This is a genomic window from Nitratireductor sp. WH36-1 (genome assembly GCF_058725515.1).
Map to the genome: position 1 here is coordinate 1,432,291 of NZ_CM178970.1, position 110,293 is coordinate 1,542,583.

The following is a 110,293-nucleotide window of genomic DNA, read 5'->3' on the forward strand; positions in this document are numbered from 1 at the left end:
CGACGCCCTGCGCAGGCAGGATGGTTTTGTGCGCGATGTCGTGCTGGAGCAGGCCTCGGGGCCGGGCGGCTTCAACTTTGTCACGCTGGTGGAATGGCGCGATGAAGCAGCCTTTGCCGGAGCCTCACAGGCTGTCGCCAGCATGCACCGGGAAACCGGGTTCGACCGTCATGAAATGATGGAGCGTCTGGGTATCCGGGCGGACATCGCCAATTATCGGGCGTTGCCGGTCTAAGATTATTCCACGCTCAGCCGGTAGCCGATGCCGCGCACGGTCTGGAGATAGACGGGGTTGGACGGGTCGCGCTCGATCTTGCGGCGCAGGCGATTGATCTGCACGTCGATGGTGCGCTCGCCCACTTCCGAATCCTCGCCCACAAGCTCGTGCCGGGGCACGGTCTCCCCGGCGCGTTCGGCAAAAATGACCATGATGTCGCGTTCGCGATCTGTCAGCTTCACGAGCTTGCCCGTGTGCTTCAGTTCGCGCTTGGCAATCTGGAACGAGTAGGGGCCGAAAACGACCTGTTCCACCTTTGGCGTGGTTTGCGGGCTGCTGCGGCGCAGGATGTTGTTGATGCGCAGAACCAGTTCGCGCGGGTCGAAAGGCTTTGGCAGATAGTCGTCCGCGCCGGCTTCCAGCCCCGATACGCGGCTGTCGGTCTCCGAGAGCGCCGTCAGCATCAGGATGGGGGTTTCCTTTTCCTCACGCAGAGATTTGGTCAGCGAGACGCCGTCTTCGCCCGGCATCATCACATCGAGAACCACCAGATCGAAGTCGAGCCCGACGAGCTTGCGTCGCGCTTCGGCGGCATTGCTGGCGATGGTGACGCGGAAACCGTTTTCGCGCAGGAAGCGGTTGAGAAGGCTGCGAATGCGTGTGTCATCGTCCACGACCAGCAAATGCGGCGCATCATCGCTCAGGACCGTCTTGTCCTTTTCGAGATTGCCGGTTTCGCTCATCGTGATGACCTCCTGAACTTGTGGCGCCTGAATCGGTGCCTTACTTAGAACGCCCGTTTGGCAGTTTGTCCATCTGGGGGCGCAGTTCCGGGTTCACCATGGCGCGCAGGAAGCGCTCCACTGCGGCGACGTCGCCCGGCTCCGCCTCTTCAAGTGCCGCACGGATGCGGCGGGACTGTGGCAGGGCGAGTTCCATCGCCAGGTCACGCCCCTTCTGCGTGGGATAGAGCTCGCGCTGGCGGCGGTCGCGCGGGCCGGGAACCTGCACGATGTAGCCATCATCGATCAGCTGTTTCAGAACGCGCGCCAGGCTCTGCTTGGTGATCCTCAGAACATCCAGCAATTCGGCCACGGTCAGGCCGGGCAACCGGTTCACAAAGTGCAGCACCCGGTGGTGCGCCCGCCCGAAACCATACTCGGCAAGGATGGCGTCCGGATCGGCGGTGAAGTCGCGATAGGCGAAGAAGAGATGCTCGATAACGGCAAAATCCACGCCATCGTCCAGCGTCAGCGGGGTTTTGATCGGCTCATCGTCGATTGTGCTCATGGGCTGCTTGCAGTCGATTTCATTTGTTGGCGAAGAAATTATGTCAGCCTTATTGACATAATTTCGGCGCGTTGATAATTTTTGACAACGTTTTAGGTCTGTAGCGCACAAATTGGTATCTGGAAGAAGCTTTTACGGAACTTCCTTCAAATTCCTGTCCGCCACAGGTAGGCTAAGACGATTGAAGGCGCCGCCCGAGGGGCGGCATTTCGGTTTGTCCGGTCGTTGGAATACGGACCGGCAGGAGAGGTTACATGGCAGCGGTTCCTTTTGATCAGCTCGAGGGCTTTATCTGGCTCAATGGTGAATTCGTCAAATGGGCAGACGCCAAGATTCACGTACTGACCCATGGCTTGCATTATGCAAGCGCGGTGTTCGAGGGCGAGCGCGCCTATGATGGCGAGATCTTCAAGCTCACCGAGCACACAGAGCGTCTGCATGAATCGGCGCGGATTCTCGGCTTCACCATTCCCTGGTCGGTGGAAGAAATCGACGATGCGTGCCGCGAGCTTCTGGCGCGTCAGGGCTTCTCCGATGCCTATGTGCGCCCGATTGCCTGGCGCGGCAGTGAGCTGATGGGCGTTTCGGCCCAGCAGAACCGCATCAACCTCGCCATCGCCATCTGGCAGTGGCCGAGCTATTTCGATCCGGAGCAGCGCCTGAAGGGCATCCGTCTCGATATCGCAGAATATTGCCGTCCGGACCCGCGCACTGCGCCGTCCCGGTCCAAGGCTGCCGGTCTCTACATGATCTGCACCCTGTCCAAGCACGCCGCAGAGGCCAAGGGTTATGCCGACGCGATGATGCTTGACTGGCGCGGTCAGGTTGCCGAGGCGACCGGTGCGAACATCTTCTTCGTCAAGGACGGCGTTCTCCACACGCCGACCCCGGACTGTTTCCTGGATGGCATCACCCGGCGCACGGTGATCGAGCTCGCGCGCCGTCGCGGCATCGAGGTTGTCGAGCGTGCGATCATGCCCGAAGAGCTGGAAGGCTTCGAGCAGTGCTTCTTATGTGGCACGGCCGCCGAAGTTACGCCGGTTGCAGAGATCGGGCCGTACCGTTTCGAAGTCGGTGAAATCACGCGTCTTCTGATGAACGACTACGCCAGCGAGGTTCGTCCGAGCCTGCGCGTCGCTGCGGAGTAAAAGGGATGCAATCAGAGGTTTATCCTCTGATTCTATACACCCTTTATTTGACATGGGCCGGATTCGCGTTTTCATGGGCGCGCCGGCCACGAACGGTCGGCTCTACATGAGGGACCGAATATGGAAGCTCTACTTCCGATTATCATTCAGGCGGTAACGGGTGTGCTCGGTGGCGAAGCCATCGGAACAGTTGTGAAGAAAGCCGCGATGGGCCATGGCGCCAAGATTTTGAGCGGCATCATTGGCGGTGTTGGCGGCGGTGCTCTGCTGTCGGGTATGGGCGGTGACGCCGGCGCGCTGAGCGGTCTGCTCGGCGATGCTGTTGGCGGCGCTGTCGGTGGCGGTGTGTTGACGGGCCTTGTCGGTGTCGTTATGGGCGCCATGAACAAGAGCTGAGTTCTGTCGAATTCTCGAAGCGGGCAGCCTTGCGGTTGCCCGTTTTGCATTTTTGCCGCATTGCGGCATCTGTAACCTGGAGGGCTTCATGGGAAATCTTCGCGCCGGTGTCATTCCCGTGACGCCATTTCAGCAAAACTGCACGATCCTCTTCGATGAAGAGACGAAGGTTGGTGTCGTTGTCGATCCCGGTGGCGAGGTGGATCGCATCCGTGCCGCGATTGAGGAAAACGGCATTGCCGTCGAGGCCATCTGGCTTACCCATGGTCATATCGATCATGCGGGCGGCGCGATGGACCTGAAAGAGGCGCTTGGCGTGCCGCTGATCGGGCCGCATGAGGATGACCGCGACCTTCTCTCCAATCTGGAAAATCAGGCGCGCATGTTCGGGCTGGATCAAAGTGTGCGCAACGTCACGCCGGATCGCTACCTGACCGAAGGCGAGACGGTTTCCTTCGGCGATAATGTCTTCGAAGTGTTTCACTGCCCGGGGCATGCGCCGGGCCATGTGGTGTTCTTCAATCGCGATGCGCGTTTTGCCCATGTCGGCGATGTGCTCTTCAATGGCTCCATCGGCCGCACCGACCTTCCGGGCGGCGATCACGACGCTCTGATCCGGTCGATCAAGGACAAGCTCCTGCCGCTGGGCGATGATATCGGCTTTCTGTGCGGGCATGGTCCCGGCGGAAGGTTTGGGGACGAGCGCCGCAGCAATCCCTTCCTCGTCTAGTTCCAGGCAGCGTTTCATGGAAACGCTGCTCATGCCATCTCTCCTTACTGCTCGCGCATTCCCGCGAGGGCTGGTTATCTGGCTGACTTGCGGGTTGCTTCGTACGTCAGGCCCGGTTCGGGTTCAGTCGTGCGAGGCCATATCCCGCCAGGGCGAGGGCGATGCCTGATGCAATCGTTCTCGTCTGGTTCCAGAACTGCCAGCGCGAAGAGTAGTCGGTCCAGGTTTCCTGCGCCGCATCCAGCTCCTTGGGCACGACGACAAGAGCCAGCGCTTCGTTCATCGGCACGTTGATTGCCGCTGTCAGCAACAGCCCCAGTGCGAGATAGACAAGCGCTCCGACGCCGAAAAAGGCTGCGGACGTCTTCTGCCCGCTGCGCAGGATCAGGAACGCGGCAAGCCCCATCACCACCGGCGTCAGAAAGAATGCCGGGAAGAAAACCGCGTTGCGCACGGAAGCGTTCATCGCCTGCATGGCCTGGATTGCCACGCGGGGATCTGCCTGATCGAGCCCCCACATGGTCGAGCAGACCCAGGCATAGAAGAAGCCGAAAATCGCCCCCGCAAACAGGATCGCGGTTACCGAAACGGCAGTGGTCAATGCGCGCATCATCATCTCCTTGATTTTCGTACACATATGTACGGTTTTGTAATTCCGTACATTTATGTACGATTTGAGTCAACGAGACCGGAGATTCGGATGCGGGACGAAACGAGGGCGCAGAGACAGCTCCAGATAGAAGAGGCTGCCTACGCGCTGCTTGGCGAGAAGGGGTATGGCGCAACATCGATGCTCAGTGTCGCCAGAGTGGCGCGGGCCTCGAATGAAACGCTCTATCGCTGGTATGGCGACAAGCGCGGGCTCTTCAAATCGATGGTCGAGACCAATGCGCGTGATATCCGCGCCGCGCTCCGCGATGCAATCGACAGCGGGGCTGATCCTCTGGCCAGTCTTGAGAAAGTCGCGCCGGTTCTCCTCACCATGCTTCTTGGAGAGAAGGCGGTTTTGCTCAACCGCGCGGCCGCTGCCGATGAAACCGGCGAGCTTGGAGCAGCGCTGGCAGAGGGAGGGCGCAATGCGGTTGCGCCGCTGATCGAGGCGCTGCTTCGCCAATCTATGGAAAGCGGTGCGATCCGGGCCCCTTCCGCTGCGACGGCGGCCGAGTGGTTTCTCGGGCTTCTCATCGGTGATCTGCAGATCAGGCGGGTCATCGGGGTGTTGCCAGAACCCGGTGCGGACTTTGTTGCGGACAGGGTGGCTGGCGCTTTGGCTGCTTTCAGGATGCTATGCGCCAATGCGTCTCAGGGTTGAATTTCTTATTAAGAATCATCTATAGGTAAATTCTGCATCCTGAGAATGCAGAATTTGTTCCGAAAATCGCATTTGTCCGTGTTGGCGATTTCCGGAGTGGCGACGCGTAATCTGTCCCGCGTCAGTCTCTCGTGTTCTGATCTCGTTTTACGCATGCGTGTTATCCGGGCTGTGTCTTGACGCCCTGATCAGCTTTTTCATGAAGAAAGGCCGGGCAAAGCCCGGCCTCTTTTTCTGGAGCAGGGAAACTCCGGGTGTCTAGCGCGGCTGGCAGAAATGCCGGTTTCCATCATATCCCATGAAGGTGCCGGTCCGGCCATCGAAGCTGCGGTAGCGGTTTGAGCAATAGCGGAACCATTCACGCGACCAAGGTTCCATGCTCGCACGATACTGAACGGGACGTTCACGATAGGCCGGGCGTTCGCGGTAGGCGGGTGCGCTCGGATAGTAATCACGGTAGACCGGCTGGTAATCCGGGTAGCGCGGACGACGCGGCGGATCGATATAGACGCGCTCATTTCCGCGGCTCGATTCCGAGAGCAGACCGCCGACAATGGCGCCCGCAGCCAGGCCGAGCACGCCAGCAGCGATGGCGTCATTGTTGTTGTTGTGCCGGTGGCGATTGCGGTGGCCGGCGTCGGCCGTCGAGATCGCCCCAAGCGTTGTTGCAGCCACGGCAAGCGAAAGAATGCCCGTCTTCAGGATGCGTTTCATGACCTTACCTCTTCAAGTGTCGCTGCCGTGTTCAGGGGGAGGGGGGGCAGCTGTCACAGAGGGTTTATTCATTGGCACCTGAATGCTGCCTGAATAAGGCTGCCATCTTGTGTTCAACCGTTATGAAGGGGCCACATATTCCGTGTTGCCGCGAGGATGGCTGTACGGGGGCGGTCTGGCTGTCTGCCTTTGCCTGGAGGGCGCGCAAAATTGTACAGGCAGAAGGGAGTGTTCATTGCAGGGATGAGCAATCCGGTTTCGCGCGGGGTCGGTGTTTTGGAGAAGAAGCTTAATTCAGGCCGAATAGACATATCGCGCGACCATCTAGTGGTCGTGCGTCTTCACCCTCTCCGGGTGCAGGTGGGCCTGCCACGGAGGGCAGGCGATACGGCGCCTCAGGCGCCGCAGGCCCTGGTCAGGAGGCAACCATCAGGTTGACGGCCTTGGGACCTTTGCCACGCTTGTCGGGCTCGGTCTCGAACGTGACCTTCTGCCCGTCTTCCAGTCCCGCCAGACCGGAAGCCTGAACTGCTGAAATATGAACGAAAACGTCCTTCTCGCCATCATCCGGGGTAATGAACCCGTATCCCTTGGCTTGGTTGAAGAACTTTACTGTACCACTCTGCGACATAGGAAGGAGTCCTTTCTCCCTTTATGCTGGTTTCGGCGGGCCAACCTCTTGAGGGGTTTTAGGCCCATGGCGTCATCGGTCGTTTACTGGGGGAGAAGAAACAGTCAGCTTCGCGCCTCGCAGTGGGGACCCGTGATTGTGGGCTCTTCGCCCGCACAAGCATATTGTCCTCTTACTATCGGTGCGACTTCCCAGACGGGCCTAAATGGACCCGCTATTGGGGCATGCCATTCCAGTCTCCGGGCCCGCAAATGCCCGAATGGCAGGGAGCTTCCCCGATTTTTTCAAGGGTATCAAGAGAAAGTTTTATGAATAATACGAATTGCGAAGGTGTCTGCGTCTGCAATTCCAGCGAGCAAAGAAAAAGCGCGGCGTTTGCACGCCGCGCTCAAACTCTACAACCGAGATAACCCGGTATTAGGCAGCCGAAAGGTTGACTGCCTTCGGGCCTTTGCCCATGCGATCGGGCTCGACCTCGAAGGAAACCTTCTGGCCGTCGGTGAGCGTGGTCATGCCGGAGCGCTCAACTGCGGAGATGTGTACGAAAACGTCTTTCGCGCCATCGTCCGGGGTGATGAAGCCGAAGCCTTTGCTCGCATTGAAGAATTTAACGGTGCCTGTCTGGGCCATTGGGAAACTCCTTTTCCCTTTGAGAGTTCGCGCCTGCGCAACGTGCACAGATTAGCGGTGGTTCGAGAGTTTGAAGAAAATCGGGGAAAGGGGCCGTCCAAATCATAAAGCTTCCAGTCTCCGGGTCTGCAATCACCCGAGCGCGGGGAATCTATGACACGAAAGGGAAATGGCTACAAGACTGCGTGTACTAGCTAATTGTCTATGATTTACGCATGCTGAGCCGGCTTCAATCGCGGGCTGCGGCCTCCAGTAGCGCGATGTCGAGCTTCACCATTTCCAGCATTGCCTCCGTCACCCGTCTCGCTTTGGGGCGGTCGGGATCGCTGATGAGGGCGTTGAGCATTGCGGGAACGATCTGCCAGCTCAGTCCCCAGCGATCCCTCAGCCAGCCGCATTGCTCTGTCGCGCCGCCTTCGCTCAGCGCCTCCCAGAGCCTGTCGATCTCGGCTTGCGTTTCGCACTCGGCGACGATGGAGAAACTGTGGTTAAAACTGTCGAGCGGCCCGGCTTCCAGCGCCCGATAGCGCTGGCCTGCAAGTGTGAGTTCTGCGATTTTCACGCTGCCTGGAGGTCCGGCCGGCGTCTCTGCCGGCAGTGTGGTGACGCTGTCGATCCGGGAATTGGGTATCAGTGACGTGTAGAGGCCGATTGCGGCCTCCATGTCCTTCTCGAACCAGAGATGTTGTGTGATGTTCATGGTCGCGTCCTTTCCTTCTGGTTTGCCTTGGGGGTGTGAGCCCCAAGGACGAAGGAGAGGGCGGTTTTCCGACAGAAGGATGCGCTGCCGGTCGTGGCTGATGTTGTTTCAGTCGCTGGCAGGGAGTGTCAGCAGGCTTTCGGCATAACTGTTGCCGGCAACCGATGAGCAGAGCGAAGTCCATTCGCAGCCAAGGCATGCCTGGCGTGTCGCGCCTCTGGCGAAGCTGGTCCGCATCCGGTCGAGGAGCTTTCGGTCGGGCGTCAGCAAATGGCCGATTTCGACTGGTTGTCCCAGCCAGCGTGTCAGCGCCCCTGCGGCGCGCCGGTCGCGTTCGCGGACGCTGCCATTCAGGCAATGCGGCGTTGCCTCTTCCGCGATGAGGGGCTGGCAGATGTCGTCCGGACCGTCGACGATCAGAATCTGCTCACCTGCGTTGAGGCGTTCGATGATCCGGTCGTAATTGGCGGTGAAGGCGGGGCTGTAGCCCCGCCCGACATAGGTCAGCATGCACAGGAGATGGTGTGCACGCAGCCGCATCGTCATTACGCATCGCCCCGTTTTGCGGTGCGCGAGAGCGCCACCAGCGACGCAGCGCCCAGTGCCGATTTCAGGATTGCGCCGACAATAAAGGGGGTGACGCCAAGCATGATTGCCTTTTCGAGGCCGATCATGCCGGCAAGCCACAGACCGCCCATGGCGAGGCAGAGGGCGTTCGCGGCCAGCATGGAGGTGAAGGCAAGGAGCGCGCGCTGCGCATTCCAGCCGCGTTCCGTGAGTGCGCCGACAAGCAGCGCCATGAGCGGGAATGAGGCGAGATAGCCGCCCGTCGGGCCTGCGAAATGCGCAAGGCCGCCTGCGCCGCCGGCCAGAACCGGCATGCCGATCATGGCTTCGCCGAGCCATGCGAGCGCCGTCAGGGTGCCGAGCCTTGCGCCGTAAAGTGCGCCGATCATGGCGACGGCGAATGTCTGCATGGTCACGGGGACGGGCACCATTGGAACTTCGATGCGTGACGCCACTGCCAGGAAGAGCGTGCCAAGCACGACTGCCCCGGCCTTGAAGGCGAGCGACTTCTCGTTGAGCCGGAGTGCGCCGGCATGCCCGATGAGGCCGGTGGTCTGCTGTGAAGTTAAGCTGTGAGGCATGGTCTCTCTCAAATTATAGATAATTATGAATCTTCATCTATTATTGAGTCCATATTCGCGCCGGCTTGGCAAGGGGGGGGTGTAAAATCTCACGCATTGCGTCTTCTGCGCTGCGCCCAGACGCAATTGCGCCGCGGCAGGGCAGTGTGACGCTCGGGGAGCAGGTTGGACGCGATTTGGTGTGGCCGTCGGGCCGGAATGAGCCTTAATTAGCCTTCGATCACGAAGGCTTCGCGTCGCTTGCCGGATGCGGTTTCAACTGGCCTGCGTCCGATCCATTGCACATGCCGCGCGAGCACGGCCGAGGCCGCATCCACTTCGCCGCGCCGCAGGTGCTCAAGGATCGCGCGATGGTCGCGGTCCGTGCGGGTTTCCCAGTTCGAGCGCCAGGCCGAAAAAAGAAAGCGCGCGCTTGCCGCATGCAGATCGTCGATCGCCGCCAGCAGGCGGGGCATGCTGCACGGCGTGAGCAGAAGCCTGTGAAACCGCCGGTTTGCGGTCTCCCACGCGATCACGTCGCGCGCCTGATCGCCTTCAAGGATTGCCTCTTCTGCAGCCTTGAGGATCGCCGGTGTCAGGTGCTGCGCTGCGTTGCGCAGGGCGAGAACTTCGAGCGCGGCGCGCATCTCGGCCACTTCGCGCACCTGGTTCAGATCGAACGCCGCCACCCTCACGCCGCGGCGCGGTTCGCTCTTGGCGAGCCCCTGCGCTTCGAGCAGCCGAAAGGCCTCGCGCACGGGCACATGGCTTGCGCCAAATTCTTCGGCGATGTGGTCCTGCCGCAGGCGTGCACCCGGCTCCAGCGCGCCGGAGACGATGCGGTCGGCAAGCGTGCGCGCGATCTGTGCGGCTTTGGTCTCTTTGCGATCACTCATGATTATAGATAATTTGCTTCGCGCTGATTTGTCGAGCCATCTTTCTCGCTTCCCCGTTCGGCTTCGGATGGATAGGCAGCTCGCCCGACGCTTGACGGATTTCATATCCGGGATAATTTCTCAAATATGGATTCTATCTCGATACCCGACCCCACGATTGATCAGCGCATTGCAGAGCGCCTGCGGGCGCTGCGTCAGGAGCGTGGCTGGTCGCTTGACGATCTTGCCGGTCGCAGTGGCGTCAGTCGCGCCACGCTTTCGCGGCTTGAGAATGCGGAGGTGAGCGCCACGGCCAATGTGCTGGGCAGGCTCTGCGCCGCCTATGGCATGACGCTCTCGCGGCTGATGCATCTCGTGGAAGATGATTTCCAACCACTGGCGCCACGCGCGGCGCAGGCGCTCTGGGAGGATGCGCAGTCCGGGTTCGTTCGCCGCGTCGTCTCGCCACCGGCCCGTGCGCTTGCCGGAGAGGTGATGGAGGGGTGCCTGCGTCCGGGCGCTTCCGTCTCATATGATGGTCCGCCGCGCCCGGGCCTGGAGCATCATCTCGTCATGCTTGAAGGTGCGCTCCGCATCACGGTCGATGGTGCTGTTCATATGGTTCATCCGGGCGATTGCCTTCGCTATCAGCTGCGCGGTCCCAGCCGTTTCGAGGCCGGGAAAGAGGGCGGCGCGCGCTATCTTCTCTTTACGGTGTGACCATGCAGGAGGCCGCCGCCTTTTCGATAGACCGTCTCGACGCTCCACAGGCTGAAGGAATGCTGCCTGAGCTGGCGTCCCTTCTTCATGCATGTGTGCATGACGGGGCGAGCGTTGGATTTGTCCTGCCCTTTGCTGTGCACGAGGCGGAGGGCTTCTGGCGTGAAAAGACCCTGCCTGCGGTCAGATCCGGTGATCGCGTGCTGTTCGTGGCGCGACAGGGGGCGGTGCTCGCGGGAACGGTTCAGCTTGTGGTGGACATGCCGCCCAATCAGCCGCACCGGGCAGAAGTCTCCAAGCTTCTGGTCAGTCCGGCGTTTCGTCGTCGCGGGCTCGCCCGGTCTTTGATGCTCGCGCTCGAGGCCGAAGCCCGCATGCGTGGCCGCAGCCTCATCACGCTCGACACCCGCACGGGCGACAGCGCCGAGCCGCTTTACGCAGCACTTGGTTACGCGGTTTCGGGCGTCATTCCCGATTTTTGTCGCGATCCCTTTGATGATCGTCTCGACCCAACGACGGTGATGTACAAGCGGTTGGAGGTCTAGGGTCAGGGCCCTGTTTTCGGTAGGCGGACGGTGCTCCACCTCACGCGCCTGACACCGTTGCGAACAGATCGTGATGGCGTTGATGGAACCCGCACATGGTACCCGCGCTTGTCCACGGGGGTGGTTCCAAGTCTGCGGAAGAGAATATGCGACGCCTGGAAATACTGGACGGCATGCGAGGATATTTCCTCGTCTTCATGGTGTTGAACCACCTGACCTTTGCCGGCGGATATCTGCTGGTCAAATTCAATCACGGCGAACTGGGATATGTGCAGGATGCGCAGGGCTTCGTGTTCCTGTCCGGCGTGCTTGTCGGCATGGTCTATGCGCGCCGCATGCTCCGCGATGGTTATGCTGCGGGTGCGGCGAAGGTAAGAAAGCGCGCTTTCGAAATCTATCGCTATGCGGTGGCCTGCCTCGTGATCGTCTTTCTGCTCGGCTTGGTGCTCAGCGCCTCTTCCACCTATTGGGAGCCGTGGCTCTGGGATCTCGCCGACCACAATCCGTTCTATGCGCTGGCCTCGCTGCTTCTGCTCTACCAGCCCACCTATATGGATATCCTGCCGCAATACATCGTCTACATGCTGGTGTCGCCGCCGCTGATCTGGCTTTGCGTCACAGGGCGCTGGATGTGGGTTGCGGCACTGTCCGCGTTTCTCTGGGCGGCCGTTCAGCTGGGCCTTCATTTCCTGGTTGCCGGCGGCATTCGCGCGCTGCTTGATGAGGTGCATGAGGGCGAGATGTTTCGCACGGCCTTTAATGTGCTTGCCTGGCAGGCGGTCTTCATGTCCGGCCTCGTTCTCGGTGCGCTCACCGCCACTGGCAGGGTCGACTGGGAAAAGGTGATGAACCCGAAACGCACGGCGCTCGTCTGGCTGGCCTTCGCTCTGGTGCTGGTCTTCATGGGTTTCCGCTTCGGTTTCACCTTCAAGCTTCTGCCCGAGCCGATGATGGAGCGCTTCAGGAGCCTCGACAATCGAACCGAGTTCAGCTTCGTCTATCTGGTGAACTTCATGGCCACCGGTTACCTCGTGGCCTGGATGGTCATGGCGGGGTCACTCGCCGACAACCGGATCGTGCGGGCGCTCGGCAATGGCCTGCGCTGGATATTCAGCCTTTCCTTCCTGCGGCTGATCGGTCGCCATTCACTGCAGGTCTATGCCTGGCACGTGATCGTGATCTACCTCCTGAAAGGGTTCGAGCATCACTATGGTCCGTTCTCGGAGTGGACCAAGACGGCGATTGCGCTCTCGGCCATTACCTCGCTTGCCGTGCCGGCGCTTTATCGCGAGCGCGCAACCTATTTCAGCAGGGTTCCTTTTCTGCGTGACCGGGCCTCGTCTGATGACATGAAAGCCCGGGCCGCACCCGCCAAGTGATCCGCCGTCCGGCGGTTCGCGCAATTTCACTCCAGCATTTCATGAATGAGCAAGGGACTGTACATCCATGACCGATCTTAACCGACGGGATTTTCTTTCGTTCGCGCTGTCGTCTTCTGTGGTCGCAGGACTGTCGGGCAGCGCGTTTGCCGCAGCCGAAGCGCCGGGGCTGACCTTCGGTCCCGCAAAGGCCTTCAGCTTCGATGCACTGAAAGAAGAGGCCGGGGCGCTGGCCGCGGCCCCGTGGCAGGATGGCCGCTCGCCCCATGGCGAGATCCTTGAGCAGATCGATTACGACGCCTTTCAGAAGATTCGTTTTCGCAAGGATCATGCGCTCTGGGCGGATGGGAAAGGCGGCGCGCCGGTGCAGTTCTTCCATCTCGGGCGCTACTTTCAGGAACCGGTTCTCATGCATGTCGTGGAGAATGGCGAGGCGCGGGAAGTGCTTTACCGGCCGGATTATTTCGATCTGCCCGAAGATCATCCCGCCCGCGGACTGCCCGACAATATCGGTTTCTCCGGCTTCCGCCTGCATGAGCCGTCGCAGAAGACCGACTGGCTGGCATTCCTCGGCGCATCCTATTTCCGGTCTTCCGGCGAACTGAACCAGTATGGTCTCTCCGCGCGTGGTCTTGCCATCGACACGGCCCTGCCGAAGCCGGAGGAATTTCCCCGGTTCAGCCGCATCTGGCTTGAGCGCGTGGAGGGAGAGCCGGACCGTGTTCTGGTCTATGCGCTGCTCGACAGTCCGGGCATCACCGGCGCATATCGTTTTGACTGTGCGCGGGGCGACGGCCCGGTGATGGATGTCTCGTCCTGGCTCTATCCGCGCAAAACCATCGAACGGCTGGGCGTTGCGCCGCTCACCTCCATGTACTGGTATTCCGAAACGAACCGAAAACAGGCTGTCGACTGGCGGCCGGAAATTCACGATTCCGACGGGCTTGCCATCTGGATGGGCAATGGCGAGCGCCTTTGGCGGCCGCTCAACAATCCGCCCGAAACCGTCACCAATGCCTTCATGGATGAGCGCCCGCGCGGTTTCGGCCTGCTGCAGCGCGACCGTGATTTCGACCACTATCAGGATGACGGCGTCTTCTACGAGCGACGTCCCTCCGCCTGGATCGAGCCGGTCAATGAGTGGGCTTCCGGTCAGGTTCAGCTTGTCGAAATTCCCACCGATGACGAGATCCACGACAACATTGTCATGTATTGGGTGCCGGATGCCCCGGTCGAGCCGGGCAAGCCGCTCCAGTTCGATTATCGTCTTTACTGGACGGCCGACGAGCCTTTCCCGGCAGAGCTCGGGCGCGTCATGGCGACCTATACCGGCACTGGCGGCATTCCCGGCCAGCCGCGTCCGGAAAACACGACCCGCTTCGTGGTTGACTATCGCGGTGGAGAGGTGGGCGCGCTGGAGCGCGGCGATGCCGGGCCGGTGGTCGATCTCTCACGCGGCGAGGTGACGCTGGCGGACGCCCATCCCGTTGTCGGTCAGCCGGGCCTCTACCGCGCTTTCTTCGATGCGCGGATTGAGGGTACGGACCCCGTCGATATGCGCATGTATATGAAGGGCGGGGATGACCGCGCGCTGACCGAGACATGGCTCTATCAGTATTTCCCGAACCGGGATGATGTCAGAAGCGGGGCCTGATCCGGCTCATCCTCCGGTGAGCCAGTTGGCGCCAAGTGCGGCCAGATAAAGCCCGACGCCGAAGGAGGTGTGGGCGATGAGGCTGCGCAGTCTTGCCGTGTTGGGCGCTGGTGTCTTCGCTGCGGCGATGCCCGCGCCCATGCCGGGCTGCAGGATGAGAAAGGGCGCAAGCACGGTTATGATGCCCATGGCGAGTGCGGGCAGAAAGCTCGGCTGGCGCGCCCAGCCCAACCCTGCCATTGCGATCAGAATACCGGCGAAGAGCACGCCGATGGCATAGTGTGCGGCCCAGCCGATGGCGCGCTCGCCGGGGATGGGCCGGGCAGCGCCGATAGCCTGATGGCAAAAGGTTCCTGAGCCGAGATGTCCGATCCAGCGTCCCACCATTGCGTAGTTGAGGGCGGGAATGCCGAAGGCCCGTTTCTGAAACAGCGCCCATAGATCCATGAAGGCGGTAGCGCCCACGCCGATCAGAAATGCGCGTATGCTGAACTCGATTGCTTCGGCCGTCATGCTTGTTCCGTTTTCTCGTTGCCCTGACCGGGCGTTGCTTTTTTTGCCGCACATGGCCGTGTCCCGCGTTTGGGAGGGCGCGCGCAGCGGCGCATTTCACTTGGTGAAAGCACTTCACATAAACATTCAATTGTTTTATTGATTGATTGCGTAATGAAGGAGGACTTGTCAATGGCGGATCGAACCGGGCAGCAGCTTTATGCCCAGGCGGCGGAGCTTGCCCGCGCGCTCGCAAGCCCGCACCGCATTGCGCTCTTGGAGCATGTTGCTCAGGGTGAGCGCCCGGTGGAGCGGCTTGCCGCGCTGACAGGGCTTTCCATGGCCAATGCCTCGCAGCATTTGCAGCATCTTCGGCGTGCGGGCCTCGTTCTGGCCCGGCGCGAGGGCAAGAATGTGCTTTATCGTCTGGGGGAGGGGCCGGTGGTGCCGCTTCTGGCAGCCCTGCGTGCGCAGGTGGCGCATACTCATGCCGAGGTTATGGCGCTGGTCGCCGGGGGCGAAAACGGTAAGGGGGCAGTGGAAACCGTCTCGCGTGACGAGCTTCTTTCGCGCCTGCGCGACGAGACGGTTCTTTTGCTCGACGTCCGCCCGGAGGAGGAGTTTGCGCAGGGGCATCTGCCCGGTGCGGTGAATGTGCCGCTCGATGCGCTGGAGAAGCGCCTTGCCGAATTGCCGCGAGACCGCGAGGTCATCGCCTATTGTCGCGGCCCCTATTGCATGCTGTCGCTGGACGCCGCCCTTCTGCTCCAGCGTGAAGGTCTGGCGGCCAGCCGTCTTTCCGATGGTTTCCCGGACTGGAAAGCGGCTGGCCTGCCTGTTGAACGACTGAACTGAGTTTCAGTTCGTGTCAAAGGCTGGCGCCGCCAGGCGCTCCAGATGTGTTCTGAGATCTTTCGGCCAGTTGCTGATCCGGCTCTTGAAGGTTTTTGCATCGCCTGCATAGAGCGCGCGCGCCGCTTCCTCGTAGCCGGGTTTGTCGCCGAGCATCGCCATCATGAACCTGTCGGCCGCGGTCTTCGCTCTGCGGATCTGCTCGCGCGGCATATCGGCCGTGCGGGCCGCGTCCACCAGTTTGCGCAGGGTTGCCGACGCGCCGCCGGACTGTTCACTGAGCCATTCCCACTGGCGCGGCAGCAAGGTGATCTCACGGGCCACCACGCCGAGCCTCGGGCGCCCCGGCGCGCGCTTCTCGGGCGCTGCCTCCTGCGGTTTCGGGGCCAGCCGCTCCAGAACCTCGGCCTCGCTGCCGGTCAGGTTGAAGTCGGTCTGCCGGCCAGTCGCATCATTGAAGATAAGCACATCCGCGCCGGGATAGTCGCTGAGCAATGCTTTGGCTGCCAGGGCAACCTCGGTTGCGGTGCCGCTGGCGAGAAACTTCTCGCCATGAAAACCTGTGAAACTGGACATCGGGGTGGGGCTCCGTTGAATGTCGAATGGCTTTTACCCGGGTATAATATTTCTGTCAATATACCCGGATAAAATGCAGCCTTGACGCTGGCTGAGCCTCTGTGCCTAGCGTTCTGGCGCGCTTGAAGGCTGATTCAACGCGTTTCTTGGAGGGCGAATGAAAGAGCTTCTGCTTTTACGGCATGCGAAATCGAGCTGGGATGAGCCCGGCCTGAGCGATGCCGAGCGTCCGCTTGCGCCGCGTGGACGACGCGCTGCGCCACGCATGGGGCGAGAACTCGCGCAGCGTGGCTGGTTGCCGGATCTGGTGCTGGTGTCGCCGGCGCGCAGGGCGCAGCAGACATGGCGACTGGTCTCGTCAGCGCTGAAGGGGCCTGCTCCGGCGATTGGCGATGGAAGCAGGCTTTACATGGCAACGCCCGGGCAATTGCTGGCCGCTCTCCACAAAGTGCCGGAAGAGGCGGGGCGCGTGCTCGTTGTCGGGCACAATCCGGGCATGGAGGATTTCGCCAGCCTTTTGGCCGGAAACGGTTCCGGGGAAGACGCGCTGGAGCGCATGCGCGAGAAATTCTCCACCGCTGCGCTTGCCCGGTTCGCCTTTGATGGACGGTGGGACGCTCTGGCCTTTGGCGGTGCGCGACTGCTCCATTTCATGAAGCCGAAAGACTTCGGCGCATCGGCCTGAAAATCGGAACAGGTTTTCGGAAAGCACCATGCGCAGGTTCAACGGTTAGAGCGTCCTTTGTGCGTTCGAATGGACGCACGGCGCTCTAGCTGACAGCCTGCGCAATCGAAAAACGATAGATCGTTTCGTTCGTGTCGCTGCTTTTCTCGATGTTCTCCGCACCCGCGGCAATGATCGCTTTTGGCCAGAAGATCTGTGCTGCCTGATTGCCGGCCATCATGCTGACCTCCCACGCGCCGGGGTGCCGGTGCATGGTGCTCACGGCCATCGACCGGCCAAGTCCTCTGCGGCGTGCGTTCGACAGAACCGCGAACTCCGCCATGGAGAAGGTGACGCCATCTTCCTCCAGCGCCCGCACGAATGCGAAACCGGTAACGGTCTTTCCGTCGCGGAAGAGATAGGGCCAGCGCCTGTCGATCTCCTGCCAGTAGAGGTCCAGATAGGGATAATCGTCATCGACGCCGCCATGGGGCGAGAGTTCTTCAAGGTATTCCCGCAGCATCCGGTCGATCAGCGGCCTGTCGGTCTTTTTCGCGAGGATCAGTTGCATGAGAAGTGGCGCTCGACTGTTCTTGTGGCGCACAGCATATCACCCTCACATGTCCGCGCGTGGCTTTTGCAAGCTTGCCTTTCCTACATGATCGCGCTAGATCGCGCCAAAATGTCTGGAGGTTTTATGTCCCGGTGAAGCGGGGGCGGGTCTCGCCCCGGAAATGGATGATGGATGGCGCAGTTCCGTCCCGCGCATCCGTTTCGCTTTCAAACCAAATTATTCTGCAGTGCGCGTGTCGTTGTCGACACGCTTGATGCTGCATAGCTGGACATAAACGAAAATGATCAAGACCTATCAACCCGGCGTCGATGACGACGCCATTGTCGACATCTGGCTCAAGGCGAGCCGGCTCGCCCACGCGTTTCTGGATGATGATTTCCTGACGCGCGAAGCCGAAAACATCCGCAATGTCTATCTGCCCATGGCTGACACCCGCACCGTTTGGGCGGATGACCGGCTTGTCGGCTTCATCTCGCTTCTGGGCAACCAGGTGGGTGGCCTCTTTCTCGACCCGGATTGTCACGGTCGGGGGCTGGGCCGGGCGATGGTGGACGATGCGGTTGCGCGCATGGGCGCGCTGGAACTCGATGTCTTCGTGAAGAATGACATCGGCAGGCGCTTCTATGAACGCTACGGCTTTGCCGAAGTGGAGCAGCGCATCGACGAACCCACGGGCGAGCCGGTTCTGCATCTGCGCTACCCGGCCTGATATCCGGACAGGCGGGGGCTCCTGACACCCTTGTGTCAGGAGCTGTGCGGGGTGATGCTTTCCCCATGCGTCACCCCTTTCCATTTGGGGGCAGCGATTCCATATTCAGGGCATGGCCAAATCATCCGAGAAGAAGAATGGCGGCTTCGCCGAAGCCCCGCAGCCCGAGCTTTCGGGCACGCCGCTGACCGGTTCCATCGCGGACTGGGCAAGCGAGATTGCGCAGGAAGCAGAGAAGCCCGCGCCAGCGAAGGCCAGGGACAAGGCGAAGAAACCGAAGAAAACGGCTGAGCGTTCCGCCGGCGGCTCGAAGACCGCGCGCGGCACCTCCATGGGCGGCGCGGCCTCTGCGCGAGAGCGCGCGGCTGCCGGCATGATGCCCGTCGCCGGTCTCGACGTCACGCTGGAGGAGGCCGAGGGGCTTTCTTCCTCGGGCGTTACCGCTACGGTCGCCGCTCTTTCGCGGCTGATCGAGGGTGGCGATCCCAACCTTCAGTCCAACTGGACCCCGCACCGCCCCTCCCGGCCCGCAAAGTCGGAAGGCGGCGTGCCGATCAAGATGGTCACGGAGTTTACGCCCTCCGGCGACCAGCCGACGGCCATTGCCGATCTGGTCGCGGGCGCGAACGAGAACGAGCGCACCCAGGTGCTGCTCGGTGTTACCGGCTCGGGCAAGACCTTCACCATGGCCAAGGTGATCGAGGAGACGCAGCGTCCGGCCATCATCCTCGCGCCGAACAAAACGCTGGCCGCCCAGCTCTATGGCGAGTTCAGATCCTTCTTCCCCGACAATGCGGTCGAGTATTTCGTTTCCTACTACGATTACTATCAGCCGGAGGCCTACGTTCCGCGCTCCGACACATTCATTGAGAAGGAATCCTCGATCAACGAGCAGATCGACCGCATGCGCCACTCGGCCACGCGCGCGCTGCTCGAGCGCGATGACGTGATCATCGTCGCTTCCGTGTCCTGTATCTACGGTATCGGCTCTGTCGAAACCTACACGGCCATGACCTTCCAGATGCAGATTGGCGACCGGCTGGACCAGCGCCAGCTTCTGGCCGATCTCGTTGCCCAGCAATACAAGCGTCAGGACATCAACTTCGTGCGCGGCTCCTTCCGGGTGCGCGGCGACACGATTGAAATCTTTCCTGCCCACCTTGAGGATCGCGCCTGGCGCATTTCCCTCTTTGGCGATGAAATCGAGACCATCACCGAGTTCGATCCGCTTACCGGCAAGAAGACCGGCGACCTGGAGTCGGTCAAGATCTACGCCAACTCGCACTATGTCACGCCGCGCCCCACGCTGAATCAGGCGGTGAAGGGCATCAATGCCGAGCTGAAACAGCGTCTGGCGGAGCTTGAGCGCGCCGGCCGTCTGCTGGAGGCGCAGCGCCTCGAACAGCGCACCCGCTTTGATCTGGAAATGCTGGAGGCGACTGGCTCCTGTGCCGGCATCGAGAACTATTCGCGCTATCTGACCGGCCGTGCGCCGGGCGAGCCGCCGCCGACCCTGTTCGAGTACATTCCCGACAATGCGTTGGTCTTCATCGACGAGAGCCACGTTACCATTCCGCAGATCGGTGGCATGTATCGCGGCGACTTCCGCCGCAAGGCGACGCTTGCCGAATACGGTTTTCGTCTGCCCTCCTGCATGGACAACCGTCCGCTGCGCTTCGAGGAATGGGACGCGATGCGCCCCGCCAGCGTCGCCGTTTCGGCCACGCCTGGAAACTGGGAGATGGAGCAGTCTGGCGGCGTGTTCGCCGAGCAGGTCATTCGCCCCACGGGCCTCATCGACCCGCCCGTCGAGGTGCGTCCCGCCAAGACCCAGGTGGACGATGTTCTGGGCGAAATCCGCGAGACCGCAGCCAAGGGCTATCGCACGCTGGTGACCGTGCTGACCAAGCGCATGGCGGAGGATCTCACGGAATATCTTCACGAGCAGGGCGTGCGCGTGCGCTACATGCACTCCGACATCGACACGCTGGAGCGCATCGAGATCATTCGCGATCTGCGTCTTGGCGCGTTCGACGTTCTGGTCGGCATCAACCTTCTGCGCGAGGGCCTCGACATTCCCGAATGCGGACTTGTCGCCATCCTCGATGCCGACAAGGAGGGCTTTCTCCGCTCCGAAACATCGCTCATCCAGACCATCGGCCGCGCGGCGCGTAATGTTGATGGCCGGGTCATGCTCTATGCCGACCGCATCACCGGTTCCATGGAGCGCGCGATGGAGGAGACCAACCGCCGCCGCGACAAGCAGCTCGCCTATAATGAGGAGCACGGCATCACGCCGGCTTCCGTCAAGAAGAACATCGCCGACATTCTCGACTCCGTCTATGAGCGCGACCATGTCCGCGCCGATATCGGCGGTCGCGGCAAGGGCGAGGACCTCAACAACCTCGTGGGCAACAATCTTGCCGCACATCTGGAGCATCTGGAGAAGGCGATGCGCGATGCGGCTGCCGATCTCGACTTCGAGGAGGCCGCGCGCCTTCGCGACGAGATCAAGCGCCTCAAGGAGACTGAGCTCGCCATCATGGACGACCCGCTGGCCCGCGACGCCGGTGTGGAGAACACCCAGAAGTCCCGCCGCGACAAGGCGCGCAGCAGGAAGGCACCGCAGAAGCAGGCGCAGGGTGAGGGGGGAGCGGCCTCCGCTTCCTCTCTCTTCCACAAGCCGGATCTCGATGAAATGGGCACGTCCGGCGCGCATGCCGTGCCGGCTGGCAAGGGGCTCTTCCGCAAGAACGATCTGGATGAAATGACGGTCGGGCGCACGGAAAAGCCGGTCCGCAAGCCGGTTCCGCAGAAGCCGGAGGATGACGCCAAGCCCGTTCGACGCCACAAGATCGGCCTTGGCTCTTATGAAGATCCAGCCGACGACCGCGCCCGCAAGCGCCGGCCAGGCAAGACTGGGCGGCCGGGACGGTAGGGAGCTGGGTTTTCACGGTGGTGCGTCAGGGGACGGACGTTTCATCTGTGGTCGGTGCCAAGCGCCCCCGCCCTTCGACAGGCTCAGGATGAGGGCTGTTGAGATGAGGCTCAGGATGAGGGGTCTTGAGATGTGAAGCGTCCCTCTTCGGGGCCTCCGCCAGCGTAGAAGTAACCCTCATCCTGAGCCTGTCGAAGGGCGAGGGTGCCTGGCTCTATCCAGTACGGACGGGCATCCTAAAGCGGCTGAAATCGAGTGCATCATGAAACGTATTCTTGCCTGCGCCTTCGCGCTTCTTCTGTCGGGCGCGGTGGTGGCGCAGCCGATTGATGATTTTGATTCACTGTCCACGCCGGAGCTGATTGACGTCGCGCCGGAGGCACATCCGGCTGCACTCTACGTTCTTGCTTCGCGCCTCATGGCGCAGGGGCGCGGACTGGAGGCGGCAAAGTGGATGTATGCCGGCCAGTTGCGCTACCGGTTTCTTGTAACGGCGCTCGGCGATGCCGGGCAGGATGAAAACATCCTGCTTTCCGCACTGACGGAATCCGTCGGGCGTCCGGTGAACGAATATATCGCCGCCGATCCTGATGAGTGGATCGAGGCGATGAAGTGGGCGCTGGACTGGGACGCCGCCCATGGCAATGCCCTGACCTCGAAAACGACCCATGCCTCGGATCTCGCCGCGATCCGCTCGGGACTGCGCGACTTGATCGTGCAGGTGGACGGAAACCGCGATCTTATCCGCAAGAGGCGCAGGGAAGCTGGTCTGCCTGTCCGATGACGGACGGGCGCCGGATGCGGGGCCGGTTCAGTGTGGCTGGTCGTCTTCCCGGTTCCGCTCGTATCGTTCTTCAACCGGAAAGGGCGGGAGCCAGGCCTCGCGCCTGCTGCTCCACAACTCATAGGAGGGGCTCAACTGGCTGGGTTCGTCCAGCGTGCCGAGATGCACCTCGGTTTCATCACCGGTCTTGGCGAAAACGGATGAACCGCAGCGCGGGCAAAAATGCCGCCCCTCATAATCGCGTGTCTCGCCGGTGATGGTCACCCTGTCCTGCGGGAAGACCGCTGCAGCATAGAACAGCGCGCCATGGTGCTTGCGGCAGTCAAGGCAGTGGCAGATCCCGACCCTGTCGGGCTGGCCCTTCGCTTCGACGCGCACGGCGCCACACAGGCACCCTCCTGCAAAATGATCCATGCCGCCTTTCCTTCGTTGTCGATACGTTGCGCGAACTCTGACGCCTGATCAGAAAGGCTGCAAGCGTTCACGGGGGCTGTGAGGCAGGGGGGGAGAGGGGCTGGTCTGTCTCAGCGCTTGCCCGCCAGCTTATGTAATCCTGAAGCAGATCGGCTGAACGGCTGAAAAACCGCCCGTCACCGCGCCTTTGCGCGCTGCGTATCGAGATCAGCGGGAAAGGGGCATTTGGCATTACCTGCCGGTGTTTTGGGGAATGACTGTCTTCGCCGGGCCAGAACTTGCCGAACATGAGGCCGGCTTTCGTGTAGTCCCGCTTCAATGGCCAGTGCAGCGCGCCGAGAAAGGATGCGTGATCGGTGTTTTCCGGCAGGCCGGCAAGCAGAACATTGTAGCAGAGCAGGCGTCCCGGAACGCGGTCAAGCCTTCTGCGCTCGGCAAGGAAAGCGTGGGTCAGACCGTGGAGAGCATCACGAAAGAGCTCCACATGCGCCGTGCCGGCGGCGCATGTGGGGTCGTATGTGGGGGCGCATGCGGCGTCGCGCTGCGCCAGCTTGAACGTTCTGATCGTGCCCGCAGCCCGTGCCTGCTGGATGAAGGGGCAATAGCGGGCGGAGGCGGTGAGAAAGCCGTCAATCTCGGCTTCTCCCGTCTCCGCAAGTCGCATCCGTGCCCGGACTTTGCGCATTGCCGGGCCTACCCGCCGCGCGAGGAGGTTTTCTTGTCCTTGTCGCTGTCGCGTATCGGCTTGGGAGGTGCTGTCTTCCCGCTGTCCTTGCCGTCATCCTTTGGCCTGCGTTCCATCGGATCGGGCTGAAGCGGGCTGCAATCCCACGAGGCGATGACCATGCCGGTTTGCAGATAGTGGTCGCGGGCAGGGCGATCCACCACACCGCCCTCGTTCATGAACCAGATCTCGGGCAGTTTCCCAAACCGCTCTTCATATTCAGCAGTCCATGAAATCAGCCCGTGGCCCTTGCCTTCGGCGTGGATGATGCGCCGGCCGCATGCCTCGATGCAGAACCGGTCATAGGCTTCATGGGCTTTCGAAGAGGATGTGCCCGGCTCGGCGGTCTCGCTGCCGGGCAACATGTCGTGCCAGTGCCTGTCGATGCGCTCCGACCACATTTCGATCGGGCGGTCGAGCGCGACATGGAGTTGGAAGAAGCGCGCCAGTTCTTCGGCAGCTGCTGCGTGATGTGTGTCTTGTCCGGGCATTTTCATACTCCCTCAGCAGCCATTTCTTCCGGATCCACGCTGTAGAAGCGGGGCGCCACCAGTGTGAGGTGCAGGATGTGGGGATGGCTCACCGAGAGTGCGCCCAGATGCCAGTAATTGTGCGCGGCGAGGTGTTCCCACAGGGCTCCATAGGCCGGAAAGCGGCAACCGGATGGGGTTGGCTGGTCCCACTTGGCCACATCGAAGGCGTTCAGTGCAGCAATCGTTCGGTACTGCTCATTGGCGAAGGCGTTCTCGATCTCTCGCCTTGTGCCGAAGCGGTCGCGGTCTTCATCGTAAACGGCGCGCCCACCCTTGAAGGCTTCGCGGGACGCGCGGTCGACCCTTGGTTCAACACCGCCAAAGACGCGGTTCCGCGCCCAGTCCTGCAGCGTAAAGAGATGTGTCAATGTCCAGGCCATGGAGCCGCCATTGGCGGGCTCATCGAAAAAGCCGTCGTCCGAAAGTGTCTTGGATACACGTAATAGCAGTGTTCCACTCGTGTCGATCTGACGCCTGATGGCATCCTTGATTCCGCTCAAATTCCCCTCCCATTGGATGTTCGCCCGGTTTTCCGTTTCCGGGTAAGCGTGAGGTTGCACCCCATGATTGAGGTGCCGCCCGGTAGAGGAAGTACTCTGGAGGCAATTTTACGGGTGCGTTACGCGCTCTGAATGGAGGAGGCAGGGCCGGAAAGCGTCGGCAGGGCTGTGACAAAAATGCGCTGGAGCGGCGTCAGAAGCGGAGAGTGAAGCGGGTTTTCAGCGTCTGCTTTCTGCCGCTGCCGCGCGTGTCGGCACTCAGGCCGTAATCCGTGGTCAGTGTCGCGCGCGGATTGAGCGCCCAGTCGAAGCCCGCCCGGGCCGTGATCTTTGCGCTGTCTTCCAGGCGGCGCACCTTCTGCGTTGCGACGGGCGCGGTGCGTTCGCTGCGGGCGGCGCTCCATTCCAGACCTGCGCGCGGCGTGACCCGTCCGCGCCGGGTTTCAATCCGGGTTTCGCCGGTCAGGCCGAGTTTCATCTTCGCCGCTTCATTGCGGTGGCCGCTGGCCGCGCCGCTGAAGCGCATGTGCGAAAACGTGGCTTCACCATAGCTGCGCAGCTTTAGCCGATCCAATGTGAAGGCGCGGCTGGCGCGCAGCATGGCGAACAGACGGTCGCCATCGCCGCCCGGAGCCCGGACGCCAAGCGAAGACCATCCAGAAAAGCTGCTGCGCGATGCGCCCAGCGCCACATCCAGATAGGTCCGGTCGCCGGTAAACAGCGTGCCATAGAGGGTCTGGCTCAGGATGCGTGTTGAATAGGTCATGTCGGTGGCAAGTGGCGAGCGGTCATAGGCAAGGCCCGTTGCATGCCCGATCAGGAGCCGAGGGCTCACCCGGTAATCTGCGCCAAACGCCAGCCCCTTGGTGGAAAACGCCGAAGCGCGGCGGTTATTGGCGCGCGCCTCGCTCAGCACGGCCTTGCCGCCCATCCAGCGGGCGAGCCTTGGTGTGCGTCGCAGCTTCTCCGCCGCGACGATCCGGCGTGTGTCGAGCAGCCGGCTTTCAGCATCATGACCGTGCCTGCGCTTCACATGCAGCCGCACGAGGCTTGCCTCGGCATTGCCGCCACGCGCCCTGAGCTGGCGCGTATTGGCCATCCGCTCACGAACGATGGAGAGCTGCCGCGCTTCGCTGTCGGCTGCGCGCGCCCGCTGCCGCGCATGGATCGCCGTCATGTCGAACGACAGTTCCGCCGCACGTGCTCCTTCCGGAGGCGCGGATGATAATGCGACAATCATGGCGAGCGCCGCCACCACGGGGGTGGAGCGTTTGCGGGCGAAGAACATTCCTGAAAGGCCCCGGTCATTGTTTGGGACGAACACACCCACGAAGATAGAATGATCGGAGCGCGAGCGGAATGATCACGGTGTGTTTCTGTGTGAAATACTCCGTTTTCGCCCGACCCTGTTGTCGATATGCCATAGGAGGCAATGCAGGGGCTCCTCAGCCGGCCCGGGGTCCCGGGGGGAAGAGGCGGGAGTTCTCTTGTTCCGGGCAGGCGATGATCGCCTTCTTCGCATAGGTTGCCTGTTGGCGCATGGCGAAGAGCCTGATGTGCGGTCGCAATGGCTGGCGGCCGGACTGCGCCGTTACGCCATCGGAGTTTCTGAATCTGGAGTGCGTTTCGATTGCAGCGCTGCCATGGTTGCTGGCCGCACTGCTTGTGATTCTGGCCTGAAGGCGGGCAAAGCGAGATACGCAGTCATGGACAGCGTCCGCTGGTTCTCCGAGAGTTTTCGGGGGAGGAGCTGGGCGCAGCAAAACCCCTTCGCGCCACGGCGCGTCGGGCAGTCTCTGTTCGGCTGATGCTCTAAGCTTCCAGCCGCGTTCCGCCGTCCAGTCCGGCCTGAACCAGGTTGAGCGGTGTGCGGCGTCCATCGGCCCATGATCGCATGACATGTCCTGCCACACGTTCGCGGGTCTTGTTGTCGCTACGCTTTATGCCAAGTTCGCTGCAGACAGCTTCGATGGCGCTTTCCATTTCAGCCATCTCTGCTTCGTCATAGATGCCGGCGCTGATATGCGGTACTCCAGACTTGGCCATCGTCCGGCCCTCCTCTGTCGTTGAGCTGCGGTCGGCGTGCGTTACCTCCTCTGCCGCCGTCCACCTTCGCCCCACGCTATACGGTAACACGTTTATTTCCTCTTTCCATTATGGCGAATCTATGTTGCGCCCATGCGACAGCTCCGAAGGCAAAAAAATGCCCGGGCGCGTGAACCTTTTCGCTTACCTCCGCGACAGACGCATATCGGACGGCCGGGATGGCCGGCCCTTCATTGCAAAAGGAGGATGATGAAATGACCCTGACCCTGAAACGCATTTTCGCCCGTGGCCTGCTGGCTCTCGCGCTCACCGCTTCCGCGCTTTCGTTTGCGCCGTCTGAGAGTCGCGCTGGCAGCCTGTCTCCGGGTGAGGCGGCTGCGATTGCCGGGCTTGGCGGCTTCATCGCCGGTGGTCTGATCGCGGACTCCCGCGCCCGGTATTACGGCCCCGCGCCTGTTTACGGCGTTCCTTCCGCCTGGGATCGCCATGTGGCGCGCTGTCATGCGCGGTACCGCTCTTATGACGCCTACAGTGATACGTTCCTTGGTTACGACGGCTACCGTCATCGCTGTCGCCTGTAACCCTCATTTCTGAAGTGCAACAAAGGAAAGGAGGTGCGAGCGGACGCCGGATGACCGTTTTATCCCTCTCTCCCATTCATCGCGGTCATTCGCGGGCCGGCGCTTCCCTCAGGCGCCGGCCCGATTCACGTGTCGGGTGCGTTCGGTAACCGTTGTTTATCGGGCTTTGCCCGAACGCGGAAAAACACGCGCGGATGTGATCGCGCATTTCATGGATTTTGTCCGCTTTGCAGCACGGCATGATTGAACCATTGGCGCTGTTGCGCGTTGTTCGGCGGTGAGTGCCCGCCGCAGGGGCGATTGCGGCAAAGCTTTGGCGCAGGCCGTGTTTTGGATGGTCACTCTGATTGATTTGAGATTGGCGGTGTTCCGCCCCATCTTTCTGTCCGTCGGCCTGGTTCCCGCTTCCCCCAAGAACTGTCACCGGGGACTGGGCCGACAGTTGAGCAACAAAGGGAGTTCTGTTGATGAAGAAGATCCTCGCAACCCTGGCCGCCACCGGTTTTCTCACGCTCTCGGCCTATGCCGCCGAAGTGCAGGGCACGGTGCAATCCGTGGATGCGGAGACCCGGACGATCGCGCTTGACGACGGCACGGTCTACACCGCTGGTGAGGGCGTCGATCTTGCCAGCATAGCGTCCGGAGCGGCGGTTACGCTGACCATCGATGACACGACCAATGAGGTGACGTCCGTAGACGCGCAAATGTAATCCTGCCCACTCTCACCTGAACGGAAAGCCGGTCTCCACGCGAGGCCGGTTTTCTTTTGTTTGTTGTTTCGGAACAAACTGTCATAAAACTTTGCTAAGGGGGCTCTCTGAAAGGGAATCGAATGGTTCCCATAGCCCGATGCTTTGATTACCGGAGGCAGAATTCCATGAAGATTGCAGTTCTTGGCGGCGATGGATTCGTCGGCTGGCCGACCTCGCTTCACCTGTCGGCACGCGGACATGATGTTCATATCGTTGACAATCTGTCCCGGCGCTGGATCGACACCGAGCTCGGTGTCCAGTCGCTGACCCCGATGGATTCGATCCAGGAGCGCACGCGCATCTGGCATCAGGAGACCGGACGGCGCATCCATTTCCACCTGATCGATCTTGCGCGCGATTACGATGTGCTGAAGGCGTGGCTCGATGAGCATCGCCCTGACGCCATCGTGCACTTTGCCGAGCAGCGCGCCGCGCCCTATTCGATGAAGAGTGACCGGCACAAGAATTACACGGTCAACAACAACGTCAACGCGACGCACAATCTGCTCAACGCGATGACGGAGATCGGCCTCGACGCGCATCTGGTGCATCTGGGCACGATGGGCGTTTACGGCTATTCCTCGGTCGGCGCAGCCATTCCCGAAGGCTATCTGCCGGTTGGCGTCGAGACGCTTTCGGGCGACACGGCTTCGCTCGATATCCTCTACCCGACCAATCCGGGCTCCATCTACCACATGACCAAGTCGCTGGATCAGCTTCTGTTCCAGTTCTACGCCAAGAATGACGGCGTGCGCATCACCGACCTGCACCAGGGCATCGTCTGGGGCACGCACACGGAAGAGACGAAGCAGCATCCGCAGCTGATCAACCGCTTCGATTACGACGGCGACTATGGCACGGTGCTCAACCGCTTCCTGATCCAGGCGGCCATTGGCTACCCGCTGACCGTTCACGGTACGGGCGGTCAGACGCGCGCCTTCATCCACATTCAGGATTCCGTGCGCTGCGTGGAGATTGCGCTCGCCAATCCGCCCAAGCGCGGCGACCGCGTCGAGATCTTCAACCAGATGACCGAGACGCATCGCGTTCGCGATCTGGCCGAAATGATCGCCCGCATGACCGGCGCCGAGGTGGCCTATCTGCCCAACCCGCGCAAGGAAGCCGCTGAAAACGAACTCGTGGTCAAGAACGACAAGTTCCTTGCGCTGGGCCTCAACCCGATCACGCTCGAGGAAGGGCTTCTGGCTGAAGTGGTGGATGTGGCGAAGAAGTTCGACTACCGCGTCGACCGTTCGCGCATCCCTGCCGTTTCCGCATGGACCAAGGACATCGCGCCGACAATCGAGCGCGATCCCGAGGGCAAGCGCCTCAAGAGCGTCGGTTAAGCGGCGCTCCCAATGCCGAAACAGGCCTATGTGACGCTCGTCACCAATGCCGATTATGCAATGGGCGCGCTGGCTCTGGTGCGCTCCCTGCGGCTGACGGGCACCGATGCCGATCTTGTGGTGATGCACACCGGCGGCACGCCGGTCGAGGCGCTGGAGCCGCTTGCGACTCTTGGCGCGCTTCTGGTGCCGGCGGAGCTTCTGCCGACCTCCGATGCCTTCAATGAGCGGCATCAGCGGGCGCGGCTTCACGCCAATGCACCCTTCACCAAGGGCAACAAGCCGGCCTTCCACACACCGCTCGACAATTTCGCCAAGCTGCGCCTGTGGCAGCTCACCGAATATGAGCGGGTGGTGTTCATCGACGCCGACGCCGTTGTCGTGCGCAACATCGACCGGCTGTTCGGCTATCCCGAATTCTCCGCCGCCCCCAATGTCTATGAGGGGCTGGCGGATTTTCACCGGCTGAACTCCGGCGTGTTTGTCGCGCAGCCATCGGAGGCGACCTTCGCTGCGATGCTTGAGCGGCTCGACCGGCCCGACGCCTTCTGGCGGCGCACCGACCAGACCTTTCTGCAGGATTTCTTTCCCGACTGGCATGGCCTGCCGGTCTTCTTCAATATGCTGCAATATGTCTGGTTCAACCTGCCGGAGTTGTGGGACTGGAAGTCCGTTTCCGTGGTTCACTACCAGTACGAAAAGCCCTGGGAGCGCGATCATCCCAGGGCGGGCGAACTCAAGCCGCTCATCGATCTCTGGCACGCCTATCATTCGGGCGAGAACATTCCCGACATCGATACGCTGGCGAACCCTGCGTCATGAGCATGCCGCACAGCATCGTCTCCGGCGGAACCGGGCTTGTCGGCCGCTTCATTGTCGAGGCGCTACTGACGGCCGGGCACCGGGTCACAATCATGGGGCGCAACGCCCCGCCCGATGGTTTCTTTTCTGAGTCCGTTGCCTTTGCCCCGCTTCGCCTCGAACCGGCGTCGATATCGACTGCCCTTTTCGAAGGGGCGGATTTCTTCGTTCATGCAGCCTTCGACCATGCACCCGGAAAATACCGGGGCGGCGAGGGCGATGACGCGGAAGGGTTTCGGCGGCGCAATCTCGATGCCAGCCTTGCCCTTTTTCGCGCGGCAAGGGCCGCTGGGGTTTCCCGTACGGTGTTCCTCTCCACGCGCGCTGTCTATGGGCCGCGCGCGCCCGGCGTGATGCTGGACGAGACGGAGACGTGCCTTCCCGATACGCTTTATGGCGAGGTGAAGCTTGCTGCCGAAGAGGCGCTTTTAGCGCTCTGTGATGACCGCTTTCAAGGCGTCAGCCTTCGGGTGACCGGCGTTTACGGGCCGGCTGGCATCGGGCGGCGGCACAAATGGGCGGGGCTCTTCGAAGACTATCTGGCCGGCCGTGAGATCACGCCGCGCGCGGCGACCGAGGTGCATGGCGAGGATGTCGGATCCGCGGTGCGGCTGATGCTGGAAGCACCGGTGACGGCGCTTGCGCAGGGCCTCTTCAACGTGTCCGATCTGGTGCTCGACCGTCGCGATCTTCTGGCGCTGGTGGCGCGTGAAACGGGATGCGGCAATGCGCTGCCGGAGGCTGCCGACCGCAGTGCCGTCAATGCGATGCACACCGAACGGCTGCGCGCACTGGGGTGGAACCCCGGCGGCGAAGCGCTTCTGGAGCGCACCGTCAGTAAGTTGTTAAACGGCTATTAACCGTGTTGTGGTGAGATGGTGTTGCGTCGCCGTTCGGCATGAGCGGCGGCAGACCACCACCGAAATTTTCCCCGTGAAGCATTTCTGGTGAAAAGTGGCGAAACCGGCGGGCGCTGCCTGCGGTTATGCGAGTCGTTGCCGCACGTTTACGGTAAAACCTCATCCATCGATTCAAGATATTGATGTATTGATTCATGTTTTTCGCGCAATGATTCACGTTGTTGCGCCAAGGCCTTGGCGCAGAATCGAAAAATCGCGCTGCATTCTTTGCGTAAAGGGGCGGCGTGCCGGATATCGGGGCGGAGCCATGCGGCAGGTTTCTTGACCTGTCATTGGCGCGCAGCTACGCCCGGTTCAGACAGGATGAAGGGACCAGGAACCATGAATGCACCGGAAAAACCCACCGGCGATCTGACGCTGCGCACGCAGGCAATGCCCGGCGACGCCAATGCCGCCGGCGACATTTTCGGTGGCTGGGTCATGGCGCAGATGGACCTTGCCAGCGGCATTCGCGCTGCCGAGCGCGCGCATGGCCGCGTGGTCACGGCAGCCGTGAAGGAAATGGCCTTCGCCAAGCCCATGAAGGTGGGCGACACGCTGTGCATCTACACGCACATCGAAAGCGTGGGGCGCACATCGATCCGGCTCAAGGTGGAAGCCTGGGCGCAGCGTTATCTCTCGCCGACCATCGAGATGGTGACGCATGCGGATTTCGTGATGGTGGCGCTCGACGTCAATGGCAAGCCGACGCCTGTCCCGCCGGAGGAGTGAGGCTTGGCGCATCGGCCCGAAAATCGGAATTGATTTTCAAAAAGCACGGTGCGCAGATTCAACAGGTTAGAGCGTCCTTTGTGCGTCCGAATGGACGCACGGCGCTCAGGCCTCCGGCGTCTCGTCGAGGCGGGTCGCCAGTACACGGTCGATGCGACGATTGTCGAGATCCATGATCTCAAACCGCCAGCCCATCGCATCGGTGCTTTCGCCGGTCTTCGGCAGATGCGTGAACTCGGACAGAAGGAAGCCGGCGAGCGTCGTGTAGCTGCGGTCAAGCGGCAGGGTGAAGCCCAGATGGTCCGCCATTTCGTCGGCGGGCATGGAGCCCGGCAGCAGCCAAGAGCCGTCAGCGCGCTCGACAATGTCCATCTCGCCTTCTTCGGCATCGGCGCGGAACAGGCCGGCAATCGATTCCAGAATATCCGACGGCGTGACGATGCCCTCGAAATGACCGTGCTCGTCATGCACAAGCGCCATGGGCATGTCGGCGTCGCGCAGGATGGAAAGCACATCCAGCGCATCCGCCATGTCATGCACCACGGGGGCAGGGCGCACATGGGCGCGAATGTCGAGGGGGTCGCCCGCGAGATCGGATGCCAGAAGGTCGCGCAGTTTGACGACACCCACAATCTCGTCAATCGAGCCTTCGCCGGCCGGCAGGAGTGAGTGTCCCGAGGTCTTCAGGTTGGCCGCCAGCGCCTCTTCGCCTGCGGAGAGGTCCAGCCAGTCGATTTCGCCACGCGGCGTCATGATGGCGCGGGCCTTGCGGTCGGCAAGACGCATCACGCCGGCAATCATGCGGCGCTCGTCGGATTCGATGGTGCCGCTGCTCTCGGCTTCGGCGATCAGGGTCCTGATTTCCTCATCCGTTACGCGCTGGCTCGATTCCGCGCTCTGCCCGAGCAGCGCCAGAACCAGACGGCCCGACACGTCGAGCAGCCAGACGAGGGGCAGGGTGATGCGTGACAGGAGCCCCATGATCGGCGCGACCTTGACCGCAATGCCCTCGGCATTCTTGAGCGCGATCTGCTTGGGCACCAGCTCGCCGACGATCAGCGACACATAGGTGATGAGCGCCACGACGATGCCGACGCCAAGCGGGTTTGCCACGTTGGTCGAAAAGCCCTGCGTAATCAGCCATTCCGAAAGCCGGGTGCCCAGCGTTGCGCCGGAGAAGGCGCCGGAAAGGACGCCGACCAGCGTGATGCCGATCTGCACCGTGGAGAGAAAACGGCCGGGATCGGCGGAAAGCGCCAGTGCGCGGGCCGCACCCCGCTGCCCCTGATCGGCGCGCGACTTGAGGCGCGCGGGCCTTGCCGACACCACGGCAAGCTCCGACATGGCCATGAAGCCGTTGAAGAGAATGAGGACGAACAGAATGACGATTTCAACGATGAGCATGGTTGCTCTTTAGCACCCCGGAAAGAACGGCGCGAGCCTTGGCGTGTGTGTATGACTGTTTCAGCGCACAGCTTTACTTGCAGGCGCGATAGCCGTTGCGGCGGCCCTTCAGGTCGAAGTGGAAATGATCGCGGTGATCGTAATTGTAGCCGGGGCCGAGAACGGTGGTGAAATAGTCGCAGCCTTCGGCGCGAACCGAGTTGAGCAGGCCGCGCTGGCGGAAGGCGAAGAAGCCGGGCTTGCGCACATCGACTTCGCGTCCGTTCTTCAGTTCCACACTCATCACGTCGAGCGCGTTGCCCTTGGAATGCTCCGAGGCGACGCTGGTTCCGGCGATCCGTCGGCACGAATAGCTCGAGCCCTGGCGGATCTTGCCGATGCCGGTGAAATAGCGGGTGCGTGCGGCTGGTGCGAGCTCGTTCTTTGTCCAGCGGGCGAAGGTTTCGGCCATCTGGCAGTTAAGCGTCGCTGCGGGCGCCATCTCGATGCCGCCGGACAGTCCGCTGACCTTGATCGGCCAGTCGATGCGGCATGCGCCGCCATCATTGATCGGCTCAAGATCCTGATACTGGACGCCCAGGCGTTTCAGGCGTTTGCGGCATGCGACCTCTTCCGGCGGCATGACGCGCGCGGAGCTTTCGTCACGCGGTACGGTAAAACGCGGATAGGACACCATCATCGGATTGGACGGGACGAGCGCCTGAAGGCCCTGCGCCCTGGCCGGCGCCGGTGATGCAGCCGGTGCTGCGGGTTGCACCAGCTGAGCCTGAACCGGTGCCGGCGGCGCAACCTGTTGCATGACTGGCGCTGGCGGTGCGATCTGGCTCACCGTGGCCGCGGGAACGGCAGCGGTGCGCACACCGAGATCCACGGACGGTCGCGGCGACATCACATCGCTGACGGAACAGGCGGAGAGGGTTGCAAGCGTCAGGCCGGCGAGCATGAGCCGCACGCGCGGACGCCGCACCGGTGCAACCAGCCTGTCAACTCGAATACCCGCCATGAACACGCCCCCGTCACCTCTCGAATTTGCTGAGAGAAGCTGAAGGTTAGCGCGTCAAGGTAAAGGAAGTATCAGTGACGCCGTTCAGACCTGTGACGTCTTTGTGGCGAGGGGGAGGACCTATCGGCAATAGGGGCGGTCGTTGCGGCGCGATTTCATGTCCAGATGAAAGTGATCGGCGTGGTCCGCGTCGCTGCCGGGACCGAGCACGGTGAGGAACGGGCCGCAGGCCGCCTTGCGGAACGCGTCGAGAAAGCGCGCACCGTCGCTCTTGAGGTCGTCCTTCTTGGAGACGGTCAGTGTGGTGCCGTCTGCCAGCGTGAAGGCTGCAATGTCGAGCGCATTGCCGAAGGCGTGTTCGGAGAGCGTGTTCGTGCCGTTGCGCGCGCGGCAGACATAGGCGGAGGCGTGACGCACTGAACGAATGGGTTGCTTCAGGTGCTTGCGAGCAAGGGCTGGCACCTGCCCGGCGAAGAAGCGGGCCAGCGCCAGCGCAGTCGTGCAGTTGAGCGTGGCTTCAGGCTCCAGCGAAATCTTCCGCGACAGGTCTTTGATGACAAGGGGATGCGGGATGCTGCAGCCGATGTCCTTGTCCCCAATCGGCTCCCGATCCTCGAAGGTGACGCCAAGCTCGGACAGCGCCTTGCGGCAGGCTGTTTCTTCCTTCGGTGTGCTTTGTAGTCTGGGCTGATCCTTGCGCTGCGGTGCTGGCTGATCCTTTTTGGTCCCGGCCTTTTCTTTTTCTTTGTCCATTTCTTTGCCTTTGTCGGTCGGGCGCGGAGAGGGGATCGGCACAACGACCGACATCTCCTGACGCTTTACCTCACCCCGCATATGCGGAATGGGTCCCGAAGAGGGAAGCGTGATGCGCCCGCCCTTTTCGGCAAGGACACTCTGCGCCGGAGACAGTGTCAGCGCGAAAAGACTGAGCAGAATGGGCCGAAAGGCGCGCCGGACGGCAGGTCTGTGGATCATGCGGGTTGATTGCATCAAAACCCGATAATCGGGAAATAAGCGCTTTTTCTGATCGGCATTTTATCGCGCGCCAATGGCGTCGAGGGCTTCATCCAGCCAGTCGCCGAGCATCGGCATGCCGAGAAGATAGGTCGCCACCCGTTTTGCGCCGTGCTGTTTGGCGTCATTGACGGCATGGGACCATTCGCTGATGTCGTAGTCGCCCCGACCGATCCAGGCGAGCGCCATCAGTTCGGCCGCTTCATCCACGTTGAGGTCGGCCACGAGTTCGCGGAACTCCTCTTCCGTCAGATCCTCTTCTTCCTCTTCAATGAGGCCGTCATGCTGGTGGGTGTCGCGCGCTTCGCCATCGATCTCCACTTCATGCTCATGGCCGTCGTCATAGTCGCTGTTGAGGCCGGCGCTGATGGCGCGCGCCTTGCCTGCGAGCAGGCGCACTGTGTCGGGATCGATCGACAGTTCCCATTCTCGTTCGACAGGCTTCTGCACGTCCATATCCTCCAGCAAACGCTGTCATGATAGCGCAGAAAATGTTGAAAGCGCGATGCCTGTCGATCGCTCCGTGAGAAAACGCTCAGGCCACGCTTCGCCGGCGGCTGCGGATGGCGGGAACGATCTCGACGGCAAGGATCGCCGCAAAGATCAGTCCGCAGCCGGCAAGGCCAAGCGGCGGAAGCCGTTCTCCGAGGAAAATCGCGCCAAACAGGGCGGCAAACACGGCCTCGGTGGAGAGGAAAATGGCTGCCTGCGGCGCTGTCGTGTAGCGCTGGCCGATGACCTGCAGCGTGAAGGCGATGCCGCCGGAAAAGACGCCCGCATAGAGGATTTCCGGCAGCGCGATGCGGATGGCGGCAAGATCGATGGGCTCTATAAATGAAGCGATGGCGAGCGCGATGACGGCAGTTACCCCGAACTGTGTCACGGACAGGGTGACGGGACGCCCCGTGTGGCTGGCGCTGCGCCCGATCATGATCACCTGAAGAGCCCAGAACAGGGCGCAGAGGATCGTGAGCCAGTCGCCGATCTGGAGCGAAACCTTGCCTGCGCCGGAAAGGAGCCAGATGCCGGCAAGGGCGGAAAGTGCTGCCGGCCAGACAATCCGGTGCGGCCATTGCCGAAACAGGAGGACGGCGAGAAAGGGGACCATCACCACATAAAGCCCGGTCAGAAAACCGGAATTGGTGACGGTCGTTGTAAGAAGCCCCACCTGCTGCGCAGCCATGCCGGCAAAGAGGAGCACGCCGATGACCACGAAATTGCGCTTGTCCAGAACCGTCAGGCTCGCTGTGCTGCGGCGGCTTTCCCACAGGGCGAAGGGCAGCACCGAGAGGCAGGCGATTGCAAAGCGCAGACCGATGAAAAGGAACGGGCCAATCGCATCCATGGCCGTGGACTGGGCAACAAAGCCCATGCCCCACATGGCGCCGGCAAGAAGCAGAAGAAGATTGGCCTGAACCCGTGTCATGCGCGTATCCGGATCGTAGAAAGAGCGTATTCCTTACGCAGCGCAACCCTGCGGCGCAAGGGCCGCAGGCCCGGCGGCCTATGGTCCAGAACGGCAGGAAAGTTTCGGGCTATTCCGGTCGGAATATGCGGATGATCTCACCCTTGCGCTTGTCGGTCAGAAGCCAGATCGAACCGTCAGGCGCGACATTCACATCGCGGATACGGCCGAACGCGCCCCGGAACAGGCGTTCCTCACCGGTGATTTCCCCGTCCTCATCGCGTTCGAGACGGGCAACGAGGTGGTATTTAAGGGCCGCAACCAGAAGATCACCTTCCCATTCGGGGAACATTTCGCCTTCATAGACAGCCGCTCCCGACGGGGCGATGGAGGGGTCCCAGTAATATTCCGGCTGTTCGTAGCCGGGGGCTTCGGTTCCCTGACCGATCTGCGTTCCGCTGTAATTGACCCCGTAGGAGATGACCGGCCAGCCATAGTTCTTGCAGGCCTCGGGGCGATTGACTTCATCCCCGCCGCGCGCGCCATGTTCCACCGTCCAGATCGACTGGGTGACGGGATCGAAGACCATGCCCTGCGGGTTTCTGTGCCCCATGGACCAGATCTCGTGCGCGGCGTCGGGCGTGTTTGCAAATGGGTTGTCCTGCGGGATGCTGCCGTCGCGATTGATGCGCAGGACGGAGCCGGCATGATCCGTGGGATCCTGCGCGCGGCCGCCTTCGCCGCGGTCGCCGATGGTGAAGAACAGCGTTCCGTCGGGATGCAGCACGATGCGCGAGCCGAAATGCTGACCGGCCCCGGTTTTCCGGTTCATCGAAAAAATGGTGGTCACGTCTTCAAGTCGTGGGGTCTCGCCGTCCAGAAGCAGTGTGGCGCGTGCGATGGCCGTGCCGGCTCCGCCCTCACCAGGTTCTGAATAGGAGAGGAAGATCGTTCCCGTCTCGGCAAAGTCCGGCGCGACTGCAACATCCAGAAGCCCGCCCTGTCCGGTTTCGGCGACGGCGGGCACACCCGGAATGGGAGCCGAGAGGGCGCCATCGGCGTAAAGGCGCAACTGGCCCGACCGCTCCGTGACGAGAGCGCTGCCGTCGGGCAGGAAATCGAGCCCCCAGGGATTGGAAAGACCGCGGGCGAGCGTTTCGGAGGAGACGGTCACCTTGTCCGTGGCAAACGATTTGGCAGCCGCAAATGAGGGCAGGGCCAGAAGGGCGGAAGCCAGAGCTGTTCGCAGGACCAGGTTGTGCATGAAACTTTCTCCCATTACGCGATTCCGTCAACAGACAGGATGTAGCCACATTCAGGCAAGACAGATTTGTTCGCGATTGGAGCAGTTGTACGTTCGGAACGCAAAAATTTGCGTGAAAAACGTCATGACCTTGTTATATTGACAGGGGCCATGAGAAGCGGTTCCGCAGGCAGAAGCTTTCGGACCGTTTCTTTTTATGTCTGCGCCTGTGGCAGGGCGGCGTTTCGCGCATCGCGTGCGGAAGCTGTTCCTGTTTTCATGTCTGGAAGGTGAATGAAATGATCAAGGTTCCGATGACGCTCGCCGGAGCTGCGGCGTTGAAGGAAGAGCTGCGTTGGCGTCAGCAGGAAGAGCGCCCGCGCATCATCGAGGCAATTGCCGAGGCGCGCGCGCATGGCGACCTTTCGGAGAATGCTGAATATCATGCAGCCAAGGAGGCGCAGAGCCTCAATGAAGGCCGCATCGGCGAACTCGAGGATTACATCGCCCGCGCTGAAGTGATCGACGTGTCGAAGCTGTCCGGCGACACCATCAAGTTTGGTGCAACCGTGATGCTGGTCGATGAAGACACGGAAGAGGAAAAGACCTACCAGATCGTTGGCGATCAGGAAGCCGATGTGAAGGCCGGTCGTATTTCCATTTCCTCGCCCATCGCGCGTGCGCTGATCGGCAAGGCTGTTGGTGATTCCATCGAAGTGAATGCTCCGGGCGGTGCGCGGGGCTACGAAGTGATAGAAGTCCGCTACGGCTGACCATGTCCGGCAAAGTGCCCGCAAGCGCGAGCGGCCAGCCACTTCCCGTCAGAGACGTGGAAGTGGTGGCCCCGAACTTCAAGAAGCGGCTTTCGGGCGTCACCAGCACAATCGTGCAACTGGTGCCCAAACAGGCCGAGAGCCTGGCCATCACAACCGTGGGGCCGGGCCTTCCCGACACACTGCCGAAGCTGCGCTGGTGGCAGGTGCCGGGTCTTTTGCTGAAACCCCATAACCGTCCGTTCCGTGTCTGGCATGCCCGGCGCAATCCAGAGATGCTGGCCGGTGTGGTGCTGCGCGATGTTTTCCGCGCGCCCCTGAAACTGGTCTTCACCTCCGCCTCCCAGCGCCATCACACGCGCTGGACGCGCTTTCTGATCAAGCGCATGGACCGCGTGGTGGCGACGAGCCGCAAGACTGCGAGCTATCTCGAGGTCCCCAATCAGGTTGTGATGCATGGCATCGACACCACGCGCTTCTCGCCGCCGCCAGGCCCCGCCGAGGGGGCGGCGGCTGTTGGCATGCCTGAAGGGCAGCGCTATGTCGGTTGCTTTGGCCGGGTACGGCATCAAAAGGGCACTGATCTCTTCGTCGATGCAATGATTGCCTTGCTGCCGGAGCGGCCGGGCTGGTCTGCGATCATCGCCGGTCAGGCGACGCAGCCGCACGCCGCTTTCGAGGCAGGGCTGAAGGAAAAGGTGCGCGCTGCCGGACTTGCCGACCGTGTTCATTTCGTTGGCACCCGCGAAGACATTCCCGCCTGGTACCGTGCGCTTTCGCTTTTCATCGCGCCGCAGCGCTGGGAAGGGTTTGGCCTGACGCCGCTTGAAGCGATGGCGACGGCGGTGCCTGTTGTCGCCACGGATGTGGGCGCATTCTCCGAGTTATTGGAAAATAGCGGTGCGGGCACGCTTGTTGCCGTTGATGATCTCGGTGCGATGGTCTCTGCGGTAGCGCGTTACATGGACGACGACGCCTTGCGGGGCAGGGCAGCCGATGCAGCGCTTTTGCATGCACGGTCGCATTTTCCCCTTGAAGGTGAGGCAAAAACGCTGAACGGGATCTATGAGGATCTGTGGCGAAAGGCTTCAAAGTGAAGATCGAAGGCTTCATCATTCACCTTCAGCGCGCGACCGCCCGGCGACAGCAGGTGGATCATCTTCTGAAAGAACTGCCGGTCAAGGCCAGCGTGGTGAACGCGGTGGACGGTCAGGCAATGAGCGATGAAGAGATCGCAGGCCATTATGTGAAGGAGCTTCACCGGCCGGCTTATCCGTTCGCCCTGCGCAAATCCGAAGTGGCCTGCTTCCTGTCGCACCGCAAGGTGTGGCGCATGATCGTGGAGCGCGGGCTCGATGCGGGGCTGATCATCGAAGACGATGTGGCGCTCGACGTCGCGCTTTTCGGGCGCTGCTTCGAGATGGGGAAGGCCGCCTGCAAGGGGGCTGCCTATGTGCAGTTTCAGACGCGGCCTGTGAAAGGCGCTTTTCGCACTGTTGCACGCGGTGATGGGATTGACGTGGTTTCGCCCGAAATCACGCAATTGCGCACGTCTGCCCAGCTGGTTTCGCGCGAAACGGCGGAAAAACTGCTCGATCTCAGCGAACGTTTCGACCGTCCGGTGGACACCTTTCTCCAGATGCGCTGGCTGACGGGCATCACGCCGGTCTGCGTTGTTCCGTCTGGCGTTTCCGATCGCACGCAGGAGACGGGCGGCAGCACGATTCAGGGTGGCAAGACGCCCTGGCAGCGGGTCTCGCGTGAGTATCACCGCTTCATGTACAGGCAGGCCGTGCGACGCCTGTCGGCTGCAGACCGATGCTGATTCTGGTCATCAATCTCGACCGGGAGAAAAAGCGTCTTCAACACATGCGCAAGGAGTTCTCCGCGCATGGGCTCGCGTTTCAGCGTGTTGTGGCGGTTGATGCCGCCCGGCTTTCCGACGAGACCATTGCGGCGTATCGAAAGGGCAAGCCGAATTTCTACGAACTCGGCGTCGGTGAGGTGGCCTGTTTTCTTTCCCATCGAAAATGCTGGGAAATCGCGGCGGAAAGTGCGGAAAACCACACGCTTGTGTGCGAGGACGACCTCTTTCTGGGCGAGAATGCCGGGGAAGTGCTGGCCAGTGGAGACTGGATGCCTGCCGACGGCGGGATCGTGAAGGTGGAAGCGTCACGCTTCAAGACCCTTGTGGGCAAGGTTCCCGTGGCGGAAATTGCGGGCCATGGCGTCTTCGCGCTTCATCGCGATTATGCCGGTGCGGGCGCCTACATCATCTCCCGCGACTGCGCGCGCGAACTGCTGGCGCTGACGGAGACGTTTTGCGATCCTGCGGATCAGTTTCTGTTCAACCGTACGGTGCCGGGGTGGCATGGCAGGCCGATCTATCAGCTGATGCCCGCAGTGGCGATCCAGGAAGTTTTTCTGAAACCGGCATCCGGTCAGGCGCTTGGCAGCGCTCTGCAGGGTGAGCGGCGCACCAAGCGGCGTACGGGCTTTGACAAGCTGCGCCGTGAAGCGGCGCGCCCCTTCGAGCAATTGGGTGGGGTGATCAGCGGCGTGGTAACCGGACTTTTCTCCGACCGTCGCTGGGTGCGTGTCCCTTTCCGCTGAAAGGAAGGGACGGATCTCACCACAATGATGGGCTCTTGTTGGTTAAATTAGATCTCGCCCGATTTATGCGGCAATTGATATTTTATAAGGTCGTTTATTGCGACTCAGGAGTCGGTTTAATCTGATTTCTGCAATAAATTGGCAGTGTCGAGTAAATGAAGCTATACCTGATAAACCTTCGCAGGGCAGAAGATCGCCTGGCGCTGCTCCGCGAGCGTTTCGGGGCGGCGGGGCTTGAGGTTACGCGCGTCGAAGGCGTCGACGGCAGATTGCTGGACCAGTCCGAGCTGGATCGGCACATTTCCGGGGAAGGGCGCTGGGGACGGCTGACGCCGGGCGAGGTCGGCTGTTTTCTGAGCCATCGGGCCTGCTGGCGCGCCCTGCTTGAGGATGGCGGGCGCTTTGGCGCTGTCTTTGAGGATGATGTTCTGCTTGGCGAGAATGCCGGCGCGGTTCTGGGCGACACTGCCTGGATCCCCAAGGACGCGGATATCGTGAAGATCGAGACGACCGCATCCCGTGTCTTTTTGGACGCAGAAGCCCGTGGCGCTGTCGATGGTCGAGCGCTCCATCGTCTGCGTTCATCGCACTATTGCGCGGCGGGTTACATCGTCTCGCGCGATTGCGCGCAGAGGCTTCTGTCGCAGAGCGAAGCATTCTGCGAGGCGCTGGACGATTTTCTCTTCAGTGGTCTCTCGCCGGTCTTCAAGTCATCGAGGATCTATCAGCTTTCACCGGCGATCTGCGTTCAGCAATGGGAAACGACGGGCGACGGCAGAACGCATGACCCGCACACCAGCATTGAAGGGCGCGACGACAAGGTGAAGCGCAGGCTGCCGCCAGGCGAGAGGCTGCGCGAGGTCTGGGGTAAGGAAAGCCGGACGCTGACAAACAAACTCATGGGACTTGCCGGTAAACGCCGGCGGCAGGTCGTGGAGTTCCGTTAAGATGCAGGATCCGTCTTCCTGGCTTTCCAGCCGTGATCAGATCGCACCTGATTGGCGAGACCGCATTTTCGTGTTCTGGCTGGGGCCAGCGGAGCTTTCCGAAACGCGGCTTGAGGGGCTGCGAACACTGACAACAAGCGAATGCAGGGTCCACCTCGTGACCGAGCAGACGCTTGCGAGCTTTGTTCTGCCCGGACGACCCTTCCATGCGGCGTTCGCGTTTCTTTCGCCGATCCACCAGTCCGATTATCTGCGCGCCTATTTCATGCATCATTTCGGCGGCGGCTACACGGACATCAAGCGCTGCCACGCTTCATGGAAACCCGCATTTGAGGCAATCGAGCGGGAAGAAGCGCTTGGCGCGGGATATGGTGAAGTGCCGGGTGGCACGGCGCGTTTCCATAAGTCGAAAATCGCGGGCCAGCGGTATTTTCTGGATAGGCCGGCCGGTGCGCTGGAGATGGCCTGGCGCTATCGCAGGACAAAGCGGCTGCGTGGGCATGTGATCGGCAACGGCGCTTTCATCTTCCGGCCTGACACGGAACTGACCGGTCGCTGGCTTTCGATTGTCGAAAAGCGGCTGGATATTCTTCTGCCGCATCTCAAGGCCAATCCCGCGCGATACCCGAAGGAAGTGCCGGGCGTTGATTATGGCGACGGGCCTTCACGCTACCCGGTGCCGTGGAGCTTTCTGCTTGGGGATGTGCTTGCGCCGCTCACGCTCGAATATCACCGGCGCATTCTGCAACTGGTGCCCGCGCCCGATTTCGAAAACTACGAATAGCAATGCCGGGTAAGTGCAGGAAGTCGCGATATGCAGCTTCCGCGTGCCTAGTCTATGGCGACGAGGCCTTCGTCCTTGACCTGGCGGATGGTGAGCGCGGTGCGCACCGTGTCGACATTGGGCGCGGAGGTTAACTGCTCGATCACGAAGGTCTGGAAGGTGGTGAGGTCCGGGGCCACGCAATGCAGCATGAAGTCGGAATCGCCTGACACCATCCATGCGCGGCGCACGATTGGCCATTTGAGCGTGCGCTCGGCAAACGTCTTGAGCTCCGTCTCGGACTGGTAATGCAGCCCGATGAGGCAGAACGCCACCACGTCGAGACCAAGGGCCGGTGAATTCAGGAGGGCGCGGTACCCCTTGATGATGCCGCTCTCTTCGAGCCGTTTGACACGGCGAAGACAGGGCGGGGCGGAAATGCCGACGCGCCGCGACAGTTCCACATTGGTCATTTTGCCGTCGGCCTGAAGCTCGCGCAGAATTTTCCAGTCGATTGCGTCAAGATCGGCCTGTAGCGGCATTGTGTTTCCCAATTCTGTTGCCATATCGCCGTGCGTCCATCTCGGCGCACAAAGGACGATCTACATTTTACTGGAGCATCGGAACAGCCCGAAATGCGGAAACGCCCCAGCGCGCGAGAATCTCTCCTGCACGCAGACCGAAATTAGGGCATGCGTCATGGCAAGCCAAGCAATGCATTTGTTTGCGATGGGCTCTATCCACCGTGTTTGAGGGTATGCAGACTGCGATAAACAGCGGTAGCGGCGTTCGGTAGCTGTTGGAAACGCATTCCTCGCCTTGCACAATCGGGTGGTGAATACTTAGATCATGTCACCGAATTGTCCGGATGGTGGCCTAATAGGTCGGCCGTCCAGAAAATGCGTATCGTTGGCGGGTGGCTGCTTTGATGCGCGCTGAGCCAGAATTGTAGCCGGCAAGCGACCTGATGTCAGCTTCTGCAGGCCATCGAGGAAGAAAGGATTCACTCCATGTCACGTCGTCATGCACCCGTTCTCATCATTGGTTCGGGGCCGGCCGGATACACGGCCGCCATCTATGCGGCGCGCGCCATGCTGAAGCCTCTTCTCGTTGCGGGCATGGAGCAGGGCGGTCAGTTGATGATCACCACCGAGGTGGAGAATTATCCGGGCTTTCCCGATCCGATCCAGGGCCCCTGGCTGATGGAGCAGATGCGCGGCCAGGCGGAGAATGTCGGCGCGGAAATCGCCAACGACCTGATCGTGGAAGCGGATCTTTCCTCGCGCCCCTTCCGGCTCAAGGGCGATTCCGGCACGGAATACACCTGTGACGCCCTCATCATCGCCACAGGCGCAAAGGCGAAGTGGCTTGGCCTGCCCTCCGAAGAAACCTTCATGGGCTTCGGTGTCTCGGCATGCGCCACCTGCGATGGCTTCTTCTATCGCGGGCGCGACGTCGTGGTGGTCGGCGGCGGCAATACCGCGGTCGAGGAAGCGCTTTATCTTTCCAATCTCGCCAAGACCGTAACGCTGGTTCATCGCCGCGACGAACTGCGCTCCGAGCGCATTCTGCAGGAGCGCCTGCTGGCGAAAGAGAATGTGAAGGTCATGTGGGACACGGTGATCGATGAAATCACCGGCACCCCGGCCAAGCCGCCAATGCCGGCATCGGTAACGGGCGTGCGCCTCAAGAATGTGCATTCGGGCGAGGTTTCCGAGCTGGCAACGCACGGCGTGTTCGTGGCCATTGGCCATGCGCCGGCGGTCGAGCTGTTTGAAGGCAAGCTGAAGCAGAAGCCGAATGGCTATCTCTGGACGCAGCCGGGCACGACACAGACCGATGTGCCGGGTGTGTTTGCAGCGGGCGACGTTGCCGACGATGTCTACCGCCAGGCGGTCACGGCGGCGGGCCTTGGTTGCATGGCGGCGCTTGAAGCGGAAAAATACCTGGCGGCGCTGGAAACAGAAAAGGCGGCTGCCGAATAGAGCGGGAACAACACGCAACGACAGCCGGGCGGCAACGCCCATAACGGTACGAGCGCCTGACAGAGGAGAACGAGGCGTTGGACTGGGACAAGCTCAGAGTTTTTCACGCTGCCGCAGAGGCTGGCTCGTTTACGCACGCCGCTGAGATACTGCATCTTTCGCAGTCGGCGATTTCGCGCCAGGTGAGTGCGCTGGAGCAGGAAGTGGGCGTGCCGCTTTTCCATCGGCACGCGCGCGGCCTCGTTCTGACCGAGCAGGGCGAGATGCTCTACCGCACCGCGCATGAGGTGCTGATGCAGCTCGAAAGCGTGCGCGTGCGGCTGACCGAGGCGAAGGATCGCCCATCCGGCCTGTTGAAGGTCTCCACCACGGTGGGGCTCGGCACGGGCTGGCTGACGGAGCGTCTGCCGGAGTTCATCGAACTCTATCCGGACATCGAGTTGCAGCTGATCCTCGACAATGAGGAGCTGGATCTGACCATGCGGCAGGCCGACTGCGCCATTCGCATGCGTCAGCCGCAGCAGCCGGATCTCATTCAGCGCAAGCTGTTCACCGTGCATTTCCACCTGTTCGCATCACCATCCTATGTGAACAAGCATGGCAAACCATCGTCGATCGCGGATCTGGACAAGCACCGGATCGTGACGTTTGGCGAGGCAGTGCCGCCGCATCTGAGCGACATGAACTGGCTGGAGACCGCTGGCCGCCCGGAGGGCCAAAAGCGCCAGACCGCGCTTCAGATCAACAACATCCTGTCGATCAAGCTGGCCGTTCAGCGTGGTGCCGGCATCGCGATGCTGCCTGATTATGTGGTCGGCAAGAGCAACGATCTCGTGCAGCTTATGCCCGAAACGGCGGTGCCATCCTTCGACACCTATTTCTGCTATCCGAACGTGATGAAAAATCAGGCAAAGCTGCATGCCTTCCGCGATTTCTTGATTTCAAAATCGCGTCATTGGGCATTTTGACGCAGTATTTCCAAAGAAATACGGCGTGTCATGCAAAATTGCATGGGTGAATTGCAAAATCATGTGGTTGTTATTTAGGCGGCGATTGCCCATATGAGAAGCACTCCCGGGGGCGTTCTCCTCCCATTTGCCCCCGCGAGTGTTCCCCTCTGGAGGTTTCGCCTATATGGCACTTCCAATGACTAAGCCGGATCTCTTTTGATCCGGCTCTTTTTTTATCTGCATCCCAAAATCGCGATTGTCAGCGATAGAGCTGTTCGTTTTCGAGCCCCGCATAAAGCGCGGCAACCTCTTCGCCATAGCCGTTGAAGAGCTGCGTGGGCACGGTCTCGCCCGTGTGGAGGACACGCTCTTCCGCCTGGCTCCAGCGCGGATGCGGAACCTGCGGGTTCACATTGGCCCAGAAGCCGTATTCGCTGGCCGCGATCTCTTCCCAGAAGCTGACGGGCCGCTCTTCCGTGAAGCTGATCCGCCGGATCGATTTGATGGACTTGAAGCCGTATTTCCAGGGCAGGGCGAGGCGCAGGGGCGCGCCGAACTGTTTTGCAAGCGGCTTGCCATAGACGCCCGTCACCATGAAGGCGAGGTCGTTGGCCGCTTCCTCCATCGTGACGCCTTCCACATAAGGCCAGGGATACCAGACCTGTTTCTGTCCGCCGGCAACGCTCGGGTCGTTGAACGTCTCGAAACGCACATAGCGGGCGGCTGAGAGCGGACTGGCGAGCGCCACAAGGGCGGAAAGCGGAAAACCCGTCCACGGCACGGTCATCGACCATGCCTCAACGCAGCGATGCCGGTAGAGACGTTCTTCCAGCGGCATGCGTTTGACCAGATCCTCGAAGGCGATGGTCATGGGCTTTTCCACCAGACCGTCGATCTCGATGTCCCACGGATGGGTGGGCAGCGCCTGTGCGGCGCGCGCGATCTGCTTGTGGGAACCGAATTCGTAGAAATTGTTGTAGGCGCTGCTGACGTCTTCCGGCGTCACGTCACGTTCGATCGTGTAGGCCGTGTTGCGCTCTGCCGGATAAAGCGCGGCGGTGCGGCCTGCGGCGTCATCCCCGCCTTGCGCCCGTGCCATCCCGGGCAGCAACCCGGCGCCGGCAATCGCGCCCATGCCAAGCCCCAGCCCTTTCAGAATGGTCCGGCGGTTGGCGAAAACGTCTTCCGGCGTGGCCGCATGTTCGGCTACCGCCCAGCGCGGGCGGCGGTGGATGGCGGGCATGGCTTTCTCCAGCTTGCTTTTCCAGTTTGTCCAAGTGGTAGGGCCAGATGCCCGCCTGTCAAAATCACACGACTTCACGATTGTGTGCCGCAGGGGCTGAAGCCCTGCGGCTGTTGCCGCTTACGCCGCCTTCCCCTGCGCGTTCATTGCGGCGTCTGCCAGCCGCCCCGTAAGCTCGGCCATATGATCGAAGCTTGCGCGATAGCCCGCCACGCCTGCCGTGGCCGAGCGCAGTTCGATGATCAGGTCGCCGGTCTCCGATGCCGGGATCATCGCTTCCACCACGTCCCAGCCGTTCCAGCCGGGGCGCGCGTCAAAACCGAGTATCTGCCCGCGTCGCTGGGAGAGGATGGCGGTCACCCGCGCCGTCGCATCGGACGGCGTGTGTACCTCCACCTTGAGGATCGGCTCCAGCAAAACAGGCGAACAGTCGCCAAGCCCTTCTTTCATGGCCAGCCTGCCGGCAAGCTGGAAGGCCATGTCGGAGGAATCGACGCTGTGATAGGAGCCGTCTGCAAGGTTCACCGCCACATCGATGACGGGAAAGCCAAGCGGCCCGCATTTCAGATAATCGACGACGCCGGCTTCCACGGACGGGATGTACTGCTTGGGCACCACGCCACCGGTGATCGTGTCGGTGAACTCGAAGCCCGAGCCGCGGGGCAGGGGGCGGATATCCAGAACCACATCGCCGAACTGCCCGTGCCCGCCCGACTGCTTCTTGTGGCGGCCACGCTGGGTGGTGTTTTTGCGGATCGTCTCACGGTAGGCGACGCTGGGCGGGGCAGTGGTGATCGGCACCTGGTATTTGCCTTCCAGCCGCTCGCGGGTGACGCGCAGGTGCATCTCGCCCTGGCCGCACAGCACCGTCTCTCCGGTTTCCTGCCGCTGTTCGAGGCCAAGTGCTGAATCTTCCTCCGCCAGCTTCTGCAGGCCGAGCGAGAGCTTTGCCTCGTCCTTTCTGTCGCCGGGCCGCACAGCCATGGAGTAGACGGGCTGAGGCGGCTCAAGCGCGATCAGCGGCGCAATCGGCGTCTTGCCGGTGGTGAGCGTATCGCCTGTCCGCACGTCGTCCAGCTTGCCGAGAGCAACCGTTTCGCCGGCCTGTGCGCTGGCGACCTTGTTCTGCTCGCGGCCAAGCAGCGTGTAGATGCCCGAGACCTTGTCGGATGCCTTCTCGTTGCGCACTTCCGTTCCGTCGGTGAGCGTGCCGCACAGCACGCGCGAGACCGAGAGCTTGCCGCCATGGGGCGTGTGGATGGTCTTCATGACCTGAAGAACCGTGTCGTCCGTCTCCTGCAGGCCAAGACGCTCGCGGGTGGCTTCGATGTCGGGTGAATCGTGCCGGATCGACTTCAGCAGCCGCAGGATGCCATTGCCCTTTTCCGCCGAGCCGATGAGAACCGGCGTAACACTGCCGTCGCGCAAATCGGCCGCCAGATCGTCGAAGATCGCATCGCGCGGCGGCTCGATCTCTTCGAGCAATTGCTCCATCAGCTTGTCGTCGTGGTCGGCCAGCGTTTCCAGCATGGAGAAGCGGGCCTCCACCTCGCGCGCCCTGTCGTCGTCGTCGATGGGCGCGATCTCGCTGCTGGCGTGTTCGCGGTAGATATAGGCGCGCTCAAGCGCCAGATCGATGGAGCCGATGACAATGCCGTCCTTGCGCAGCGGGATCTGGCGCAGCATCAGCGGTGTGTCGCTGGTCGGCTGCAGCATCTTCAGCATGTCGCGCACGCCGAGCGTGGCATGCTCGATCTTGTTGAGAAAGATCATGCGCGGAATGCCCAGCTCGTCCAGCCGGTGGAGGGTGAGCTGAAGGGCGGCGATCTTCTTTTCGTCGGGTTCCGTCACGACGATGGCCATGTCGGCAGCCGCCAGAACGGGATCGGCCTCGTGGGCGAATTCAATCGAGCCCGGGCAGTCGACGAAGGTCATGCTCTCGCCCAGAAACTCCGTCGTGGCGATGCTCGCCTCGACGCTCATCTGGTGCTCTCTGGCCTCTGCCGAATGATCGCCGACTGTTGCGCCGGAGCCGGTCGCGGCCTGTTTCATTATGGCGCCGGTACGTTCCAGAATGGCTTCAAGAAGGGTGGTCTTACCGCTTGCAAACGGACCGACAATGGCGATGCATTTCGGTCCGCGGCTTCTTTCTCCCGAGCGTGTTCCCATGGCTGGCGGTCTCCTGTCACGCGTTTCACCCACACGTTTCATGAGCGGCGGCCGGCCTCGGCGGCCGTCGCGCGGTCGTGGCGCGTTGACGGATGATCAGGAGCATTCTGCGCCCTTGAGAAACCCGTGCGTGGCATCTGCATGCCGGAGCGCCGACGTTCTCCGTGAAAATATCGTCACACGGCTGCGTGTTTTGGGCAAGGGGCGTCAGGCTGAGAGAGCTAGCGCCCGACGTTCAGTGAGGCCGGGCGCTTCTCGAAAAGGGGGCAGAGGCTGCGGTTTTCCCAGATAATAGCCCTGAAAGCGATTGCAGCCGGCCGAGCGGGCCAGCCGGAACTCTTCCTCTGTTTCGATCCCCTCCGCCACGATGACGAGATCCTGAATGCGCGCGATCTGGGTGAGGGCGGAGACGAACACCTGGGCGATGCGGTCATCGTCCAGATTGTGAATGTAGCTGCGGTCGATCTTGATCGCATCGATGGGCAGCGTCTTGATGTAGTTGAAGCCGCAGTGACCCGTGCCGAAATCGTCGAGCGCAATGTGGAAGCCCATCTCGCGCAGCCGAACGATGCGGGCGATGATCTCCGGCGTGGCGGCGGTGGCCACGGTTTCGGTAATCTCGAGAATGAAGCGGTTGGCCTGCGCATCCGTCTCCTGCAGAACGCGGTCCAGCATGTGCACCAGACCATCACGCTTCAGCTGCTCGCCCGAGACATTGATGCTGATGCGGTTGTCGGGGAAGCGGTGCAGATCGAGGCAGGCCCGGCGGAAAACCCATTCGCCGATCATGTCGATCAGGCTTGACCGTTCGGCAATGGGGATGAACTCGCCCGGCGATATCATTCCGCGCACCGGGTGTCGCCACCGCACAAGCCCCTCCACGGCCGCGCGGTTTCGCTCCGTGTCGGTGATCACCTGATAGTGCAGTTCGAGTTCGTTGAGGTAGACGGCCGCCCTGAGTTCACGCTCGAGAAGACGGCGCTGACGTTTCTCCGACAGCATGTCCGGATCGAAAAACGTCACCCTGCCGCGTCCTGCGCCCTTGCTTTCGTAAAGAGCCAGATCCGCCAGAAGCGGCAGTTCCTTGTGGCTGCTCGCGTGCTGTGGCGCGACGGCAATGCCGATGGAAGCGCTGAGCGGCACCTGATGTCCTTCGCAGGCGCGCCCGTCCTGCAGCATGGCAAGCAGCTTCTGGGCGCGCGTGCGGCAGCGGTTGAGGTCATTGCCGTACATCAGGATGGCGAACTCATCGCCGCCCAGCCGGCCAATGGCGCAGTCGGGAAAGCAATGCCGCGCGCAGGCGACCAGATGCGCAAGCGCCTCATCGCCGAACTGGTGGCCGAAACCGTCATTGAGCTGCTTGAAATGGTCGAGATCGACGAGCAGGAGCATGATGCGTCGCGGCTTGGACAGCGTGCCGATGCTTGCGCTCAGTTCGTCAAGAAAACGGCCGCGTGTGAGCGCGGTTGTCATGAGGTCGGTTTCGGTGACCCTGTGGCGCTCGGCTTCGATGCGCACGGCATCCTGAAGCTGCTGTGAAACGGTGCGTCGCAGATAGGTGAGCAGGGCCAGGCCTGCGACACTGAGCACCATGCAGGTCAGCAGCAGCCAGGTCGTGAAAGCGCTTTCCTCAGGCGGCGCAAAATAGGCGATGGCCACCATCGCCGTCGCTGAAATCAAAAGCGCTTGAACGCCGCTGTAAAACCGTTCGCCATTACGCTGCACGGTGGAGAGGATGCTCATGCCCCCGCTTTCTCCCCAAGGCCCCTGGAGACGGAGAGAACAATACGAAACTCTAAGGGGGCGTTAAGAATGTTGCGCGGCAAAAAAGATATTTTGCCGCGCAATCAAAACGCCCCCTAGGGCAATTACTTCAGCGATGCGGTGAAGCGCTGAATCCGGTTGCAGGCTTCTTCAAGAAGCTCTTCCGACGTGGCGTAGGAAATGCGGAAGTTCGGGCCAAGACCGAAGGCCGAACCATGCACCACTGCAACGCCTTCGGCTTCCAGAAGCTCGGACACGAAGTCTTCGTCGGTCTCGATGACCTTGCCCGAAGGCGCGGTCTTGCCGATCAGCTCGGCGCAGGACGGATAGACGTAGAATGCGCCTTCCGGCACCGGGCAGTTGATGCCCTTCGCCTGGTTGAGCATGGAAACCACCAGATCGCGGCGGCCCTGGAAGATCGCCTTGTTTTTGGTGATGAACTCCTGCGGACCGTTGAGCGCCTCGACGGCGGCCCACTGTGCGATGCTGCATGCGCCCGAGGTCTGCTGACCCTGGATCATGTCCATCGCCTTGATGAGCTCGATGGGCCCGGCCGCATAGCCGATGCGCCAGCCGGTCATGGCATAGGCCTTGGAGACGCCGTTCATGGTCAGCGTGCGGTCATAGAGCTTCGGCTCCACCTCGGCGATGGTGAAGAATTTGAAGTCGCCATAGGTGAGGTGCTCATACATGTCGTCCGTCAGCACCCACACATGCGGATGCGCCATGAGCACGTCGGCGAGCGCCTTGAGCTCGGCTTCGGTGTAGGCTGCGCCCGACGGGTTGGACGGCGAGTTCATGATCAGCCATTTGGTCTTCGGCGTGATGGCTTTTTCAAGCGCATCCGGGGTCAGTTTGAAGCCGTTGTCGATGCTGGTCTCGGCGAAGACGGGCGTGCCGCCGCAGATGGAAACCATCTCGGGATAGCTGACCCAATAAGGGCTCGGGATGACAACTTCATCGCCGGGATTGAGCGTCGCCATCATGGCGTTGAATAGGATCTGCTTGCCACCGGTGGCGACGATGGTCTGCTTCCAGTCATAGTCGAGATTGTTCTCGCGCTTGAACTTGGCGGCAATTGCCTCGCGCAGCGGCTGGATGCCGGAGACCGGCGTGTATTTCGTTTCGCCGCGATTGATCGCGTCGATGGCTGCATTCTTCACATTGTCCGGCGTGTCGAAATCCGGCTCGCCTGCGCCAAGACCGATAACGTCGCGGCCCTGCGTTTTCAGTTCGCGCGCTTTCTGGGAAACCGCGATGGTAGCGGAGGGTTTTACGCGTGAAAGGGCATCGGCAAGGAAAGCCATAATGGAAGACTCCGGTTCCTGTGAGATTTTACGCTGAGGATCAGCGTTTCCCTTCTTGTCCGATCACGAGCAAAATCGCAAGCCGCCAGCGAATTTGCAGCGTTAAACCAGTCGTTAACCGCGAATAAAGGCTGGGGTGCCATTCTGCCGGGATTGAATGACGACTTGCAAGGAAGCGCAGAATGTCGCGCAGCATCGGCCTGGCCCACATCGTCCGACAGGCGGACGCAAGTGCAGTGGGTGTCTGGGGGGGCTACACATTAAGAACCGCCTTCCAGCCGATCTTCTCCTTTCGCGGTGGACGACTTCTGGTGAGCGCCTATGAGGGGCTGTTGCGCCCTTTTCGCGATGGCCAGCCCGTGGGGCCGGGCATTTTCTTCTCCAGCATACCCGAAGTCGACCGTTTTCACGTGGAGACGCTGGCGCGAACCGTGCATCTTCTGAATGCCGGTGTATGCCTGAACCGGGGGGCTTCCCTGTTCGTCAATTTCGACCCGTCGCATTTCGTGGATGCTGCTTCTGCGACAATCGCCCTGCGGGACATTCAGACAGTGCTGGCCGAGGCAGGCGTCGAGCCGCACCGCGTGGTCTGTGAGATCACCGAGCAGGAAACCGGTTCCGATGCGTCCCTGCTTGAGTTTGTGCGCGCCCTGAAAGGCTTTGGTTACCGCGTGGCGGTGGACGATTACGGCGCCGACAATTCCGACATGAAGCGGATTGAGGCTCTGGGACCGGACATCGTGAAGTTCGACGGGGCGTGGACGGCGCGCCTGCTCGCTTCCGCCTCCGGCGTCAGCCTGCTCACCGACATGGTCAGCGCGTTTTCCGAAAAAGGCATTCGCACGGTTTTCGAAGGCATCGAAAACGGCGAGCAGCTTCAGCTGGCCGAGCGCTGTGGTGTTTCGATGGTGCAGGGTTTTGCGCTGGCAAAACCGCAGCTTGCGCCGGGTGCGTTCGATGAATTCGAAGTCGCGCGCGAGACTGCGCGCAAGGAAATCCTTTCCAATGCAGCGGCCCGTCTGGAGCGGAGCAAGCCAGCGGATGACACTTCGTCTGCGCCTGCTGCGCGTGCAAGGCGCACATTTGGCCGGCGCGGAGCGTGATGTCATGGGAGCCGTGACTGTCCCCGGCGCGCCTGCCGGATCCATCATCGCCGATGAAATCGGTCTGGAGACAGGATTCCATGGAGCCTACCGGCTGAAATCCTTTTATCAGCCGGTCTTCCGTGTCTCCGGCGAGAGCCTTGAGCCGGAGGCGCTGGATGCCTGCGCAAAGCCAATGCTCGATGGACAGCCCGTCGAGACAGAAATGTTCCTGCTGTCGGTCGCCCCGGAGCGCGAGCGGCAGGTGCGAACACTTTGCAGTCTCCTGCACATTGGAAACTGCCACCAGATGCGTGAGGACGGTCTGTCGCTGCATCTGGGGTTCGACACAGAGCGGCAGAGCGACGCGGATGCGATGAGCCATCTTGCCTTCATGCTCGCGCGGCTTGCGCAGACCGGCGTTGCGCCTCAGGCGCTTGTCTGCGGTTTCCGGGCTGCTCCGGATCCGCTGGCAGAAGTGTCGGAGCGCCTTCTGGAGACGATGCGCAGCAGCGGTGTGCGCCTTTCGGTCGATGGTTTCGGACCGGGGCAGAGCGCGCTTGAGCGCGTCGAGAAGCTGCGGCCTGAAATCGTCAAGATTGATGGGGGCTGGTTCCGCCGGATCGCGCCCGTTGCGCCTGCCAGACGCCTCCTTGCAAAGCTCGTGGAAGGGCTGAAGCGGCAGGGAGCCAGCGTTCTTGTGAAGGGTGTGGAGACACCCCCGCAGCTCGAAGCGGCGCTGGATGCCGGGGCAGATCTGGTGCAGGGCGATCTGCTTGCAAGGCGGGCAATGGCCGGGTCGGTGCAGGAGCTTGGCCCACTCGAAATCGACCGCTTTTTCCGGGATCCTGAAAAGGTTGTCGTTTCATTGCGTTAGAGCGTCGGGCCGAAAAAGTGGAATCCGGTTTTCGGGCACCCCGATGTTCCATCACGGGCCTGTATCGTTCCTTGGCCTCCAGAGAAGCGACCGGCGATCCAGACCCGGCTTGTACCGGGCCTGTAACTGAGAGCAGCTACGCGCCTGCCTTGTCCCTTGCCGGCGGTGCATCATAGGCTTCGTTCTCGCCATAAGCGGCGGTGGCCGATGCCAGATCCGTCGTGCCTTCCCGATGGTTCTGCATAAGCACGATGCTTTCTGATGCCTCCGGTTTTGCAATGCGCGAGAGCATGGAGGCAAACTGTTCGTTTCTCTGCACCTCGACTGCGGCGCGTCTTGCCCATGCTTCAACAGCTATGTCGTCATCGGCCTTTGCCGGTGCGAAGCTTCCGGAACTCGCCTGATATGTGGAGGGGCCGCCGCGCGCATCTGACGCTGCCGCTGGCTGCGCGCCCGGTCTTGCGCCTGATGCCGGTGTGCCGGACGTGTCCGCCGCCGCCGGCGACTGGCTGGTTCCACCCTGTGCTGGCGTGGCGGAAGACGGTTCGGAAGTGGAGGGCGCGGGGGCCGGGGCCGGGGCCGGTGGCCTGGAGGTGTGTCCGCCAATCAGCGGCAGATTCAAGATATTGCCGAGCAACAGGGTCTATCCTCTTTTCTGGTCGATGCGTTTGGGCGGTTGGTTGCGCCCGTTGTTCTCTTGCTACCAGAGGAGGATTTTGAAACCGTGTCTGCCTTCTCTACAATTTGATGAAAAAGCCCTTCTTTCAGGGCTTTCCTGTTGTTCAGGCCGCTGCCTGAGAGTCAATATCTGGACGCTGGCTCGAAGCGCTTCCGGCTTTTGCTGCATTCGTGCTGGCATGTTTGCGCACGACACGCAGGACGGCATTCAAGAGGTCAACGTCGATGTAATACAGCTGGGAGAGCTCGGCGGGGACCTGATCGAGCTTTATGCCGCTGGACAGGAGGCGTTTGACCTCCGCAACCATCTCGGAAGGTTCGGTCAGGCGGTCCTTGATACCGTTATCGGTTGAATGGCGCATGGAATTCTCGTCGGTTTGAATGACACTGACGCAAAAGAGACCCAACGCTGAACAAGAATACCGCCAAGAAATCGACCGATTGGCGGCAAGATTGTGACTGTCCCCACTAACCACCGGGGCCGCCAGAATCGCTGTAATTATGCGCGACCTGTGTTTGTGCGCAAGAGCAAGATTCAACCAGAGGCTAGGGCCCTGACCCTGGAGCCCGGCTAGAACGAGAATGACGCCTGGGCTGGCTCCGCATTCGGAGAGCGGGCGTTCTCCATGGCCAGCATCTTCTGCTTGGTGGCGATGCCGCCATGAGCCGAAAATCCGCCGATCTTGCCGCCGGCTGCCAGAACACGATGGCAGGGTATTATGAGCGGCATGGGATTGCGCCCCATGGCTGCGCCCGTTTCTCGGGTGGCCCTGGGAAAGCCGACGCTCTCGCAAAGCGCGCCATAGGTCGTGGTCTCGCCATAGGCGAGTCTGCGCATGGCCGTGTAGAGCGTGCTGTGAAACGGGCTGATGCCCGAGATATCGAGGGGAAACCCGGAAAAGTCCTCTTCGCTTCCCGCGAAGTAGCGTTGCGCCGCCGTCACGAGTTCTGCCACCGCGCCGGATGGGGTGGAAGTCGCGGCATCCGGCAGCCGGGCTTTCAGCTGCTGCTCAACCGCGTCAGGCTCTGGCGTTGGCAGGACAAAGCGCACGAGGCCGGCATCGCTCCAGCCTGCGCCGCAAAAGCCGAAGGCGGTTTCAAACACATGATGGCCGGGCACGGACAAGGCGCTTCCATTCCGATCGTTTCGCGGCCCAGCTCTAACATGGATACATTCTGGCACGAAGAGTGAACGAAGGGGCACCTGACAAATGATTGCCTTACCCAAGGTTGCGCGATAGAAGGCGCGCGGGTGGGGACTCGTTGATCGAAGGAATGCGCCTTGCCTCTTTTCTCCCGTTATCTCGTTGCCGGACTTGTGATCGCGCTGCCGTCGCTGGCTGCATGCACGACCGCGGGGAGCGACGTTCAGGTGAAGGCTGATGCCGCTGAAAGCCGCGCTGATGCGCAGCTTGTGGCAAACAGCCTGGTGGCAGAGCAGGACGCCCAGATCAGCGATGGAGATGTGACGCCGGACGCCTTTGCGGGCCAGCGTCCGCCCAGTGCTGCCCTGACGGCGCTGGAGGCTGGCGGAAAGGTGTCGCCGGTTGCCCCGCGCAGCGCGGAGCTTGATGCACTGATCGCGCAATATGCGGGCATTTACGAGGTGCCGGAGCGGCTGGTGCGGCGTGTCGTCAAGCGCGAGAGCAATTTCAACCCGGCTGCCCGCAACCGTATCTACTGGGGTCTCATGCAGATCCGTCATGATACCGCGCAGACCATGGGCTACCGTGGGCCTGCTTCCGGTCTTCTGGATGCGGAAACGAACCTCAAATACGCAGTCAAATATCTGCGCGGCGCTTATATGACGGCTGACGGCAATGAGGACAAAGCCGTTCGTTTCTATGCAAGCGGCTATTATTACGACGCAAAGCGCAAGGGTATCCTTAAGGAAACCGGCCTGCGCAACTGACGTCAGCTGACGGCAAGAGATGTCAGCAAACCTGCCCGCTTCCCGCGAAATGCGGTTCAGGGCAATTGCTCATTGGTGTATTTCTCCGCGCTGTCGGATTCCGCCCCCCGGATCCGTCTTGCAGCTGACAACAGGCTGCCGGAGGAAGAGGCATGAACGATACTTTACCGGTTCAGACCGGTTCAGCGGCGCAGGACGCCGCGCAGCTCGCCATTTCAGTGCGCGGGCTCGTCAAGCGTTTCGGTGACGTCAAGGCGCTGGACGGGATCGATCTCGACGTGCCGCGCGGCATGATTTTCGCCATTCTCGGCCCCAATGGCGCGGGGAAGACAACGCTCATACGATTGCTGGCGACGCTTGCGCAGCCTGATGGTGGAACCGCGCGCGTCATGGGGCACGATCTGGCGACCGAGCCGCATGCCGTGCGCGGCGCAATCGCACTGACCGGGCAGTTTGCCTCGCTGGATGAGGATCTCACGGGGCGCGAAAACCTGGTCATGCTGGCGCGGCTCTGGGGCTTTGCCGGGCGCGCTGCAAAGGCGAGGGCGGATGAGCTGCTTTCCGCCTTCGAGCTTTCCGATGCGGCGAAGAAGCAGGTGAAGTCCTATTCGGGCGGCATGCGCCGGCGTCTCGACATCGCCGCTTCCCTGATCGTCACGCCGGGCGTTCTCTTTCTCGATGAGCCGACCACCGGTCTCGACCCCAAGGCGCGTCAGGGTGTCTGGAAGATGATCCGCGCGCTGGCGAAATCGGGTGTCACCATTCTCCTGACCACGCAGTATCTGGAGGAGGCGGACCAGCTCGCCGCCCGCATTGCCGTGATCGATCACGGTCGTAAGATCGCCGAGGGCACGAGCCGCGAGTTGAAGTCCGCAATCGGCTCGGGCTTTCTGCATGTGGCCGTTGCCGATACGGAGCGTCTCGACGAGGCCGAGGCCATTCTGGAGCATGCGCTGGAAGGCACGGCGCAGCGCAGCGCCGAGGGGGCGACGCTCTCTATCGTCGCCGGGTCTCCGAAAGCCGCCAATGAGGCTATCGCCATGCTGCTTGCGGCCGGCATTGAACTTTCCGATTTCTCCATGGGCTCGCCCAGCCTTGATGAAGTGTTCTTCGCGCTGACAGGCCAGCCTATCGAAGAGGATGCAGAGGGAGACGTGCCATGAGTTCCGCAGAGACTGGCCCTGCCATGCTTTCCAATGTGGCGCGGCCGCCGCGGCCTTCGGCTTCTGCAAATGCGCTGACCTTTGGCTGGCGTGCGGTGCTGAAATTCAAACATGTGCCCGAGCAGCTTTTCGATCTGATCATGACGCCGCTCATGTTCACGCTGCTTTTCACATTCGTTTTTGGTGGCGCGCTTGCGGGCTCGACCAGCGATTACCTCCAGTTTTTCCTGCCGGGCATTCTCGTGCAGACGGTGGTGTTCAATTCCGTCTATTCGGGCATGGGGCTTTCGACGGATCTGTCGAAGGGGCTTTTCGAACGTTTTCGCTCACTGCCCATCTGGTCCCTTTCACCCTTTGCCGGATTGATGGTCGGAGATGTCCTGCGCCACACGATTGCGGGCCTCATCATCCTGACTGTCGGGCTGGTTTTGGGATATCGGCCCGAAGCCGGGCTGACGGGCATCGTCGCCTCTTTCCTGCTGCTTATCGCAATCGGGTTTGGCACGGGCTGGATCTTCATCGTGCTCGGGCTTCTGATCCGCACGCCGATGACGGTGATGACAATCGGCTTCACCTTCATCTTCCCGCTGGTTTTCGCCTCCAACATCATGGTGCGTCCCGAAACAATGCCTGGCTGGCTGGAGGCCTTTGTGGTCCGGAACCCGGTTTCGCATATGACGACGGCTTTGAGGGGGCTGATGGCGGGAACGGCCACAGGTGGTGAAGTGCTCTTGGCGCTTTCTGCGCCGGCGTTTCTGACGATTGTTCTGGCGCCCGTGGTTCTTTGGCTCTACCGTCGCGATTAGGCGGTGTGTTTTGGTTGGTAGGAATAGAGCGCGCCCTATTTAGGGCGCGCTCCTGGTTGTCGAAACGCGCCTTGGTCTCCATCCTCTGTGGAACAAGGTCGAAACCTTTGTCCTGGTATTGGAAGAGGAGACAGTCGGGGCCTTCAGCGCAACCGCTGTAGTGGTGCAGTCGTCCCGGCAGGAAGTAGAATGATCCAGCGGGATAGTCTGTACGCTCGCCATCGACCACGGCGTAAAATGTGCCCTGCATCACCACAGTTGGAATGTCCCGACTGTGATAATGATACGGATTGCTCTTGCCGGCCGGAAACAGGACGAAAGCCTCGTAAGGGCTCTCGCCTGCAAGGTCGCCCCGAACATTCGCGTATTTTATGCCACCCGAATCCGGGAGCTCGATCCATTCGAGTTCGGATACGGGAAAGGAAATCATCCTTTTCTTGATCAATGCCTGGTCCGTACAGGCTGCTATCACAGCCAGCATTGCCACAAGAGGCAGGGCATGTCTTGCAAAGCGCTTCATTTCAGAAAAGTCCTTGGTGCTTTAAATGTGTGCGCGGGGCCTTGAAATACGGAGCCCCGGATTCGCGCTCTAACGGGTTTTCAGAGCGAGAATGGCCTTCGTGTCGAGGATTTCGGCAAAGGTGTCGGAAAGCGTCACCAGCGATGCCTCGTGTAGAACGTCGTGGGAAATCACCTTGCCATCCGGTCCGGTGATGTCGCGTGTAGCGCAGGCGTCGGAGGCAACGATCACGTCATATCCGAGCGGAACCGCATCACGCGCCGCTCCCGAAACACAGGCATGGGTCATCAGTCCGGCAATGACGAGCGTGTCGATCCCATCCACCTTGAGACGGGCATCGAGATCGGTGCTTGGGAACACGCTGACGGACGTCTTGCAAAGGACATGATGATGCTTTGCCGGCTCGATTTCCGGGTGAAATGCGACCGTTTCTCCATCTTGCGCGAAGATTGGCGCACCTTTCGGCGTTACATGCTGTATATGATAAACAGCAATCTTGTTCGCGTCGGCCCATGCGATCAGCTCAAGCGCTTTGGACAGCGCTGCTTCGCCATTGGGGACAGGCATTCTACCGGAAAAATATTCTTCTTGAAAATCAATAACAATAAGTGCGGTTTTTCCCGGATTTATCACCTCTTTCGGCGTGCTTCCTGTCATGGTTCTAATGGTCGGATGCAATGCTTCGGTCATCAATCTGCCTCTCGTTTATAGGGTCAGTTACGATAATTCGCTGCGTGATTACCAGTCGATTTGTAACGATCCGGAAAATCGTTTAACTGCCTTTCAGTCACAAGTGTCCCGGACGACAAAGAGCGATGGATTTGGGCCATGAAGGGGAGTGAAGGGGTGCACAGGATTGCGGTCGTGGCTTTTGAGGGGATCAGCCCGTTCCACCTTTCGGTGCCCTGCATGGTGTTTGCCGACGACCTGGCGCGCCTGACAGCGCCGCGTTACGCGTTGATCGTCTGCGCCGAGACACCGGGGCGGATCGGGACCACCTCGGGGATTTCATTGTTCGTGGAACACGATCTTTCGGCGCTTGAGACTGCGGATACAGTGATCGTACCGGCCTGGCCAGGGCCAGAGATCAGACCGCCTGAGGCGCTTCTCGAGGCTCTTCAACGCGCCCATGCACGCGGCGCGCGGCTGGTGGGGCTGTGCGTCGGGGCCTTTGTTCTGGCCGAGGCGGGCCTTCTCGATGGGCGACGGGCTTCCACCCACTGGGTGTTTGCGGAGGATTTCGCCGAGCGCTATCCGCATGTGTTTCTGGATCGCAGCGTGCTCTATGTGGATGAAGGCGATGTTTTGACCTCGGCGGGAACGGCTGCGGCCATCGATTGCTGCCTGCATCTCCTGCGGCGTGACCACGGGGCAGAGACGGCCAATCGCGTTGCGCGGCGCATGGTGGTGGCGCCGCATCGCAGCGGCGGACAGGCGCAGTATATCGAACAGCCGCTGCACAAGACGCTTCAGGGCGATCTTCTGAAGGAAACGCTGGAGTGGGCCGCCGGTAATCTCAGCGAGCCGCTCTGCCTTGACCGTCTGGCCGCGAAGGCGGCAATGAGCCGGCGCAACTTCTCGCGCCGCTTTCGCAAGGAAACCGGCACAACGGTGTCGCAGTGGATTCTTGCGCAGCGGCTGGCGCTTGTTCAGCGCCTTCTCGAAACCACGGACAGGCGGATGGAAACCATTGCCGAGGCGGCGGGTTTCGGGTCGGCCGTCACCATGCGGCAGCGCTTTGTTGATGCGTTCCGCATTTCACCCATGGCCTATCGACGGCAGTTTCGCACTGCCGGGGCGGATGAGCGCGCGCTTCCATAAGGAGAGCAAGGCGCAGCCGCCTGTCATTTGCGGGCGGCTGCGTAGTGTTGCTTGCGGTTAGCCGAAATAGCTCTGCAGCGGGCGGACTTCTAGGCTGCCGGCCTTGAGCGCCAGAATGGCCTCGGCCACGGCTTCAGCGCCCGCCATCGTGGTGTAGTAGGGCACCTTCTGCATCAGCGTTGCGCGACGCAGCGACTTGGAGTCCGACATGGCCTTCTGGCCGTCCGTCGAGTTGAAGACGAGCTGGACCTGACGGTTGCGGATGGCGTCCTCGATGTGCGGGCGGCCTTCCAGAACCTTGTTGATCTTCTCGGCTTCGATGCCGTTTTCACGCAGGAAGCGGGCGGTGCCGCCGGTGGCCAGAACATGCCAGCCGGCATCGGCCAGACGCTTCACTGCCGGCAGGACGCGAGCCTTGTCGTCGTCACGCACCGACACGAACAGCGTGCCTTCGCGCGGCAGGTCGACGCCGGCGCCGAGCTGCGCCTTGGCAAAGGCGAGCGCGTAATCGGTGTCGAGGCCCATCACCTCGCCGGTGGACTTCATTTCCGGTCCAAGCAGCGTGTCGACGCCCGGGAAACGGGCAAACGGGAACACGGCTTCCTTGACGGCGATGTGGCCCAGCTCGCGTGCATCCGGCATGGAGCCGTAATGCGAGAAGGCGTCTCCCAGCGTCTCGCCGGCCATGATGCGGGCTGCGATCTTGGCAATCGGGCGACCGATGGTCTTGGCGACGAAGGGCACCGTACGCGAAGCACGCGGGTTGACTTCAAGAACGTAGACCTCGCCGTTTTTCACGGCGTACTGCACGTTCATCAGGCCGCCGACCTTGAGCGCGCGGGCTAGGGCTGCCGTCTGGCGCTCCAGTTCGCTGACCAGCTCCGCGTCGAGCCCGTGAACCGGCAGCGAGCAGGCGGAGTCGCCGGAGTGAATGCCGGCTTCCTCGATGTGCTCCATGATGCCCGACACATAGGTCTGGCTGCCATCGGACAGGCAGTCCACGTCGATCTCGATCGCTTCGGTCAGATAGGTGTCGAACAGAAGCGGGTTCTTGGAGAGCAGCGTGTTGATCTGGCCCGTCTTGTCGGCCGGATATTTCTGGCGGATCTCCTCGGGCACCAGGCCGGGCACGGTGTCGAGCAGATAGGTCTGCAGCATCGTGTCATTGTGGATGATCTGCATGGCGCGGCCACCCAGAACATAGGACGGGCGCACGACCAGCGGGAAGCCGAGTTCGGAGGCCACGACACGGGCCTGCTCGACCGAGTAGGCGATGCCGTTTTTCGGCTGCTTGAGGCCAAGCTTGATAAGCAGCTTCTGGAAGCGGTCGCGGTCTTCGGCCAGATCGATCATGTCGGGCTCGGTGCCGAGGATCGGGATGCCGGCCTTTTCCAGCGCGTCGGCAAGCTTGAGCGGCGTCTGGCCGCCAAACTGCACGATCACGCCATGCAGCGTGCCCGCCGCCTGTTCGGCGCGCAGGATCTCCAGAACGTCTTCAGGCGTCAGCGGCTCGAAATAGAGGCGGTCGGACGTGTCGTAGTCGGTGGAAACCGTCTCCGGGTTGCAGTTCACCATGATCGACTCGTAACCGGCGTCGGCCAGCGCGAAGGCGGCGTGACAGCAGCAATAGTCGAACTCGATGCCCTGGCCGATACGGTTGGGGCCACCGCCAAGGATCACCACCTTCTTGCGGTCCGAAACGCGGGCTTCATCGGCCACTTCGCCCGCAAAGGGAAGCTCGTAGGTCGAGTACATATAGGCGGTGGGCGCCGCGAACTCGGCCGCGCAGGTGTCGATGCGCTTGTAGACGGGGTGCACGCCAAGCGAATGGCGTTGCTTTTGAATCTCTTCCGCCTCTTTCTTCGTGAGCGACGCGAGGCGTGCATCCGAGAAGCCCATGGACTTCAGCAGGCGCAGGTTTTCCGCGTCTTCCGGCAGGCCATGTTCGCGCACGCGTTCTTCCATGGCGAGGATCGCGGCGATCTGCTCCAGGAACCACGGGTCGATGCGGCACATCGTGTGCACGTCTTCAAGGCTGGTGCCGAGACGGATCGCTTCGGCGACCATGCGCAGGCGGTCCGGCGTGGGCGTGCCAAGGGCCGCGCGAATGGCGTTCTTGTTTTCCGACGGATCGCCATCGACGACATAGCCCGGGATCTCGATCTCATCGAGACCGGTCAGGCCCGTCTCAAGGCCGCGCAGCGCCTTCTGGAAGGATTCAGCAAAGGTGCGGCCAATGGCCATCACTTCGCCGACCGACTTCATCGCCGTGGAGAGAACCGGCTTGGAGCCCGGGAATTTCTCGAATGCGAAGCGCGGGATCTTGGTGACCACATAGTCGATGGATGGTTCGAAGGATGCCGGCGTCGCGCCGCCCGTGATGTCGTTCTCCAGCTCGTCCAGCGTGTAGCCGACGGCGAGCTTGGCCGCGATCTTCGCGATCGGGAAGCCCGTCGCCTTGGAGGCAAGTGCGGAGGAGCGCGACACGCGCGGGTTCATCTCGATGACGACGAGACGGCCATTCTCCGGATTGACGGCGAACTGAACGTTCGAGCCGCCGGTTTCCACACCGATCTCACGCAGCACCGCAATCGATGCGTTGCGCATGATCTGGTATTCCTTGTCCGTCAGCGTCAGGGCAGGGGCCACGGTGATCGAATCGCCCGTGTGCACGCCCATCGGATCGACGTTCTCGATGGAGCAGATGATGATGCAGTTGTCCGCGCGGTCGCGAACCACTTCCATCTCATACTCCTTCCAGCCGAGTACGGATTCCTCGATCAGCACTTCCGTGGTCGGCGAGGCGTCGAGACCGGAAGAAACGATCTCGAAGAACTCTTCGCGGTTGTAGGCGATGCCGCCGCCGGTGCCGCCCAGCGTGAAGGAGGGACGGATGATTGCCGGCAGGCCGACGAAGTCGAGCGCCTGCGCGGCCACGCCCATGGCGTGGTTCATGTAGCGCTGCTTGCGGTCGCTCTCGCCGAGGTTCCACTCGTTTTCCAGATCGTCCAGGGCTGCGTCGAGCGCTTCGTCGGAGAGCGTGTCTTTCAGCTCCTGGCGCTTGACTTCGTGCTTCTGGCGGTCGGCGTTCTTGACGTCGGATGCATTGGCCAGCATCGAGCGCGGCGTCTCGAGGCCGATCTTGGCCATGGCCTCGCGGAACAGCGAGCGGTCCTCGGCCTTGTCGATGGCGTCGGGCTGCGCGCCGATCATCTCGACATTGTAGCGCTCGAGCACGCCCATGCGGCGCAGGCTGAGTGCGGTGTTGAGCGCGGTCTGGCCGCCCATGGTGGGGAGCAGCGCGTCGGGGCGCTCCTTGGCGATGATCTTGGCGACCACTTCCGGCGTGATCGGCTCGATATAAGTGGCGTCGGCAAGCTCCGGGTCGGTCATGATGGTGGCCGGGTTGGAGTTCACCAGAATGACTCGGTAGCCCTCTTCTCGCAGCGCTTTGACGGCCTGGGTGCCGGAATAGTCGAACTCGCAGGCCTGGCCGATGACGATGGGGCCGGCCCCGATGATCAGGATCGACTTGATGTCGGTGCGTTTGGGCATGGAAGTACACTCGCGCGTAGAAGCCGTCGCCGCACGGGCGGATGCCGCGCGCAGGCCGGGCAAAAAATTGTCGGGCTAGGCGCGCCTTATAGGCAATGGGCGGCCCTGACGGAACCCCGAAAATGACGATTTCAACGCGACCAAAGGTTACGAAGGCATATTGTACACGGCAAGTTGCGCTTGTGAGGGGCGGGTGGCACCGTATCGGAGCGGGGGACGCTCATTTCTGCTGCCCCGATTCTCGCAGGCGCGGCATCTCAAGCCGGCATCAAACCGTTGGGAGCAGGCCATGGGCGCACATGAAGAAACTGCCACCTATCCGCCGCTCAACACGCTGAAGCCGGTGACGGAAAATCTTTGGATTGTTGACGGCCCGACAATTCCCTTTGGTCCGCCGGGTCTCAAAATGCCGTTCCCCACGCGCATGACGATCATCCGGCTGCGCGGTGGCGGTCTTTTCGTGCATTCGCCGACGCATATGACGGAGGATCTGCGTGCGGCCGTGGAGACGCTGGGGCCGGTTCGCTTCATCGTCGCGCCGAACCGCATCCATTACTGGTGGGTGCCGGTGTGGCGCGCTGCCTTTCCCGATGCTGAAATCTGGATGGCCCCGCGCATTCGCGAACAGGCCGGGGGCCACATCGACTTCCCGACACGCGAACTCACGGACGAGAACGGCTATCCGTGGGATGATGAAATCCGCACCCTGCCGGTTGCGGGCAGCTTCATGACGGAGGTGGAGTTCTTCCACATCGAAAGCCGAACGCTGATCCTGACGGATTTCATCGAGAATTTCGAGCCGCAGAAACTCAACTGGTGGCGGCGCATCATGGCGCGGCTTGGCGGCGTTCTTGCGCCGCAAGGCGCGATGCCGCGCGACATGCGCCTCACCTTCGCCAGCCAGCGCCCCGCGTTGAAACGGGCCGTGGAAACGATGATCGGCTGGGGACCGGAGCGTGTCATCATTGCACATGGCCGCTGGTTCGAACGTGATGGTGCGGAAGCGCTGAAGCGGGCTTTCAGTTGGCTTCTGCGTTGACCGGACGGATTAGCGCCTCACCGCCTATGGTTGCTTTACTTGGGTGGAAAGCTTGGCTGTAATGCTGTCTTTGAAGCCTTCCGCGCTTCCCGCGCTTCTGGAGGGCATCGGGGAGAGGAGCCAGCTTGATGGGAATGCGCGACTTGGGAATGTCAGGCATGAACCGCAGGCGCTTTATGGTCGGGGCAGGGGCCTTGGGAGCAGCAGGCCTGATCGGGCTGGAAGTGGCCGCAGAGCAGGTGCTCAAGGACATCAATGCGCTGAAGCCCGGTGAGTTCACCTGGCACCCGGACCGTCAGCCTTCAGGGCCGGTTGCGGTGGTCGTGTCGCTGCCGGAGCAGCGCGTGCATGTCTACCGCAACGGCATCCGCATCGCTGCCTCCACCTGCTCGACGGGCAAGCAGGGGCATGAGACGCCGACCGGTGTTTTCGTGGTTCTTCAGAAAGACAGGGACCATCGCTCCAGCACCTACAACAATGCGCCCATGCCGAACATGAACCGGCTGACCTGGTCGGGCATCGCGCTTCACGCAGGCAATCTGCCGGGATATCCCGCCTCGCATGGCTGTGTGCGCCTGCCGATGGCCTTTTCCGAAAAGCTCTTTGAGGTTACCCATCTGGGCACGCCGGTCATCATTTCCGGCGCGCATGGAGACCCCTGGGAATTGACGCATCCGGGCATGGTCCTGTCCGGTTATGCCGAGCATGAGTTCGAGAAGATCGAAGCCTCGCTGGACGGCAAGAAGCACCCGAAGGACTGGAGCGCGGCCGAGCAATATCCCGTTACCTCGGTGATTGCCTCATCCGCCGACCGGCGCATCATGCTTGTCGAGAATGGCCGCGTTCTGGCCGAGGGAGATCTGAACATCTCCGGGCGCGGGAAGCTTGGCAGCCACGCCTTTGTGCTTCACGGCGCTGATGGAGAGGCGCAGGGCATGAGCTGGTATGTCATCAGCCATGACAGTGGCGCGGATGGCAATTTCCAGCCCGAGCAGCGACTTCTGTCGCGGCTGACCACGGACAATGCCTTTTCCGCAGCCATGCATGACCGCATGCATCCGGGCATGGTGATGATTTTAACTGACGCCCCGCTTCATCCGGAAACACGTTCGGGCAAGGACTTTGTCATCATGTCCTGAGCCGCTTCGGATATGATTCTGACGGGAAACAATCTCTGGCGTTGTGGTGTATAAGCCGATAACTAGAGTTCACTGAAGACAACTGGGAATTGCACGCATGCGCTGGAAAGGCCGCCGTCAAAGCAGCAATGTCGAAGACCGCCGGGGCCGCTCGAGCGGCGGTGGTTCTTTACCGGGTGGGTTTGGTCGATCCGGCGGGCGCATAAGGTTGCCTTCCGGTGGTAGCAGGCGCGCCGGCGGCGGCTTGTCCGGGATCATTGTTCTTGTCGTCCTGTTCTTCGTTCTGCGGGCCTGCGGGATTGATCCGCTGGGCATGCTCACCGGTGAGCCGGGCGGAGGGAGCCAGACGACCACGACACAGCGTCAGGAGACTGGCGGAGCAAGCGACGAGATGAAGCAGTTCGTCAGCGTCGTTCTCGCCGAGACGGAAGACACCTGGAACGGCATCTTCGAATCCCAGGGCCTCGATTACAAAGAACCTTCGATGGTTCTGTTCAGCGATTCCGTGCGTTCGGCCTGCGGTTTTGCTTCGGCGGCGACCGGGCCATTTTATTGCCCCGGCGACGAGAAGGTCTATATCGATCTGAGCTTCTTCGATCAGCTTGCCCGGCGTTTCGGCGCGACCGGTGATTTTGCCCAGGCCTATGTCGTGGCGCATGAGGTTGGGCATCACGTGCAGAACGTGACCGGCATCCTGCCGCGCTTCAACCAGATGCGCCAGCGCATGAGCCAGGCCGAGGCCAACGCCATGTCCATCCGTGTCGAATTGCAGGCGGATTGCTTCGCCGGCATCTGGGCGCATTACACGGCCCAGAAAGGGCTTCTGGAAGATGGCGATATCGAGGAAGCGCTGAACGCTGCCAACCAGATTGGCGACGACACCTTGCAGCGCCGCACCCAGGGGTATGTGGTGCCGGAGAGTTTCAATCATGGCACGTCGCAGCAACGGCGGACATGGTTTGCGCGGGGGCTCAAAAGCGGACGGCTGGCCGATTGCGATACGTTCAACGATCCGATCTAGGCGCAAACCGGCTGTTCTGCTGCCACCCAAGAGGTAGATCTGAACATGTTTGGACCAGGACGAATTCTCGGCCTTGCCGTGGCTTTGGCATGTGGAGCCGCAACCTCGCAGGCGCCGGAGTTCGCACAGCAATACCGCCAGCGCCTCAATGGCGCCCTGCATGAACTGAGGCTGGTGGTCTCGGCTTTCGATGCCGACGCCACCCGGAACAACCTCACCCGTGAGAGAGCGATTGTCGTCTACGAAGAGGCTGGCAGCGACTTTCTGCGTGACCGCGCCACGTCCGTTCGTGTCGCGATCGGGCGGCTTGGCGATCTGGAGCGGCAGTCGGCTGCATTTGACGAGGCTTCGCCCGTTCTGCGGCCGCTTATCGTCGCGCGTTCTCCCGATGGACCGCTTCTACAGGGCGCGCTGGATGATTATGAGCCAGCCGTTCCATTGACGCTGCACGGATTTATCTGGACAGGCGTCGGTGTTCTATTTGGCTTTTCTGTAGTCTGGCTCCTGGGACTACTGTTCCGTAGAAAAAAGCATTACCCGGCTCACAATTTACGCGTGTAAAATTTACAACTCGCGTTTAACGTGTTTTTAAAAGCAGAGAAATAGATTGCCCCAAACAATAAAAGCTTGGGTGGGCATATGATTTCTCTTTTAGAACGCTTTTTGCGTTCCGGGACGCGCTTGTGTGCGCGTTTCGGAGCGGACCGATCCGGCAATTTTGCAATGATCACGGCTCTGTCGGCGATGGCCCTCATCGGGGGCTCAGGCTTTGCCCTGGATTATGCGAATATGAGCCGTGTGCGCGCCAGTCTTCAGAACAGTCTGGACAGCGCAGCACTTGCTGTCGCGCAAAAGGGCAAGACGATCACGGATACCGAGGCGCGCGGGATCGCCGAATCCTATCTTGCGGGCAATCTTCCCGTTGTTTTCAAGAATCTGGACGTTGACCGTGTCGGTGAATCCGTCACCGTAACGGCGGACGTGGACGTCAAGCTGTTCTTCGGCGGTATTCTGGGGAAGGAAAGCATGCCGGTTTCCGCCCTGTCGAAGGCAGATGTGGCGCTGATTTCCTATGAAATCGCTCTGGTTCTGGACACGACAGGCTCCATGAGCGGTCGCAAGCTCCGTGACATGAAGAAAGCGGTTGAAGGGCTGATCGATAACATCTCTGCACAGGTCAAGGATCCCGAGCGGCTGCGGTTTTCGCTTGTGCCATTCTCGACTTTCGTCAATGTCGGTCCGCAATTTGCACCGGATTTCGACAAGAACGGCAAAATCGTCAAGGATACTGGCGCTCCATGGCTTGATCTCGAAGGCGTCAGTGAAATCCCTCAGCTTGAGCTGGAAGCCGGCATCAGCCGCTTCGAGGCCTATCACAATATGGGGCTTGAATGGAAAGGCTGCGTTGAGACACGCATGCCCGAGGGCAACAATCGCCATGATGTGGCCGATACACCGGCTATTCCTGCGCACCAGGCGTCACTGTTCATACCCACGTTTGCGATCGATGAGCCGGAGGACTATCGCAACGATTACATCGAGTCCGAGGTCGATCCACGTGGCAATGACCGGGAGAAGAAGCTCAAGAAATATGGTTTCAATGGCCTGAAGAAAATCTTCAAGCGCCTCAAGCTGGACGACTTGGACAGCAATCGCGGTCCGAACTATATGTGCGTTTCCGAGCCTCTGACGCCTTTGACGAACGATTACGCCGATCTGAAAAAGAAGGTTAAAAAGCTCAAGGCAAGCGGCAACACCAACATCATGGAAGGTGTGGCGTGGGGCACGCGTGTTCTCTCGCCGCACGAGCCCTTTGCCGGTGGCGATCCGAATGACGGCATCATCAAGGTGATGGTTGTCCTGACCGACGGCAAAAACATTTTCGGTGTTCGTGATGACAGGCTGCGGTCGCGCTACTCGAGCTTTGGTTTCATGGTCGACGGCCGCCTTGATGGTGAAGTGAACGCCAGTTCCAGCAAGTCGACCAAGCTGATGAACAACAAGACGCTTGAGGCCTGCACCTATGCCAAGGCGGACGGGATCGACATCTACACGATCCGGCTTGAAGAGGACGACTCCGATACAGGTACGCTGATGAGCGCCTGCGCGAGCCGGCCAGACCAGTATTACGACACCCCCTCCAGCAGTCAGCTCAAGAAGGTGTTCGAGAACATTGGCGAGAAGATCGTTCGGCTTCGTCTGTCGACCTGACGGAAGACGGAGCGCTGAAAAGGAAAGGGCGGCTCGAGGGCCGCCCTTTTTGCTGTGTTGTTATTCCGCCAGTGCGGGCTCGCCGCGCCGTTCGCGGATCAGATTGGCGAAGCGGCGGAAGAGATAGTGCGAGTCCTGCGGGCCGGGCGAGGCCTCCGGGTGGTGCTGCACCGAAAAGACCGGGCGTCCGGCGATGGTCAGGCCGCAATTGCTGCCGTCGAACAGCGAGACATGGGTCTCTTCCACACCTTCCGGCAGCGTGTCGCCATCCACCGCAAAGCCGTGGTTCATGGACACGATCTCCACCTTTCCGGTGGTGAAGTCCTTGACCGGGTGGTTTGCGCCATGATGACCCTGATGCATCTTCACCGTCTTGCCGCCAAGCGCCAGGGCAAGCATTTGGTGGCCGAGGCAGATGCCGAAGACCGGAATGTCGGTTTCAAGCAGTTCACGGATCATCGGTACGGCATAATCGGCGGTTGCCGCCGGATCGCCGGGGCCGTTGGAGAGGAAGATGCCGTCGGGCTTCATGGCGAGGATGTCTGCGGCGCTGGTCTTGGCGGGCACCACCGTCACCTTCGCGCCGAGACCGGCCAGAAGGCGCAGAATGTTGCGCTTCGCGCCATAGTCGACAGCGACGATGTGGTGGGTCGGCTCGTCCTGCGCGCCAAACCCTTCATCCCAGACCCACGGCGTTTCCGTCCAGCCCATCGACTGGCCGGAGGTAACCTCCTTGGCGAGGTCGAGGCCGACCAGACCCGACCATTCGCGCGCCTTGCTCTTCAGGGCTTCGATGTCGAACGCGCCATCGGGATTGTGTGCGATCACCGCGTTGGCCGCACCCTTTTCGCGCAGAAGCGCGGTCAGCGCGCGCGTGTCCACGCCGCTGATGGCCACGATGCCGCGGCGCTTCAGCCAGCCATCGAGATGGCCGCCGGAGCGGTAGTTCGAGGGGTTGGTGATGTCAGCGCGGAAAACAGCGCCGACCGCGCCAGCGCGCGCCGCCGGGTGCAGGTCTTCGATGTCTTCGTCATTGGCGCCGACATTGCCGATATGCGGGAATGTGAAGGTGACGATCTGGCCGGCATAGGACGGATCGGTCAGAACCTCCTGATAGCCGGTGAGCGCGGTGTTGAAGCAGAGCTCGCCAATGGCCTCTCCGCCAGCGCCAATGCCTTTGCCCTCTATGACAGTGCCATCGGCAAGCACGATGAGAGCCGTTGGCCGGGTCGTGCTCCATGGGGCGGTCTTGGTCGCCATTGGGAAGTCTCCATCCTTCGTGTGCCCGGGCGCGATCACGGTCATATGACCGGGCGCTCCGTTCAGGTTCCTTTAGCATGATCTGCGAGCAGACCGGTTCTCACTTTTTGCCGCCGAGCGCAAGAGGCTTGCGCCCGAGGGGCCTTGAAAGAAGGTGCCTTATAGGCCATATGCCCCATCGACATGGGTCCAGCCCCGGGCGAAATCGCCGGTGGATTCAGGCCGAAACGGAAATTGTCCATGCAGGTCGCGGACAATAGGCAAAGGCTCAAAAACGGTCAATCTGTAGCAAATAAATATTTATGCCAATGTTTCCAATGACTTATGGGGGCGTTGCGGCTTGCTTCGAGATTCGGCCGGGGCTATGTTCATCCTAGTGACTGGAGACAGGTGTTATGATGCGCGAGAAACTCGCCAGGGTGTTGAACGATGCCGTCAAACAGAAGGACAAACGCCGCGTTTCGACGCTGCGTCTGGTTCAGACCGCTATCAAGGACCGCGATATAGCCAATCGCGGAGCCGGCAAGGATCCTGTGAGTGATGAGGATATCCTCCAGATTCTCTCGAAAATGGCCAAGCAGCGTCAGGAATCGGCAAAGGCTTTCGAAGAAGGAAACCGCCTCGAGCTCGCAGAGCAGGAACGCGAGGAGATCGTGGTGATCACCGAGTTTCTGCCAAAACCCCTTGGCGAAGACGATCTGAAGCAGGCCTGCGCCCAGGTGGTGCAGGAAGTCGGCGCAGACGGTTTGCGCGACATGGGGCGCTGCATGAACGTTCTGAAGGAAAAATTCCCCGGCCGTATGGATTTCGGCAAAGCCAGCGGCATCGTGAAGGGCATGCTGCGCTAGCGCCTTTCACATATTGCGGGAAACAGGATGTCAGGGCGGCTCGATCGGGTCGCCCTTTTTGCATTCAGGCGAAGAGGGGTTTGACCTTCCAGCGGCTGGAAGGGGTAACGCAGGAGCGAACACATATCTCTGGAGGTGTGCAATGGCCGATGCGCATAAACATGATCACGCTGTAAAAGCCTGCTGCGGCGGACATAAGGAGGCTCACGCCGAAGCCTCGGCGCGTGACCCGGTTTGCGGTATGGACGTGACGATAGAGGGAGCCGGGCACACGCTGGAGTACGGCGGTGAGCGTCACTATTTCTGCTCGCAGCGCTGTCAGGACCGGTTCGATGCTGATCCGAAGCGGTATCTGGATGGCGCGCGGCAACAGGAGCCCATGCCCAGGGGTACCCAATACACCTGTCCCATGCATCCCGAGATCATTCGCGACGAGCCGGGTTCATGCCCCATCTGCGGCATGGCGCTGGAGCCCATGGGCGTGCCCACCGGCGAGGAGGGGCCCAATCCCGAACTCGTGGATTTCACCCGCCGTTTCAAGGTAAGCGCAGTTCTGGCGGTTCCGCTGCTGCTGATCGCGATGGGGCCGATGGTTGGCTTGCCTTTCCGCCACTGGATCGGTGAGCCGCTTGCGGTCTGGCTGGAATTCGCGCTGGCAACGCCCGTGGTTCTGTGGGCGGCGCTGCCGTTTTTCCGTCGCGGCTACGATTCCATCGTCAATCGCAGCCCCAATATGTGGACGCTCATCTCCATCGGTGTGGGCGCGGCCTATGCCTACAGCGTCGTCGCCACCCTGATGCCGGATATCTTCCCGGCCCAGTTTCGCGGCGAAGGCGGTGTGGTGCCGGTCTATTTCGAGGCAGCGGCCGTCATCGTGGCGCTGGTCTTTCTCGGTCAGGTGCTGGAGCTGAGAGCGCGTGAGCGTACCGGCTCGGCCATCCGGGCCCTGCTCGATCTTGCGCCAAAAACGGCGCGGCGCATTGCCGAGGATGGTTCTGAGGCCGATGTGCCGCTGGATGACGTGCGTGAAGGCGACCGGTTGAGGGTGCGCCCCGGCGACAGCATTCCCGTCGACGCCACGGTCGAGAAGGGGCGTTCCTCCGTCGATGAATCCATGATTACCGGCGAGCCCGTTCCCGTCGAAAAGGCCGAAGGGGACCCGGTAACGGGCGGCACGATCAACAAGAATGGCACGCTGATCGTGCGCGCCGACCGGGTCGGTTCGGAAACGGTCCTGTCGCAGATCGTCGACATGGTGGCCAAGGCCCAGCGCTCGCGCGCCCCCATTCAGGGGCTGGCAGACCGGGTTTCGTTCTATTTCGTGCCAACGGTGGTGCTGGTCGCCATCATTGCCTTTGTCGTCTGGGCGATGTTCGGTCCTGCGCCTTCAATGGTCTTCGCCATCGTCTCGGCGGTCTCGGTGCTCATCATCGCCTGCCCCTGTGCGCTTGGGCTTGCCACGCCCATGTCGATCATGACGGCCACGGGCAGGGGCGCGCAGGCGGGTGTCCTCATCAAGGACGCAGAGGCGCTGGAGCGCTTTGCCAGGGTGGACACGCTGATCGTGGACAAGACCGGAACCCTGACCGAGGGGCGTCCGAAACTGACCGATGTGGTGGTTGCCGAGGGGATCGACGAAAAACGCTTCCTCAAACTGGCGGCAAGTCTGGAGCGAGGTTCCGAACATCCGCTGGCCGAGGCAATCGTCGCTGGCGCGGAAGAGCGTGGCGTCACACTCGAAACGGCTTCCGATTTCGAGGCAATCACCGGCAAGGGTGTTTCCGGCACGGTCTCGGGCAACCATGTCGCACTGGGCAACAGGGCGATGATGGAAGAGGCCGGCGTCACGGTTGACGCTCTGGTTGAACAGGCCGACGCACTGCGCAGCGATGGCAAGACAGCCATGTTCGTTTCTGTCGACGGAAAGGCAGCCGGCCTCATTGCCGTCGCCGATCCGGTCAAGGAGACGACGGCCGATGCGATCCGCGCGCTTCATGATCTCGGCCTCACCATCATCATGGCGACCGGCGACAATGCCCGCACGGCGAAGGCGGTCGCAGAACGCCTCGGCATTGATGAAGTGCGCGCCGACATGCTGCCGGAGAGCAAGCAGGCGCTGATCGAGGAGCTGCGCGCCAAGGGAGCCAGCGTGGCGATGGCGGGCGATGGCGTGAATGATGCGCCTGCACTCGCCGCTGCCGATGTGGGCATCGCCATGGGGACCGGTGCAGACGTGGCTATGGAAAGCGCCGGCATCACGCTGGTGAAGGGCGATCTGAACGGGATTGTGCGGGCGCGCGCTCTGGCGCGGGCAACGATCCGCAACATCAAGGAGAACCTGTTCTTTGCCTTTGTCTACAATGCGCTCGGCGTGCCGGTGGCCGCTGGCATTCTCTACCCGGTCTTTGGCACGCTTCTGTCACCGATGATCGCAGCAGCGGCGATGAGCCTGTCTTCGGTTTCCGTGATCGCGAACGCCCTGCGCCTTCGCACCGTGAAGCTCGGATAGATCTGGTTCTTCGCGAAGGCTGAAATGAAAAAAGCCCCGTCCTGAGCGGGGCTTTTTGTTGAGATCTCTCAGGCTGCGTTCGCGTCGGAGCGCTTTTGCTCCCCCGTTTCGAACTCCCGGAGCACATCCTCGATCGGGCTGGGTCGACCCAGATAATAGCCCTGTCCGATCTGACAGAACTCGCTGGCGAGAAAGCTGAGCTCGCCGGAGGTCTCCACACCTTCCGCCAGCACCGGCAGGCCGAGGCCGCGCCCGATGCCCAGAACCGCTTTCACAATGGTTGCGGCCTGTTCGTTGGTGTCCACCTGACGAATGAAGCTGCCGTCGATCTTGATCTTGTCGAACGGGAAGGCGCGCAGGTTGGAGAGTGAGGAATAGCCGGTGCCGAAATCGTCCATCGCCACCTTGATGCCGAGCGCCTTGAGCTGGCGCAGCGTGGTGAGCGCACGGTGCATGTCGCGCACCAGGGCCGTTTCGGTGATCTCGATCTCCAGGCGATGCGGAGAGAGGCCGGTTTCCAGAAGCACGCGATGTACGGTCTGCGGAAAGTTCACACTGTGCAGCTGCACGGCGGAGACGTTGACCGCGATCATGAGATCGTCTTTCCAGCTGGCCGCTGCGCTACAGGCAGTCTGCAGAACCCATTCGCCGATCGGCACGATGGCGCCGCTTTCCTCGGCAACCGGAATGAAGACGCCCGGAGAAATGTTGCCGCGCTCGGGGTGTTTCCAGCGCAGAAGCGCCTCGTATCCGATCAGCTCGCCCGTATCGAGCTTCTTCTGTGGCTGGTAGACGAGGTGAAACTCTCTGCGGCCCACCGCATGGCGCAGCTCATGCTCCATGATGCGCCGCGCGCGCGCTTCTTGCCCCATTTCGTGTTCATAGAAGCGATAGGTATCGCGGCCCTCGGACTTTGCGCGGTAGAGCGCGGTGTCTGCGTGGTTGATCAGGGCCTCCTGATCTCTGGCGTCCTGCGGATAAAGCGCAATGCCGATGCTGGTGGACATCAGGCCATCATTGCTCGCCTGCTCGTTTTCCTTGCGGAAAGCGTGAAGGATTTCCTCTGCGAGTGCCGCAGCCTCGCGCGGATCAGAAAGCCCCGGTGCAATGATCGCGAACTCATCGCCACCAAGGCGCGCAAGCATCTGCCCATGGCGAAGCGCACGGCCAGCATTGTCGGCGACCTTGCGCAGCATCGTGTCTCCGGCTGCATGGCCAAACAGGTCGTTGACCTCCTTGAAACGGTCAAGGTCGAGACAGAGAAGCGCGATGGATTTGCCTTCCGGGAGCGCTTCCATCTCTTCTTCCAGCCGGGCGGTGAAGTTGCGCCGGTTGGGCAGGTTGGTCAGCGTGTCATGCATGGCGAGCCGGCGGATATCGGCCTCCGCCTTCTTGCGCTCGCGCAGGTCGCGCACAGCGACGACGGTGTGCGGCTTGCCGCTGTAGTCGATGACGCGCGAAAGAAGTTCAACAGGCTGCGTGGTGCCGTCCGCATGTTTCAGCGTGGTCTCCCAGACCGGTTCATCGGCAAGGACGCCATTCTTCTCGATGGAGGTGAAGAGCCTGGTGAAGTCCATGCCGATGAGCTCATCGAGCGGGCGGCCGCTCAGTGTGCAAAGGCTTTGGTTTGCGGTGATGATGGTGGTGTCATCGCAGACCAGAAGCCCTTCCATGGCGGCGTTGGCGAGGCCGCGCATGCGGCGTTCTTCGGTGATTGCACGGCTGCGGTCACGGATGTCGACCCACAGCGCTACGGCCGTCATCAGGAAGATCATGAAGGCTGCGAACGCGACCGCCATGGCCAGCCACATGGACGGTATGGAGAAGGGCGAGATGGTGATCGTCGGGTCGGGAATGATCGAAACGGCGCCCATCGCGGTGAAGTGCATGGTGCAGATGGCCAGCGTGAGCGTCAGGCTCGCGGCGATGGTCTTGGCTTCATTGCTGCGGGAGAGCGCAATGCGCATCGCCAGTGCGCCAAGCACCACGCCGGCAATGAGTGAAGCGGCGACCAGCCCCATGTCCCATATGAGACGGCCTTCAACCTCGAGCGCTGCCATGCCCGTAAAGTGCATGACGGCGATGCCGGAGCCGACAATCGCGCCGCCGACCAGATGATGATCGAGTTTCTGGCGGGCTGCGACCGACATGCCAAGTCCGCTGAAGACGATGGCGAGCAGAAGGGAGACGGCTGTGAGCGGCACGTCATATGCCGTAGGAAGGCCCGGAGCGAAGGCGAGCATGGCAATGAAATGCGTCGCCCACACGCCAAAGCCGAAGCAGATTGCGGCAACGGCGGTCCATAACCAGCGCGTGCGGCCGGTGGATTTACATAAATGCTGGAGCAGGATTATCGCTGCAAAGGATGCGATGGCTCCGATGACCCCGGCCAGAAGCACCATTCCCGGGTCGTGTTCATTGACGATGCAATTGTAAACCGTAAGCACTTTGTGTCCCGCCACCTGATCGTTTTGTCAGTCGCTGGCCGTGCATTCGGGCGCAGCGCGCTGTTCTTTGAACCAGCGTTTAGCATCACTGTTTTGAATAATCGGTTAAGTTGTATGGCGGTTATGAAGTACCAGCCTGACGGGGCAGGGCTGTGAATACCGTGAAGAAGCCGGATCTCGATTCGCCGTCGCCGACGAACGTGCTTATATGGAGCGGCTAGAGGCTCTGAACTGAACAATGCGCTTTCCGAATTCCTTTCTTGATGAGATACGCGACCGCGTTCCGATTTCGCAGGTGATCGGCACACGTGTGACGTTTGACAGGCGCAAGACAAACGCCTCGCGCGGCGACTATTGGGCCTGCTGTCCCTTCCATGGCGAGAAGTCCCCGAGTTTTCACTGCGAGGACCGCAAGGGGCGTTACCACTGTTTCGGCTGCGGCGTGTCGGGCGATCATTTCCGCTTTCTCTCCGAGCTCGATGGAATAAGCTTCCCCGAAGCGGTCGAGCGTATTGCCGACATGGCCGGTGTGCCGATGCCGCAGCGCGATCCGCAGGCGGAGCGTCGCGAGCAGAAGCGCGCCTCACTCTCCGAGGTCATGGAAATGGCGGCAGGCTATTTCCAGAGCATGCTGCAGGAGCAGCAGGGCGCCGAGGCGCGGGCCTATCTGCGTTCGCGCGGGCTCTCCAGCGCCACGCAGCAGAGCTTCCGCATCGGTTACGCGCCGTCGAGCCGCAATGCGCTCAAGGAGTTTCTTGCCGGCAAGGGCGTTGGGAAGGATCAGATCGAGGCCTGCGGTCTTGTCGTGTTCGGCCCCGATATCCCGGTTTCCTATGACCGTTTCCGTGATCGCATCATGTTTCCCATCGAGGATGCACGGGGACGGGTGATCGCTTTTGGCGGTCGCGCCATGTCCAAGGATGTGCCTGCCAAATATCTGAACTCGCCCGATACCGAGCTCTTCCACAAGGGAACGGTGCTCTACAATCTGGCGCGCGCGCGCCGTGTGTCCGCGAAGGGCGACACCGTTATCGCGGTGGAAGGCTATATGGACGTGATCGGGCTTGCGCAGGCGGGCTTTGAAAACGCCGTTGCGCCGCTCGGAACGGCGCTCACGGAAAACCAGCTCGAACTGCTCTGGCGCATGACCGGTGAGCCGGTCCTGTGTTTCGACGGCGACGAGGCCGGGCTGCGCGCTGCCTGGCGCGCTGCCGATCTCGCCCTGCCGGTGGTGCAGCCGGGGCGCAGCCTGCGCTTTGCGCTTTTGCCCGAGGGCAAGGACCCCGACGATCTGGTGCGCGAGGAGGGGCCGGACGCATTTGCGGCGGTTCTGTCCGGCGCGCGCCCGCTGGCCGACATGCTCTGGATGCGCGAAACCTCCGGCAAGGTGTTCGATACACCCGAACGCCGCGCTGAGCTGGAGCGCAATCTGCAGGCGCTGACGGCGCAGATCCGCGACGAAAACCTCAAGCGCCACTACAGCCAGGACATGCGTGAGCGTGCGCGCACCTTCTTTGGGGGCGAGCAGTCGAAGCGTGGCGGCCAGCGTGGCTACCGCGATGGCGGCGGTGGTGGTGGGCGCAATCGCGGTTTCAGCGGCAGGCCCGGTGGGGCGTCAGGACGGCTTGCGGTTTCCGAAAGCCTGGCCCGCTCGGCTCTGGTGCGCAGTTCCAAACCCGCAATGCCGCTGCGCGAGGCAACCCTCCTCGTGACGCTGGTGAACCATCCGGGCCTCCTGGATGAGTATTTCGATGCGCTCGATCAGATGCTTCTGGCCAGTGCCGATCTCGGGCGGCTGCGCATGTCTCTTCTGGATGCAGTGGCGCACAACCCCGCGCATGACCGGGACATGATCCTCAAAAAGATCGAGGATGACGGACTGGTCGGGATCTGGAAGCAGGCGGAGGCGCGCGTGAAGGGCGCTTACATGTGGCCGGCCCTTGAGAATGCTGCTCTGGACGATGCGCGGGAGGCTTTTGCGCAGACCCTCTACTTGCACCGGCGCGCAGGCTCTCTACATAAGGAGCTGAAAGCGGCCGAACTGGCGCTCGCAAACGATTGGAATGAAGAGGATGCGCGGCATCTGACTGAGATCCAGGCGGAGCTGAGCAATCTGCAGGCAACTGAAGCGCTCATTGAAGGCTTCGGTCTTCTATCAGGGCGTGCGAATCGATCTTGAGCGTGACAAACCTATCTGGTTGGCTAAAAACCGGCCGAAACGGGAAAAAGCACGAGAATCACCCTCTGATTCGCTTTTTTACTCCGAATCAGGGTGCTTCGGCTTGACGTTGCGCCGGAATGCAGGAATCAGGTTCGATTCGAGAATGGGCTGTGCCGACGCCGCGAAAAGCGCGGCACGCAAGAGAAAAGATACTGAAATTGGACACGATAGGGAGTCCACCTAAGTATCAGGGTTAATCCGACATTAACGCGGCCGGCGCTAGACCACGAATCAGGTTGCGGGATGTCGTGACGGACAGCCGTTGCAGCGGCGGCGACGGGGTGGCATGGAACCCCGCTCGGTTGGAGAAGGCAAAGCATGGCGACAAAAGAGAAGGAAGAGGTCGAAACCGAACGCGAGGGCACCGACGGCCCTTTGCTCGACCTTTCCGATGACGCAGTCAAGAAGATGATCAAGGCCGCGAAGAAGCGCGGCTATGTGACAATGGACGAGCTTAATGCCGTTCTTCCTTCTGGCCAGGTCAGTTCCGAACAAATCGAAGACACCATGGCGATGCTCTCGGATATGGGCATCAATGTGGTCGAGGATGAGGAAGCTGCGGAAGACAACGATTCCAATGACAGTGAGGAAAGCAGCGAGCTGACCACGCAGTCGGGAACGGCTGTCGCCACGACGACCAAGAAAGAGCCGACGGACCGTACCGACGATCCGGTGCGCATGTATCTGCGCGAAATGGGCTCGGTCGAGCTTCTGTCGCGCGAAGGCGAAATCGCCATCGCGAAGCGCATCGAGGCTGGCCGCGAGACGATGATCGCGGGGCTTTGCGAAAGCCCGCTGACCTTTCAGGCGCTCATCATCTGGCGTGACGAACTCAACGAAGGCAAGATCCTGCTGCGCGAGATCATCGATCTCGAAGCGACCTATGCCGGCCCGGAAGCCAAGCAGGCGCCGGTCGTTCAGCGCCCTGATGAAGAGAACAAGCCTGCTGATGACAAGTCCGCGCGTTCGCGCAGCGACGACGTCACCAATGTAGGCGGCGAGGGCCAGAGCGAGGAAGAGGACGACGAAGAGGATGAGGCCAACCTGTCGCTTGCCGCGATGGAGGCCGAACTCAAGCCCGGCGTCATGGAGACGCTGGACTTCATCGCCGACACCTACAAGAAACTGCGCAAGCTGCAGGACCAGAAGGTGGAATCGAGCCTGGCCGACGCCGACAGCCTGTCGAGCAGCCAGGAGCGCCGCTACAAGCAGTTGAAGGGCGAGCTGATCACTTCGGTGAAGTCGCTTTCGCTCAACAATGCGCGTATCGAGACGCTGGTCGAGCAGCTTTACGACATCAACAAGCGCCTTGTGCAGAACGAGGGCCGTCTGCTGCGGCTCGCCGAAAGCTATGGCGTGAAGCGCGAATCCTTCCTCAAGGAGTATCAGGGGTCCGAGCTCGACACGAACTGGACCGAGCGCGTTGCAACGCTTTCCGGCAAGGGCTGGAAGGAGTTCTCGAAGAACGAAGCCAGGGCGATCGAAGATCTGCGCACCGAGATCCAGAATCTCGCGCAGGAAACCGCGATCTCCATCGGCGAGTTCCGTCGCATCGTGAACCAGGTGCAGAAGGGCGAGCGCGAAGCTGCAATCGCCAAGAAGGAGATGGTCGAGGCCAATCTGCGTCTCGTGATCTCCATCGCCAAGAAGTACACGAACCGCGGCCTTCAGTTCCTGGATCTGATCCAGGAGGGCAATATCGGCCTGATGAAGGCGGTGGACAAGTTCGAGTACCGCCGCGGCTACAAGTTCTCCACCTACGCGACCTGGTGGATCAGGCAGGCAATCACCCGTTCGATTGCCGACCAGGCCCGCACGATCCGCATCCCGGTCCACATGATCGAGACGATCAACAAGATCGTCCGCACCTCGCGCCAGATGCTGCACGAGATCGGCCGCGAGCCGACCCCGGAAGAGCTGGCCGAAAAGCTGGCCATGCCGCTGGAGAAGGTGCGCAAGGTGCTCAAGATCGCCAAGGAGCCGATCTCGCTCGAAACCCCGGTGGGTGACGAGGAAGATTCGCATCTCGGCGACTTCATTGAGGATAAGGGCGCTGTCCTGCCGATCGACGCGGCCATTCAGGCGAACCTGCGTGAGACCACCACCCGTGTTCTCGCTTCGCTGACCCCGCGCGAGGAACGCGTGCTGCGCATGCGTTTCGGCATCGGCATGAACACCGACCACACGCTGGAAGAAGTCGGCCAGCAGTTCTCGGTGACGCGTGAGCGTATCCGCCAGATCGAGGCGAAGGCGCTGCGCAAGCTCAAGCACCCGAGCCGCTCCAGAAAGCTGCGGAGCTTCCTGGACAGCTAATCAGATGTCACTCACGACCTGCGATAAAAACCCGGCTGCAAAGCCGGGTTTTTTGTAATCTAAATTTGTAAAACAATAATTCTATATTCGTCCGTGATCGTCTTTCCTTTCTGATCTATAATTTGATTTGTTCTGTTTATTTAAGCGGGGCCCTTGGCGTGCTCGGCGTTTTCATTGAGCCGGGAGAGCGTGATGAGAGCTTTGAAAGCCTCGCGGCTGTCTTTCCTGGCAAGGTGCAGGGCAGTGCGTCGGTTGCGGAGGTCGACCCGGGCGGGCTCCTGCCGGACGACCTTGCCTATTGGTTCTATGAGGGCTCGCTCACGACGCCGCCTTGCGCCGAAATCGTCGACTGGATGGTTTTGCGCGCACCAAAGCGGGTCGCGGCTGAAGACATTCGCCGGTACACGACGCTCTATTCGGGCAATGCAAGGCCCGTGCGCCAGTCAAACCGGCGCTTCATCCTCGCTTCGCAGTGATTGGCATCAGGTTCTTTCGCCGGCATGCGCGGGCATATTCGGAATGATGAGGGCCGGGCTTCGTGTCCGGCCTCCTTCATTCTCCGTAAGGTCCTGTTTTACCTCCAAAGCCCAGCTTGCAACGCCAGTGTGGCAGGCGGCAGGATTTGTTGCAGGCGGTATGGGCGATGAAGGGCGCATCCGGTCGGTGGCCGGTGTGCGTCGCAGGGAGGTGTGACATGACCACCTACATCATTCTCATCAACTGGACCGACCAGGGCATCAAGAATGTGAAGGATTCGCCAAACCGGCTGGAAAGCGCGAAGGCTGCGCTTTCCAAAATGGGTGGCACCCTGCGGGCGTTCTATCTGACCATGGGTGAATACGACATGGTCGCCGTGTCCGAGGCCCCTGACGATGAGGTTGCGGCGCGCTTTGCGCTGACGCTCGGCATGGGCGGCAATGTGCGCACGAAGGTGGTGAAGGCCTTCCCCGAAGCCGCCTATCGCGACATCATCGGCTCGCTCGGTTAGGGATAAGCTCGCTCCGGTGCGCTTGACAGGTTCGGCTCGCCGGGGCACCACCTCCGGATGCGACAGGCAATTCTCTCCGTGTCGACCATGGGCGCGGGGCTTTACGAATTTACCGATCGGGTTGAGGATTTCGTCAGGGAGGCAGGTGTTGAGGCCGGTCTCCTGACGGTCTTCGTGCGTCATACATCCTGCTCCCTGACCATTCAGGAGAACGCGGACCCGGATGTGAAGCGGGATCTGGAGGTGTTCTTTCGCCGTCTCGTGCCGCCCGCGGATGACGCTTCAATGAGCTGGGTAGTTCACCGTCTGGAAGGTCCCGACGACATGCCGGCCCACATCAAGGCGGCGCTGACACAGGTTTCCATCGGTATTCCGGTGGTGCAGTGGCGTCTGGCGCTCGGGACCTGGCAGGGAATCTACCTCTTCGAGCACCGCACACATCCGCACCAGCGCGAGGTGGTATTGCACCTCTCCTGAGGAGAGAGTGTTCGCAATGGTTTCGCAGCAATGCGTCTGCGGGTAAAACGATATCAAATATCGAATTTGACGGGAGTAAGCGTATGTCATTCTTGAAGCGGCTTTTCGGGGGCGGGGGCAGCGCGCCGGAAACGGGTGAGGCAAAGCCTGTCGGAGACGCGGTGGAGCACAAGGGCTTCACGATCCAGCCGACGCCCTTCTCCGAAGGCGGCCAGTTCCAGACCTGCGCGCTTATCACCAAGGACGTGGATGGCGAACGCAGGGAACACCGGCTGGTGCGCGCGGACCGTTTCCCCAGCGCTGAATTCGCCGCCGATCAGTCGATCCGCAAGGCGCGGCAGATGATCGATGAGCAGGGCGAGAAGATCTTCACCTGATCTTCATCGAGCGGGTCTGGTTCGCTGGTTCTTTGCGCTGAAAGGGATTGCACGTTGACGCTTGCGGCATCGCTGTTTCCGATCCTGTGCTGGATCTTCTACACCGTCTTCGCCAGCTGGCTGGAGAAGCGCCGGCCGTCTCTGTCCATCATCATGGGCGCGCAGCGCCATCGCTGGGTGCGCAATGCCGTCCGTCGCGAAACGCCCATGGATGCAATCCTGTCGGGCAATCTCATGGGGGCGGTGTCTTTCTTCGCCTCCACGACGGTGCTGATCATTCTGGCGATGATTGCCGTCTTCGGGCAGGTCAATGCGGTGCTGGACGCGGTGACGGTGATGCAGCCGGCGCTCGATGTCGACAAGGCGGCGGTCGAGCGGCATCTGGTGATCTTTCTGCTGATGTTCGTGATGGCGTTTCTGTCGTTCACGCTTTCGCTGCGCCAGTTCAACCATTTCTGCATCATGCTTGGCGCTGCCGACGATTCCGAGGAAAGCGACCCGGAAGAAATCTACATCATGGCCGCGCTCAACACGATTGCGGCGCGCAACTTCAATCAGGGCATTCGCGCCTACTACTTCTCGATCGGCATGATTGCGTGGTTTGTCTCCGCCTGGGCGGCGATTGCGGTCAGTCTCGTCATCTTCGCCTCCATTCTCTACCGGGAATTCTTCTCCGCCGCACGCGAGCTCGTGGCGGGTCTCAAGGTCGAAGTCATCGAACCGGCTGGGAAAAAGGGCCAAGTGGGCGCGAAGACGGTGGGCGAGAAGACGGGTGCGCGGAAGCCCTGACCGGCTTCTGTTCAAAGCTGGCTATGCCTGTCCGGTTTTCTGTCTGGCAGCATCAGCCCATTGGCTGAGTACTGCGAACGTATCGGCCTCGCGCGTTCGGTCGATGGTCATGCGCACCAGTCCATTGTTCCAGATCTTGCAGGGCAGGTCTTCAAGAAGTCTGCGCGGCAGGATTTCCTTGCCATCCGGCGTGCGGTTTTGAAAGCTCACGAAATTGGCGTTGGCCGGATAGACTTTCAGCCCCCGTATCGTTTCAAGCAGATTTTTGAGTCTGACTGCCGCCTGATGGACAAGCCGGCCCTCCTGGATAGCGAGTGCGTACCAGTTCTCCTCAAACAGGGTCCCGAGCGCCGTGATCTGCGCAAAATCCAGCATGTAGCGTGGCTGGTTTCTTGAAATCCTCTGCAAAAGCACTGCCGGAGCAATTATTGCTCCAAGTCGCATGCCGGCCACCCCAAACGCTTTTGAAAACGACAGGAGATTGATGAAGCCGTATGCCAGATAGGATCTGAAGAGCGCCGGGCCAAAGTCGGGCCGGAAAAACGCATACGTGCTGTCGATGGCGATGTGGCGTCTGGTCGATACGGGGATGGCATGCAGATCCTCTGCGCACAGCCAGTCGCCTGTCGGATTGTTCGGGTTGCAGACCAGAAGGTGGCTGTTGGCGTCGGGAACAAAGTTCATGAGGGACGCCGGGTCGTAATGCTCGACGGCCAATCCGCTCGCCTGCATGATCGTCCCGTATGCAAAATAGCCGGGGGAGGGCAGCGCCACGCTTGCAGCTTCGGTCGCTGCAAAGCGTGCCAGCAAATCCAGTGCCTCCGTGCAGCCATTGGTTGGAAGCACATTTTCTGGAGCCATGCCGAACCTTGCGCCGATGCATTGCCGCGCGGCCATGGCGGAATTCGCGGGATAGCGCCGCCAGTCCAGGTTGCGCAGGCGTGACGCGACCGCCTCCTTGAATGCATCGGGGAAGGACCAGTCTGACAGGGTCATGTCGATGCCCCTGGGTGGTGCTTCATAGATCTTGGTTGTCATGTCTCGTCTCCTCCTCAACGGTCGGGCAGGGTGCGCGGCGCCAGTAAGCCATTGCTGGCTTGAAGTTGAAGCAGGCAGGCAAACAGAAGGCGTCCGAAGAGGAGGGTGAGCCAGGTGGCTTCAAGTGTCAGGCGACCTGTGAACCACAGCCCTCCGACAATGGGCAGCACAAAGCCCCAGAGCGAGCCGGCAAGCGCCAGCAGAACCTGAAACGGCGACATCGTGACCTTCATCACTGCGGCCCTGAATGCTGCGCAGGGTTCGATCAGGAACTGTATGGCGATGGCGCACAGGATGAGTGGTCCGCTTGTCGTCCAGAAGCAGCTCGTGCTGAACGGAGACAGGCCCGCATTCCAGGCTGCTATTCCCAGAAGTGTCAGTGAGAGAAGCGCGCAGATCGAAACAATCGCCATGAACATGGAGCGCTCGGTGGCTTCAAGGTTCTCTGTTCTGTCGAGGGAGCGCAGCATTCGCCCTGCGACCACGCCGAAAGACTTGAGCGGCACGATGAAGGTGCGAACAATCGTAAAGCCGATCGACGTGTAGGTGGCGGCGGCGGGGTCGGTTGCACGCAGGGCTGTCAGTACAAGCCAGAATGTCGAGGAGAGAACGATGATATCGCTGCCGGAAGCGAGCGCCTGGCCGGAGATCGCGTAGCCTGCGCGCCATGAGCCTGTCGGCTGGAACAGGGTTCTGAGGTGATTGGTGATGCGCAGCGCTATGCAATAGCGCAGGCTGATGTAAAGCTGCGTCGTGAGGCTGATCATCCCCACAAAGCTGAGCAGAAGTGCGGGATTTGCTGGAAGAAACTGAAGGGCGCTTGCTGCCGTCAACTGCAGGAGAATTGCCTGAAAGGTGACCGCGAGCTGAGTGTTTTCCATCTGTGCGCGTACCAGATAGCCTCCCATGAGTGCGTTCAGGCCGGTGACGGGAAAACCAATCGCGCAGAAGACAAGGTAGGCTGGGAGCAGCGAAAAAAGATCGTCCGAGATGAGGAGAATGGTCGTTGATGTCACGCCGAAAAGAAGCAAAAGGCTTCCGCAGAGGAGACAAAAGGCTTCCGCCATTCCCCTGATTCTGAAAGGGCGGGACTGCTTTCTGCGTTGAGAAATCACAACGATCCGAAAGCCGGAGAGTGGGACGGAGAAGGCGGCGCAGAGAAACCACCCCATACCATGCGCGGCTGCGGCCTGGGTGCTGGTTGTCGCCAGCGCGACCGAGAATATAAGTCCGCTGATGCCGGCTGCAAATATCGCGAATGAAAGTTGGCCGCCTCTCTTGAGAAAATCGCGCGTCGTGCGCTGCAGGAATCGTGTGTTCATTTTTCGCCAGATTGAGGCGGTGGGATTTCCTGCCCCTGCTTTGAGCCGATATCATTGATTTGAGCCAGTGAAAGGCCGAGTTCGTTTTTGAGAAAACGACATATGGTCCAGTAGTCGGATATTTTATCGGTAAACGGTCCAAATCTATTTATGTATTTTGGTAGCCATTCGAGCATCTGATCTACCATTTGTTCTTTTCCTACCTTCTTGCTGTATTCCTCCATGCTGATGGTTTCGTGGTGTATGAAGCGCTTTCCGGGGAGTTTCTTGCAGAGGTTGTCGTAGGACGCGGTCTGCATGATGAACTCATGCCAGATGTCATCAACTTCGGCGTTCAGCGGGATGAAGGATGTGTCTTCATCCGAGGCAATCGTCATGAACTTCAAGAACTCTTCAACCTGTAGAACGAGCACGGCGTCACTGCGTTCGGGAAGGTTTTCTTTCAGGACATCCCACATTTTCGCAGTTACATATTTTTCGGCAAGCATATGACTCTCCTGCGTTGTCGGAGACAGGGCGCTTGAAAGCGCCCTGTCTTTGCACTCATACAAATTGGTATTCTTCTTCCTGATTAACGGCGCAGCATGAGTGTCCGTAGGACAGAAGCTTCAGGAAGTGGCGCTTCAGGATAACTTCGCGGATATTTTCGTAGGTCATTTTCGTCTCCACTAATTTTCACGCGTCTCGTCTGAGGCGCGTATTTATTTAAATATTGTTTTCGTTTGATTTCAACATCTATAAATAAAAAACAATGTAAGTGATATACTATATTTGTTATAATTGTTTTGCTTTTTGGGAGTTATTTTTAATGATTGCATTGTTATGTTTGGTGTATTTCGAAGTAATTCTTCGGTGGACTTGAAATTTCTGGCAGGCGAGCAATGATGTGGTGCGCCTGGCGCCCCGACCGCGTGTTGCGGGGGCGAAGCTATGGCGGCCAGAAGCGCTGCAAGGCGCGATGCACCGCGCTTTGCAGAGAGCCTTCAGAGGGGAGGGGCTGGCGCCCCGATATGAAAATCAGGTTATGTCAGGCTTGCCGAGTGGGGGCCGGAGGGGAGACCGGAGCCGGGGCTGTGGCGAGGCCTTCGATAAGCCCGTTCAGAGCCTTGATCTGCGCGTCCGCATCGCTGCCCGCGTCGATGGCAAGGGCTGCCCGATCAAAGGCGGCTGCCAGCAGGCCCGTCAGTGCATCCAGTGGCAGGCTGCGCAGCGCGCCTGCCTCCATGGCTGCGTGGAGCCCTTCACGCAGGGTTCTGTTGCCGTGGCGATCTTCGATTTCATCCATCCGCCTGCGTCCCAGAACGGCCGGGCCGTCAAGCAGGAGGAGGCGTGTTCTTCCAGGGTGGGTCATGGCGTTGAGATAGGCTGCGCCGCCGTCGATCAGCGCGGCTGTTGCGGAGGTCGTGTCCAGAGCGCCTGTCTCGATTTCACGCGCAACACTTTCGGCTTCCCGTTCCGCTACGGCGGCGAACAGCGCCTGCTTGTCTGCAAAGTGATGATAGAGCGCGCCGCGTGTCACGCCGGCTTCGCGGACGATCTCCGGCGTGCCCGTTTCCGCGTAGGACTTCTCGACGAAGAGGCGGCGGGCCGCCCTGATCAGCCTGTCGCGCGTGTCTTCACTGCGTTCGCGGTTTGAACGGCGGGGTGTGGTCTGTTGCATACATGCAGCCTGTATGTTAATCGATAATACATGCAGTCTGTATGTTTATAGGCGCATCGCCCGCGTCTTGCCAAGGCCTCCGGCCTGTCTGCCGGGCGGCAGGAGGCCGGGCAGCGGCGAGGGGGGGCAAAGGGGCGGTGGCGACGACCCGCAGGCAAAGCGGCTGCATGAGAAACGCGGTGAGGGAGAAGACCGATGAAAGTCACCAGCTACTACCCGGTCATTATGACGGGAAACGTGGCCGAAACGGCTGCATTCTATTGCGATCATTTCGGTTTCCAGCCGGCATTTGAGGCCGACTGGTATGTCCATCTTCAGTCAAAGGAAGATCCGGGCGTCAATCTCGCCATACTGGATGGCTCGCACCCGACGGTGCCGGAGGCGGCGCAGGGTAACGTGACGGGCCTGATCCTCAATTTCGAGGTCGAAGATCCCGATGCCGAATATGCGAGGTTAAAGGGGGCAGGCCTGCCGATCCTGCTCGAACTGCGCGACGAGGCATTCGGTCAGCGCCACTTCATCACGGCCGATCCCAATGGCGTTTTGATCGATGTGATCAAGCCGATCCCGCCATCGGCGGAATTTGCGGAGCAGTATGCACAGGATGCATTGCCGCAGTAGCGGGGGGCATATGGGGAGCCGCGGCGCTTTTACGGCGGCGGCTCCCGGCCGGCTCAATCAGCCGGCGACGACTTCGACGATCTCGATCTCGAAGACCAGGTCGTGCCCAGCCAGCGGGTGGTTGGCGTCGACGGTGATCTCGGCTTCGGAAACGCCGACAACCGTCAGCGAAATCTGGTTGCCGTCCGGGGTGGTGGCCTGAAGGTTGGAGCCGACCTGCACTTCCATCTCCGGCGGAAGCGCCGTGCGCGGCACCACCTGAACCTGGTTTTCGTCCCGTGCGCCATAGGCTTCTGCGGCAGGAATGGTCAGCGTTCCGCTCTCACCCTGCTTCATGCCCTGAATCTGCCGGTCGAGGCCGGGAATGATCTGGCCGCTGCCGACCTTGAACTCAAGCGGCTCGCGTCCGGCTGATGAATCGAACTGCGTGCCGTCAGCCAGCTTGCCAGTGTAATGAATCCTCACGACATCGCCGCTTTTGACCTGGCTCATGTCTGTCTCTCAATCGCTTTTGTGTGAGAAGATGGTGACGCGGCATAGCGCTCAGCGTCGGTGAACAGGGGGTGCGGCAGCGCCCTTCACCCCTTGCCGACACAGCCTAGTGCGTCAGATACGGCCCTGTAAAGCGATTGTGGCAAAACGGCCGGGGACAGCGCGGCGTCCCCGGCCTTTGCGGCAGTTCTTTCTGGCCCGGCGCTTGGGGAGCTGGTTGATGCGGACCAACCGCCGCGATCTCTGACGGTCTACTTTCCGGTGATGGCCCAGTTCACGCCAAACGGATCGCGGATCTGCCCGTAGCGGTCTCCCCAGAACATGCGCTCAAGCGGCATCACGACTTCCACGCCCGCGCCAACGGCGCGCGACCACCACCCGTCCACATCCTCCACGGCCAGTGTGAGCGTGTATCCGGAGTGCTCACGCAGTGGCTGGCCGTATTCCGGGTAGGCATCGCTCAGCATGATCGAGCCACCATGGATAAGGAGGTGGATGTGCATGGTGCGGCCGCTCTCATCCTCGGGATGGCGATGGATTTCGGTCGCGGCGAATGCCTGCTCATAAAACGTGGCCGCCTTTGATGCGCCGTCCACCATCAGATAGGGGGCGACACCGCCCTGAACCTTGGGCAGTTCCTGATTTTCATCAACGGTTACGCTGGTTTCGGACATGATGGCTCTCTCCTCATTGGGGACCGGAAAGTCGGCCCATGTCGGAAGGACGAAAAGCGCTTCGCCCTTCCGACAGTGCGCGTGCGTTTTCTTGAAAAAAAAAGTGGGAGAGAGGCTTCAGTCTGCCGAAACCCGTTGGGACAGCCTGTCGAGATGTTCGCGGATATGGCTTGCCTCGGCGGGCGTGCGCGCAAGGGCGATTGCGCGGTTGAAGGCCTCGCGGGCCTCCGCCATGCGTCCGATCTCACTGAGATATGCGCCCCGAACGCCATGGAAATAGAAATAGCCCGAAAGTCGATCGGCAAGCGGGGCAATGAGCTTCAGTGCGGCTTCCGGCCCCTTCGTCTTCGACACGGCAACCGACCGGTTCAGCGTGATGACCGGGGAGGGCGTCAGGTGTTCGAGCATCTGATAGAGCAGGTCGATCTCTTGCCAGTCCGTGTCCGCAGCCGTCCTGGCGCGAGAGTGCAGTGCGGCAATGGCCGCCTGAACCTGATAGGCCCCCGGCTGACGGTGGCGCAGCGCCTTGTCGACCAGCGCCAGCCCTTCATCGATGTTCGCCCTCTTCCAGAGTGTGCGGTCCTGATCTTCCAGAAGCACGGCCTTGCCTTCGGGGTCCGTGCGGGCGGGGCTTCGGGCATGTTGAAGCAACATCAGGGCCAGAAGCCCCATGATCTCGGGTTCTGCCGGAAACAGGCGCAACAGCAGGCGGCAGAGCCGGATCGCCTCATCACAGAGTGAAGCGCGCACGGTCTCATCGCCGCCCGAGGCTGAATAGCCCTCGTTGAAGACGAGATAGATCATGGCCGCCACTGCGCCCAGGCGTGCCGAACGCTCCACCGCATCGGGTGCGGCAAAAGGAATGTTCGCTTCCGCCACCCGACGCTTGGCGCGCGTAATGCGCTGTTCCATGGCGCGTTCATTGACGAGAAAGGCGCTCGCCACCTCCCGCACGCTGAGGCCGGAAACGATGCGCAGCGCCAGCGCCACCTGCTGCGTGGCAGGCAGGTCCGGGTGGCAGCACACGAACATGAGGCGCAGGATGTCGTCGCGATAATGCGCGTCGTCCAGCCGTTCGGCGATGTCCGTTTCCGCATCCTCAAGATCGGAAATTCGGTCCTCGGGTGGCAGGGCGGTGTTGCGCCGGTCGCGCCGTACGCTGTCGAGCGCGGCATTGCGTCCGACAAAGATGAGCCAGGCGGCAGGATCGCGCGGCGGTCCCTTGAGCGGCCAGGTCTTCAGGGCGCGCAGGCACGCTTCCTGAAAGGCTTCTTCGGCCCGGTCCAGATCGCGGAAGTAACGCAGCAGCGCGCCCATCGCCTGTGGGCGAGCGCTTGTCAGCGCGTTCTCGATCCAGGCCAGTTCGGTCATAAGGTCAGGGTTTCCTTTCCAGTGAGATTGCCCTTTTCAAAGATCTGCATCGGGCGGATTTCGAAGGTGACGCTCTCGCCTTCCTTCATTCGCTTGGCGAAATCGACAACTTCATCAAGATTGTCGCAATCGACCACGTAGAAACCGAGAAGCTGTTCCTTGGTCTCGGCAAAGGGGCCGTCGAGCACGAGCTGTTCGCTGCCGGATGCGCGGATCGTGGTCGCAGCAGATGTGGGCATGAGGCGGATCGCAGGACCCATGCGCCCCTTGTCGACCAGCTCTTTCTGGACCCGGCGGCGCTTGGCCAGCACCGCGTCATCCTCTTCCTTGGACCAGGACATGACCACGTCTTCGTTGTGGTAGCAGAGAATTGCATAGAGCATTCCGGTTCCTTTCTCGATTGGAAGACGGCGAAGCTTGCCGCAGTCCGACACGAGGCGTCGAGAAAAAACTTCTGCGGATGGCGCAAAGCCATCCACCGGAATATTGTCAAGAAAACTTCCTACCGGCGTTCAATCCTGATAGCTGAAAGCCGCGTCACCAACCGAGAGCCAGCCATGTTCGCCAACACATTCCCTGATCGCGCCTTGATCGCCGAGACCGTGGCCAAGATGCTGATCGAGATCAAGGCGGTGCATTTTCGCGCCGATGAACCCTATACCTTCACTTCCGGGCTGAAGAGCCCCGTCTATATTGACTGCCGGAAACTGATTTCCTACCCGCGTATCCGTTCGGCCATCATGGACTTTGCGGCCTCCGTCGTGCTTCGCGACGCGGGCTTCGAGAAGTTCGATGCCGTTGCCGGCGGCGAGACGGCAGGCATTCCCTTCGCAGCCTGGCTTTCCGACAAGCTCGGCCTGCCCATGCTCTACGTGCGCAAGAAGCCCAAGGGCTTTGGCCGCGATGCGCAGATTGAAGGCGATCTGAATGAGGGCGCACGCCTTCTTCTGGTCGAAGACCTGACCACCGACGGCGGCAGCAAGCTGAAATTCGCCGAAGCCGTCCGCAAGGCCGGCGCCGAGGTAACCGACACCTTCGCCGTTTTCTACTACGGCATCTTCCCCGAAACGCCGAAGCGTCTGGAAGACGCCGGCATGCGCCTGCACTACCTCACCACCTGGTGGGATGTGCTGAAAGTTGCGCGTGCGGAGAAGCTGTTCGACGAGAAGACGCTCGACGAGGTGGAGAAGTTCCTCAACAAGCCGCTCGAATGGTCCGCTGCCAATGGTGGCATCGCCGAGCTCGGTGAAAAGGCCGGCTGATCGAGAGCCTTCCGGCCTCCGGGCCTGTAAAAAATAGAAAGCGGCAGTTCGGCTGGTCGGAACTGCCGCTTTCATTTTTCTGAAGCTTCCACCGCCCGGTGCATTTTGGTGACGCAGCACCGGCGGTGGGAGACGATATTCAGAGCGGGATTTCGTCGAGCGCCGCTTTCTGCGCGTTGGTGAGCGGCATATGCGGCGGCAACGGCGCTTCGAAACCGCTATCCCCGTGCAGCTTGCCCGTCAGATATTTCACAGCCGGAATGAGCGGCTGCGCCGAAATGGCTGTGCGCGCCGCCGAGGCCGCTTCCAGCGCATCGTCATTGGTCGGTTCCGACCAGAGCTTCGCAACGAGCGGAGCCGTCACGCTGGCGGTGGCCGATATACAGCCGACATAGCCTTCCGCCTCGGCCTTTGACAGAGCGGCCTCGTTGCTTGGGAAAACGTCGAACCCTTCGATCTTCGCCAGTTTCGAGGCGTAATCGAGATCGCCGGAACTGTCTTTCGCGCCGATGATGCGCTGCGGGAAGGCCGCTTTCAGCCGGGCAGCGAGTTCGGGCGAGAAGGTCAGCCCCGTCATCTGCGGGAAATTGTAGAGATAGATGTCGATGGGCGCGTCCGCCGTGGCCGTGACGAGGCGCTCGAACCAGGCAAACAGGCCGTCATCGCTGACACCCTTGTAGTAATAGGGCGGCAGAACGAGCGCTGCGGCAAACCCGAGCGCCTGCGCGCGCCGCGTCAGTGCGATGGTCGTTTTGAGATCGGGTGTGCCGGTGCCCACCATCAGCCGGGCCTTGTCGAGAGAACCGGCGGCGGCTTCCATGAGCGCAATGCGCTGATCTTGCGAGAATGAATTCGCTTCACCGGTGGTGCCAAGCACGTTCAGCGCATCACAGCCATTGTCGAGCGCCCATTCTGCGTGGCGCAGGAAACGTTTGATGTCGGGATCGCCGGTTTCGGTCACGGGGGTGGGAACGGCGGCAATGACACCGCTTAAGCGTTTAGAGGTCACGGAAGAACTCCTTTGGATATGCGCTTCGATGTGTAGAGCATTTTGCACCGGGCAGGAAACAACCGACCATTGGGCCATTGCGCCGGGCCGCCCGGCCGCTGGCAAATGAAAACCCGGCCGGAGGAGGGAACGTCCGGCCGGGCTCTTTTCGCCCGCCCGGTTGTCCCGGGCTCGCGGCGGAAAGCTGTGCCTGTTTAGTTAGCGCTCGCGACCGGTGCGACAAGCGGGGTGATGCGCCTGAGCGCCACACGCCGGTTCTCACGTTCGCGCGCCTGCGTGTCGATCTTCAGGTAGCGCTCGCCATAGCCCTGCGTGACCAGGTTTTCCGGCGGAATCCCGAACACATCGGTCAGCGCGCGGGCGACGGATTCGGCGCGACGGTCAGAAAGCGCCAGATTGGCGAGATCGGAGCCCACCGCATCCGTATGTCCCTCGATAAGGAAGGTTTCGGCCGGGTTCCTCTCCAGCATGCGGTCGATGGCCGTGGCGATTGCCTCGAGCTCGTCGATCTCGCTTTCCTGAATTTCAGCCGAGCCGAACCCGAATTCGACCGTGTCGAGGTCGATGCGGCGCACCATGTCGCGCACCCGGGCCGAGCGCTTCACTTCCTCGAGCGAATACATGCGGCGCACCGGCTCCACCGGCGGCTTCTCAAGGAAGGTGTAATAGCGGTCGGGGTTTTCCACCCGCTCTGCCTCAAGAATGTAATCGCTCACCGGGATCGTGAGTCGCAGTGGCGGCAGGTCACGTGCCGGATCGCGCCAGCGATCGACCGTGTCCAGACGCTCATCCGGCACGAAGACCAGCACCTGCTCGCGCCCGTCCGGTGCAACACGCACGCGTCGGATCACGTCGCCATAGCGGTTGCGCACGGTGATCAGGCGAACGCCATTGGGGCGTGTCACCACCTCGCGCACGCGGCCGCGCTGTAGCTCCTCGTAATAGACCTCGTCCTCATCAAGGACCAGGCGGTCGCTGTCCGGGCTTTCGACGAAGATCTGGTTGTTGATCTCCACGATGGTGCGGTTGTCGTTGAACTCCTGAACGATTTCCGCATCTTCGCGCTGCTGACGCAGCTCCCGGCGGCGTTCGCGGCGCTCTTCGCGCGTCGTGCCCATCTCGATCCGCTCGCCCTGTTCTTCAAGAATGTTGCGGATTTCGGTGCGCAGCGCTTCCGGATTCAGTGCCTCGGCCTGCGCCTCCGCATCGCTTTCAGGCGGCGGCGCGGCAGCTTCGGCTTCAGGAGCTGCCGTTCGGGTTTCAGCCGGAGTGTCCGCATTGCCTTCCGGCTGCACCTCGTCCTGCACTTCAGGCTCTTTCTGGCTGTCGAGAACGGGTGCGGCGTTTTCCGGCAGCACCTCTTCTTCAGCCGCCTCGGCATCGGTCCCGGCTTCCGCCTCTACCTCTGCGCTGTCTGCTTTGGGTTCCTCGTTTGCCTGGCTTTCATCGGCAGCAGGCTCATCCGGGGCAGAGGCGGCCTCCGGCTGCTCAGTCTCCGTTTCAACCGGCTCTTCGACAGCCGGTTCTTCGGTGGCCGTTTCGGGGACAGCCGGTTCGGGCTCCGCCGTCTCGACAGCAGGCGCGTCTTCAGCGGGACTCGTCTCGGCCGCCGGCTGTTCTTCTTCGCTTTTCTGAGCTGCGGGTTCTGCCGGCTGCTCCTGCGTCGATGCAGCAGGCTCTTCTTCCTCAGCCTCAACCGGCGCAGGTTCGGTTGTCTCCGCCGCAGGCTCTTCCTCTGTCTCTACCGCTGGTTCTTCGGCTTCGGGGGCTGCCTCCTCCGGTGCGGGGTTCTCTGGCCGCGCCTCTGGCACGGGTGTTTCTTCAGCGGCCGGCGCAGCCTCCGGCTCGGCCGGGGCCTCGGCTTCCGGTTCGGCAATGGGCGCGGGCGGTGCCTCGTCAGCCTCGGGCGCCGCTTCAGGCGCCTCATCGACAGGGGCTGGTGCTGGGGCAGCCGCAGGCGCTTCCGGGGCGGGCTCTTCTGCCTCGCCAGCCTCTTCGTCAGCGCTTTCTTCCTGCTTGCCGCCGCCGCGCTTCTTCAAAAGGGCGCGCCATGCTTCTTCCGACATGCCCTCGGGCTTTTCCGCCTGCGCCAGCACCATGCCGGCGCTGCGCTCCTGCGCGAGCACCGGCTGGACGGCAAGCGGTGTGGCCGCGATGAGCAGGCCAAGGGCCGTGGTCGTCATGATCCGCTTTCGCGTCGTCATAAAATCTCTCCTGTGTGGGCGTCCCATCGCCGCCTAAACCGCTTCACGGGCAATCGGTTCCCATTTCGGTGCATTTGACACCGCTGCGTGTGAAAGCATGGCCGGGCGATGGCGCAGGCATGGCGAAAATGCGCCCAACAGCTCGCTTGACGCGCGCGAAAAGGCGGTCCAAAGCTCTGCCATGACAACGAATGAATTCTGGAAAACCAAACCGCTTTCCGCGCTCAGCAACAGGGAATGGGAGGCCCTGTGTGATGGCTGCGGCAAGTGCTGTCTCGCCAAGCTTGAGGATGAGGATACCGGCGATATCTACTGGACCAGCGTTGGCTGCCGCCTGTTCGACGGGGCAAGCTGCCGGTGCCATGATTATGAAAACCGCCTCGCGCGCGTGCCCGACTGCGTGCAGCTGACGCCCGAGAATGTCGGAACCATCCCCTGGCTGCCGGCAACCTGTGGCTATCGTCTCGTGGCGGAGGGCAAGGATCTCCTCTGGTGGCACCCGCTTATTTCCGGTGATCCCGAAACGGTGCATGAAGCCGGCATCTCCATGCGCGGGCGCGTGAAGGCCAGCGAAGACGATCTGGCGCAGCCGGAGGATTATTTCTCTTTCATTCTGGATGAGGAACCATAGGCCGCGAACGCGGCTTTCCTTCAGGCGAAAGAGCAAACACGGAGCAATGACCATGTCGGACGATGAAACGCTGAGCCTCGTGCAGTCCTTTCTGGATGCGCTGAACGCCAATGATCACGATGCCGCACTGGCGCTGGTGAGCGAAGACGTTGCGCATGATCCTTTCGACGGTGAACGCGAGATCGGGCGCGACAGGCTGCGCTGGCGTCTGGGGCTCGAGGCGCGGCATTTCGATGAACGTTTCGCCGACATTGCGCTGATGAGCGCACCGGGCGGCGTGCGGGCTGCGGCCGAGTTCACCGTGCGCGGGACCTATCGCGCAACGGCCGAAGGCCTGCCGGAAGCGACCGGCCAGAATTACACGCTGCCGGGTGGCATGTTCTTCGAGATCGATGGCGGCGAAATCACCCGCATCAGCGAGCAGCGCAACCCGGTGCAGTGGCGCGCCGCATTGTCGCCCAGTCGCTGAATGCCATGTGAACGGCTCATTCCCGGGCCGTTCAGGCACACCCTGACAAAGTGCTTTTCATCACGGGGCGCGGAAGAAGTCCTGACCAACCGAGGAAAGCACCATGTTACACAAGCTCAAGATCGCAACCCTTTCGGCAATGATCGGTCTCGGCACGCTGGCAGCGGCCCCGACCACGGCGCAGGCGGACAATCTCTATTTCGGTTTCGGCATCGGCGGCCCCTCGGGTGGCTATGTCTACGGCCATAACGGACGCGGCCATCGCGCAGAACGCCCCCGCCGCAACCGCGCCTGCACGCCGCGTCAGGCAGTTCGCAAGGCTGAGCGTTTCGGCATGCGCCGGGCGCGCGTGGTGAAGGCCAACCGCAACATCATCCGCGTTGTCGGACGCACCCATTGGGGCCGCCAGCACATCGTGTTTGCACGCGCCCCGCGTTGCCCGGTGATCCGTTAAAGCAATTCCAGGAAAAGTGGGAACCGGTTTTCCGTCCGGAATTGCGTAAAAACAATTGGTTAGGGAGTTCCTCTGTTCAACGAAAAGCGGAGTTTCTCTAACCAGTCTGTCGACCGGCAAGAAACACCCATTCAAAAAGAGAAAAGCCGCTGGCAGGGCGCCAGCGGCTTTTTTGTGCGTCACATGCTCTGTCTTGAGCGCTCTCCCGACAGGCAGGGGCCTGACGGGAAAGCCAAGTAGGCCTAGTTGTCCAGTTCGAACGTGACGTTGACCTGCACCTGATAGGTGTTTTCGCCTGCTTCCACCGGAACGGATTCGGCCGACGCCTGCATCCGCACGGCCTTGCCGGCATAGGGCATGGGCGGGCGCTGCTGCATCTGCTCGGAGATCTCGACAATGTCGCCGAGCTTCAGGCCGGCGGCCTCTGCAAGCGTCTTCGCCTTGTCCATCGCGTTTGCCACCGCGCGCTTGCGCGCTTCGGTAACGGTTTCCGACGGATCGTCGTTGGTGAAGTTCAGGCCACCACCCTGGTTGACGCCGAGCGACACGGAGCGGTCGAGAATTGCGCCGACCCTGTCCAGATCGCGGATGCGCACGGTGAGCGTGTTGCCCACCTCGTAACCGATGATGCGCGGGGCTTTCTCGTCATTCTTGTCGTTGGGGTAGACATAGCGCGGGTTGATCGACAGGCCGCCGGTCTGCAGATCGCGGGCTTCGACGCCGTCTTCCTTCATCGCGTCGATGACGGCGGTCATTGCCTCATTGTTGGCGTCGAGCGCCTCGCGCGCCGTCTCGGCCTCTCGCACGACGGCGATGTTGAGGATCGCCATGTCGGGGCTTACGGCGGCTTCTCCCTCGCCGGTCACGATGATTCGTCCGTCCTTGTCGCTGGCGACTGCCGGGCCGGCTGCCAGCAGCGAAGCGGCCAGCATCGGGGCTGCGAAGGCGGCGGGGAAGATGGATTTGGTCATGGAAATCTCCTTTTGCGATGTCCGCATACGGCAAGTAGACAGCGATTGTGTATCGATTGCGGCAAGATGACTTGTGCAGCGATGAAAAAGCAACTAATCCATCGCCCACCGGGCCTGTAGCTCAATTGGTTAGAGCCGGCGGCTCATAACCGCTTGGTTGGGGGTTCGAGTCCCTCCGGGCCCACCAATGACTTTTCAGTCGTTGATTTTGTTGGTCTTTTCCCGGTCTCTTCTGAATTTTTCTTGAGTTTCAGATGCGTTGGCGCATCGTGGGAAACCGGGTGCCGACGGGCGAAAGGGTTCGTTCCGCGACCTCGAGCTTGGGGCAGGAGGACGGATACTTCGCCCGCCAGCGCCGCCAAGCTACCCAACTGGAATGCGTATTCTACTGGTGCGATAACGTAGTTGCCCATCGCCTGCTGTCGGGCAGGCCGACGCCTACGGCAGGGCGGATGAGGCGTCGGCCAGGCGGTCCGGGTCAGGTCCGCCGCATGCGCAGATGGCCGGATTCTCAACCAAAATGCGAATGACGAAATGTTGCTCGGGGTAATCGTTATACTCTGGAAGCAGGCGCTGCGCCCGATCCTGCCTCCGTCAGGCATTCACTGGCGGACCAGTGTGAAGCGGATGCCATCGTCCACCACGCCGCCGGCCCGGCGCGCACTGCCATTGCGGGACAGATAGACCGTGCCGATGCCGGGCTGCGCTATGCCCGACAGGGTGATGGTGTCGCCATCGCGCGCCCATTTGTTGACATCGGCGAACCCGTGAAGGCCGCCAAGACCGCTCACCTGATGGCAGGCAAATGGGGACACGCGCCCGCTGTTTCCGCCACTGCCGGCGCTGAAGGTAACGGTGCAGCTGTCGGTGCCGGTGCTCACGGCCGGTTCCACACGCCATTTGCCGATGATCGGGTCGCGGCTTTCGGAAAGTGTGGCGACAGGCGCGGTTGATGGTCCGGGGCTTGTGCTTTCGGACACACAGCCGGCGAGAGCGACAACTGCCAGAAGGCCGAGTGTTGATGAGCGCCGCATTGCTTCCCCCCTGAATTTGAAACACCAAAGACCCGCAGCCTTTTCGCATGACTGAGGGTTCCACAAAGTTGATCCTATCGAACACGCATCATGCCGTGTGTCTCAGGCCTGTGCCGTTTGTCTCAAAGTGCTGGAAGAGGCCGATCTTTCGAAGAACCCCGCCGGCGGACCGGCGGGGCGTTTTCAGCGTACCGGCTTATTGCAACCGGCTGCCATCATTGCGTGGCTGCAGGAGCTGCGGGACCACCCGAAGCGGCACATTCGTCTGCGGCTGCTGGATCTTGCGGCAGTTCGGCGGTGTGCCGACAGTGCCACGCGGGCAGCGGGGCGCGACGATGGGACGGCAGTTCGGATAATTGCCCGTTGTGCCCTGCGGGCAGCGACGCTGCACGACCGGACGGCAGTTCGGGAACGTGCCTGTCGTGCCGCGCGGGCAGCGCGGCCGCACGATGGGCGCGCAATTGGGATAGCGCCCCGTCGTTCCGGGCGGGCATTGACGCTGCACTTCCGGCGTGCGGCAGGCACCGGCCACCAGCCGCGTTCCGCGCGGGCAGACACAACGTCCGTCCTGGGTGCGGATCTGGCCCGGAAGCAGGCGGCACTGCTGGCGGATCGGCCGGCAGTTGGGCGGTGTGCCCGTCGTGCCGCGCGGGCAATCCCGCTCCACCTGCGGTGTTACGCAGCGCCCGTTGGTCAGGCGTGTTCCGCGCGGGCAGACACAGCGTCCGTCCCGTGTGCGGATCTGCCCCGGCAGAAGCCGGCATTGCGGCCGGGGATCGGCCTGCGGCTTCGGATCCGGCTCACGCGGGGGTGTGGGGCGCGGCGTGGGCAGCGGCACCGGCGCGGTCTGCACGCCAATGCACTGGCCATTGCGGAAGGTGGTGCCTTCCGGACAGACACAGCGCCCCGCATTGTTGAGAACGAGACCCGGCGAACATTGCTGGTCCTCTTCCTCATCTGCCAGAACCCTAAAGTCATGGCAGTCATAGGCGCGGTCGTCTTCTGCTCCGCCTGGTGCGCCCGAGAGCGAAGGCGCGGTGCGCACATCCGCTTCACGGTCGATCACGGCGGCGCAGTTCAGCCCGTTTGCGCCATTGGCCACTTCGTCGGCCAGACCGCCATCCACCGGCAGTTCGACGATCACCTCATGCGTGCGGCTTTCGCCGGCCGCAAGGGCAAGGTCGGTTTCGCAGGCAAATGGCAGTTCTGTCGGCTCCGGCGAGCAGCCAAAGGGCGGGTTCACCGAGACGATCCGTGCAGAAACACCGCCGAAACCCTCGACCCGAAGCGCATCACCGATGCGAACCGGACCGGAGATGGAGGCGGGCCCCTCGTTACGGATGGTGATCTGGAACCGGCACGGCTGGCCGATAAGGCACTCGGCATCGCCGGTCTTCTCGACCGAAATCTGCGTTCCGCCCTGCGCACAGGCCTCGCCGATGGGATAGACGATGTCGTCTCCCGGAGCCGGGCCGTAGGAACCGCGTGCGCAGTTCTCGAACCGCTCATTGGTCGAGACATTGACCGTCACATCGAAGTAACGCGAGACGCCGGGGGGCATGACCGCACCGGGGATCTGGCAGGTGAGGTTCGCTGCCGGAACCGCTCCGCACGACCATTCGGGACCATCCGGCGTAACCGTCTGAATGTCGACGGGCGCGCCACTGCCGATGATTTCCGCTGCATCGTTGACCCGAACCGGGCCGACGGGTGCGGCCGTGCCCGCATTGGTGATGCGGATGCGGCAGGCGACGCCTGCGGTCATGGACAGGACGGGTTCGCACGTCTTTTCGATGCGCATTTCCGCCTTGCCTTCCGGGACACCCGGAATGGTCGCCGTGGCGCAGGCCTCGTTGTTGGCGAGGTTCGTTTCGCCTTCAAGCGGCGTCACCTTCGCGCAGTTCTCCACCACATTGGTCGGATGGTCGCCGACCACCGTGGTCACCAGAATGTCCGTCGATGCGCCGGGCACGAGATTCAGTCCCGGATGATCGCACTGGAACATGTTGCCGGCGAGCGGCGCACAGATCCAGGGCGGCGAAGGGCTGAAGCCTGCCGAGGCGACGTCGCCAGCCGGGAACGTGTCCACGAAGCTGACGGGGCCGTTGATCGGCGTTGCGCCTGCATTGAGGAGGGTGACGACATAGGTGCAGAGCCCGTCAGGCGTGCAGATCGAAGGATCGGCGCGCTTGCGCACGGCAATGTCGGGCGTGTCGTCATCCGGTGGCGTGCAGCCGGGTGTGCCCGGCAGGCAGATCGCGATGGAGGCGCAGGCCTTGTCGTTGGTCGGATCACCGAACGGGTCCTTGCCACTGGCCGTGTAGTCATATTCGGCGCAGTTGCGGATTGCACCCCAGACCCATGCCGGCCCCGGCTGGAAGCCGAGTTTGAGCTCCACGAAAGCGCCCGGATCGAGCGTGGTTTCGGGATGCTCGCATGACATCGGGCTCATCATCGGGGCGCAGACCCACGGTGCGTTGGGGCCGGAGACCACCGTTGCATTGCCGGGTGTCGTCACCTCGTCCAGCACGATCTTGCCGGTGTAGGGGGCATCGCCCGCATTGGTGACGCGAATGGTGAAATCGCACGAACCGTCGATTTCGCATTCGCCTTCGTCGGCCCGTTTTTCGACCTTGATGTCGGGTTCGCCTTCATCATCGGGCGGACATTCGAGGTCTTCCGGGATATCGATGTCGACCATCTGCGAACAGCACAGGCCAACGCCCTCGGCCGGGCCCGCATAGGTCTCGATGCCGGTGACGATCAGATGCACCGTATCGCCGGGTACCGCACCGGTGATCTCCCATTCAAGCGTGCCGCCGCCGGCAGGAACCACCTGATCTGGCGGATCAATGGTGATGCCCGGCGTGGTCGAGGTCACGGTGACGACATTGCCCGCCATCTCCGGTCCCACGTCCATGCGATAGATATAGGCGCCGCCGCCGGGCAGACAGTCCACCTCGCCTGTTTCGACCGAGAAACAGGCCTCGTCCGGCCCGTCGCCCGGGGGCGGGGGAGGCGGTGGTGGCGGCTCGCAATCCGTCACGTCGATGGTGATGGTTGTCGGATCGCCGGTTTTCCAGTCGCCATCATCCGGCAGAGCCGGGTCATGCGACGGGATGTTGGCCACGAGGCTGCCTGTCGCCGTGCGGATCACGGCCACATTGGCCTGATTGTCCACATTGACGATGGCGGGGAAGGCTGCCTGATCGATCTTCGCCTTGATGGTGATGTCGATGGCGCGTTCCGTCAGGCTGCCATCGCCGTCGAGATCGGCGGCTGTCAGATGGAAATCCGACTGGGTGAGCGTGTCGTCCATGGTCGCGGTCGTGCTCACCACATGAGGTGAAACCGGCACGCCGCCAACGCCGATTATATCGCCGCTGAATGTCACGCCCACGATCGCCAGACTGGCGGGAAGTTGGTCCGTGAACTCGAATTTCACATTGGACAGGAATGCACCGAGACCCGGATGGGAAATCATGTCGGGTTCTCCGCGCACGCCAAGGCGCAGGCGGTATTCCACATAATCGCAATCAAGCTGTCTTCCGCGCTTTTCGAGGAACGGCGTCAGCACGGGCTCGACTTCCGGCATTTTCGGTTCGAGCTCGATGCGCGGGCCGTCTGCGTCGCCCGGTGTTTCAAGCACTTCGATTTCTTCAAGCACACGCCCTTGAGCGTGGGCCTGACCGATGCCGGCAAACGGCATGAGCGCTGTGGAGAGCGCCATGCCGGCCACCAGCAGCCAGCGCGGCGTGCGCGCTTTGTCTGCAAGGGGGTTCATGATCGTCTCCATGACGGTGTTGAACGTGAACCGTTCGGCGGGATGGGTGAACATGGTCATCTCTCCCTCCCTCACGGCGCACAGGATTCAAGCGGCGTTTCAAGCGGCAACGTCACCTTGCAACAGGGGAAGTAGCCACCCGCATCGGCATCGGACTTTCTGAAGAAGCAAAGGCCGAGATCGACGGTTTCACCAGGGATATGGCCGTTGATGCCGAGCGTGAACGGCGTGGCCAGGCCGGGAACCGTCTGCCTGGACGGGGAAACGTCGATGCCGGGCGTCAGCGATTTCGCAGAAAGCGTATCGCCGCCGATGCCGGCGCGGTCACGGATGTACAGATCGGCTTCGAGCCCTGCCGGCGTGCAGAAATACGCCGCCGTCTCCAGCTCGATACAGGGCGGGAGATCGTTCGGGGGAGGGAATCCGGGTGGCCAGCCGGGAACCGGAATTTCACCCGGATAGGGGAGTGGTTCGTAGTAGCCGGCGCGGCCCTCACAGGGACGCCAGACCTCCACGTCGCCCACATGGCCCTTCACCTCGGGGTCTTCGAAAAAACCGTCGTAATCGGCAAACCAGGAGCCGAAGGGCGGCTCGTTCTTCGGCCGCACAAGGGTGCTTCGCGTGAGCTGCGCCCCGTGAACGGCAAGAGGCCCGCCTTCGATGAGCTGTTCTTCAAGGGCAGGGTTGTCGCGCAGCCTGTCGCCGGTCTTCACCAGCGTGCTTGCGCATGCATTGCGGTTGAAGAAACCTTCGGCATCGTACCCGTATTGCAGGTCGATGCCGCCGGCCGTCTGACGATAGGGTTCGGGAAACCCGACCGCATATTCCTGGGGCGTCGGTACCCAGATGCTATCGGTTTCCGGGTCATCGGGGCTTTCGCGCCAGTAGCGCAGCACCGATGCCTCGCCGCTGTCGGCAAAGCTGGAATAGTCGTAGCGGTTTTCAACCTCGCCGCGTTGGGCGAGATACATGAAGCCGCGCGTGTCGAAGGCGATGTCGGTGACCGGGAGTTCTTCCTCGGCTTCCACCGTCAGCTCCCAGCGTGGATCGCCGGCAAATGCGCCGTCGCGGGCAATGCCCACCGACCAGATTTCCGCCTCTTCGCCGACCGCGTAGTAGAGGCGTCCGCCATGCATGGCGAGGCCATAAATGCGGCGCTCTTCCTGCGTGTAGCCCCAGCTCTTCGGCTCTTCCGTGTCGAAGGCTGCGCCCTGAATGTCCATCACCGCGCCATCGTCGGCCACGGGATCGAGCCCGCGCGCCGGTCGCCCGTCAACGCCGTGATCGAATGTGTCGATCAGATTGCCGTCGATATCGATGCGGTGAATGAGGCCGCTGTCGAGATCGGAGGCGAAGAACTGGCGGTGCGAGCGGTCAAAGGCGATGTTGCCGATGCCCGGACCACTATTGGTGTCGATATCGGCAAACAGTGTGACCGCGCCGGTTATCCCGTCGATCTTCCAGATCGAACCGGGACCGCCGCCATTCTTCTCACCGAACTGGCCGTCCATGAAACGGGCGCCGGCCTTGCCGCGGCGCTGCCGCTCGGGCCGCCCGTCCTCATCCTCGTCCTCCGTAACGATCTGGAGGCCGTGCATGGATGTGGCTGCGGCATAGAGATTGGGCACGATGGCCGTGGTCTCTTCGCGCCTGCCATCATCATAGGCAAGGCCGAACACCTGACCGATCTCGGAGGCCGGTGTCTCGAAGGGCGGTGGCGTAAAGACCACCTGTCCGGTCGGCGGGCCGCCGAGCCAGGTCATGTCGAAGATGCGCAGCGAGGCGCGAGCGGTGTCGATGAAGGTTTCGTCCACCGGGTCCACACCCGGCAGAAGCCCCTCTTCGAAACCGGGAATGACCGTGCCGGGAAATCCCGTCATGGCCATGAAGCCCGGCTGGATGATCGCGCCGTCCTGTGCGTGTGCAGGTGCGTGCAGCGCAAATCCCGCCATCATGGCGAGCGTGATGGCTGCCGTGCCTGCGCGAAGATGTCTGGTGAAAAAAGCGGGTCGCAGAATTGCGCGCCCGTCACCTCGTGCCGGGAACCGGTGGTCCTGCCGCATAACGTGCCTCCCGATACCGTTTCGGGAGGTGCCCGGCCGGGCGTCACTGGTGCGCCCGATCCCCTTGATTCCGGTGTGTTCCCCCGAAGCGAGGTTCTTTTCTACCCCGTCTGGATCAAGACTACGCCTCGGCTTACCCAAGGTCAACAAAGCCGCCCCGGCCATGCGCCGCGGCGGCTTCAACAACCGTTTGCAGTTGATATGCCGTGTCATCACAACACTCCTTTCCGGGCGCGCACCATGCGTACCCTGAAGCCTGTGTCGGTCGCGGCAGTGAAAAGGTTCACGCCCCGGGGAAGTGGTGGGGGAACTGGTGGGGAACAGGTGGGGAATTGGCCTGTGCTGCGCCGGGGTTGAACGATGGGCCTGTTCCCACAGCCCGGCAAATGGACTAGTTTTTTCGGGAGTTGGGGGAAAAGCGATGAACCGGAACGTCCCGTCGCGACACACACTCTCGAAGAGCCGGTCATGAGCGGTGCAATGGGCCAGACGTCCGACGCCGAACTCGTGGCCAGAACGGCGTGCGGCGACAAGGCGGCGCTGAGGCTCTTGTTCATGCGTCATCACACGCGGGTCTACCGCTTCGTGATGCGCCAGACGGGATCGGAAACCATGGCGGACGAAATCGCGAATGAAGTGTTCCTGGAGGTGTGGCGTCAGGCGCCCCGCTTCGAGGCGCGCTCGCAGGTCACCACCTGGCTTCTGGGCATTGCCCGCTTCAAGGCGCTTTCCATGTTGCGCAAGCGCCGGGAAAGCGCTCTGGAAGAAGGGCAGGCCGAGGCCGTGCCGGACGGCGCGGACACGCCGGAGGTCGCAACAATGAAGGACGACAAGGCGACGGCGCTGCGCGGCTTCGTCAATGAATTGTCCGAAGAGCACCGCACTGTGGTCGATCTTGCCTATTATCACGGCAAGTCGGTGACCGAGATCGGCGAGATCCTCTCGGTGCCCGTCGCAACGGTAAAAACCAGAATGTTTTACGCCCGTAAGAAGCTTGGAGAAGCGCTGCAGGCGTCAGGATATGATCGAGGCTGGCCATGAGCGAGAACGCACAATCGAACCGGCGCGACCGGCTGGAAGCGCTGCTGCCGTTCTTCCTGAATGGCACGCTCTCGGGCGCTGAACTGCGTGAGGTGGAAGAATGGCTCGCCTCCGATCCCGAGGCGCTCGCCTCTCTTGCGGAAGCCGAAGGCGAGTATTCGGCAACCCTTGCCGACAATGAGGCGATCCACCCGCCGGCCGATGCGCTGGCGCGCTTCTCGGCGGCGCTGGCCGAAGAGGCCGGACCCGACCGGGCGGCAGGGCTTACGCTGCGCGAGCGGTTTGCCCGCTTCCTCCCCTCGCTTCCCGTGCAGGCCGCCTGGGTGGCAGCCGGGCTGGCGCTCGCCATTCTCGTCGGCCAGACCGTCTGGCTCAACCTGTCCCAGAACGAGCAATTCTCCGTCGCTGGTGCAGATCGTGAAGCGGCCCCCTTCGTTTTCGTGACCTTCAGGGCCGATGCGTCGATGGCTGACGTGTCGGCGCTGCTCGATGAAAGCGGTGTCGAGATCGCTGCCGGGCCGTTGCCGGGCGGGCTCTACCGTGTGCTTGTGCCCGCAGAAACGGCTGCCCAATATGACGGGATCGCTGCCGCGCTGGCGGAGGCAAGCGTGGTGGAAACCGTTGTGACGGGGCGCAGACCTGCCGATGAATAGGCCTCTCACGCGCATTCTGACCGGCATCCTGCTCACCGCCTTCGCGGGTGGTCCCGCATTCGCCCAGACCACGCCCGACCCGCAGGCTGCACCGGACGGGATGCGCGTCGAGACACAGCCCTCCGGGCGTCACGTAATCTATCTGCCGCAGATGCTGGCCGAGCTTTTCGGGCCTGGAGCGGGCCGCGATGCGCCTGCACAGCCCGCCACACCCGGTGGCGGACCCACGCCGACCCTTCCCACACCCGCCGGGGCAGGAGCCTTTTCCCTGCCGGTCGCGCCGCAGCGCGCCATATCCGGGGCTTTCGTGCCCGACGAAGTGCTTGTCACGCTGGACGGCGATGAAGGCGTGGCGGCCGCCGTTGCCGCGCAGTTCGGGCTTGAACTGCGTTCCGCCCGTGCCTCCACGCTTCTGGGCCGCACCGTTGCGCGGTTTGGCATTCCCGATGGCCGCCCGGTGGGCTTCGTTCTTGCCCAGCTTGCCGGCGATGGCCGGCTGGCGGATCGTGTGCCCAACCATGTTTTCCAGCTTCAGCAGGCGGCGGGCGTGGTGAACTACGCCTTTGAACGCATCGCGCTCGATGCCGGTGCTGCAAGCGGCGAGAATGTGAGCGTGGCGGTCATCGACACCGCGCTTGACGGGGATCACCCGGCCTTGAAGGGGCGTGTCGCGGGCACGTTCGATGCGCTGCCCGACATGGAGGTGGCTGACCGGGATCACGGCACATCCATCTCCGGCCTGATAGCCGGCGGCGAAACCTTTCGCGGCATCGCGCCGGGCGTACGCCTGCTTCATGCGCGCGCTTTCGAGAGCGGCGTGTCCAGCACGAATGTGCTGCTCGCCGCACTCGACTGGGCGGTGGAAGAGGGCGCGCAGATCGTGAATATGAGCTTTGTCGGGCCGGAAAACCCGCTCTTTTCCGCTGCCTGCAACAATGCGATGGCGCGTGGCGTCGTTCTGGTGGCTGCGGCCGGCAACAACGGACCGGGCGCGCCTTTCGGTTATCCGGCAGCCTATGAGGATGTGATCGCCGTGACCGCCACCGACGTTCACGACCGGCTGATGGGGCAGGCCAATCGCGGCCGCTACATCGACCTTTCCGCACCGGGCGTGAACGTTGTCGCGCCCATCCCCGGTGGTATGGATGTGGTGACGGGCACGTCTTTCGCCGCCGCGATCGTTTCCGGTGCGATTGCCAATCTCATGCATGCCGGCGAGGACGCCGCGCCCGAAGCGCTGGCCGAACTTCTGCGCACCACTGCGGTGGATCTGGGAGCGCCGGGCCGGGATGAAGAGTTCGGCGATGGTCTTCTGAATGCCAAAGCGGCCATGGCGGAGCGTACCGGCAATTAGTCTCTGTTCTGACTTTTTGTGAGGCCGACGGGGGCGATGATGAGGCCATCTTCGTCGCGTGCGCGATGGGCCTTCACGCCATAGATCTCCGCCAGATGCGCTTCCGAAAGAACGGTTTCCGGTGAGCCGAAGGCTGTCAGCCTGCCCTTGTTCAGGAGCATAACCCGGCCGCACCAGCGCGCTGCCAGCGTCAGATCATGGAGCGATACCAGAACCGTGCGCCCTTCATTCTCTGCAAGCCGCTTCAGCGACTGCATGAGGGTGATCTGATGTGCCGGGTCGAGGCCGGAGGCCGGTTCGTCAGCGATCAGCAGCGGGGTCTGCTGCGCAATGGCGCGCGCCATCAGTACACGCGCCTGCTCGCCGCCTGAAAGCTCGGTGGCGATCCGGTCGGCGAGCGGGGTCACATCGGCCATCTCCATCGCGCGGGCGATGGCCGCTTCATCACCGGCATCCGGGCGGCGTCCGAAGGCGCGCCAGGGCAGGCGGCCCAGCGCCACCAGATCGCGCACGGTGAGACGCCAGCCAATAATGCGCTGTTGCGGCAGATAGGCGATAAGGCGCGCGCGTTCGGCCGGGCTGATCGCGGTGAGATCGTGCGCGCCGAGCCGCATCGCGCCTTCAGTCGGCAATTGCCCGGTCAGCGCACGCATCAATGTGGACTTGCCTGCGCCATTGGGACCGAGCAGCCCGATTACCTGACCCGGTTCGATGTCGAAACCGACGCCCTCAAGCACCCGCCTGCCACCAAGCTTCACGCTGATATTGTCCGCCTGCAGCCTCATCACAGCATCTCCCGGCGGGCGCGGATCACGAGCCACAGGAAGAAGGGCGCGCCGATCAGCGCCGTCAGAACGCCGACATTCAGTTCGCCCGCCGGCAAAACGAGCCGGGCGGCAATGTCGGCAGCCAGAAGCAGCGCCGCGCCGCCGAGGCCGGCCGGCAGCAAGAGACTGCTTGGCATGCAGTTCGTGAGCGGGCGGATCAGATGCGGCACCACGAGGCCGATGAAGCCGATGGTGCCGGCCACCGCCGTCGCCGCCCCCACCGAAAGCGCCACGCCGGCAACGATCAGGAAACGCGCGCGGCCCATATGAATGCCGAGATTGCCGGCAGCCTCTTCGCCGAGCGACAGCGCATCGATGGCGCGCGCCGAAAGCGCAATCAGCAGCCAGCCGGCGGCCATCAGCGGCAGGGCAAGCAGCACATGCTCCATGGAGCGGTCCTTGAGCGAGCCCAGCAGCCAGAAGATGATTTCATAGGCGGCGAACGGATTGGGCGAGAGGTTGAGCACCAGAGAGGTCAGCGCGCCGGCAAGGCTCGATAGCGCGACGCCGGCCAGAATGAGTGTGAGCGTGGAGCCCTGACGCGCTGCAATGGCAAGCAGGATGAGCACGGCGGCAAGCGCACCGATCAGCGCCCCGGCAGGCAGCGCGTAGAGCGAGCTTCCCGCAAGCCCCGAATAGAACACGGCGACCGCGCCGAGTGCGGCCATGGACGAAACGCCGATCACGCCGGGTTCGGCGAGCGGGTTGCGCAGAAACCCTTGCAGCACCGCGCCGGAAAGGCCGAGTGAAAAGCCGATGGCAAGGCCGAGCAGAGCGCGCGGAAGGCGGATTTCGCGCATGATGATGGCGGCTGCTTCACCGCCGCCGGCGAAAAGCCCTGCAATGCTGTCTCCGATCCCAAGCGCAGCCGGCCCGACCAGGAGCGACAGGATGAAGAGCGCAAGGGCGAGCATTGCGAGCGAGATGGAGAGCTTCATTGCGTGGCGTCCTGCGGGCAGGGCGCGATTTCGGCGCGCAGGCTTGCCAGCGCGCGCACGGCTTCAATCACGGCGGGCGACCCGCAGGACCATGCGCCGGCAGGCACGAATGCGCCGATGCGCGTGTCGGGCAGCGCGGCAATTGCCGGATGGCGCGGCACATGTTCGCCAAGGGTGGGCGCGCCCTCTGACGCGCTGGTGACGATGACGTCGGGCCGGGCGGCGATGACCTGTTCGAGCGGGAAGGGCGCAACGCCCACCAGTCCGAGATCAGCCGCGAGATTGGCAAAGCCCGCCGCCTGCATAACGGAATCGGCCAGCGTTCCGCTGCCAAGCGCCACCCCGTTCTGATCATAGGCGATCATGGTGGGGCGCATGTCGCACTGGCTTTTTGCGATGGCATCAAGCTCCCGCGAAAAATCATCGGCCAGCTTCTCGGCCCGCGCTTCCTGACCGAGAAGCGCGCCCATGCGGCGGATTTCGCCCGGAATGGTGTCGAGCGTCTGCACGAAGGAAAACTCCTCGATCCTGAAGCCGAGGTGTTTCAGAAGCGCGGTCGTGTTGTGCAGCGAGTAGGTGCCGGTCACCACGAGGTCCGGCTTTTCCAGAAACACTTCTTCGGCAAGACCCCGATTGACAGGAAAACCCTGCGCCTTCTCATGCAGCATGGAAAGGTCCGGCTCGCGGGCAAGGAAGGAAACCGAGATCAGCTGTTCCGGTTCGGCAAGCGTCATGGCCAG

109 protein-coding genes, 1 tRNA gene and 3 pseudogenes (2 of these 113 running past the window's edge) are annotated in these 110,293 nt (G+C 61.7%); 58 read left to right on the top strand and 55 right to left on the bottom strand.

From position 1 onward, the window contains the following. Positions 1-235, top strand: the 3' portion of a protein-coding gene (locus AC4PTT_RS06815) for an antibiotic biosynthesis monooxygenase family protein (protein ID WP_492162358.1). 110 nt of this gene lie to the left of the window's left edge; 235 of the gene's 345 nt are visible here — the last part of the coding sequence; its start codon lies off the left edge, out of view; its stop codon occupies positions 233-235. 2 nt (positions 236-237) lie between these two features. On the opposite strand, the gene AC4PTT_RS06820 is transcribed toward AC4PTT_RS06815, so the two are convergent. Beyond that, a complete protein-coding gene (locus tag AC4PTT_RS06820; RefSeq protein WP_113155803.1) occupies positions 238-960 on the bottom strand; it encodes a response regulator in 723 nt (240 codons plus the stop codon). A gap of 40 nt (positions 961-1,000) precedes the next feature. Further along, the gene (locus tag AC4PTT_RS06825; protein ID WP_113155802.1) at positions 1,001-1,507 is read right to left on the bottom strand and encodes a MarR family winged helix-turn-helix transcriptional regulator; all 507 of its coding nucleotides are present in this window, start codon (positions 1,505-1,507) and stop codon (positions 1,001-1,003) included. Between the two features lie 254 nt (positions 1,508-1,761). Between AC4PTT_RS06825 and AC4PTT_RS06830 the strand changes: the two genes are divergently transcribed. The 3 genes from AC4PTT_RS06830 to AC4PTT_RS06840 all read left to right on the top strand — a co-directional run bounded on the left by AC4PTT_RS06830 (position 1,762) and on the right by AC4PTT_RS06840 (position 3,781). Further along, positions 1,762-2,655 (top strand): branched-chain amino acid aminotransferase, encoded by an 894-nt coding sequence (locus AC4PTT_RS06830; protein ID WP_113155801.1) that lies wholly within the window; start codon positions 1,762-1,764, stop codon positions 2,653-2,655. A gap of 120 nt (positions 2,656-2,775) precedes the next feature. Continuing rightward, positions 2,776-3,051, top strand: coding sequence for a hypothetical protein (locus AC4PTT_RS06835; RefSeq protein WP_113155800.1), 276 nt, complete (start codon positions 2,776-2,778; stop codon positions 3,049-3,051). An 88-nt stretch (positions 3,052-3,139) separates the two neighbouring features. Beyond that, entirely contained in the window at positions 3,140-3,781 is a 642-nt protein-coding gene (locus AC4PTT_RS06840) for an MBL fold metallo-hydrolase (RefSeq protein ID WP_492162359.1), read from the top strand. 106 nt (positions 3,782-3,887) lie between these two features. On the opposite strand, the gene AC4PTT_RS06845 is transcribed toward AC4PTT_RS06840, so the two are convergent. Then, a complete protein-coding gene (locus AC4PTT_RS06845) occupies positions 3,888-4,391 on the bottom strand; it encodes an anthrone oxygenase family protein (protein ID WP_492162360.1) in 504 nt (167 codons plus the stop codon). Positions 4,392-4,481: 90 nt separating this feature from the next. Between AC4PTT_RS06845 and AC4PTT_RS06850 the strand changes: the two genes are divergently transcribed. Then, positions 4,482-5,093: a TetR/AcrR family transcriptional regulator gene (locus AC4PTT_RS06850; protein ID WP_297560447.1), complete on the top strand. Its 612-nt coding sequence runs from the start codon at positions 4,482-4,484 to the stop codon at positions 5,091-5,093. Positions 5,094-5,351: 258 nt separating this feature from the next. Here the strand turns inward: AC4PTT_RS06850 and AC4PTT_RS06855 are convergent, their stop codons facing one another. The 7 genes from AC4PTT_RS06855 to AC4PTT_RS06885 form a co-directional block, all read right to left on the bottom strand. Beyond that, complete coding sequence (locus tag AC4PTT_RS06855) at positions 5,352-5,807, bottom strand: BA14K family protein (RefSeq protein WP_206544013.1); 456 nt, start codon at positions 5,805-5,807, stop codon at positions 5,352-5,354. A gap of 415 nt (positions 5,808-6,222) precedes the next feature. After that, on the bottom strand, positions 6,223-6,438 hold the full coding sequence (locus AC4PTT_RS06860) for a cold-shock protein (RefSeq protein WP_113155796.1): 216 nt from the start codon (positions 6,436-6,438) through the stop codon (positions 6,223-6,225). Between the two features lie 417 nt (positions 6,439-6,855). Further along, a complete protein-coding gene (locus AC4PTT_RS06865; protein WP_113155795.1) occupies positions 6,856-7,068 on the bottom strand; it encodes a cold-shock protein in 213 nt (70 codons plus the stop codon). 229 nt (positions 7,069-7,297) lie between these two features. Further along, on the bottom strand, positions 7,298-7,768 hold the full coding sequence (locus AC4PTT_RS06870) for a VOC family protein (RefSeq protein WP_206544011.1): 471 nt from the start codon (positions 7,766-7,768) through the stop codon (positions 7,298-7,300). A 108-nt stretch (positions 7,769-7,876) separates the two neighbouring features. Further along, on the bottom strand, positions 7,877-8,314 hold the full coding sequence (locus AC4PTT_RS06875; RefSeq protein WP_492162361.1) for a DUF1284 domain-containing protein: 438 nt from the start codon (positions 8,312-8,314) through the stop codon (positions 7,877-7,879). Beyond that, positions 8,314-8,916, bottom strand: coding sequence for a biotin transporter BioY (locus tag AC4PTT_RS06880; RefSeq protein ID WP_492162362.1), 603 nt, complete (start codon positions 8,914-8,916; stop codon positions 8,314-8,316). The genes AC4PTT_RS06875 and AC4PTT_RS06880 overlap by 1 nt, the downstream gene beginning before the upstream one ends. Positions 8,917-9,125: 209 nt before the next feature. Then, positions 9,126-9,791 (bottom strand): GntR family transcriptional regulator, encoded by a 666-nt coding sequence (locus tag AC4PTT_RS06885; protein WP_113155791.1) that lies wholly within the window; start codon positions 9,789-9,791, stop codon positions 9,126-9,128. A gap of 126 nt (positions 9,792-9,917) precedes the next feature. On the opposite strand from AC4PTT_RS06885, the gene AC4PTT_RS06890 reads away from it, so the two are divergent. From AC4PTT_RS06890 to AC4PTT_RS06905, 4 genes are all read left to right on the top strand, one after another. Beyond that, positions 9,918-10,490, top strand: a complete 573-nt coding sequence (locus tag AC4PTT_RS06890; protein ID WP_492162363.1) for a helix-turn-helix domain-containing protein — start codon at positions 9,918-9,920, stop codon at positions 10,488-10,490. A 2-nt stretch (positions 10,491-10,492) separates the two neighbouring features. After that, positions 10,493-11,035 carry a GNAT family N-acetyltransferase gene (locus tag AC4PTT_RS06895; RefSeq protein WP_492162364.1) on the top strand — a complete coding sequence of 181 codons (543 nt, stop codon included), beginning with the start codon at positions 10,493-10,495 and terminating at the stop codon, positions 11,033-11,035. Between the two features lie 146 nt (positions 11,036-11,181). Next, complete coding sequence (locus tag AC4PTT_RS06900) at positions 11,182-12,414, top strand: OpgC family protein (protein WP_492162365.1); 1,233 nt, start codon at positions 11,182-11,184, stop codon at positions 12,412-12,414. Between the two features lie 67 nt (positions 12,415-12,481). Beyond that, positions 12,482-14,068, top strand: a complete 1,587-nt coding sequence (locus AC4PTT_RS06905) for an OpgD/OpgG family glucan biosynthesis protein (protein WP_492162366.1) — start codon at positions 12,482-12,484, stop codon at positions 14,066-14,068. A 6-nt stretch (positions 14,069-14,074) separates the two neighbouring features. Here the strand turns inward: AC4PTT_RS06905 and AC4PTT_RS06910 are convergent, their stop codons facing one another. After that, positions 14,075-14,581 (bottom strand): DUF2938 domain-containing protein, encoded by a 507-nt coding sequence (locus tag AC4PTT_RS06910; protein ID WP_492162367.1) that lies wholly within the window; start codon positions 14,579-14,581, stop codon positions 14,075-14,077. A 171-nt stretch (positions 14,582-14,752) separates the two neighbouring features. Between AC4PTT_RS06910 and AC4PTT_RS06915 the strand changes: the two genes are divergently transcribed. Further along, positions 14,753-15,415, top strand: coding sequence for an ArsR/SmtB family transcription factor (locus AC4PTT_RS06915; protein ID WP_206554240.1), 663 nt, complete (start codon positions 14,753-14,755; stop codon positions 15,413-15,415). A 3-nt stretch (positions 15,416-15,418) separates the two neighbouring features. On the opposite strand, the gene AC4PTT_RS06920 is transcribed toward AC4PTT_RS06915, so the two are convergent. Further along, on the bottom strand, positions 15,419-15,988 hold the full coding sequence (locus AC4PTT_RS06920; protein ID WP_492162368.1) for a DUF2239 family protein: 570 nt from the start codon (positions 15,986-15,988) through the stop codon (positions 15,419-15,421). 157 nt (positions 15,989-16,145) lie between these two features. Here AC4PTT_RS06920 and AC4PTT_RS06925 point away from each other — a divergent pair, with 157 nt between their 5' ends. Next, entirely contained in the window at positions 16,146-16,673 is a 528-nt protein-coding gene (locus AC4PTT_RS06925) for a SixA phosphatase family protein (protein WP_492162369.1), read from the top strand. 85 nt (positions 16,674-16,758) lie between these two features. On the opposite strand, the gene AC4PTT_RS06930 is transcribed toward AC4PTT_RS06925, so the two are convergent. Continuing rightward, the gene (locus tag AC4PTT_RS06930; protein WP_492162370.1) at positions 16,759-17,223 is read right to left on the bottom strand and encodes a GNAT family N-acetyltransferase; all 465 of its coding nucleotides are present in this window, start codon (positions 17,221-17,223) and stop codon (positions 16,759-16,761) included. 283 nt (positions 17,224-17,506) lie between these two features. Here AC4PTT_RS06930 and AC4PTT_RS06935 point away from each other — a divergent pair, with 283 nt between their 5' ends. The 3 genes from AC4PTT_RS06935 to AC4PTT_RS06945 all read left to right on the top strand — a co-directional run bounded on the left by AC4PTT_RS06935 (position 17,507) and on the right by AC4PTT_RS06945 (position 21,657). Beyond that, positions 17,507-17,935: a GNAT family N-acetyltransferase gene (locus AC4PTT_RS06935; protein ID WP_206554236.1), complete on the top strand. Its 429-nt coding sequence runs from the start codon at positions 17,507-17,509 to the stop codon at positions 17,933-17,935. Between the two features lie 112 nt (positions 17,936-18,047). Then, positions 18,048-20,873 carry an excinuclease ABC subunit UvrB gene (uvrB, locus tag AC4PTT_RS06940; RefSeq protein WP_113155782.1) on the top strand — a complete coding sequence of 942 codons (2,826 nt, stop codon included), beginning with the start codon at positions 18,048-18,050 and terminating at the stop codon, positions 20,871-20,873. Positions 20,874-21,135: 262 nt separating this feature from the next. Beyond that, on the top strand, positions 21,136-21,657 hold the full coding sequence (locus AC4PTT_RS06945; protein WP_492162371.1) for a hypothetical protein: 522 nt from the start codon (positions 21,136-21,138) through the stop codon (positions 21,655-21,657). A gap of 27 nt (positions 21,658-21,684) precedes the next feature. On the opposite strand, the gene AC4PTT_RS06950 is transcribed toward AC4PTT_RS06945, so the two are convergent. From AC4PTT_RS06950 to AC4PTT_RS06970, 5 genes are all read right to left on the bottom strand, one after another. Continuing rightward, positions 21,685-22,071, bottom strand: a complete 387-nt coding sequence (locus AC4PTT_RS06950) for a GFA family protein (RefSeq protein ID WP_492162372.1) — start codon at positions 22,069-22,071, stop codon at positions 21,685-21,687. Positions 22,072-22,138: 67 nt separating this feature from the next. Continuing rightward, positions 22,139-22,756, bottom strand: coding sequence for a DUF6875 domain-containing protein (locus AC4PTT_RS06955; protein WP_492162373.1), 618 nt, complete (start codon positions 22,754-22,756; stop codon positions 22,139-22,141). An 8-nt stretch (positions 22,757-22,764) separates the two neighbouring features. Then, positions 22,765-23,286: a glycine-rich domain-containing protein gene (locus AC4PTT_RS06960; protein WP_206543994.1), complete on the bottom strand. Its 522-nt coding sequence runs from the start codon at positions 23,284-23,286 to the stop codon at positions 22,765-22,767. Positions 23,287-23,288: 2 nt separating this feature from the next. Further along, positions 23,289-23,828: a DinB family protein gene (locus AC4PTT_RS06965; protein ID WP_206543993.1), complete on the bottom strand. Its 540-nt coding sequence runs from the start codon at positions 23,826-23,828 to the stop codon at positions 23,289-23,291. Positions 23,829-24,021: 193 nt separating this feature from the next. Continuing rightward, on the bottom strand, positions 24,022-25,116 hold the full coding sequence (locus tag AC4PTT_RS06970) for an autotransporter outer membrane beta-barrel domain-containing protein (protein ID WP_492162374.1): 1,095 nt from the start codon (positions 25,114-25,116) through the stop codon (positions 24,022-24,024). 251 nt (positions 25,117-25,367) lie between these two features. On the opposite strand from AC4PTT_RS06970, the gene AC4PTT_RS06975 reads away from it, so the two are divergent. After that, positions 25,368-25,508, top strand: coding sequence for a hypothetical protein (locus AC4PTT_RS06975; RefSeq protein ID WP_224873292.1), 141 nt, complete (start codon positions 25,368-25,370; stop codon positions 25,506-25,508). A 132-nt stretch (positions 25,509-25,640) separates the two neighbouring features. On the opposite strand, the gene AC4PTT_RS06980 is transcribed toward AC4PTT_RS06975, so the two are convergent. Then, a complete protein-coding gene (locus AC4PTT_RS06980) occupies positions 25,641-25,874 on the bottom strand; it encodes a hypothetical protein (protein WP_492162375.1) in 234 nt (77 codons plus the stop codon). A gap of 254 nt (positions 25,875-26,128) precedes the next feature. Here AC4PTT_RS06980 and AC4PTT_RS06985 point away from each other — a divergent pair, with 254 nt between their 5' ends. The 6 genes from AC4PTT_RS06985 to AC4PTT_RS07010 all read left to right on the top strand — a co-directional run bounded on the left by AC4PTT_RS06985 (position 26,129) and on the right by AC4PTT_RS07010 (position 31,045). Beyond that, the gene (locus tag AC4PTT_RS06985) at positions 26,129-26,455 is read left to right on the top strand and encodes a BA14K family protein (RefSeq protein ID WP_371685921.1); all 327 of its coding nucleotides are present in this window, start codon (positions 26,129-26,131) and stop codon (positions 26,453-26,455) included. A 467-nt stretch (positions 26,456-26,922) separates the two neighbouring features. Beyond that, positions 26,923-27,165, top strand: a complete 243-nt coding sequence (locus tag AC4PTT_RS06990; RefSeq protein WP_113155773.1) for a DUF1344 domain-containing protein — start codon at positions 26,923-26,925, stop codon at positions 27,163-27,165. Between the two features lie 167 nt (positions 27,166-27,332). Continuing rightward, on the top strand, positions 27,333-28,553 hold the full coding sequence (locus AC4PTT_RS06995) for an NAD-dependent epimerase/dehydratase family protein (protein ID WP_113155772.1): 1,221 nt from the start codon (positions 27,333-27,335) through the stop codon (positions 28,551-28,553). A gap of 12 nt (positions 28,554-28,565) precedes the next feature. Then, entirely contained in the window at positions 28,566-29,375 is an 810-nt protein-coding gene (locus AC4PTT_RS07000; protein WP_492162376.1) for a glycosyltransferase, read from the top strand. Positions 29,376-29,377: 2 nt separating this feature from the next. Continuing rightward, a complete protein-coding gene (locus tag AC4PTT_RS07005) occupies positions 29,378-30,274 on the top strand; it encodes an NAD-dependent epimerase/dehydratase family protein (RefSeq protein WP_492162592.1) in 897 nt (298 codons plus the stop codon). Positions 30,275-30,655: 381 nt separating this feature from the next. After that, positions 30,656-31,045: an acyl-CoA thioesterase gene (locus tag AC4PTT_RS07010; protein ID WP_206548215.1), complete on the top strand. Its 390-nt coding sequence runs from the start codon at positions 30,656-30,658 to the stop codon at positions 31,043-31,045. A gap of 105 nt (positions 31,046-31,150) precedes the next feature. Here the strand turns inward: AC4PTT_RS07010 and AC4PTT_RS07015 are convergent, their stop codons facing one another. From AC4PTT_RS07015 to AC4PTT_RS07040, 6 genes are all read right to left on the bottom strand, one after another. Continuing rightward, entirely contained in the window at positions 31,151-32,449 is a 1,299-nt protein-coding gene (locus tag AC4PTT_RS07015) for a hemolysin family protein (RefSeq protein ID WP_492162377.1), read from the bottom strand. 73 nt (positions 32,450-32,522) lie between these two features. Further along, entirely contained in the window at positions 32,523-33,452 is a 930-nt protein-coding gene (locus AC4PTT_RS07020) for an extensin-like domain-containing protein (RefSeq protein WP_113155768.1), read from the bottom strand. A gap of 120 nt (positions 33,453-33,572) precedes the next feature. Then, entirely contained in the window at positions 33,573-34,205 is a 633-nt protein-coding gene (locus AC4PTT_RS07025; RefSeq protein WP_492162378.1) for an extensin-like domain-containing protein, read from the bottom strand. A gap of 282 nt (positions 34,206-34,487) precedes the next feature. Further along, positions 34,488-34,916, bottom strand: coding sequence for a DUF3775 domain-containing protein (locus AC4PTT_RS07030; RefSeq protein WP_492162379.1), 429 nt, complete (start codon positions 34,914-34,916; stop codon positions 34,488-34,490). An 85-nt stretch (positions 34,917-35,001) separates the two neighbouring features. Further along, a complete protein-coding gene (locus tag AC4PTT_RS07035) occupies positions 35,002-35,892 on the bottom strand; it encodes a DMT family transporter (protein ID WP_113155767.1) in 891 nt (296 codons plus the stop codon). Between the two features lie 109 nt (positions 35,893-36,001). Continuing rightward, positions 36,002-37,135, bottom strand: coding sequence for a PQQ-dependent sugar dehydrogenase (locus AC4PTT_RS07040; RefSeq protein ID WP_492162380.1), 1,134 nt, complete (start codon positions 37,133-37,135; stop codon positions 36,002-36,004). A gap of 278 nt (positions 37,136-37,413) precedes the next feature. On the opposite strand from AC4PTT_RS07040, the gene greA reads away from it, so the two are divergent. The 6 genes from greA (at position 37,414) to AC4PTT_RS07070 (ending at position 42,231) form a co-directional block, all read left to right on the top strand. Continuing rightward, entirely contained in the window at positions 37,414-37,887 is a 474-nt protein-coding gene (gene greA / locus AC4PTT_RS07045) for a transcription elongation factor GreA (RefSeq protein WP_113155765.1), read from the top strand. 2 nt (positions 37,888-37,889) lie between these two features. Further along, on the top strand, positions 37,890-38,984 hold the full coding sequence (locus tag AC4PTT_RS07050; protein WP_492162381.1) for a glycosyltransferase family 4 protein: 1,095 nt from the start codon (positions 37,890-37,892) through the stop codon (positions 38,982-38,984). Then, the gene (locus AC4PTT_RS07055) at positions 38,963-39,712 is read left to right on the top strand and encodes a glycosyltransferase family 25 protein (RefSeq protein WP_283799554.1); all 750 of its coding nucleotides are present in this window, start codon (positions 38,963-38,965) and stop codon (positions 39,710-39,712) included. Before AC4PTT_RS07050 ends, AC4PTT_RS07055 begins: the two co-directional genes overlap by 22 nt. Further along, positions 39,706-40,500, top strand: a complete 795-nt coding sequence (locus tag AC4PTT_RS07060) for a glycosyltransferase family 25 protein (protein ID WP_492162382.1) — start codon at positions 39,706-39,708, stop codon at positions 40,498-40,500. Before AC4PTT_RS07055 ends, AC4PTT_RS07060 begins: the two co-directional genes overlap by 7 nt. Before the next feature lie 155 nt (positions 40,501-40,655). Further along, positions 40,656-41,447, top strand: coding sequence for a glycosyltransferase family 25 protein (locus tag AC4PTT_RS07065; protein ID WP_492162383.1), 792 nt, complete (start codon positions 40,656-40,658; stop codon positions 41,445-41,447). 1 nt (position 41,448) lies between these two features. Further along, the gene (locus AC4PTT_RS07070) at positions 41,449-42,231 is read left to right on the top strand and encodes a glycosyltransferase family 32 protein (protein WP_283799557.1); all 783 of its coding nucleotides are present in this window, start codon (positions 41,449-41,451) and stop codon (positions 42,229-42,231) included. 47 nt (positions 42,232-42,278) lie between these two features. On the opposite strand, the gene AC4PTT_RS07075 is transcribed toward AC4PTT_RS07070, so the two are convergent. Continuing rightward, a complete protein-coding gene (locus tag AC4PTT_RS07075; RefSeq protein WP_113155759.1) occupies positions 42,279-42,752 on the bottom strand; it encodes an Lrp/AsnC family transcriptional regulator in 474 nt (157 codons plus the stop codon). Between the two features lie 468 nt (positions 42,753-43,220). Here AC4PTT_RS07075 and trxB point away from each other — a divergent pair, with 468 nt between their 5' ends. Both trxB and AC4PTT_RS07085 read left to right on the top strand, forming a co-directional pair. Further along, positions 43,221-44,195, top strand: a complete 975-nt coding sequence (gene trxB, locus AC4PTT_RS07080) for a thioredoxin-disulfide reductase (protein ID WP_492162384.1) — start codon at positions 43,221-43,223, stop codon at positions 44,193-44,195. Positions 44,196-44,272: 77 nt separating this feature from the next. Then, complete coding sequence (locus AC4PTT_RS07085; protein ID WP_113155757.1) at positions 44,273-45,163, top strand: LysR family transcriptional regulator; 891 nt, start codon at positions 44,273-44,275, stop codon at positions 45,161-45,163. A 241-nt stretch (positions 45,164-45,404) separates the two neighbouring features. Here the strand turns inward: AC4PTT_RS07085 and msrP are convergent, their stop codons facing one another. The 4 genes from msrP to AC4PTT_RS07105 all read right to left on the bottom strand — a co-directional run bounded on the left by msrP (position 45,405) and on the right by AC4PTT_RS07105 (position 51,628). Then, the gene (gene msrP / locus AC4PTT_RS07090; protein ID WP_206548208.1) at positions 45,405-46,388 is read right to left on the bottom strand and encodes a protein-methionine-sulfoxide reductase catalytic subunit MsrP; all 984 of its coding nucleotides are present in this window, start codon (positions 46,386-46,388) and stop codon (positions 45,405-45,407) included. Between the two features lie 120 nt (positions 46,389-46,508). Further along, a complete protein-coding gene (locus AC4PTT_RS07095; protein WP_206994110.1) occupies positions 46,509-48,557 on the bottom strand; it encodes an elongation factor G in 2,049 nt (682 codons plus the stop codon). A 207-nt stretch (positions 48,558-48,764) separates the two neighbouring features. Further along, on the bottom strand, positions 48,765-50,300 hold the full coding sequence (locus tag AC4PTT_RS07100) for a putative bifunctional diguanylate cyclase/phosphodiesterase (RefSeq protein ID WP_492162385.1): 1,536 nt from the start codon (positions 50,298-50,300) through the stop codon (positions 48,765-48,767). Positions 50,301-50,425: 125 nt separating this feature from the next. Next, the gene (locus AC4PTT_RS07105) at positions 50,426-51,628 is read right to left on the bottom strand and encodes a pyridoxal phosphate-dependent aminotransferase (protein ID WP_492162386.1); all 1,203 of its coding nucleotides are present in this window, start codon (positions 51,626-51,628) and stop codon (positions 50,426-50,428) included. Positions 51,629-51,810: 182 nt separating this feature from the next. Between AC4PTT_RS07105 and AC4PTT_RS07110 the strand changes: the two genes are divergently transcribed. Further along, positions 51,811-52,731 carry an EAL domain-containing protein gene (locus tag AC4PTT_RS07110; protein ID WP_206548206.1) on the top strand — a complete coding sequence of 307 codons (921 nt, stop codon included), beginning with the start codon at positions 51,811-51,813 and terminating at the stop codon, positions 52,729-52,731. 4 nt (positions 52,732-52,735) lie between these two features. Then, a complete protein-coding gene (locus AC4PTT_RS07115; RefSeq protein ID WP_492162387.1) occupies positions 52,736-53,587 on the top strand; it encodes an EAL domain-containing protein in 852 nt (283 codons plus the stop codon). A gap of 136 nt (positions 53,588-53,723) precedes the next feature. On the opposite strand, the gene AC4PTT_RS07120 is transcribed toward AC4PTT_RS07115, so the two are convergent. The 3 genes from AC4PTT_RS07120 to AC4PTT_RS07130 all read right to left on the bottom strand — a co-directional run bounded on the left by AC4PTT_RS07120 (position 53,724) and on the right by AC4PTT_RS07130 (position 55,391). Beyond that, positions 53,724-54,224, bottom strand: coding sequence for a hypothetical protein (locus AC4PTT_RS07120; protein ID WP_492162388.1), 501 nt, complete (start codon positions 54,222-54,224; stop codon positions 53,724-53,726). Positions 54,225-54,369: 145 nt separating this feature from the next. After that, positions 54,370-54,627 carry a hypothetical protein gene (locus tag AC4PTT_RS07125; RefSeq protein WP_113155749.1) on the bottom strand — a complete coding sequence of 86 codons (258 nt, stop codon included), beginning with the start codon at positions 54,625-54,627 and terminating at the stop codon, positions 54,370-54,372. Between the two features lie 209 nt (positions 54,628-54,836). After that, positions 54,837-55,391, bottom strand: a complete 555-nt coding sequence (locus tag AC4PTT_RS07130) for a methylated-DNA--[protein]-cysteine S-methyltransferase (RefSeq protein WP_492162389.1) — start codon at positions 55,389-55,391, stop codon at positions 54,837-54,839. A 426-nt stretch (positions 55,392-55,817) separates the two neighbouring features. On the opposite strand from AC4PTT_RS07130, the pseudogene AC4PTT_RS07135 reads away from it, so the two are divergent. The 3 genes and pseudogenes from AC4PTT_RS07135 to AC4PTT_RS07145 all read left to right on the top strand — a co-directional run. Further along, positions 55,818-56,177 (top strand): annotated as a pseudogene (locus tag AC4PTT_RS07135) (transglycosylase SLT domain-containing protein); the annotation flags it as partial. A 152-nt stretch (positions 56,178-56,329) separates the two neighbouring features. Next, positions 56,330-57,340 carry an ATP-binding cassette domain-containing protein gene (locus tag AC4PTT_RS07140; RefSeq protein WP_492162390.1) on the top strand — a complete coding sequence of 337 codons (1,011 nt, stop codon included), beginning with the start codon at positions 56,330-56,332 and terminating at the stop codon, positions 57,338-57,340. Beyond that, complete coding sequence (locus AC4PTT_RS07145; protein ID WP_492162391.1) at positions 57,337-58,146, top strand: ABC transporter permease; 810 nt, start codon at positions 57,337-57,339, stop codon at positions 58,144-58,146. Before AC4PTT_RS07140 ends, AC4PTT_RS07145 begins: the two co-directional genes overlap by 4 nt. A gap of 214 nt (positions 58,147-58,360) precedes the next feature. On the opposite strand, the pseudogene AC4PTT_RS07150 reads toward AC4PTT_RS07145, so the two are convergent. Further along, positions 58,361-58,666, bottom strand: a pseudogene (locus tag AC4PTT_RS07150) (cupin domain-containing protein); the annotation flags it as partial. 69 nt (positions 58,667-58,735) lie between these two features. Beyond that, positions 58,736-59,356, bottom strand: a complete 621-nt coding sequence (locus AC4PTT_RS07155; RefSeq protein WP_206994117.1) for a cysteine hydrolase family protein — start codon at positions 59,354-59,356, stop codon at positions 58,736-58,738. Positions 59,357-59,494: 138 nt separating this feature from the next. On the opposite strand from AC4PTT_RS07155, the gene AC4PTT_RS07160 reads away from it, so the two are divergent. Further along, on the top strand, positions 59,495-60,487 hold the full coding sequence (locus AC4PTT_RS07160; protein ID WP_206543967.1) for a GlxA family transcriptional regulator: 993 nt from the start codon (positions 59,495-59,497) through the stop codon (positions 60,485-60,487). A gap of 57 nt (positions 60,488-60,544) precedes the next feature. On the opposite strand, the gene carB is transcribed toward AC4PTT_RS07160, so the two are convergent. After that, positions 60,545-64,042 (bottom strand): carbamoyl-phosphate synthase large subunit, encoded by a 3,498-nt coding sequence (gene carB, locus AC4PTT_RS07165; protein WP_113155742.1) that lies wholly within the window; start codon positions 64,040-64,042, stop codon positions 60,545-60,547. 289 nt (positions 64,043-64,331) lie between these two features. On the opposite strand from carB, the gene AC4PTT_RS07170 reads away from it, so the two are divergent. The 5 genes from AC4PTT_RS07170 to AC4PTT_RS07190 all read left to right on the top strand — a co-directional run bounded on the left by AC4PTT_RS07170 (position 64,332) and on the right by AC4PTT_RS07190 (position 69,452). Continuing rightward, on the top strand, positions 64,332-65,081 hold the full coding sequence (locus tag AC4PTT_RS07170) for a DUF4336 domain-containing protein (protein WP_492162392.1): 750 nt from the start codon (positions 64,332-64,334) through the stop codon (positions 65,079-65,081). 158 nt (positions 65,082-65,239) lie between these two features. After that, entirely contained in the window at positions 65,240-66,220 is a 981-nt protein-coding gene (locus AC4PTT_RS07175; RefSeq protein ID WP_222474074.1) for a L,D-transpeptidase, read from the top strand. A gap of 97 nt (positions 66,221-66,317) precedes the next feature. Continuing rightward, complete coding sequence (gene ypfJ, locus AC4PTT_RS07180; RefSeq protein ID WP_206548195.1) at positions 66,318-67,241, top strand: KPN_02809 family neutral zinc metallopeptidase; 924 nt, start codon at positions 66,318-66,320, stop codon at positions 67,239-67,241. 45 nt (positions 67,242-67,286) lie between these two features. Beyond that, the gene (locus AC4PTT_RS07185) at positions 67,287-67,802 is read left to right on the top strand and encodes a DUF2937 family protein (protein WP_283799569.1); all 516 of its coding nucleotides are present in this window, start codon (positions 67,287-67,289) and stop codon (positions 67,800-67,802) included. A 162-nt stretch (positions 67,803-67,964) separates the two neighbouring features. Then, positions 67,965-69,452 carry a VWA domain-containing protein gene (locus AC4PTT_RS07190; RefSeq protein WP_492162393.1) on the top strand — a complete coding sequence of 496 codons (1,488 nt, stop codon included), beginning with the start codon at positions 67,965-67,967 and terminating at the stop codon, positions 69,450-69,452. A gap of 60 nt (positions 69,453-69,512) precedes the next feature. On the opposite strand, the gene carA is transcribed toward AC4PTT_RS07190, so the two are convergent. Continuing rightward, positions 69,513-70,712 (bottom strand): glutamine-hydrolyzing carbamoyl-phosphate synthase small subunit, encoded by a 1,200-nt coding sequence (gene carA, locus AC4PTT_RS07195; protein ID WP_206543964.1) that lies wholly within the window; start codon positions 70,710-70,712, stop codon positions 69,513-69,515. 398 nt (positions 70,713-71,110) lie between these two features. On the opposite strand from carA, the gene AC4PTT_RS07200 reads away from it, so the two are divergent. Continuing rightward, positions 71,111-71,560, top strand: a complete 450-nt coding sequence (locus AC4PTT_RS07200) for a GatB/YqeY domain-containing protein (protein ID WP_492162593.1) — start codon at positions 71,111-71,113, stop codon at positions 71,558-71,560. Positions 71,561-71,702: 142 nt separating this feature from the next. Further along, complete coding sequence (locus tag AC4PTT_RS07205) at positions 71,703-74,069, top strand: heavy metal translocating P-type ATPase (protein ID WP_492162394.1); 2,367 nt, start codon at positions 71,703-71,705, stop codon at positions 74,067-74,069. Between the two features lie 68 nt (positions 74,070-74,137). Here the strand turns inward: AC4PTT_RS07205 and AC4PTT_RS07210 are convergent, their stop codons facing one another. Continuing rightward, a complete protein-coding gene (locus tag AC4PTT_RS07210; RefSeq protein ID WP_492162395.1) occupies positions 74,138-76,516 on the bottom strand; it encodes a bifunctional diguanylate cyclase/phosphodiesterase in 2,379 nt (792 codons plus the stop codon). A 238-nt stretch (positions 76,517-76,754) separates the two neighbouring features. Here AC4PTT_RS07210 and dnaG point away from each other — a divergent pair, with 238 nt between their 5' ends. From dnaG to AC4PTT_RS07245, 7 genes and pseudogenes are all read left to right on the top strand, one after another. After that, positions 76,755-78,695 (top strand): DNA primase, encoded by a 1,941-nt coding sequence (gene dnaG, locus AC4PTT_RS07215; RefSeq protein WP_206543961.1) that lies wholly within the window; start codon positions 76,755-76,757, stop codon positions 78,693-78,695. A 360-nt stretch (positions 78,696-79,055) separates the two neighbouring features. After that, a complete protein-coding gene (gene rpoD, locus AC4PTT_RS07220; protein WP_113155733.1) occupies positions 79,056-81,050 on the top strand; it encodes an RNA polymerase sigma factor RpoD in 1,995 nt (664 codons plus the stop codon). A 143-nt stretch (positions 81,051-81,193) separates the two neighbouring features. Further along, a pseudogene (locus AC4PTT_RS07225) lies at positions 81,194-81,526 on the top strand (carbonic anhydrase family protein); the annotation flags it as partial. Between the two features lie 218 nt (positions 81,527-81,744). Next, the gene (locus AC4PTT_RS07230) at positions 81,745-82,038 is read left to right on the top strand and encodes a GYD domain-containing protein (RefSeq protein WP_113155731.1); all 294 of its coding nucleotides are present in this window, start codon (positions 81,745-81,747) and stop codon (positions 82,036-82,038) included. Positions 82,039-82,095: 57 nt separating this feature from the next. Next, positions 82,096-82,515, top strand: coding sequence for a secondary thiamine-phosphate synthase enzyme YjbQ (locus AC4PTT_RS07235; RefSeq protein ID WP_492162396.1), 420 nt, complete (start codon positions 82,096-82,098; stop codon positions 82,513-82,515). 83 nt (positions 82,516-82,598) lie between these two features. After that, positions 82,599-82,892, top strand: a complete 294-nt coding sequence (locus tag AC4PTT_RS07240; protein WP_206543958.1) for an HlyU family transcriptional regulator — start codon at positions 82,599-82,601, stop codon at positions 82,890-82,892. 54 nt (positions 82,893-82,946) lie between these two features. Further along, positions 82,947-83,681: a DUF599 domain-containing protein gene (locus AC4PTT_RS07245; protein WP_492162397.1), complete on the top strand. Its 735-nt coding sequence runs from the start codon at positions 82,947-82,949 to the stop codon at positions 83,679-83,681. A gap of 21 nt (positions 83,682-83,702) precedes the next feature. Here AC4PTT_RS07245 and AC4PTT_RS07250 read toward each other — a convergent pair whose 3' ends face one another. The 4 genes from AC4PTT_RS07250 to AC4PTT_RS07265 all read right to left on the bottom strand — a co-directional run bounded on the left by AC4PTT_RS07250 (position 83,703) and on the right by AC4PTT_RS07265 (position 87,701). Continuing rightward, a complete protein-coding gene (locus AC4PTT_RS07250) occupies positions 83,703-84,719 on the bottom strand; it encodes an aminotransferase class I/II-fold pyridoxal phosphate-dependent enzyme (protein WP_492162398.1) in 1,017 nt (338 codons plus the stop codon). Positions 84,720-84,733: 14 nt separating this feature from the next. After that, positions 84,734-85,750: a hypothetical protein gene (locus AC4PTT_RS07255; protein ID WP_492162399.1), complete on the bottom strand. Its 1,017-nt coding sequence runs from the start codon at positions 85,748-85,750 to the stop codon at positions 84,734-84,736. A gap of 287 nt (positions 85,751-86,037) precedes the next feature. Further along, on the bottom strand, positions 86,038-86,529 hold the full coding sequence (locus AC4PTT_RS07260) for a UCP032817 domain-containing protein (RefSeq protein ID WP_492162400.1): 492 nt from the start codon (positions 86,527-86,529) through the stop codon (positions 86,038-86,040). A gap of 539 nt (positions 86,530-87,068) precedes the next feature. Continuing rightward, positions 87,069-87,701: a TetR/AcrR family transcriptional regulator gene (locus AC4PTT_RS07265; protein ID WP_492162401.1), complete on the bottom strand. Its 633-nt coding sequence runs from the start codon at positions 87,699-87,701 to the stop codon at positions 87,069-87,071. A gap of 195 nt (positions 87,702-87,896) precedes the next feature. Between AC4PTT_RS07265 and AC4PTT_RS07270 the strand changes: the two genes are divergently transcribed. Further along, complete coding sequence (locus AC4PTT_RS07270; protein ID WP_113155725.1) at positions 87,897-88,322, top strand: VOC family protein; 426 nt, start codon at positions 87,897-87,899, stop codon at positions 88,320-88,322. 57 nt (positions 88,323-88,379) lie between these two features. Here the strand turns inward: AC4PTT_RS07270 and AC4PTT_RS07275 are convergent, their stop codons facing one another. The 4 genes from AC4PTT_RS07275 to AC4PTT_RS07290 form a co-directional block, all read right to left on the bottom strand. Further along, entirely contained in the window at positions 88,380-88,814 is a 435-nt protein-coding gene (locus AC4PTT_RS07275; protein WP_113155724.1) for an FKBP-type peptidyl-prolyl cis-trans isomerase, read from the bottom strand. A gap of 251 nt (positions 88,815-89,065) precedes the next feature. Continuing rightward, on the bottom strand, positions 89,066-89,488 hold the full coding sequence (locus tag AC4PTT_RS07280; protein ID WP_206543954.1) for a VOC family protein: 423 nt from the start codon (positions 89,486-89,488) through the stop codon (positions 89,066-89,068). Positions 89,489-89,605: 117 nt separating this feature from the next. Continuing rightward, positions 89,606-90,859: an RNA polymerase sigma factor gene (locus tag AC4PTT_RS07285; RefSeq protein ID WP_297560323.1), complete on the bottom strand. Its 1,254-nt coding sequence runs from the start codon at positions 90,857-90,859 to the stop codon at positions 89,606-89,608. Next, entirely contained in the window at positions 90,856-91,242 is a 387-nt protein-coding gene (locus AC4PTT_RS07290; RefSeq protein WP_113155721.1) for a YciI family protein, read from the bottom strand. The genes AC4PTT_RS07285 and AC4PTT_RS07290 overlap by 4 nt, the downstream gene beginning before the upstream one ends. Before the next feature lie 174 nt (positions 91,243-91,416). Here AC4PTT_RS07290 and AC4PTT_RS07295 point away from each other — a divergent pair, with 174 nt between their 5' ends. Further along, entirely contained in the window at positions 91,417-92,121 is a 705-nt protein-coding gene (locus AC4PTT_RS07295; protein WP_113155720.1) for an orotate phosphoribosyltransferase, read from the top strand. Between the two features lie 139 nt (positions 92,122-92,260). On the opposite strand, the gene AC4PTT_RS07300 is transcribed toward AC4PTT_RS07295, so the two are convergent. Together AC4PTT_RS07300 and AC4PTT_RS07305 are read right to left on the bottom strand one after the other, a co-directional pair. Further along, positions 92,261-93,130, bottom strand: a complete 870-nt coding sequence (locus AC4PTT_RS07300) for a dihydrodipicolinate synthase family protein (protein WP_492162402.1) — start codon at positions 93,128-93,130, stop codon at positions 92,261-92,263. 194 nt (positions 93,131-93,324) lie between these two features. Then, complete coding sequence (locus AC4PTT_RS07305; protein ID WP_492162403.1) at positions 93,325-95,334, bottom strand: OmpA family protein; 2,010 nt, start codon at positions 95,332-95,334, stop codon at positions 93,325-93,327. Positions 95,335-95,515: 181 nt separating this feature from the next. Between AC4PTT_RS07305 and AC4PTT_RS07310 the strand changes: the two genes are divergently transcribed. The 3 genes from AC4PTT_RS07310 to AC4PTT_RS07320 all read left to right on the top strand — a co-directional run bounded on the left by AC4PTT_RS07310 (position 95,516) and on the right by AC4PTT_RS07320 (position 96,888). Next, positions 95,516-95,965, top strand: a complete 450-nt coding sequence (locus AC4PTT_RS07310; protein ID WP_113156378.1) for a YcgN family cysteine cluster protein — start codon at positions 95,516-95,518, stop codon at positions 95,963-95,965. 52 nt (positions 95,966-96,017) lie between these two features. Next, the gene (locus AC4PTT_RS07315) at positions 96,018-96,434 is read left to right on the top strand and encodes a nuclear transport factor 2 family protein (RefSeq protein ID WP_113156377.1); all 417 of its coding nucleotides are present in this window, start codon (positions 96,018-96,020) and stop codon (positions 96,432-96,434) included. Between the two features lie 103 nt (positions 96,435-96,537). Next, the gene (locus tag AC4PTT_RS07320) at positions 96,538-96,888 is read left to right on the top strand and encodes a hypothetical protein (RefSeq protein WP_113155717.1); all 351 of its coding nucleotides are present in this window, start codon (positions 96,538-96,540) and stop codon (positions 96,886-96,888) included. A 242-nt stretch (positions 96,889-97,130) separates the two neighbouring features. On the opposite strand, the gene AC4PTT_RS07325 is transcribed toward AC4PTT_RS07320, so the two are convergent. Further along, positions 97,131-97,859, bottom strand: a complete 729-nt coding sequence (locus AC4PTT_RS07325) for an SIMPL domain-containing protein (protein WP_492162404.1) — start codon at positions 97,857-97,859, stop codon at positions 97,131-97,133. Between the two features lie 110 nt (positions 97,860-97,969). On the opposite strand from AC4PTT_RS07325, the gene AC4PTT_RS07330 reads away from it, so the two are divergent. Continuing rightward, positions 97,970-98,046: transfer RNA gene (locus AC4PTT_RS07330), tRNA-Ile, on the top strand. A gap of 415 nt (positions 98,047-98,461) precedes the next feature. Here AC4PTT_RS07330 and AC4PTT_RS07335 read toward each other — a convergent pair. From AC4PTT_RS07335 to AC4PTT_RS07345, 3 genes are all read right to left on the bottom strand, one after another. After that, positions 98,462-98,893: a hypothetical protein gene (locus tag AC4PTT_RS07335; RefSeq protein ID WP_206543947.1), complete on the bottom strand. Its 432-nt coding sequence runs from the start codon at positions 98,891-98,893 to the stop codon at positions 98,462-98,464. A gap of 196 nt (positions 98,894-99,089) precedes the next feature. Further along, positions 99,090-102,737 carry a DUF7929 domain-containing protein gene (locus tag AC4PTT_RS07340; protein ID WP_492162405.1) on the bottom strand — a complete coding sequence of 1,216 codons (3,648 nt, stop codon included), beginning with the start codon at positions 102,735-102,737 and terminating at the stop codon, positions 99,090-99,092. 11 nt (positions 102,738-102,748) lie between these two features. Further along, entirely contained in the window at positions 102,749-104,740 is a 1,992-nt protein-coding gene (locus AC4PTT_RS07345) for an NHL repeat-containing protein (RefSeq protein ID WP_492162406.1), read from the bottom strand. Between the two features lie 468 nt (positions 104,741-105,208). Between AC4PTT_RS07345 and AC4PTT_RS07350 the strand changes: the two genes are divergently transcribed. From AC4PTT_RS07350 to AC4PTT_RS07360, 3 genes are read left to right on the top strand one after another with little or no spacing between them, the layout of a single operon-like run. Next, entirely contained in the window at positions 105,209-105,781 is a 573-nt protein-coding gene (locus AC4PTT_RS07350; RefSeq protein ID WP_317087705.1) for a sigma-70 family RNA polymerase sigma factor, read from the top strand. Continuing rightward, positions 105,778-106,434: an anti-sigma factor gene (locus AC4PTT_RS07355; RefSeq protein WP_283799594.1), complete on the top strand. Its 657-nt coding sequence runs from the start codon at positions 105,778-105,780 to the stop codon at positions 106,432-106,434. The genes AC4PTT_RS07350 and AC4PTT_RS07355 overlap by 4 nt, the downstream gene beginning before the upstream one ends. After that, positions 106,427-107,788, top strand: coding sequence for a S8 family serine peptidase (locus AC4PTT_RS07360; protein WP_492162407.1), 1,362 nt, complete (start codon positions 106,427-106,429; stop codon positions 107,786-107,788). The genes AC4PTT_RS07355 and AC4PTT_RS07360 overlap by 8 nt, the downstream gene beginning before the upstream one ends. On the opposite strand, the gene AC4PTT_RS07365 is transcribed toward AC4PTT_RS07360, so the two are convergent. The 3 genes in view from AC4PTT_RS07365 to AC4PTT_RS07375 are tightly spaced (each overlapping or abutting the next) and all read right to left on the bottom strand, a layout consistent with a single transcriptional unit that may run on beyond the window. After that, on the bottom strand, positions 107,785-108,573 hold the full coding sequence (locus AC4PTT_RS07365; protein WP_492162408.1) for an ABC transporter ATP-binding protein: 789 nt from the start codon (positions 108,571-108,573) through the stop codon (positions 107,785-107,787). The two genes, AC4PTT_RS07360 and AC4PTT_RS07365, sit on opposite strands and share 4 nt — an antisense overlap. Beyond that, on the bottom strand, positions 108,573-109,553 hold the full coding sequence (locus AC4PTT_RS07370) for a FecCD family ABC transporter permease (protein WP_492162409.1): 981 nt from the start codon (positions 109,551-109,553) through the stop codon (positions 108,573-108,575). The genes AC4PTT_RS07365 and AC4PTT_RS07370 overlap by 1 nt, the downstream gene beginning before the upstream one ends. Beyond that, positions 109,550-110,293 carry the 3' portion of an ABC transporter substrate-binding protein gene (locus AC4PTT_RS07375; RefSeq protein WP_492162410.1) on the bottom strand. It continues 126 nt past the right edge of the window, so 744 of the gene's 870 nt are visible here — the last part of the coding sequence; its start codon lies beyond the right edge, outside the window; the stop codon is at positions 109,550-109,552. Before AC4PTT_RS07375 ends, AC4PTT_RS07370 begins: the two co-directional genes overlap by 4 nt.

Bases quoted from the DNA above. Each gene is read 5' to 3' on its own strand.
- AC4PTT_RS06885 (WP_113155791.1), bottom strand. From the start codon at position 9,791: ATGAGTGATCGCAAAGAGACCAAAGCCGCACAGATCGCGCGCACGCTT.
- AC4PTT_RS07170 (WP_492162392.1), top strand. From the start codon at position 64,332: ATGGGCGCACATGAAGAAACTGCCACCTATCCGCCGCTCAACACGCTG.
- AC4PTT_RS07320 (WP_113155717.1), top strand. From the start codon at position 96,538: ATGTTACACAAGCTCAAGATCGCAACCCTTTCGGCAATGATCGGTCTC.
- AC4PTT_RS07005 (WP_492162592.1), top strand. From the start codon at position 29,378: ATGCCGCACAGCATCGTCTCCGGCGGAACCGGGCTTGTCGGCCGCTTC.
- AC4PTT_RS06890 (WP_492162363.1), top strand. From the start codon at position 9,918: ATGGATTCTATCTCGATACCCGACCCCACGATTGATCAGCGCATTGCA.
- AC4PTT_RS07105 (WP_492162386.1), bottom strand. From the start codon at position 51,628: ATGGCTTTCCTTGCCGATGCCCTTTCACGCGTAAAACCCTCCGCTACC.
- AC4PTT_RS07355 (WP_283799594.1), top strand. From the start codon at position 105,778: ATGAGCGAGAACGCACAATCGAACCGGCGCGACCGGCTGGAAGCGCTG.
- AC4PTT_RS07315 (WP_113156377.1), top strand. From the start codon at position 96,018: ATGTCGGACGATGAAACGCTGAGCCTCGTGCAGTCCTTTCTGGATGCG.
- ypfJ (WP_206548195.1), top strand. From the start codon at position 66,318: ATGCGCTGGAAAGGCCGCCGTCAAAGCAGCAATGTCGAAGACCGCCGG.
- AC4PTT_RS06955 (WP_492162373.1), bottom strand. From the start codon at position 22,756: ATGCGCAAAGTCCGGGCACGGATGCGACTTGCGGAGACGGGAGAAGCC.
- AC4PTT_RS07070 (WP_283799557.1), top strand. From the start codon at position 41,449: ATGCAGGATCCGTCTTCCTGGCTTTCCAGCCGTGATCAGATCGCACCT.
- AC4PTT_RS07015 (WP_492162377.1), bottom strand. From the start codon at position 32,449: ATGCTCATCGTTGAAATCGTCATTCTGTTCGTCCTCATTCTCTTCAAC.
- AC4PTT_RS07000 (WP_492162376.1), top strand. From the start codon at position 28,566: ATGCCGAAACAGGCCTATGTGACGCTCGTCACCAATGCCGATTATGCA.
- AC4PTT_RS07275 (WP_113155724.1), bottom strand. From the start codon at position 88,814: ATGAGCCAGGTCAAAAGCGGCGATGTCGTGAGGATTCATTACACTGGC.
- AC4PTT_RS07205 (WP_492162394.1), top strand. From the start codon at position 71,703: ATGGCCGATGCGCATAAACATGATCACGCTGTAAAAGCCTGCTGCGGC.
- AC4PTT_RS07145 (WP_492162391.1), top strand. From the start codon at position 57,337: ATGAGTTCCGCAGAGACTGGCCCTGCCATGCTTTCCAATGTGGCGCGG.
- AC4PTT_RS06900 (WP_492162365.1), top strand. From the start codon at position 11,182: ATGCGACGCCTGGAAATACTGGACGGCATGCGAGGATATTTCCTCGTC.
- AC4PTT_RS07190 (WP_492162393.1), top strand. From the start codon at position 67,965: ATGATCACGGCTCTGTCGGCGATGGCCCTCATCGGGGGCTCAGGCTTT.
- AC4PTT_RS07020 (WP_113155768.1), bottom strand. From the start codon at position 33,452: ATGGCGGGTATTCGAGTTGACAGGCTGGTTGCACCGGTGCGGCGTCCG.
- trxB (WP_492162384.1), top strand. From the start codon at position 43,221: ATGTCACGTCGTCATGCACCCGTTCTCATCATTGGTTCGGGGCCGGCC.
- AC4PTT_RS06850 (WP_297560447.1), top strand. From the start codon at position 4,482: ATGCGGGACGAAACGAGGGCGCAGAGACAGCTCCAGATAGAAGAGGCT.
- AC4PTT_RS07365 (WP_492162408.1), bottom strand. From the start codon at position 108,573: ATGAGGCTGCAGGCGGACAATATCAGCGTGAAGCTTGGTGGCAGGCGG.
- AC4PTT_RS07175 (WP_222474074.1), top strand. From the start codon at position 65,240: ATGAACCGCAGGCGCTTTATGGTCGGGGCAGGGGCCTTGGGAGCAGCA.
- AC4PTT_RS07075 (WP_113155759.1), bottom strand. From the start codon at position 42,752: ATGCCGCTACAGGCCGATCTTGACGCAATCGACTGGAAAATTCTGCGC.
- AC4PTT_RS06970 (WP_492162374.1), bottom strand. From the start codon at position 25,116: ATGTTCTTCGCCCGCAAACGCTCCACCCCCGTGGTGGCGGCGCTCGCC.
- AC4PTT_RS06990 (WP_113155773.1), top strand. From the start codon at position 26,923: ATGAAGAAGATCCTCGCAACCCTGGCCGCCACCGGTTTTCTCACGCTC.
- AC4PTT_RS07265 (WP_492162401.1), bottom strand. From the start codon at position 87,701: ATGCAACAGACCACACCCCGCCGTTCAAACCGCGAACGCAGTGAAGAC.
- AC4PTT_RS06835 (WP_113155800.1), top strand. From the start codon at position 2,776: ATGGAAGCTCTACTTCCGATTATCATTCAGGCGGTAACGGGTGTGCTC.
- AC4PTT_RS07035 (WP_113155767.1), bottom strand. From the start codon at position 35,892: ATGACACGGGTTCAGGCCAATCTTCTTCTGCTTCTTGCCGGCGCCATG.
- AC4PTT_RS07325 (WP_492162404.1), bottom strand. From the start codon at position 97,859: ATGACCAAATCCATCTTCCCCGCCGCCTTCGCAGCCCCGATGCTGGCC.
- AC4PTT_RS06845 (WP_492162360.1), bottom strand. From the start codon at position 4,391: ATGCGCGCATTGACCACTGCCGTTTCGGTAACCGCGATCCTGTTTGCG.
- AC4PTT_RS07060 (WP_492162382.1), top strand. From the start codon at position 39,706: ATGCTGATTCTGGTCATCAATCTCGACCGGGAGAAAAAGCGTCTTCAA.
- AC4PTT_RS07305 (WP_492162403.1), bottom strand. From the start codon at position 95,334: ATGACGACGCGAAAGCGGATCATGACGACCACGGCCCTTGGCCTGCTC.
- AC4PTT_RS06945 (WP_492162371.1), top strand. From the start codon at position 21,136: ATGAAACGTATTCTTGCCTGCGCCTTCGCGCTTCTTCTGTCGGGCGCG.
- AC4PTT_RS07340 (WP_492162405.1), bottom strand. From the start codon at position 102,737: ATGACCATGTTCACCCATCCCGCCGAACGGTTCACGTTCAACACCGTC.
- AC4PTT_RS07140 (WP_492162390.1), top strand. From the start codon at position 56,330: ATGAACGATACTTTACCGGTTCAGACCGGTTCAGCGGCGCAGGACGCC.
- AC4PTT_RS06830 (WP_113155801.1), top strand. From the start codon at position 1,762: ATGGCAGCGGTTCCTTTTGATCAGCTCGAGGGCTTTATCTGGCTCAAT.
- AC4PTT_RS07110 (WP_206548206.1), top strand. From the start codon at position 51,811: ATGTCGCGCAGCATCGGCCTGGCCCACATCGTCCGACAGGCGGACGCA.
- AC4PTT_RS07230 (WP_113155731.1), top strand. From the start codon at position 81,745: ATGACCACCTACATCATTCTCATCAACTGGACCGACCAGGGCATCAAG.
- AC4PTT_RS07280 (WP_206543954.1), bottom strand. From the start codon at position 89,488: ATGTCCGAAACCAGCGTAACCGTTGATGAAAATCAGGAACTGCCCAAG.
- uvrB (WP_113155782.1), top strand. From the start codon at position 18,048: ATGGCCAAATCATCCGAGAAGAAGAATGGCGGCTTCGCCGAAGCCCCG.
- AC4PTT_RS06960 (WP_206543994.1), bottom strand. From the start codon at position 23,286: ATGCCCGGACAAGACACACATCACGCAGCAGCTGCCGAAGAACTGGCG.
- AC4PTT_RS06995 (WP_113155772.1), top strand. From the start codon at position 27,333: ATGAAGATTGCAGTTCTTGGCGGCGATGGATTCGTCGGCTGGCCGACC.
- AC4PTT_RS07360 (WP_492162407.1), top strand. From the start codon at position 106,427: ATGAATAGGCCTCTCACGCGCATTCTGACCGGCATCCTGCTCACCGCC.
- AC4PTT_RS07235 (WP_492162396.1), top strand. From the start codon at position 82,096: ATGCGACAGGCAATTCTCTCCGTGTCGACCATGGGCGCGGGGCTTTAC.
- AC4PTT_RS07270 (WP_113155725.1), top strand. From the start codon at position 87,897: ATGAAAGTCACCAGCTACTACCCGGTCATTATGACGGGAAACGTGGCC.
- AC4PTT_RS07240 (WP_206543958.1), top strand. From the start codon at position 82,599: ATGTCATTCTTGAAGCGGCTTTTCGGGGGCGGGGGCAGCGCGCCGGAA.
- AC4PTT_RS06935 (WP_206554236.1), top strand. From the start codon at position 17,507: ATGATCAAGACCTATCAACCCGGCGTCGATGACGACGCCATTGTCGAC.
- AC4PTT_RS07185 (WP_283799569.1), top strand. From the start codon at position 67,287: ATGTTTGGACCAGGACGAATTCTCGGCCTTGCCGTGGCTTTGGCATGT.
- AC4PTT_RS07010 (WP_206548215.1), top strand. From the start codon at position 30,656: ATGAATGCACCGGAAAAACCCACCGGCGATCTGACGCTGCGCACGCAG.
- AC4PTT_RS07290 (WP_113155721.1), bottom strand. From the start codon at position 91,242: ATGCTCTATGCAATTCTCTGCTACCACAACGAAGACGTGGTCATGTCC.
- AC4PTT_RS06860 (WP_113155796.1), bottom strand. From the start codon at position 6,438: ATGTCGCAGAGTGGTACAGTAAAGTTCTTCAACCAAGCCAAGGGATAC.
- msrP (WP_206548208.1), bottom strand. From the start codon at position 46,388: ATGCCCGCCATCCACCGCCGCCCGCGCTGGGCGGTAGCCGAACATGCG.
- AC4PTT_RS06820 (WP_113155803.1), bottom strand. From the start codon at position 960: ATGAGCGAAACCGGCAATCTCGAAAAGGACAAGACGGTCCTGAGCGAT.
- AC4PTT_RS07100 (WP_492162385.1), bottom strand. From the start codon at position 50,300: ATGAGCATCCTCTCCACCGTGCAGCGTAATGGCGAACGGTTTTACAGC.
- AC4PTT_RS06915 (WP_206554240.1), top strand. From the start codon at position 14,753: ATGGCGGATCGAACCGGGCAGCAGCTTTATGCCCAGGCGGCGGAGCTT.
- AC4PTT_RS06825 (WP_113155802.1), bottom strand. From the start codon at position 1,507: ATGAGCACAATCGACGATGAGCCGATCAAAACCCCGCTGACGCTGGAC.
- AC4PTT_RS07250 (WP_492162398.1), bottom strand. From the start codon at position 84,719: ATGACAACCAAGATCTATGAAGCACCACCCAGGGGCATCGACATGACC.
- AC4PTT_RS07125 (WP_113155749.1), bottom strand. From the start codon at position 54,627: ATGCGCCATTCAACCGATAACGGTATCAAGGACCGCCTGACCGAACCT.
- AC4PTT_RS06930 (WP_492162370.1), bottom strand. From the start codon at position 17,223: ATGCAACTGATCCTCGCGAAAAAGACCGACAGGCCGCTGATCGACCGG.
- AC4PTT_RS07050 (WP_492162381.1), top strand. From the start codon at position 37,890: ATGTCCGGCAAAGTGCCCGCAAGCGCGAGCGGCCAGCCACTTCCCGTC.
- AC4PTT_RS07310 (WP_113156378.1), top strand. From the start codon at position 95,516: ATGACAACGAATGAATTCTGGAAAACCAAACCGCTTTCCGCGCTCAGC.
- AC4PTT_RS07160 (WP_206543967.1), top strand. From the start codon at position 59,495: ATGAAGGGGAGTGAAGGGGTGCACAGGATTGCGGTCGTGGCTTTTGAG.
- AC4PTT_RS06920 (WP_492162368.1), bottom strand. From the start codon at position 15,988: ATGTCCAGTTTCACAGGTTTTCATGGCGAGAAGTTTCTCGCCAGCGGC.
- AC4PTT_RS06910 (WP_492162367.1), bottom strand. From the start codon at position 14,581: ATGACGGCCGAAGCAATCGAGTTCAGCATACGCGCATTTCTGATCGGC.
- AC4PTT_RS07335 (WP_206543947.1), bottom strand. From the start codon at position 98,893: ATGCGGCGCTCATCAACACTCGGCCTTCTGGCAGTTGTCGCTCTCGCC.
- AC4PTT_RS07065 (WP_492162383.1), top strand. From the start codon at position 40,656: ATGAAGCTATACCTGATAAACCTTCGCAGGGCAGAAGATCGCCTGGCG.
- AC4PTT_RS06840 (WP_492162359.1), top strand. From the start codon at position 3,140: ATGGGAAATCTTCGCGCCGGTGTCATTCCCGTGACGCCATTTCAGCAA.
- carA (WP_206543964.1), bottom strand. From the start codon at position 70,712: ATGGCGACCAAGACCGCCCCATGGAGCACGACCCGGCCAACGGCTCTC.
- AC4PTT_RS06980 (WP_492162375.1), bottom strand. From the start codon at position 25,874: ATGGCCAAGTCTGGAGTACCGCATATCAGCGCCGGCATCTATGACGAA.
- AC4PTT_RS06865 (WP_113155795.1), bottom strand. From the start codon at position 7,068: ATGGCCCAGACAGGCACCGTTAAATTCTTCAATGCGAGCAAAGGCTTC.
- AC4PTT_RS07370 (WP_492162409.1), bottom strand. From the start codon at position 109,553: ATGAAGCTCTCCATCTCGCTCGCAATGCTCGCCCTTGCGCTCTTCATC.
- AC4PTT_RS06905 (WP_492162366.1), top strand. From the start codon at position 12,482: ATGACCGATCTTAACCGACGGGATTTTCTTTCGTTCGCGCTGTCGTCT.
- AC4PTT_RS06895 (WP_492162364.1), top strand. From the start codon at position 10,493: ATGCAGGAGGCCGCCGCCTTTTCGATAGACCGTCTCGACGCTCCACAG.
- AC4PTT_RS07025 (WP_492162378.1), bottom strand. From the start codon at position 34,205: ATGGACAAAGAAAAAGAAAAGGCCGGGACCAAAAAGGATCAGCCAGCA.
- AC4PTT_RS06870 (WP_206544011.1), bottom strand. From the start codon at position 7,768: ATGAACATCACACAACATCTCTGGTTCGAGAAGGACATGGAGGCCGCA.
- greA (WP_113155765.1), top strand. From the start codon at position 37,414: ATGATCAAGGTTCCGATGACGCTCGCCGGAGCTGCGGCGTTGAAGGAA.
- dnaG (WP_206543961.1), top strand. From the start codon at position 76,755: ATGCGCTTTCCGAATTCCTTTCTTGATGAGATACGCGACCGCGTTCCG.
- AC4PTT_RS07345 (WP_492162406.1), bottom strand. From the start codon at position 104,740: ATGCGGCAGGACCACCGGTTCCCGGCACGAGGTGACGGGCGCGCAATT.
- carB (WP_113155742.1), bottom strand. From the start codon at position 64,042: ATGCCCAAACGCACCGACATCAAGTCGATCCTGATCATCGGGGCCGGC.
- AC4PTT_RS07155 (WP_206994117.1), bottom strand. From the start codon at position 59,356: ATGACCGAAGCATTGCATCCGACCATTAGAACCATGACAGGAAGCACG.
- AC4PTT_RS06985 (WP_371685921.1), top strand. From the start codon at position 26,129: ATGACCCTGACCCTGAAACGCATTTTCGCCCGTGGCCTGCTGGCTCTC.
- AC4PTT_RS06950 (WP_492162372.1), bottom strand. From the start codon at position 22,071: ATGGATCATTTTGCAGGAGGGTGCCTGTGTGGCGCCGTGCGCGTCGAA.
- AC4PTT_RS06975 (WP_224873292.1), top strand. From the start codon at position 25,368: ATGGCGAAGAGCCTGATGTGCGGTCGCAATGGCTGGCGGCCGGACTGC.
- AC4PTT_RS07200 (WP_492162593.1), top strand. From the start codon at position 71,111: ATGCGCGAGAAACTCGCCAGGGTGTTGAACGATGCCGTCAAACAGAAG.
- AC4PTT_RS06875 (WP_492162361.1), bottom strand. From the start codon at position 8,314: ATGACGATGCGGCTGCGTGCACACCATCTCCTGTGCATGCTGACCTAT.
- AC4PTT_RS07260 (WP_492162400.1), bottom strand. From the start codon at position 86,529: ATGCTTGCCGAAAAATATGTAACTGCGAAAATGTGGGATGTCCTGAAA.
- AC4PTT_RS06880 (WP_492162362.1), bottom strand. From the start codon at position 8,916: ATGCCTCACAGCTTAACTTCACAGCAGACCACCGGCCTCATCGGGCAT.
- AC4PTT_RS06925 (WP_492162369.1), top strand. From the start codon at position 16,146: ATGAAAGAGCTTCTGCTTTTACGGCATGCGAAATCGAGCTGGGATGAG.
- AC4PTT_RS07350 (WP_317087705.1), top strand. From the start codon at position 105,209: ATGAGCGGTGCAATGGGCCAGACGTCCGACGCCGAACTCGTGGCCAGA.
- AC4PTT_RS07295 (WP_113155720.1), top strand. From the start codon at position 91,417: ATGTTCGCCAACACATTCCCTGATCGCGCCTTGATCGCCGAGACCGTG.
- AC4PTT_RS07095 (WP_206994110.1), bottom strand. From the start codon at position 48,557: ATGGGAACACGCTCGGGAGAAAGAAGCCGCGGACCGAAATGCATCGCC.
- AC4PTT_RS07115 (WP_492162387.1), top strand. From the start codon at position 52,736: ATGGGAGCCGTGACTGTCCCCGGCGCGCCTGCCGGATCCATCATCGCC.
- AC4PTT_RS07040 (WP_492162380.1), bottom strand. From the start codon at position 37,135: ATGCACAACCTGGTCCTGCGAACAGCTCTGGCTTCCGCCCTTCTGGCC.
- AC4PTT_RS07285 (WP_297560323.1), bottom strand. From the start codon at position 90,859: ATGACCGAACTGGCCTGGATCGAGAACGCGCTGACAAGCGCTCGCCCA.
- AC4PTT_RS06855 (WP_206544013.1), bottom strand. From the start codon at position 5,807: ATGAAACGCATCCTGAAGACGGGCATTCTTTCGCTTGCCGTGGCTGCA.
- rpoD (WP_113155733.1), top strand. From the start codon at position 79,056: ATGGCGACAAAAGAGAAGGAAGAGGTCGAAACCGAACGCGAGGGCACC.